The 107875-nt window shown below is 70.8% G+C and carries 126 protein-coding genes, 3 tRNA genes and 2 pseudogenes (1 of these 131 cut by a window edge); 37 read left to right on the plus strand and 94 right to left on the minus strand.

Annotated elements, in window-relative coordinates:
* Together DIZ27_RS45215 and DIZ27_RS22690 are read right to left on the minus strand one after the other, a co-directional pair.
* Positions 1–347: helix-turn-helix domain-containing protein (locus DIZ27_RS45215; protein ID WP_146228979.1), on the minus strand; the 347-nt coding region annotated here is incomplete at its 3' end.
* A 172-nt stretch (positions 348–519) separates the two neighbouring features.
* Positions 520–1950 carry a S41 family peptidase gene (locus tag DIZ27_RS22690; RefSeq protein WP_146228980.1) on the minus strand — a complete coding sequence of 477 codons (1431 nt, stop codon included), beginning with the start codon at positions 1948–1950 and terminating at the stop codon, positions 520–522.
* Between the two features lie 255 nt (positions 1951–2205).
* Between DIZ27_RS22690 and DIZ27_RS22695 the strand changes: the two genes are divergently transcribed.
* Positions 2206–3855, plus strand: a complete 1650-nt coding sequence (locus tag DIZ27_RS22695) for a penicillin-binding transpeptidase domain-containing protein (RefSeq protein WP_109380287.1) — start codon at positions 2206–2208, stop codon at positions 3853–3855.
* A 155-nt stretch (positions 3856–4010) separates the two neighbouring features.
* On the plus strand, positions 4011–5678 hold the full coding sequence (locus DIZ27_RS22700) for a penicillin-binding transpeptidase domain-containing protein (RefSeq protein ID WP_109380288.1): 1668 nt from the start codon (positions 4011–4013) through the stop codon (positions 5676–5678).
* A gap of 48 nt (positions 5679–5726) precedes the next feature.
* On the opposite strand, the gene DIZ27_RS22705 is transcribed toward DIZ27_RS22700, so the two are convergent.
* Positions 5727–6098: an SsgA family sporulation/cell division regulator gene (locus DIZ27_RS22705; protein ID WP_109380289.1), complete on the minus strand. Its 372-nt coding sequence runs from the start codon at positions 6096–6098 to the stop codon at positions 5727–5729.
* A gap of 129 nt (positions 6099–6227) precedes the next feature.
* On the opposite strand from DIZ27_RS22705, the pseudogene DIZ27_RS22710 reads away from it, so the two are divergent.
* From DIZ27_RS22710 to DIZ27_RS22725, 4 genes and pseudogenes are all read left to right on the plus strand, one after another.
* A pseudogene (locus tag DIZ27_RS22710) lies at positions 6228–6323 on the plus strand (cobalt ABC transporter ATP-binding protein); the annotation flags it as partial.
* Between the two features lie 10 nt (positions 6324–6333).
* Positions 6334–6825, plus strand: coding sequence for a MarR family winged helix-turn-helix transcriptional regulator (locus tag DIZ27_RS22715; protein WP_109380290.1), 492 nt, complete (start codon positions 6334–6336; stop codon positions 6823–6825).
* Between the two features lie 89 nt (positions 6826–6914).
* The gene (locus DIZ27_RS22720) at positions 6915–7370 is read left to right on the plus strand and encodes an organic hydroperoxide resistance protein (RefSeq protein ID WP_109380291.1); all 456 of its coding nucleotides are present in this window, start codon (positions 6915–6917) and stop codon (positions 7368–7370) included.
* 91 nt (positions 7371–7461) lie between these two features.
* Positions 7462–8640: a serine hydrolase domain-containing protein gene (locus tag DIZ27_RS22725; RefSeq protein WP_109380405.1), complete on the plus strand. Its 1179-nt coding sequence runs from the start codon at positions 7462–7464 to the stop codon at positions 8638–8640.
* A 1-nt stretch (position 8641) separates the two neighbouring features.
* On the opposite strand, the gene DIZ27_RS22730 is transcribed toward DIZ27_RS22725, so the two are convergent.
* From DIZ27_RS22730 to DIZ27_RS22745, 4 genes and pseudogenes are all read right to left on the minus strand, one after another.
* Entirely contained in the window at positions 8642–8926 is a 285-nt protein-coding gene (locus DIZ27_RS22730; protein WP_181383646.1) for a DUF1876 domain-containing protein, read from the minus strand.
* A gap of 80 nt (positions 8927–9006) precedes the next feature.
* Positions 9007–9150 (minus strand): annotated as a pseudogene (locus DIZ27_RS22735) (EamA family transporter); the annotation flags it as partial.
* Between the two features lie 224 nt (positions 9151–9374).
* The gene (locus tag DIZ27_RS22740) at positions 9375–11588 is read right to left on the minus strand and encodes an MMPL family transporter (protein WP_109380292.1); all 2214 of its coding nucleotides are present in this window, start codon (positions 11586–11588) and stop codon (positions 9375–9377) included.
* 128 nt (positions 11589–11716) lie between these two features.
* Positions 11717–12316, minus strand: a complete 600-nt coding sequence (locus tag DIZ27_RS22745) for a TetR/AcrR family transcriptional regulator (RefSeq protein WP_109380293.1) — start codon at positions 12314–12316, stop codon at positions 11717–11719.
* 182 nt (positions 12317–12498) lie between these two features.
* Here DIZ27_RS22745 and DIZ27_RS22750 point away from each other — a divergent pair, with 182 nt between their 5' ends.
* Positions 12499–15828, plus strand: a complete 3330-nt coding sequence (locus DIZ27_RS22750; protein WP_109380294.1) for a S41 family peptidase — start codon at positions 12499–12501, stop codon at positions 15826–15828.
* Positions 15829–15977: 149 nt separating this feature from the next.
* Here DIZ27_RS22750 and DIZ27_RS22755 read toward each other — a convergent pair whose 3' ends face one another.
* From DIZ27_RS22755 to DIZ27_RS22765, 3 genes are all read right to left on the minus strand, one after another.
* Positions 15978–16160, minus strand: a complete 183-nt coding sequence (locus tag DIZ27_RS22755; RefSeq protein ID WP_109380295.1) for a hypothetical protein — start codon at positions 16158–16160, stop codon at positions 15978–15980.
* A gap of 76 nt (positions 16161–16236) precedes the next feature.
* Positions 16237–17121, minus strand: coding sequence for an SDR family oxidoreductase (locus DIZ27_RS22760; protein ID WP_109380296.1), 885 nt, complete (start codon positions 17119–17121; stop codon positions 16237–16239).
* Positions 17118–18635 carry an NAD(P)/FAD-dependent oxidoreductase gene (locus tag DIZ27_RS22765; RefSeq protein WP_109380297.1) on the minus strand — a complete coding sequence of 506 codons (1518 nt, stop codon included), beginning with the start codon at positions 18633–18635 and terminating at the stop codon, positions 17118–17120. The genes DIZ27_RS22760 and DIZ27_RS22765 overlap by 4 nt, the downstream gene beginning before the upstream one ends.
* Before the next feature lie 184 nt (positions 18636–18819).
* Here DIZ27_RS22765 and DIZ27_RS22770 point away from each other — a divergent pair, with 184 nt between their 5' ends.
* The gene (locus DIZ27_RS22770; RefSeq protein WP_109380407.1) at positions 18820–19440 is read left to right on the plus strand and encodes a MerR family transcriptional regulator; all 621 of its coding nucleotides are present in this window, start codon (positions 18820–18822) and stop codon (positions 19438–19440) included.
* Positions 19441–19450: 10 nt separating this feature from the next.
* On the opposite strand, the gene DIZ27_RS22775 is transcribed toward DIZ27_RS22770, so the two are convergent.
* On the minus strand, positions 19451–20254 hold the full coding sequence (locus tag DIZ27_RS22775; protein ID WP_181383647.1) for an exodeoxyribonuclease III: 804 nt from the start codon (positions 20252–20254) through the stop codon (positions 19451–19453).
* Between the two features lie 90 nt (positions 20255–20344).
* Here DIZ27_RS22775 and DIZ27_RS22780 point away from each other — a divergent pair, with 90 nt between their 5' ends.
* Positions 20345–20821, plus strand: a complete 477-nt coding sequence (locus DIZ27_RS22780; protein WP_109380299.1) for a GNAT family N-acetyltransferase — start codon at positions 20345–20347, stop codon at positions 20819–20821.
* 46 nt (positions 20822–20867) lie between these two features.
* Here DIZ27_RS22780 and DIZ27_RS22785 read toward each other — a convergent pair whose 3' ends face one another.
* The 4 genes from DIZ27_RS22785 to DIZ27_RS22800 form a co-directional block, all read right to left on the minus strand.
* A complete protein-coding gene (locus DIZ27_RS22785) occupies positions 20868–21194 on the minus strand; it encodes a hypothetical protein (protein ID WP_309074893.1) in 327 nt (108 codons plus the stop codon).
* Positions 21191–21538: a DUF6247 family protein gene (locus DIZ27_RS22790; RefSeq protein WP_109380409.1), complete on the minus strand. Its 348-nt coding sequence runs from the start codon at positions 21536–21538 to the stop codon at positions 21191–21193. Before DIZ27_RS22790 ends, DIZ27_RS22785 begins: the two co-directional genes overlap by 4 nt.
* Positions 21539–21663: 125 nt before the next feature.
* Positions 21664–22026 carry a hypothetical protein gene (locus tag DIZ27_RS22795; protein WP_109380300.1) on the minus strand — a complete coding sequence of 121 codons (363 nt, stop codon included), beginning with the start codon at positions 22024–22026 and terminating at the stop codon, positions 21664–21666.
* On the minus strand, positions 22023–22361 hold the full coding sequence (locus DIZ27_RS22800; RefSeq protein WP_109380301.1) for a hypothetical protein: 339 nt from the start codon (positions 22359–22361) through the stop codon (positions 22023–22025). The genes DIZ27_RS22795 and DIZ27_RS22800 overlap by 4 nt, the downstream gene beginning before the upstream one ends.
* A gap of 183 nt (positions 22362–22544) precedes the next feature.
* Between DIZ27_RS22800 and DIZ27_RS22805 the strand changes: the two genes are divergently transcribed.
* On the plus strand, positions 22545–22820 hold the full coding sequence (locus DIZ27_RS22805) for a winged helix-turn-helix domain-containing protein (protein WP_109380302.1): 276 nt from the start codon (positions 22545–22547) through the stop codon (positions 22818–22820).
* Between the two features lie 234 nt (positions 22821–23054).
* On the opposite strand, the gene DIZ27_RS22810 is transcribed toward DIZ27_RS22805, so the two are convergent.
* Positions 23055–24014: a D-2-hydroxyacid dehydrogenase family protein gene (locus DIZ27_RS22810; protein ID WP_109380303.1), complete on the minus strand. Its 960-nt coding sequence runs from the start codon at positions 24012–24014 to the stop codon at positions 23055–23057.
* A 479-nt stretch (positions 24015–24493) separates the two neighbouring features.
* Here DIZ27_RS22810 and DIZ27_RS22820 point away from each other — a divergent pair, with 479 nt between their 5' ends.
* Entirely contained in the window at positions 24494–24841 is a 348-nt protein-coding gene (locus tag DIZ27_RS22820; protein WP_109380305.1) for a DUF1330 domain-containing protein, read from the plus strand.
* Positions 24842–25007: 166 nt separating this feature from the next.
* Here DIZ27_RS22820 and DIZ27_RS22825 read toward each other — a convergent pair.
* The 7 genes from DIZ27_RS22825 to galU form a co-directional block, all read right to left on the minus strand.
* Positions 25008–25081: transfer RNA gene (locus tag DIZ27_RS22825), tRNA-Ala, on the minus strand.
* Between the two features lie 84 nt (positions 25082–25165).
* A complete protein-coding gene (gene glpR / locus DIZ27_RS22830) occupies positions 25166–26491 on the minus strand; it encodes a gephyrin-like molybdotransferase receptor GlpR (protein ID WP_109380306.1) in 1326 nt (441 codons plus the stop codon).
* A gap of 173 nt (positions 26492–26664) precedes the next feature.
* Complete coding sequence (locus DIZ27_RS22835; protein WP_109380307.1) at positions 26665–27363, minus strand: GNAT family N-acetyltransferase; 699 nt, start codon at positions 27361–27363, stop codon at positions 26665–26667.
* Between the two features lie 17 nt (positions 27364–27380).
* The gene (locus tag DIZ27_RS22840) at positions 27381–27887 is read right to left on the minus strand and encodes a molybdenum cofactor biosynthesis protein B (RefSeq protein ID WP_109380308.1); all 507 of its coding nucleotides are present in this window, start codon (positions 27885–27887) and stop codon (positions 27381–27383) included.
* Positions 27884–28396 carry a cyclic pyranopterin monophosphate synthase MoaC gene (gene moaC / locus DIZ27_RS22845; protein WP_109380410.1) on the minus strand — a complete coding sequence of 171 codons (513 nt, stop codon included), beginning with the start codon at positions 28394–28396 and terminating at the stop codon, positions 27884–27886. Before moaC ends, DIZ27_RS22840 begins: the two co-directional genes overlap by 4 nt.
* Positions 28397–28482: 86 nt before the next feature.
* Positions 28483–29805 carry a gephyrin-like molybdotransferase Glp gene (glp, locus tag DIZ27_RS22850; RefSeq protein ID WP_109380309.1) on the minus strand — a complete coding sequence of 441 codons (1323 nt, stop codon included), beginning with the start codon at positions 29803–29805 and terminating at the stop codon, positions 28483–28485.
* Entirely contained in the window at positions 29802–30737 is a 936-nt protein-coding gene (gene galU / locus DIZ27_RS22855) for a UTP--glucose-1-phosphate uridylyltransferase GalU (protein WP_109380310.1), read from the minus strand. The genes glp and galU overlap by 4 nt, the downstream gene beginning before the upstream one ends.
* Before the next feature lie 92 nt (positions 30738–30829).
* Between galU and DIZ27_RS22860 the strand changes: the two genes are divergently transcribed.
* Complete coding sequence (locus DIZ27_RS22860) at positions 30830–31444, plus strand: 5-formyltetrahydrofolate cyclo-ligase (protein ID WP_109380311.1); 615 nt, start codon at positions 30830–30832, stop codon at positions 31442–31444.
* 118 nt (positions 31445–31562) lie between these two features.
* Here the strand turns inward: DIZ27_RS22860 and DIZ27_RS22865 are convergent, their stop codons facing one another.
* Positions 31563–34394 (minus strand): penicillin acylase family protein, encoded by a 2832-nt coding sequence (locus DIZ27_RS22865; RefSeq protein ID WP_109380312.1) that lies wholly within the window; start codon positions 34392–34394, stop codon positions 31563–31565.
* A gap of 244 nt (positions 34395–34638) precedes the next feature.
* On the opposite strand from DIZ27_RS22865, the gene DIZ27_RS22870 reads away from it, so the two are divergent.
* The 6 genes from DIZ27_RS22870 (at position 34639) to mscL (ending at position 40500) form a co-directional block, all read left to right on the plus strand.
* Entirely contained in the window at positions 34639–36168 is a 1530-nt protein-coding gene (locus tag DIZ27_RS22870) for a potassium/proton antiporter (protein WP_109380313.1), read from the plus strand.
* A 294-nt stretch (positions 36169–36462) separates the two neighbouring features.
* Positions 36463–37749 carry an MFS transporter gene (locus tag DIZ27_RS22875; RefSeq protein ID WP_109380314.1) on the plus strand — a complete coding sequence of 429 codons (1287 nt, stop codon included), beginning with the start codon at positions 36463–36465 and terminating at the stop codon, positions 37747–37749.
* A 68-nt stretch (positions 37750–37817) separates the two neighbouring features.
* On the plus strand, positions 37818–38129 hold the full coding sequence (locus DIZ27_RS22880) for an FmdB family zinc ribbon protein (RefSeq protein ID WP_109380315.1): 312 nt from the start codon (positions 37818–37820) through the stop codon (positions 38127–38129).
* 109 nt (positions 38130–38238) lie between these two features.
* Positions 38239–39081: an S-methyl-5'-thioadenosine phosphorylase gene (locus tag DIZ27_RS22885; RefSeq protein WP_109380411.1), complete on the plus strand. Its 843-nt coding sequence runs from the start codon at positions 38239–38241 to the stop codon at positions 39079–39081.
* 273 nt (positions 39082–39354) lie between these two features.
* Positions 39355–39891: a hypothetical protein gene (locus DIZ27_RS22890; RefSeq protein ID WP_109380316.1), complete on the plus strand. Its 537-nt coding sequence runs from the start codon at positions 39355–39357 to the stop codon at positions 39889–39891.
* Between the two features lie 138 nt (positions 39892–40029).
* Entirely contained in the window at positions 40030–40500 is a 471-nt protein-coding gene (mscL, locus tag DIZ27_RS22895) for a large conductance mechanosensitive channel protein MscL (RefSeq protein WP_109380317.1), read from the plus strand.
* Positions 40501–40548: 48 nt separating this feature from the next.
* Here the strand turns inward: mscL and DIZ27_RS22900 are convergent, their stop codons facing one another.
* Positions 40549–40725 (minus strand): hypothetical protein, encoded by a 177-nt coding sequence (locus DIZ27_RS22900; RefSeq protein ID WP_109380318.1) that lies wholly within the window; start codon positions 40723–40725, stop codon positions 40549–40551.
* Between the two features lie 79 nt (positions 40726–40804).
* Between DIZ27_RS22900 and DIZ27_RS22905 the strand changes: the two genes are divergently transcribed.
* Positions 40805–41842, plus strand: coding sequence for a P1 family peptidase (locus tag DIZ27_RS22905; RefSeq protein ID WP_109380319.1), 1038 nt, complete (start codon positions 40805–40807; stop codon positions 41840–41842).
* A 277-nt stretch (positions 41843–42119) separates the two neighbouring features.
* Complete coding sequence (locus DIZ27_RS22910; protein WP_109380320.1) at positions 42120–42875, plus strand: DUF6227 family protein; 756 nt, start codon at positions 42120–42122, stop codon at positions 42873–42875.
* Between the two features lie 40 nt (positions 42876–42915).
* Here DIZ27_RS22910 and DIZ27_RS22915 read toward each other — a convergent pair whose 3' ends face one another.
* The 4 genes from DIZ27_RS22915 to DIZ27_RS22930 all read right to left on the minus strand — a co-directional run bounded on the left by DIZ27_RS22915 (position 42916) and on the right by DIZ27_RS22930 (position 47460).
* A complete protein-coding gene (locus DIZ27_RS22915; RefSeq protein WP_109380321.1) occupies positions 42916–43263 on the minus strand; it encodes a hypothetical protein in 348 nt (115 codons plus the stop codon).
* Between the two features lie 171 nt (positions 43264–43434).
* Positions 43435–45594, minus strand: a complete 2160-nt coding sequence (locus DIZ27_RS22920; RefSeq protein WP_109380322.1) for a fructose-specific PTS transporter subunit EIIC — start codon at positions 45592–45594, stop codon at positions 43435–43437.
* Between the two features lie 160 nt (positions 45595–45754).
* Positions 45755–46702, minus strand: a complete 948-nt coding sequence (pfkB, locus tag DIZ27_RS22925; protein WP_109380323.1) for a 1-phosphofructokinase — start codon at positions 46700–46702, stop codon at positions 45755–45757.
* On the minus strand, positions 46699–47460 hold the full coding sequence (locus DIZ27_RS22930) for a DeoR/GlpR family DNA-binding transcription regulator (protein WP_109380412.1): 762 nt from the start codon (positions 47458–47460) through the stop codon (positions 46699–46701). The genes pfkB and DIZ27_RS22930 overlap by 4 nt, the downstream gene beginning before the upstream one ends.
* Before the next feature lie 226 nt (positions 47461–47686).
* On the opposite strand from DIZ27_RS22930, the gene DIZ27_RS22935 reads away from it, so the two are divergent.
* Positions 47687–48655, plus strand: a complete 969-nt coding sequence (locus DIZ27_RS22935) for a YafY family protein (protein ID WP_109380413.1) — start codon at positions 47687–47689, stop codon at positions 48653–48655.
* Between the two features lie 67 nt (positions 48656–48722).
* Here DIZ27_RS22935 and DIZ27_RS22940 read toward each other — a convergent pair whose 3' ends face one another.
* From DIZ27_RS22940 to DIZ27_RS22950, 3 genes are all read right to left on the minus strand, one after another.
* A complete protein-coding gene (locus DIZ27_RS22940; protein WP_109380324.1) occupies positions 48723–49361 on the minus strand; it encodes a TetR/AcrR family transcriptional regulator in 639 nt (212 codons plus the stop codon).
* Between the two features lie 470 nt (positions 49362–49831).
* Entirely contained in the window at positions 49832–50830 is a 999-nt protein-coding gene (locus tag DIZ27_RS22945; protein WP_109380325.1) for an RNA polymerase sigma factor RpoD/SigA, read from the minus strand.
* A gap of 545 nt (positions 50831–51375) precedes the next feature.
* Positions 51376–52161 carry a dioxygenase gene (locus DIZ27_RS22950; protein ID WP_181383648.1) on the minus strand — a complete coding sequence of 262 codons (786 nt, stop codon included), beginning with the start codon at positions 52159–52161 and terminating at the stop codon, positions 51376–51378.
* Between the two features lie 146 nt (positions 52162–52307).
* Here DIZ27_RS22950 and DIZ27_RS22955 point away from each other — a divergent pair, with 146 nt between their 5' ends.
* Positions 52308–52853 carry a MarR family winged helix-turn-helix transcriptional regulator gene (locus DIZ27_RS22955; protein ID WP_181383649.1) on the plus strand — a complete coding sequence of 182 codons (546 nt, stop codon included), beginning with the start codon at positions 52308–52310 and terminating at the stop codon, positions 52851–52853.
* An 84-nt stretch (positions 52854–52937) separates the two neighbouring features.
* On the opposite strand, the gene DIZ27_RS22960 is transcribed toward DIZ27_RS22955, so the two are convergent.
* On the minus strand, positions 52938–54548 hold the full coding sequence (locus tag DIZ27_RS22960; protein ID WP_109380326.1) for an MFS transporter: 1611 nt from the start codon (positions 54546–54548) through the stop codon (positions 52938–52940).
* 203 nt (positions 54549–54751) lie between these two features.
* Positions 54752–55396 carry a TetR/AcrR family transcriptional regulator gene (locus tag DIZ27_RS22965; RefSeq protein ID WP_109380327.1) on the minus strand — a complete coding sequence of 215 codons (645 nt, stop codon included), beginning with the start codon at positions 55394–55396 and terminating at the stop codon, positions 54752–54754.
* Between the two features lie 359 nt (positions 55397–55755).
* On the opposite strand from DIZ27_RS22965, the gene DIZ27_RS22970 reads away from it, so the two are divergent.
* The 8 genes from DIZ27_RS22970 (at position 55756) to DIZ27_RS23010 (ending at position 63840) form a co-directional block, all read left to right on the plus strand.
* On the plus strand, positions 55756–57126 hold the full coding sequence (locus tag DIZ27_RS22970) for a M6 family metalloprotease domain-containing protein (protein WP_109380328.1): 1371 nt from the start codon (positions 55756–55758) through the stop codon (positions 57124–57126).
* A 356-nt stretch (positions 57127–57482) separates the two neighbouring features.
* Positions 57483–58244, plus strand: a complete 762-nt coding sequence (locus DIZ27_RS22975) for a DeoR/GlpR family DNA-binding transcription regulator (protein ID WP_109380329.1) — start codon at positions 57483–57485, stop codon at positions 58242–58244.
* A gap of 126 nt (positions 58245–58370) precedes the next feature.
* A complete protein-coding gene (locus tag DIZ27_RS22980; protein WP_109380330.1) occupies positions 58371–59741 on the plus strand; it encodes a sugar ABC transporter substrate-binding protein in 1371 nt (456 codons plus the stop codon).
* Between the two features lie 197 nt (positions 59742–59938).
* Positions 59939–60904, plus strand: a complete 966-nt coding sequence (locus DIZ27_RS47295; RefSeq protein WP_109380331.1) for a carbohydrate ABC transporter permease — start codon at positions 59939–59941, stop codon at positions 60902–60904.
* Positions 60905–61011: 107 nt separating this feature from the next.
* A complete protein-coding gene (locus DIZ27_RS47300) occupies positions 61012–61812 on the plus strand; it encodes a carbohydrate ABC transporter permease (RefSeq protein WP_375231997.1) in 801 nt (266 codons plus the stop codon).
* On the plus strand, positions 61809–62798 hold the full coding sequence (locus tag DIZ27_RS22995) for a zinc-dependent alcohol dehydrogenase family protein (RefSeq protein ID WP_109380332.1): 990 nt from the start codon (positions 61809–61811) through the stop codon (positions 62796–62798). The genes DIZ27_RS47300 and DIZ27_RS22995 overlap by 4 nt, the downstream gene beginning before the upstream one ends.
* A gap of 198 nt (positions 62799–62996) precedes the next feature.
* Positions 62997–63069, plus strand: a tRNA-Arg gene (locus DIZ27_RS23000).
* Between the two features lie 534 nt (positions 63070–63603).
* Positions 63604–63840 carry a helix-turn-helix domain-containing protein gene (locus DIZ27_RS23010; protein WP_258308509.1) on the plus strand — a complete coding sequence of 79 codons (237 nt, stop codon included), beginning with the start codon at positions 63604–63606 and terminating at the stop codon, positions 63838–63840.
* A 68-nt stretch (positions 63841–63908) separates the two neighbouring features.
* Here the strand turns inward: DIZ27_RS23010 and DIZ27_RS23015 are convergent, their stop codons facing one another.
* The 4 genes from DIZ27_RS23015 to DIZ27_RS23030 form a co-directional block, all read right to left on the minus strand.
* Positions 63909–64364 carry a hypothetical protein gene (locus DIZ27_RS23015; protein ID WP_109380334.1) on the minus strand — a complete coding sequence of 152 codons (456 nt, stop codon included), beginning with the start codon at positions 64362–64364 and terminating at the stop codon, positions 63909–63911.
* A gap of 76 nt (positions 64365–64440) precedes the next feature.
* Positions 64441–64923, minus strand: coding sequence for a hypothetical protein (locus DIZ27_RS23020; RefSeq protein ID WP_146228981.1), 483 nt, complete (start codon positions 64921–64923; stop codon positions 64441–64443).
* A 175-nt stretch (positions 64924–65098) separates the two neighbouring features.
* Positions 65099–65284, minus strand: coding sequence for a hypothetical protein (locus tag DIZ27_RS23025; protein ID WP_109380336.1), 186 nt, complete (start codon positions 65282–65284; stop codon positions 65099–65101).
* Positions 65281–65649, minus strand: a complete 369-nt coding sequence (locus tag DIZ27_RS23030; protein ID WP_258308510.1) for a hypothetical protein — start codon at positions 65647–65649, stop codon at positions 65281–65283. The genes DIZ27_RS23025 and DIZ27_RS23030 overlap by 4 nt, the downstream gene beginning before the upstream one ends.
* Positions 65650–65810: 161 nt before the next feature.
* Here DIZ27_RS23030 and DIZ27_RS23035 point away from each other — a divergent pair, with 161 nt between their 5' ends.
* A complete protein-coding gene (locus DIZ27_RS23035; RefSeq protein WP_109380337.1) occupies positions 65811–66047 on the plus strand; it encodes a winged helix-turn-helix domain-containing protein in 237 nt (78 codons plus the stop codon).
* Positions 66048–66054: 7 nt separating this feature from the next.
* Here the strand turns inward: DIZ27_RS23035 and DIZ27_RS23040 are convergent, their stop codons facing one another.
* The 30 genes from DIZ27_RS23040 to DIZ27_RS23180 form a co-directional block, all read right to left on the minus strand.
* On the minus strand, positions 66055–66429 hold the full coding sequence (locus DIZ27_RS23040; RefSeq protein ID WP_109380338.1) for a hypothetical protein: 375 nt from the start codon (positions 66427–66429) through the stop codon (positions 66055–66057).
* Positions 66426–66860 (minus strand): hypothetical protein, encoded by a 435-nt coding sequence (locus DIZ27_RS23045; RefSeq protein WP_109380339.1) that lies wholly within the window; start codon positions 66858–66860, stop codon positions 66426–66428. Before DIZ27_RS23045 ends, DIZ27_RS23040 begins: the two co-directional genes overlap by 4 nt.
* Entirely contained in the window at positions 66860–67042 is a 183-nt protein-coding gene (locus DIZ27_RS23050; protein ID WP_109380340.1) for a hypothetical protein, read from the minus strand. Before DIZ27_RS23050 ends, DIZ27_RS23045 begins: the two co-directional genes overlap by 1 nt.
* A gap of 3 nt (positions 67043–67045) precedes the next feature.
* Positions 67046–68020 carry an N-acetylmuramoyl-L-alanine amidase gene (locus DIZ27_RS23055; protein WP_109380341.1) on the minus strand — a complete coding sequence of 325 codons (975 nt, stop codon included), beginning with the start codon at positions 68018–68020 and terminating at the stop codon, positions 67046–67048.
* A gap of 12 nt (positions 68021–68032) precedes the next feature.
* Positions 68033–68515 carry a hypothetical protein gene (locus DIZ27_RS23060; protein WP_109380342.1) on the minus strand — a complete coding sequence of 161 codons (483 nt, stop codon included), beginning with the start codon at positions 68513–68515 and terminating at the stop codon, positions 68033–68035.
* Between the two features lies 1 nt (position 68516).
* Entirely contained in the window at positions 68517–69722 is a 1206-nt protein-coding gene (locus DIZ27_RS23065) for a hypothetical protein (RefSeq protein ID WP_109380343.1), read from the minus strand.
* Positions 69719–70804, minus strand: coding sequence for a hypothetical protein (locus DIZ27_RS23070; RefSeq protein ID WP_109380344.1), 1086 nt, complete (start codon positions 70802–70804; stop codon positions 69719–69721). Before DIZ27_RS23070 ends, DIZ27_RS23065 begins: the two co-directional genes overlap by 4 nt.
* A gap of 16 nt (positions 70805–70820) precedes the next feature.
* On the minus strand, positions 70821–72233 hold the full coding sequence (locus DIZ27_RS23075) for a phage tail domain-containing protein (protein ID WP_181383650.1): 1413 nt from the start codon (positions 72231–72233) through the stop codon (positions 70821–70823).
* A gap of 2 nt (positions 72234–72235) precedes the next feature.
* On the minus strand, positions 72236–75781 hold the full coding sequence (locus DIZ27_RS23080; RefSeq protein WP_109380346.1) for a hypothetical protein: 3546 nt from the start codon (positions 75779–75781) through the stop codon (positions 72236–72238).
* Positions 75782–75785: 4 nt separating this feature from the next.
* Entirely contained in the window at positions 75786–75938 is a 153-nt protein-coding gene (locus DIZ27_RS23085) for a hypothetical protein (RefSeq protein ID WP_375231998.1), read from the minus strand.
* Positions 75911–76426, minus strand: coding sequence for a hypothetical protein (locus DIZ27_RS23090; RefSeq protein ID WP_109380348.1), 516 nt, complete (start codon positions 76424–76426; stop codon positions 75911–75913). Before DIZ27_RS23090 ends, DIZ27_RS23085 begins: the two co-directional genes overlap by 28 nt.
* Before the next feature lie 98 nt (positions 76427–76524).
* Positions 76525–77103, minus strand: a complete 579-nt coding sequence (locus tag DIZ27_RS23095; RefSeq protein ID WP_109380349.1) for a phage tail protein — start codon at positions 77101–77103, stop codon at positions 76525–76527.
* 33 nt (positions 77104–77136) lie between these two features.
* Positions 77137–77418, minus strand: a complete 282-nt coding sequence (locus tag DIZ27_RS23100) for a hypothetical protein (protein WP_109380350.1) — start codon at positions 77416–77418, stop codon at positions 77137–77139.
* Positions 77415–77867, minus strand: coding sequence for a hypothetical protein (locus DIZ27_RS23105; protein WP_109380351.1), 453 nt, complete (start codon positions 77865–77867; stop codon positions 77415–77417). Before DIZ27_RS23105 ends, DIZ27_RS23100 begins: the two co-directional genes overlap by 4 nt.
* Entirely contained in the window at positions 77867–78292 is a 426-nt protein-coding gene (locus DIZ27_RS23110) for an HK97 gp10 family phage protein (protein ID WP_258308511.1), read from the minus strand. The genes DIZ27_RS23105 and DIZ27_RS23110 overlap by 1 nt, the downstream gene beginning before the upstream one ends.
* 44 nt (positions 78293–78336) lie before the next feature.
* Complete coding sequence (locus DIZ27_RS23115; RefSeq protein ID WP_109380353.1) at positions 78337–79026, minus strand: hypothetical protein; 690 nt, start codon at positions 79024–79026, stop codon at positions 78337–78339.
* A gap of 3 nt (positions 79027–79029) precedes the next feature.
* A complete protein-coding gene (locus DIZ27_RS23120) occupies positions 79030–79341 on the minus strand; it encodes a hypothetical protein (protein WP_109380354.1) in 312 nt (103 codons plus the stop codon).
* A gap of 78 nt (positions 79342–79419) precedes the next feature.
* Positions 79420–80751 (minus strand): phage major capsid protein, encoded by a 1332-nt coding sequence (locus tag DIZ27_RS23125; protein WP_109380355.1) that lies wholly within the window; start codon positions 80749–80751, stop codon positions 79420–79422.
* A 360-nt stretch (positions 80752–81111) separates the two neighbouring features.
* A complete protein-coding gene (locus tag DIZ27_RS23130; RefSeq protein WP_109380356.1) occupies positions 81112–81783 on the minus strand; it encodes an HK97 family phage prohead protease in 672 nt (223 codons plus the stop codon).
* Positions 81780–82127, minus strand: coding sequence for a hypothetical protein (locus tag DIZ27_RS23135; RefSeq protein ID WP_109380357.1), 348 nt, complete (start codon positions 82125–82127; stop codon positions 81780–81782). The genes DIZ27_RS23130 and DIZ27_RS23135 overlap by 4 nt, the downstream gene beginning before the upstream one ends.
* Positions 82128–82129: 2 nt before the next feature.
* Positions 82130–82312 (minus strand): hypothetical protein, encoded by a 183-nt coding sequence (locus DIZ27_RS23140; RefSeq protein WP_109380358.1) that lies wholly within the window; start codon positions 82310–82312, stop codon positions 82130–82132.
* Positions 82313–82424: 112 nt separating this feature from the next.
* Positions 82425–84758 (minus strand): phage portal protein, encoded by a 2334-nt coding sequence (locus DIZ27_RS23145; RefSeq protein WP_109380359.1) that lies wholly within the window; start codon positions 84756–84758, stop codon positions 82425–82427.
* A 9-nt stretch (positions 84759–84767) separates the two neighbouring features.
* Positions 84768–86114, minus strand: a complete 1347-nt coding sequence (locus DIZ27_RS23150) for a terminase large subunit domain-containing protein (protein WP_109380360.1) — start codon at positions 86112–86114, stop codon at positions 84768–84770.
* A 7-nt stretch (positions 86115–86121) separates the two neighbouring features.
* The gene (locus DIZ27_RS23155) at positions 86122–86403 is read right to left on the minus strand and encodes a hypothetical protein (protein WP_109380361.1); all 282 of its coding nucleotides are present in this window, start codon (positions 86401–86403) and stop codon (positions 86122–86124) included.
* Positions 86400–86819, minus strand: coding sequence for a sigma-70 family RNA polymerase sigma factor (locus tag DIZ27_RS23160; protein WP_109380362.1), 420 nt, complete (start codon positions 86817–86819; stop codon positions 86400–86402). Before DIZ27_RS23160 ends, DIZ27_RS23155 begins: the two co-directional genes overlap by 4 nt.
* Before the next feature lie 120 nt (positions 86820–86939).
* Positions 86940–87410 (minus strand): hypothetical protein, encoded by a 471-nt coding sequence (locus DIZ27_RS23165; protein ID WP_181383651.1) that lies wholly within the window; start codon positions 87408–87410, stop codon positions 86940–86942.
* A 227-nt stretch (positions 87411–87637) separates the two neighbouring features.
* Entirely contained in the window at positions 87638–88033 is a 396-nt protein-coding gene (locus DIZ27_RS23170) for a hypothetical protein (protein ID WP_109380419.1), read from the minus strand.
* The gene (locus DIZ27_RS23175) at positions 88033–88539 is read right to left on the minus strand and encodes a hypothetical protein (RefSeq protein ID WP_109380364.1); all 507 of its coding nucleotides are present in this window, start codon (positions 88537–88539) and stop codon (positions 88033–88035) included. The genes DIZ27_RS23170 and DIZ27_RS23175 overlap by 1 nt, the downstream gene beginning before the upstream one ends.
* 8 nt (positions 88540–88547) lie before the next feature.
* Complete coding sequence (locus DIZ27_RS45860) at positions 88548–88691, minus strand: hypothetical protein (protein WP_181383652.1); 144 nt, start codon at positions 88689–88691, stop codon at positions 88548–88550.
* A gap of 4 nt (positions 88692–88695) precedes the next feature.
* Positions 88696–89505 carry a DUF2637 domain-containing protein gene (locus DIZ27_RS23180; RefSeq protein ID WP_375231996.1) on the minus strand — a complete coding sequence of 270 codons (810 nt, stop codon included), beginning with the start codon at positions 89503–89505 and terminating at the stop codon, positions 88696–88698.
* A gap of 189 nt (positions 89506–89694) precedes the next feature.
* Here DIZ27_RS23180 and DIZ27_RS23185 point away from each other — a divergent pair, with 189 nt between their 5' ends.
* The gene (locus DIZ27_RS23185; protein WP_109380366.1) at positions 89695–89976 is read left to right on the plus strand and encodes a hypothetical protein; all 282 of its coding nucleotides are present in this window, start codon (positions 89695–89697) and stop codon (positions 89974–89976) included.
* Positions 89977–90149: 173 nt separating this feature from the next.
* Here DIZ27_RS23185 and DIZ27_RS45865 read toward each other — a convergent pair whose 3' ends face one another.
* The 20 genes from DIZ27_RS45865 to DIZ27_RS23280 all read right to left on the minus strand — a co-directional run bounded on the left by DIZ27_RS45865 (position 90150) and on the right by DIZ27_RS23280 (position 100236).
* Positions 90150–90323, minus strand: a complete 174-nt coding sequence (locus tag DIZ27_RS45865; protein WP_181383653.1) for a hypothetical protein — start codon at positions 90321–90323, stop codon at positions 90150–90152.
* A 68-nt stretch (positions 90324–90391) separates the two neighbouring features.
* Positions 90392–91303 (minus strand): hypothetical protein, encoded by a 912-nt coding sequence (locus tag DIZ27_RS23190; RefSeq protein WP_109380367.1) that lies wholly within the window; start codon positions 91301–91303, stop codon positions 90392–90394.
* Positions 91300–91527 carry a hypothetical protein gene (locus DIZ27_RS23195; protein WP_109380368.1) on the minus strand — a complete coding sequence of 76 codons (228 nt, stop codon included), beginning with the start codon at positions 91525–91527 and terminating at the stop codon, positions 91300–91302. Before DIZ27_RS23195 ends, DIZ27_RS23190 begins: the two co-directional genes overlap by 4 nt.
* 21 nt (positions 91528–91548) lie before the next feature.
* On the minus strand, positions 91549–92172 hold the full coding sequence (locus DIZ27_RS23200) for a WhiB family transcriptional regulator (protein ID WP_109380369.1): 624 nt from the start codon (positions 92170–92172) through the stop codon (positions 91549–91551).
* A gap of 44 nt (positions 92173–92216) precedes the next feature.
* Entirely contained in the window at positions 92217–92585 is a 369-nt protein-coding gene (locus tag DIZ27_RS23205) for a hypothetical protein (protein WP_109380370.1), read from the minus strand.
* Positions 92585–93430, minus strand: a complete 846-nt coding sequence (locus DIZ27_RS23210; protein WP_109380371.1) for a hypothetical protein — start codon at positions 93428–93430, stop codon at positions 92585–92587. The genes DIZ27_RS23205 and DIZ27_RS23210 overlap by 1 nt, the downstream gene beginning before the upstream one ends.
* A gap of 82 nt (positions 93431–93512) precedes the next feature.
* Positions 93513–93950: a hypothetical protein gene (locus DIZ27_RS23215; protein WP_109380372.1), complete on the minus strand. Its 438-nt coding sequence runs from the start codon at positions 93948–93950 to the stop codon at positions 93513–93515.
* A 38-nt stretch (positions 93951–93988) separates the two neighbouring features.
* Positions 93989–94396: a hypothetical protein gene (locus DIZ27_RS23220; RefSeq protein WP_109380373.1), complete on the minus strand. Its 408-nt coding sequence runs from the start codon at positions 94394–94396 to the stop codon at positions 93989–93991.
* Positions 94393–94638, minus strand: coding sequence for a hypothetical protein (locus tag DIZ27_RS23225; protein WP_109380374.1), 246 nt, complete (start codon positions 94636–94638; stop codon positions 94393–94395). Before DIZ27_RS23225 ends, DIZ27_RS23220 begins: the two co-directional genes overlap by 4 nt.
* On the minus strand, positions 94635–95123 hold the full coding sequence (locus DIZ27_RS23230; protein ID WP_109380375.1) for a hypothetical protein: 489 nt from the start codon (positions 95121–95123) through the stop codon (positions 94635–94637). The genes DIZ27_RS23225 and DIZ27_RS23230 overlap by 4 nt, the downstream gene beginning before the upstream one ends.
* Positions 95120–95356 carry a hypothetical protein gene (locus DIZ27_RS23235; RefSeq protein ID WP_146228982.1) on the minus strand — a complete coding sequence of 79 codons (237 nt, stop codon included), beginning with the start codon at positions 95354–95356 and terminating at the stop codon, positions 95120–95122. Before DIZ27_RS23235 ends, DIZ27_RS23230 begins: the two co-directional genes overlap by 4 nt.
* A 35-nt stretch (positions 95357–95391) precedes the next feature.
* On the minus strand, positions 95392–96321 hold the full coding sequence (locus tag DIZ27_RS23240) for a hypothetical protein (RefSeq protein WP_109380377.1): 930 nt from the start codon (positions 96319–96321) through the stop codon (positions 95392–95394).
* Positions 96318–97211: a PD-(D/E)XK nuclease-like domain-containing protein gene (locus tag DIZ27_RS23245; protein ID WP_109380378.1), complete on the minus strand. Its 894-nt coding sequence runs from the start codon at positions 97209–97211 to the stop codon at positions 96318–96320. Before DIZ27_RS23245 ends, DIZ27_RS23240 begins: the two co-directional genes overlap by 4 nt.
* Positions 97208–97645 (minus strand): hypothetical protein, encoded by a 438-nt coding sequence (locus DIZ27_RS23250; RefSeq protein ID WP_109380379.1) that lies wholly within the window; start codon positions 97643–97645, stop codon positions 97208–97210. The genes DIZ27_RS23245 and DIZ27_RS23250 overlap by 4 nt, the downstream gene beginning before the upstream one ends.
* Entirely contained in the window at positions 97642–98067 is a 426-nt protein-coding gene (locus DIZ27_RS23255) for a hypothetical protein (protein WP_109380380.1), read from the minus strand. The genes DIZ27_RS23250 and DIZ27_RS23255 overlap by 4 nt, the downstream gene beginning before the upstream one ends.
* On the minus strand, positions 98064–98465 hold the full coding sequence (locus DIZ27_RS23260; RefSeq protein ID WP_109380381.1) for a hypothetical protein: 402 nt from the start codon (positions 98463–98465) through the stop codon (positions 98064–98066). Before DIZ27_RS23260 ends, DIZ27_RS23255 begins: the two co-directional genes overlap by 4 nt.
* A complete protein-coding gene (locus DIZ27_RS23265) occupies positions 98462–98704 on the minus strand; it encodes a hypothetical protein (protein WP_109380382.1) in 243 nt (80 codons plus the stop codon). The genes DIZ27_RS23260 and DIZ27_RS23265 overlap by 4 nt, the downstream gene beginning before the upstream one ends.
* Positions 98704–99477, minus strand: coding sequence for a hypothetical protein (locus tag DIZ27_RS23270; protein ID WP_109380383.1), 774 nt, complete (start codon positions 99475–99477; stop codon positions 98704–98706). Before DIZ27_RS23270 ends, DIZ27_RS23265 begins: the two co-directional genes overlap by 1 nt.
* The gene (locus DIZ27_RS23275; protein ID WP_258308512.1) at positions 99474–99908 is read right to left on the minus strand and encodes a hypothetical protein; all 435 of its coding nucleotides are present in this window, start codon (positions 99906–99908) and stop codon (positions 99474–99476) included. Before DIZ27_RS23275 ends, DIZ27_RS23270 begins: the two co-directional genes overlap by 4 nt.
* Positions 99909–100002: 94 nt before the next feature.
* Positions 100003–100236 carry a hypothetical protein gene (locus DIZ27_RS23280; RefSeq protein WP_109380384.1) on the minus strand — a complete coding sequence of 78 codons (234 nt, stop codon included), beginning with the start codon at positions 100234–100236 and terminating at the stop codon, positions 100003–100005.
* A 543-nt stretch (positions 100237–100779) separates the two neighbouring features.
* Here DIZ27_RS23280 and DIZ27_RS23290 point away from each other — a divergent pair.
* The 4 genes from DIZ27_RS23290 to DIZ27_RS45870 all read left to right on the plus strand — a co-directional run bounded on the left by DIZ27_RS23290 (position 100780) and on the right by DIZ27_RS45870 (position 103068).
* On the plus strand, positions 100780–101154 hold the full coding sequence (locus tag DIZ27_RS23290) for a hypothetical protein (RefSeq protein ID WP_109380386.1): 375 nt from the start codon (positions 100780–100782) through the stop codon (positions 101152–101154).
* A gap of 191 nt (positions 101155–101345) precedes the next feature.
* On the plus strand, positions 101346–101588 hold the full coding sequence (locus DIZ27_RS45220) for a hypothetical protein (RefSeq protein WP_146228983.1): 243 nt from the start codon (positions 101346–101348) through the stop codon (positions 101586–101588).
* Positions 101578–102870 (plus strand): site-specific integrase, encoded by a 1293-nt coding sequence (locus DIZ27_RS23300; protein ID WP_258308513.1) that lies wholly within the window; start codon positions 101578–101580, stop codon positions 102868–102870. Before DIZ27_RS45220 ends, DIZ27_RS23300 begins: the two co-directional genes overlap by 11 nt.
* An 85-nt stretch (positions 102871–102955) precedes the next feature.
* A tRNA-OTHER gene (locus DIZ27_RS45870) sits at positions 102956–103068 on the plus strand.
* 67 nt (positions 103069–103135) lie between these two features.
* Here DIZ27_RS45870 and DIZ27_RS23305 read toward each other — a convergent pair.
* The 5 genes from DIZ27_RS23305 to DIZ27_RS45875 all read right to left on the minus strand — a co-directional run bounded on the left by DIZ27_RS23305 (position 103136) and on the right by DIZ27_RS45875 (position 107527).
* A complete protein-coding gene (locus tag DIZ27_RS23305) occupies positions 103136–104284 on the minus strand; it encodes a site-specific integrase (RefSeq protein ID WP_258308514.1) in 1149 nt (382 codons plus the stop codon).
* Positions 104284–104484, minus strand: coding sequence for a helix-turn-helix domain-containing protein (locus DIZ27_RS23310; protein ID WP_109380390.1), 201 nt, complete (start codon positions 104482–104484; stop codon positions 104284–104286). The genes DIZ27_RS23305 and DIZ27_RS23310 overlap by 1 nt, the downstream gene beginning before the upstream one ends.
* A gap of 427 nt (positions 104485–104911) precedes the next feature.
* The gene (locus tag DIZ27_RS23315) at positions 104912–106384 is read right to left on the minus strand and encodes an ATP-binding protein (protein WP_109380391.1); all 1473 of its coding nucleotides are present in this window, start codon (positions 106382–106384) and stop codon (positions 104912–104914) included.
* A 2-nt stretch (positions 106385–106386) separates the two neighbouring features.
* A complete protein-coding gene (locus DIZ27_RS23320; RefSeq protein WP_109380392.1) occupies positions 106387–107274 on the minus strand; it encodes a bifunctional DNA primase/polymerase in 888 nt (295 codons plus the stop codon).
* Positions 107275–107362: 88 nt separating this feature from the next.
* The gene (locus DIZ27_RS45875; RefSeq protein WP_181383654.1) at positions 107363–107527 is read right to left on the minus strand and encodes a hypothetical protein; all 165 of its coding nucleotides are present in this window, start codon (positions 107525–107527) and stop codon (positions 107363–107365) included.
* A gap of 33 nt (positions 107528–107560) precedes the next feature.
* Between DIZ27_RS45875 and DIZ27_RS23325 the strand changes: the two genes are divergently transcribed.
* Entirely contained in the window at positions 107561–107806 is a 246-nt protein-coding gene (locus tag DIZ27_RS23325; RefSeq protein WP_146228984.1) for a hypothetical protein, read from the plus strand.
* Positions 107807–107809: 3 nt separating this feature from the next.
* Here the strand turns inward: DIZ27_RS23325 and DIZ27_RS23330 are convergent, their stop codons facing one another.
* On the minus strand, positions 107810–107875 hold the final stretch of the coding sequence (locus tag DIZ27_RS23330) for a hypothetical protein (RefSeq protein WP_109380394.1). The gene runs 399 nt beyond the window's last position; the window shows 66 of its 465 coding nt (coding positions 400–465); its start codon lies off the right edge, out of view — the gene reads right to left on this strand; its stop codon occupies positions 107810–107812.

The raw sequence follows: 107875 nt of genomic DNA on the forward strand, positions 1-107875 counted from the left end.
GTCGACCAGTGGGTGGCGCCGGCCGGGGTGGACTCCAGGGTCTGGACGATCACGTCCTCGACCCGCGCGTCGGTCACGGTGCGCGGCGCGCCGGGACGCGGCTCGTCGACCAGCCCCTCCAGGCGATCGGCTGCGAACCGCTTGCGCMACTTGGCCACCGTGACCGGGTGAACCCCAAGATCCTTGCCGATCCGAGTGTTTGATGCCCCGTCTCCGCAAGCCAGCACGATGCGGCAGCGCAGCGCGAGAGCCTGGGAAGAGGTGCGGCGCCTCGCCCAGCGCTGCAGCGTCTCGCGTTCGTCGTCGGTGAGAACCACCTCGACCGTGGGCCGTCCCATTCGCGCCATGACCCCAGCATACTTATGCAATGAATCAAAGACTCAAGACACTAGGGCGCGTGCCGAGGGGCGGCGCCCCGCCGGGCCTTCGGCTTGCTGGCCAGGCGCTCGACGGGGTTCCTCTCCTTGGCACGATCGACTACGGGATCGTGCCAGGCCGGTCGGCCGACGGACGGTGCCGTCAGGTGGATCCGCGAGGGCATGGTTTCGTCGTTCCCGGCGGCTTGTCCGCGAGATGGTCGAGGGCACGTGCGACGGCCGAGTCGCAGCGGCGCCCGATCTCCGTGGCCGTGAAGACAGGAGTACGGAATTCCCGCGGCACCGGGATGCCACGACCCTCGAAGCTCTGCCCGGCCGCATTCCGGTAGTCCTCGTTGCTGAGGTCGAGGAACCAGTCGCCGGGCAGTGTCCGCGACAGTTGGTCCGAGAAGACGCCCTGCGTCGGGCGGCCGATCAACGTGGGCTTCGGCGAGCGGTTCAGCAGCGTCATGACCGCCGTCTCGCCCGCGCTCACCGTGAGGTCGCTGACCAGCAGCGCGATCGGCCCGTGGAAGCCGGGGCGGGCGCTGGGCGACACCCGCAGCTTCTCGTACGGCGTGAACCCGGAGGCCGCCCGGGTGTCGCGCGCCCGCTTCTGGAACGCGACATGGGGCTTGTGCGTCAGCCGGGAGGCGAGTGCGATGCCGAGGTCGTCGAAACCGCCGTCGTTGAGGCGCAGATCCAGCACGAGGCCGCGCCGGCCGTCCTGCTCCGCGACGGCGAACACCGCGTCCAGGGCTTGTTCGAACTTCTTCCGGTCGGCGTCGTACGACTCGTCCGCGAAGTCGTCGAACTGTGTGATGCGCAGGTATCCCAGATCGTCCGGCAGCCCGCCGGCGTACTCCACCTTGCCGTCGATGACGGGAGTGAGCCGCTTGCCCAGCCTTGCTTCGACCGCGGGCCGGAAAACATCGGTGTCCATGTCGTCCGATGCGCGCGTGCCCGGCCGTTTGCCGTAAAGGCTGAGGTCCTCCCCCTCGATACCGGTGTGCATGTCGCCGAGTTCGCGGACCGTGTCACCCAGCAGCTTGCCGAGCATCCGGTCGGTGTTGTGCTCGGCCAGGGCCGCCCGGTCGCGCTCCCTGCCCGTCGTGTCGAGCTTCCGGTGCGCATAGGGCGGGTAGTGCTCGGTGAGGTTCTGCCAGAAGACGTCGAAGGTCTGCAGCCGGCGGTCGGCCGCGTTCCTCGAGATCGCGGACGGGCAGCCGGGCGGCTCCTCGAGCCGGTTCATGCGGATGTGTCCGGCCGACCCCGGTTCCCGCACGACCAGTTGGCCTCCCTGTCTGCGGACGACCAGCTCGGCCTCACCGTCCTCACCGAAGGACGTCGCATCGCCGTCGCGGCCCACCGGTGCCGACGAGGCCCCGCCGAGGCAGCTCGCCGCTGTCCGGTCGTAGGAGGTGAGCCGCGTCTTCCCCGCACCGTCCCGGGCGATGTCGAAGACGTAGCCGTACCCGGCGCTCTGCCATGTCCCCTCGATCGCCGCGTTCCGGTCGCCAGGGGCGCGGTCCGGACCCGAGCAAGCGGTCAGCACCGCGGCGATCCCCACCCACAGCCATCGTCTCCGCGCCATGATCGGGAACGTACCGCAAGAACCCCGAACAACCCGCACAAAAAGGCCGCCCCGGCCGCCGGAGGGCGTCGAGCCGGGCGAGCCGGAGAAGGTGGGCGACGGCCTTCGGGCCTCCCGGACCACCCGTCTCCGTTCGGACAACAATCGGAAACAGCCGTCCCGGTCGTCACTCCTTGTGCGTAAAGTGCTCACTCGCCGAACGTCCTGAACACGTTCAGAAGACGTGGGGGGTCCGGCGGGGAGGGGAAAAGCCCGATGGGCAAGGGGGTCAAGGCCACCGTCATCGGTGGTGTGTTCGCGGTCATGGTGGGTGGCGCCGGGTACGGGGTCTACAACATCGTGTCGGCGGTGAACGGCGGCGGGGGAGGCGGCGGTTCGGACGCGGCCGTGACCAAGAAGTCCGGGCCGCCGGACGAGGAGGAGGTCGCGAAGGCGAGCGGGGCGTTCTTCGCGGCCTGGGAGAAGGGGCAGGCGGAGCAGGCGGCGTCGTACACGAACGACGCCGGGGAGGCGGCCCCGCTGCTGGCGGCCTACGGCGAGGACGCCCGCCTGACCGACGTCGAGATCACGCCGGGCACGGCCACCGGCACCACCGTGCCGTTCCGGGTGAAGGCGACCGCCTCCTACGACGGGAAGTCCGAACCGCTCAGCTACAAGAGTGAGTTGACCGTCGTGCGCGGGGAGACCACCGGGCGCGCGCTGGTCGACTGGCAGCCGTCCGTCGTCCACCCGGATCTGAGGGACGGCGACACCCTGGTCACCGGGGAGGCGGCGCAGCCGCCGATCGAGGCCCTGGGCCGGGACGGCACGGTGCTCACCGAGGAGAAGTACCCCTCCCTCGGCCCGATCCTGGACACCCTGCGCGAGAAGTACGGCGACAAGGCGGGCGGCACCCCCGGCGTCGAGCTGGTGATCCGGCACGCCGACGGGACCGCGGGCGAGGGCGCCGGCGACACGACGCTGCTGACCCTCGCCAAGGGCAAACCCGGCCAACTGCGTACGACGCTCAGCGCGGGGGTGCAGGCCGCGGCCGAGAAGGCGGTGAAGGAGTTCGCCGAGTCGTCGGTGGTGGCGGTGCGGCCGAGCACCGGCGAGGTGCTGGCGGTCGCCAACCACCGCGAGGACGGGTTCAACGCGGCGTTCCAGGGCCGGGTCGCCCCCGGTTCCACCATGAAGATCGTCACCTCGGCCATGCTCATCGACAACGGCGTGGCCTCGATGAACGGCCCGGCGCCCTGCCCGCCCACCGCCACCTGGCAGAGCCAGACGTTCAAGAACCTCACCGGCATGGAGCCGAACGAGAACGCCACCCTCGCCAACAGCTTCCTGCGTTCCTGCAACACGGCCTTCATCAAGCTCATCGACGAGGAGCCGCTCACGGACGCCTCACTCACCCAGGAGGCCCAGGAGCGGTTCGGGCTGGGCCGGGACGACTGGAAGACCGGCATCGTCTCCTTCGACGGCAGTGTTCCCGCCGTCGCGGGTCCGGACCGTGCCGCCGGCGCCATAGGCCAGGGCCAGGTGCAGATGAACCCGCTGAACATGGCGTCGGTGACGGCGACCGCGATCACCGGTGCCTTCCGCCAGCCGTACCTGGTCTCCCCGGAGCTCGACGGCCGGCAGCTGGCGCAGGCGAAGGGCCTTCCGGCGGGCACCGCCGCCCAGTTGAAGCAGATGATGCGGCTCACCGCCACCCAGGGCACCGCCCAGGAGGCCATGGCCGGGCTCGGCGGCGACATCGGCGCGAAGACCGGTTCCGCCGAGGTCGACGGCAACGCCACCTCCGACAGCTGGTTCACCGGTTTCCGGGGCGACGTCGCGGCGGCGGCCATGACCCAGCAGGGCGGCCACGGCGGGGACGCGGCCGGTCCGATTGTCGCAGCCGTGCTACGAGCGGGTGGCTGAGGACGACGCGCGGGAGGGGGGACTCTAGGCTGGTGGCCGTCGTTGGCATGTGAGCGCCATGGCGGGTGAGAGCCATGGCGGATGAGCGCCACGAGGGCAGCGTGCGGGCATCGGGGGAGCCCGGCGGACTTTTTCTGCGGAGGATCGGACAAGCAGTGGGCAACAGAAAGCGCGTCGCCGAGCGACGGAAGACCCCGCCCGCCGTGCTCGGCGGGGTGATCGCCGTCGTCGTCGGCGGTGCCGGGCTCGGCGCCTACGCGCTGTTCGGGGGCGGGGGCGAGGACGACACCCGGACGTCCTCCGCCCAGCAGGCCAAGGAAGCCAGGACCGGCCCGCTGTCCGCCGCCGAGGTCACCGCCGCGGCCGACCGTTTCCTCACCGCCTGGCAGCAGGGCAAGGTGAGCGAGGCCGCCGAGGCCACCGACGACCCGGAGGCGGCCACCGCCCTGCTCACCGGCTACACCAAGGACGCCCGCGTCGAGGACGTCACCCTCACCGCCGGCGCCCGCACCGGCGACAAGGTCCCGTTCTCCGTCAAGGGCACGGTGGCGTACGGGGACTTCACCGAGCCGCTCGCCTACGACAGCGCGCTGACCGTCGTACGCCGGGACGGGGACGGCGAACCGCAGGTCGCGTGGGCGCCCTCCGTCGTGCACCCCGACCTCAAGGCCGGCGACAGGCTGGTCACCGGGGAGGCGGGCACCCCGCCGGTCAAGGCGCTGGACCGGGACGGCGGCGAACTGACCACCGCCACCTACCCGTCCATCGGGCTGATACTGGACGGGCTGCGCGAGAAGTACGGCAAGACGGCGGGCGGCGAGGCCGGCATCGAACTGCGCGTGGTCCGCGGCAAGGAGTCCAAGAAGGCGGAGGCCTCCGACAAGACCGTGCTGGAGCTGAGCAAGGGCACCCCCGGCACGGTGCGGACCACGCTGGATCCGGCTCTCCAGGCCGCGGCCGAGGAGCAGGTGGCCAAGAAGGCCAAGTCGTCGGTGGTGGTGCTGCGGGCGTCGACCGGCGAGATCCTCGCCGCTGCGAACGCCTCGCGCGGCTTCAACACCGCGTTCCAGGGGTCGCTGGCCCCCGGCTCGACGATGAAGGTGCTCACCGCCTCGATGCTGATCGAGAAGGGCCTCGCGTCCATCGACGAGAAGCACCCGTGCCCGAAGTACTTCAGCTACGGCGGCTGGAAGTTCCAGAACCTCGACAAGTTCGACATCAAGGGCGGAACGTTCCGGGACAGCTTCGGCGCCTCCTGCAACACCGCCTTCATCAGCCAGGCGCCCGAGTTGGCGGACGACGACCTGACCAAGCACGCGCAGCAGGTCTTCGGGCTCGCGAAGAACGACTGGCAGATCGGGGTGTCGTCCTTCGACGGCGCGGTGCCGGTGCAGAAGGACGCCCCCATGGCGGCTTCCCTGATCGGTCAGGGCGGGGTGCGGATGAACCCGCTGAACATGGCGTCGGTGTCGGCGACCGTCAAGGCGGGCGTGTTCCACCAGCCGTACCTGGTGTCGCCGGAGGTGGACAACCGCGAGCTGGCCACGGCCTCGCGCACCATGTCGCCGGAAACGCTGTCGCAGCTGCGGGAGTTGATGTCGTACACGGCGACCAGCGGCACGGCGGCGACGGCGATGGCCGGGGTGAGCGGTGACAAGGGAGCGAAGACCGGGTCGGCCGAGGTCGACGGTCAGAAGAAGCCCAACGGCTGGTTCACCGCGTACCGCGGGGACCTGGCGGCGGCGGGCGTCGTGCAGTCGGCCGGCCACGGCGGCAAGACGGCGGGTCCGATCGTGGCGAGCCTGCTGAAGCTCGGCGGCTGACCCGGGCGTGGGCGGCGGTTCACCCGCCGCCCACGCCCGTCAGCGCGGTCAGTGCGGGACCGGTTCGGTGGCCGCCGCGGCCGCGTACGTGCGCCGCAGGAACCGGGTCAGGGCCTTCGTCTCGAACTGCACCACCGACACCCCCTGCGCGGAGTGGAACTCCACGACGGTCTGCACCCGGCCGCACGGCCACACCTGCACGCCGCCGCTTCCCACGGGGGTGCGCAGCCCTCGTTCGAGCAGCGCACGGGGGACGGGCCACTCGCGCTTCCCGGGACCGGGCATCCGCACCGTCACGGTGCGGGGGTCGTCCTCGGCGTCGTAACACAGCGTCACGGGCACCGCTTCGCGGTCCGCGGCCTGCGGAGCGTCCGCGTCCGTGACGATCTGCGCGCGTGCGTACTGCTCGACTGCGTTCATGGGTGGCCCCTCACGGTGCTCTACCTGTACGAAAGCCGCATACCCACTCGTGCTTACAATGTCGCACACATTCCGGAATCCCACTCTCCGTACGGATCCGGTCACGGATGCGCCGAAGCCGTGCCCACCGACGACACCCTGATGCGCGCGCACCGCCTGGAACTGCCGTACGGCTTCAACCCCCGGTCGGTACCGGCCGCGCCGGGCGCGCCCGGCCGTCCGTGACAATGGGCGTGTGACGAACGAGGAGACCGAGGGCTCACTGCTGCTGGACGAGCAGTTGTGCTTCGCGCTGTACGCCGCCCAGCGCGCGGTGACGGCCGCGTACCGTCCGTTTCTCGACGAGCTCGGGCTGACCTACCCGCAGTACCTGGTGCTGCTGGTGCTGTGGGAGCGGGGGGAGACGACGGTCAAGGAGCTGGCGTCGGCCCTGCGCCTCGACTACGGCACGATGTCGCCGCTGCTGAAACGGCTGGAGATCGCGGGCCTGGTCCGCCGGGAGCGGGCGGCGCACGACGAGCGCTCGGTGCTGGTCGCGTGCACCGGGCGCGGGGAGGAGCTGCGGGAGCGGGCGGCGCGGGTGCCCGGCGCGCTGCTCACGACGACCGGGCTCACAGGTGCCGAGGTGGCAAGGCTGCGCGAGGAGTTGTGGCAGTTGGCCCGGAGGGCGGACGCGGCGGCGGAGCGGTCGGACCGACCACGCGCACCGACCACGCATTACCCGTAGTTACTCCCCCCTGGCGACGGCGACTTACTACCCACCAGTACCTTGTGCACGATGTATTTGCGCACGCCTGATTCCGGGAAGGTCCAGCCATGACCGAGGGCACTGCTGTCGCCGCCACCGACACCCGTCCGACGAAGATCATGTACGTCGCCGAGGCCACCGCGCACGGCGGCCGGGACGGCTACGTCACCACCCAGGACGGCCGTCTGGACCTGAAAGTCGCGATGCCTCCCGCGCTGGGGGGCGACGGCAACGGCACCAACCCCGAGCAACTGTTCGCGGCCGGCTTCAGCTCCTGCTTCCACAACGCCCTGATCCTGGTGGGCAACCGGGCCGGCTACGACCTCACCGGCTCCACCGTCGCCGCGAAGGTCGGCATCGGCCCCAACAAGCAGCGCGGCTACGGGCTCGCGGTCGCCCTGAGCGTCTCCCTCCCGGTCCTGGACGCCGGCCTCGCAGCCGGGCTGGTGGACGCGGCCCACGCGGTCTGCCCGTACTCCAACGCCACCCGCGGCAACATCGATGTGACGATCGTGCTGGGCTGACCCAGGCTTCCCCAAGGAATCACAGGCGGACGGCAGCGGTTGCACCCACTGTCGCAGGTATGTGAAAGGGAAGGGACCGACGGACGTGGGCGTGGATGTGCACGGCACAGTGACCGAGGGCTTCGAGCCTGTACGGGAGGCGTTCGCCCGGAACTTCGAGACGCTCGGGGACCGGGGCGCCGCCGTCGCCGTCTACCGGGACGGGCGCCGGGTAGTCGACCTGTGGGCCGGTGTCAAGAACATCGACGACACCGACGACACCGACGGCGCGGAGCCCTGGCAGCGGGGCACGGCCCAGATCGTGCGCTCGGCGACCAAGGGCGTCGCCGCCGCCGTACCCCTGCTGCTGCACCAGTACGGCGAACTGGACCTGGACGCACCGGTCGGCCACCACTGGCCGGAGTTCAAGGCCCACGGCAAGGAGCGGGTGCTGGTCCGGCACCTGCTGAACCACCGGGCCGGACTCCCGTTCCTCGACCGCCCGCTCACCCCTGCGGAGGCGCTCGACCCGCTGCGGGGCGCCGAGGCGGTCGCCGCCCAGGCACCCGCGTGGGAGCCGGGCACCGACCACGGCTACCACGCCCTCACCTACGGCTGGCTGCTCGACGAACTGGTCCGGCGCGTGACGGGCCGGGGAGCCGGCCAGTGGATCGCGGAGCGGATCGCCGCTCCGCTGGGGCTCGACCTCTGGCTGGGGCTGCCCGAGGCGGAGGCCGGCCGGGTGGGGCGGGTCGGCCCGGTCGAGGGGCCCGAGCCGTCCGGCGCGCTGCGCGCCCGCCCCAAGCGTTCGGTCACCGCGGCCTACGCCGACCCCGCCTCCGTCACCCGCCGGGCCTTCGCCGCGATCAGCCCGTCCCCGGACCCGAACGACCCGGCGTTCCGCGCGGTGGCCCAGCCCGCCGCCAACGGCATCGCGACGGCGGACGGACTCGCCCGCTTCTACGCCTCACTGATCGGGCGGGTCGACGGCGTACGCCTCTTCGAGCCGGCCACCGTCGAACGCGCCCGCGCCGAGGAGTCGGCGGGCCCGGACCGCGTCCTGATCGTGGGCACCCGCTTCGGCCTCGGTTACATGCTGCACGGCAGCGCGTCGCCGTTCCTGGCCCCGGGCTCCTTCGGCCACCCCGGCCGCGGCGGCTCCCTGGGCTTCGCCGACCCGGAGTCGGGCATCGCCTTCGGCTACGTCACCAACGGTTTCCGCACGACGGTGACCTCCGACCCCCGCGCCCAGGCCCTGGTACGGGCGGTGCGCTCGGCCCTCGCCGGCTAGCTCATACGTGGATGGGGTGCGAGGTCCGGCCGGACACTTCGTCGATCTCGTCGTGCGCCTTGGTCAGCAGTTGCATCGCGAGTTCGTTCAACGCGCGTGCGCCGGCGACCTCCTCCCCGACCCTGGGCTGGTTCGCGTCGACGTGGTGCCGGCTCGCGTGCCCGTGGGACCGTACCTCGGTCCCGTCGGGCAGCCGGAGCAGCGCCGCCGCGCGCGTGTGCTGGTCGTCCTCCATGAACTCCATCTCGACGTGCCACCCGACCGTGGTGCGCATCGTGCTCGTCATGACGGTCACCTCCGGAAGTCCTGCTTCCAGGGTGCCCCTCCTCCCGTCCGACCGCACCCCATCGCGCCCGGCCGCCGCCGCTATCCGGCGCGCAGCATCAGCCCGATCCCGACGACCAGCAACCCGGCCGCGGCGACGCGCGGAGCGCCGAAGCGCTCCCGGAAGAACAGCGCCCCGATACCGGCTCCCACGATGATCGACGATTCCCGCAGGGCCGCGACCGGGGGTGGGCGGCGGAGTCCTCGTGGTCAGTGGCGGCTGTCGTCATGCGGGGCACGCTAGCGGGCGGTGCGGGCGGCGGGCGACCGGGTTTGTCCCGGTGGTGGGCGCGGCAGGCGCGGAACGAGGAAGCCGGTGAGGGCTCCCCGTCCCCACGGGGCCCTCACCGGCTGGTACTGGGGACCGCAGGAGCTGACGTCCTGCGGTCCGGTGCGGTCATCCGCCGCTGTCAGACACGGACCAGTTCCCGGTCCTCGTCCTTCCTGTCGTCCTGCGTGCGCAGGCCCTCGCCCTCGACGTCCACGTTGGGCAGGACGCGGTCCAGCCACTTCGGGAGCCACCAGGCCTTCTTGCCCAGCAGGGCCAGCACCGCCGGGACGATCGCCATGCGGACGACGAACGCGTCGAAGAGGACGGCGACGGCGAGGCCGAAGCCGATCATCTTGACCATCGCCTCGCTGGAGCCGATGAAGCCGGAGAAGACGGCCATCATGATCACCGCTGCGGCGGTCACGACCCGGGCGCTGTACCGGAAGCCGGTCACCACGGCCTGGCTGGGGTTCTCCCCGTGGACGAAGGCCTCCCGCATCCGGGTCACGAGGAACACCTCGTAGTCCATGGCCAGTCCGAAGACCACGCCGACCATGAAGATCGGCATCATCGACATGACCGGGCCGGTCTCCTCCACGCCCATCAGTCCGGACAGCCAGCCCCACTGGAAGACCGCGACCACGGCGCCCAGGGCGGCCAGCACGGAGAGCAGGAAGCCGAGGGCCGCCTTCAGCGGGACCAGGATCGACCGGAAGACCACGATCAGCAGCAGGAACGCCAGCCCGACCACCAGGGCCAGATACGGCACCAGCGCGTCGTTGAGCTTCTGCGACACGTCGATGTCCATCGCCGTGGCACCGGTGACCAGGATGTCGGCGCCGGCGTCGGCCTTGATGTCCGCTCCGGCGTCCCGGATCTCGTGCACCAGGTCCTCGGTCGCCACGGACGACGGCTTGGAGTCCGGGATGACGGTGATCGTGGCCGTGTCGCCGGCCTCGTTGGGTGTCGCCGGGGCCACCGTGATGACGCCGTCGAGGCCCTTGATGTCGTCGCCGGTCCGCTGGAAGACGGCCTGCGGGTCGTCGCTGTCCTTGGCGTCGACCACGACGACCAGCGGACCGTTGAAGCCAGGGCCGAAGCCCTCGGACAGCAGGTCGTAGGCGCGGCGCTGGGTGGTGGACGTCGGCTGCGAACCGTCGTCGGGCAGGCCCAGTTCCAGGGAGCTCGCCGGGACGGCGGCCGCACCGAGGCCGACGACGCCGAGCAGGAGGACGGCCACGGGACGGCGTACGACGAAGCTCGCCCAGCGGGTGCCCATGTTCGGGCGCTGCGCCTTGTCCGCGCCCTTGTCGCGGCCGCCGCCGAGCAGCTTGCTCTTCTCGCCGGCCGGGCGGACCCTGCGGCCCGCGTAGCCGAGCAGCGCCGGGACCATGGTGAGCGCGATGAGGACGGCGATGGCGACGGTGCCCGCGGCGGCGATGCCCATCTTGGTCAGCATCGGGATGTTGACGACCGACAGACCGACGAGGGCGATGACGACCGTGAGTCCGGCGAAGACGACCGCGGAGCCCGCGGTGCCGACGGCGCGGCCCGCCGCCTCCTCGCGCTCCCTGCCCTCGGCCAGTTCGGCGCGGTAGCGGGAGACGATGAACAGCGCGTAGTCGATGCCGACGGCGAGGCCGATCATCGTGGCCAGGATGGAGGTGGTGGAGCCGAGGTCCAGGGTGGCGGCCAGCGCGGAGATGCTCGCGACGCCGATGCCGACGCCGATGATCGCGGTGAGCAGCGGCAGGCCGGCCGCGATCAGCGAACCGAAGGTGATGACCAGGACGACCGCGGCGACACCGATACCGATGATCTCGGCGGCGCCGGTCTCCGGGACGGCCTGCAGCGCGTCACCGCCGATCTCCACGGTCAGTCCGGTGTCACGGGCGTCCTCGGCGGCGGCCTTCAGGGCGTCGCGCGAGGAGTCCTCCAGTTCCATGCCGGAGACCTTGTAGCTCACCGACGCGTAGGCGACCGCGCCGTCCTGGCTGACGCCTCCGCCCTGGTACGGGTCGGTGACGAGGGCGACCTGGGAGTCGCCGGAGAGCTCCTGGACGGTCTTCTGGACGGTCGCCTTGTTGTCGGCGTCGGTCATCTTCTCGCCGGCGGGCGCCTTGAAGACGACGCGTGCGGTCGCCCCGTCGGCGCTGGCACCGGGGAAGCGTTCTTCCAGCACGTCGAAGGCCTTCTGGGCCTCGGTGCCGGGGATGGAGAACGAGGTGTTGCCGGCCGCGGGAGCGCCGGCCGCGCCGACGCCGGCGAGTGCCAGCAGCGCCACCCAGAACAGGGCGGTGAAGTGTCGTCGCCTGAAGGCGAAGCGTCCGAGTCGATAGAGGAATGTGGCCACGAGGGAGTACTCCCGGTCAGGTCGTGGGTTCTTCAGGGCAGGGGGGTCCAGCCCGACGACGTGAGCGGTGGCGTCCGTCAGGTGGTGATGATGAAGGTGGTGATGAGGGAGAGAGCCGACCGGGGCGGTCAGCGGGTGGACACGCCGAGGGCGGGGAGGACCACGGCGTCGATGTACGAGGTGAGGAAGTCCCGCGTGGGCGGCCGGTCGTCGATCAGCGTCCGTGTGGCGAACGCGCCGACGAGCATGTGCACCATGTAGTCCAGCGCCGGATTGTCCGGGCGGACCTCGCCGCGCTCGACCGCGCGCCGGACGATCCCCTGGAACTCGTCGACCTCGGGTTCCACGAACAGGTCCCTGAAGGCGCGCCGCAGGTCGTCGTTCGTGTGGACCGCCATGGCGAGCGCCCGCATCAGGGCGGCGTTCTGCTCCATGACGCAGTCGTTCTCGCGGCCGATGAGACCGTGCAGGTCGCCCCGCAGGGAACCGGTGTCGATGTCACCGATGCTGCCCGGCTTCTGGTATCGCATGGCTCTCACCACCAGCTCGGCCTTGCCGCCCCACTGGCGGTAGAGGGTGGCCTTGCTGGACCGGGTGCGGGCGGCCACGGCGTCCATGGTGAGGGCGTCGTACCCGACCTCGCGGAGCAGGTCGAGCACGGCCGCGTAGATCTCGGCCACGCGCTCCGGGGTGATCCGGCTGCGCCGCGCCGTCGCGGCCTCGGTCATCCCGCTCACCTCTTCTCGCTCCGGATCTCACCGCGCCGAACGACACGGTTTCGTACACGACGAATGTACCGCAGCCCTTAGAGGAACGAAACCGTTTCGTACGTGCGCTGGGTCACGTCGGGAGAGCCGCCGCCGCTCCGCACGAGTTGCTGCGGTCCGCCACCGGGAAAAGCATGGGAAGAGTGAGTTACCTGCGCCTGCCGCACCTCAACGGCGACCTGCTGTGCTTCGTGACCGAGGACGACCTCTGGCTCGCCCCGCTCGACGCCCCGCGCCGGGCCTGGCGGCTCACCGTCGACCGCACCAAGCTCGGCCACCCCCGCTTCTCCCCCGACGGCCGCCACATCGCGTACACGAGCTGGCGCAGTCTCGATCCCGAGGTCCATCTGGTACCGGTGGACGGCGGGCCGGGCCGCCGGCTGACCTACTGGGGCAGCCCCGACACCCGGGTCTGCGGCTGGACGCCCCCGAACGGCGACGAGAGCCCCGAGATCCTCGCCGTCGCCTCGCACGGCGAGCCGTTCTCGTACTTCAGCTGGTCCTACAAGCTCTCCGCCGACGGTGGGCCGGGCCGCAAACTGCCCTGGGGGCCGGTGAGCGACATCCAGGTCGCCGAGATCGACGGGGAACGCAAGACCCTGCTGCTCACCGGCACCCCGCCGCACGAGCCGGCCAGCTGGAAGCGGTACCGGGGCGGGGCGACGGGCAGGCTGTGGCTGCACGGACGACGCCTGCTCGACGGGCACGACGGGCTCGCCAAGGTCGATGGGCACTTGCAGTCCCCGATGTTCGTCGGCGACCGGATCGCCTTCCTCTCCGACCACGAGGGCGTCGGCAACCTGTACTCCTGCGCGTACGACGGCTCCGACCTGCGCCGCCACACCGACCACGACGCGTTCTACGCCCGGCACGCGTCCAGCGACGGCACCCGGGTCGTCTACCAGTGCGCCGGTGATCTGTGGATCGTCGACGACCTGTCCCCGGACTCCGTGCCGCACCGGCTGGACATCACGCTGAGCGGGCCGCGCGCCGGGCGGCGCCGTTACCAGGTGCCCGCCGCGCACCACCTGGACGGCGTCTCGGTGGACGAGACGGGCCGGGCCAGCGCCGTCGTCGTACGCGGCAGCCTGTACTGGCTCACCCACCGCGACGGCCCCGCGCGCACCCTCGCCGACACCCCCGGCGTGCGGGTGCGGCTGCCGGAGATGCTCGGCGCGAGCGGGCGGGTGGCGTATGTGACGGACGCCGAGGGCGAGGACGCGATCGAGATCGTCTCCCTGCCCCGGGCGAGCGGCCGCCGCCCCACCCGGCGGCTGGCCCCGGGGAAGCTGGGCCGGGTGCTGGAGATGGTGGCCGACCCGGACGGCGAACGCCTGGCCGTCGCCTCCCACGACGGCCGCCTGCTGCTCATCGACACCGGCGAGGTTGGCACCGGCGAGGCCGACGAGGGCCAGGGCTCCGCCACCGCCCCCGCCTCCGAAAACCCGGTCACCGAGCTGAGCCGTTCCCTCAACGGGCCCGTGCGCGACCTCGCGTTCTCACCCGACGGCGGGTGGCTCACCTGGTCGCATCCCGGTATCGGGCGGACGCTGCGGCAGATCAAACTGGCCCGGATCAAGGACCGGTTCGTCATCGACGTCACCAACGGCCGCTTTGAGGACGAGAACCCGGTCTTCACCCGGGACGGCCGCTATCTCGCCTTCCTGTCCTGGCGCGGCTTCGACCCGGTCTACGACGTGCACACCGGTGACCTGTCCTTCCCGCTGGGCTGCCGCCCGTACCTGGTGCCGCTGTCCTCGGCGACCCTCTCCCCGTTCGCCCTCACCCCCGAGGGCCGGTCGGCCGCCGGGGGCCTGGACCCGGTGGAGGCCGAGGAGGAGGACCTCGGCGACAGCGGTGGCGCGGTGACCGTCGAGACCGAGGGCCTGGAGAGCAGGGTCACCCCCTTCCCGGTCACCGCCTCCAAGTACTCGGCGCTGCACCCGGTCGCGGGCGGCGGGCTGGTCTGGCTGCGCTGGCCGATCTCGGGCGCGCTCGGCGAGACGTTCGCGAACCCGGACGACACCAGCGGCAGGCCGACCCTCGAGCACTTCAACATCAGCAAGGCGAAGAGGTCCGAACTCGTCGACCACCTGGACCTCTTCGCGGTCAGCGGCGACGGGACGCGGCTGGTCGTGGCCGACGGGGGCGAGCCGCGCGCGGTGCCCGCGACCGAGCCGGGCGACAGCGACTCCACCGTCTGGATCGACGTCCGCCGCATCCTGCACGAGGCCGACCCGGTGGCCGAGTGGCGGCAGTCGTACGAGGAGGCCGGGCGGCTGATCCGGGCCTACTTCTGGGAACCCGGCATGTGCGGCATCGACTGGGACGCGGCGCTCGACCAGTACCGCCCGCTGATCGAACGGGTCGCCTCCCCCGACGAGTTCGCGGACCTGTTGCGTGAACTGCTCGGCGAACTCGGCACCTCGCACGCCTACGTCACCGCCGCCCGCCGCAACGAGGGCCCCCCGCACTACCAGCGCCGCCAGGGCTTCCTCGGCGCCAACCTGGTGCCCCGGGAGGACGGTTGGACGGTCAAACGCATTCTGCCCGGCGACTCCTCCGACTCCCGCGCGCGTTCGCCGCTGGCCGGCACCGGCATCCGTGAGGGCGCGGTCCTCACCCATGTCCACGGCCGTCCGGTGGACCCGGTCGTCGGGCCCTATCCGCTGCTCGCGGGAGCGGGCGGCACGACGGTGGAGCTGACGTTCGCCCCGGCCGAGGGCACCGGCCCGCCCCGCAGGGTCGCCGTCGTCCCGCTGATCGACGAACGCCCCCTGCGCTACCAGGACTGGGTGGCCAAACGACGCGAGGTGGTACGGGAGTTGAGCGGCGGCCGGTGCGGCTATCTGCACATCCCCGACATGGGCGGCTCGGGCTGGGCCCAGTTCAACCGCGATCTGCGCATGGAGGTGTCCCGTCCGGCGCTGATCGTCGACGTGCGCGGCAACGCGGGCGGCCACATCAGCGAACTCGTCGTCGAGACGCTGACCCGCACCATCCTGGGCTGGGACCTCACCCGCGACGCCCAGCCGGTGTCGTACGCGGCCAACGCCCCGCGCGGGCCGGTGGTCGCCCTCGCGGACGAGGCGACGAGCTCCGACGGCGACATGATCACGGCCGCGTTCAAGCTGCTGAAGCTGGGGCCGGTGGTCGGGCAGCGCACCTGGGGCGGGGTGGTCGGCATGACCGGCCGGCACCGGCTGGGGGACGGCACGGTGATCACGGTGCCGATGAACGCGGCCTGGTTCGACGCGTACGGCTGGTCGGTGGAGAACAGGGGCGTCGCCCCCGACCTCGAGGCGCTGCGCACTCCGTTGGACTGGGCGGAGGGCCGGTACCCGGTGCTCGACGAAGCGGTCCGACTGGCCCTGGAACTCCTGGAGACGGAGCCCCCGGCCGCTCCCCCGACCTACAGCGACGTCCCCGACCGCTCCCGCCCGAAGCTGCCACCGAGGACGCGCAGGACGTGAAGGGGCCAGGGATGCAAGGGATGTGCGGGATGCAAGGGACATGAGGAACTTGGAAACGGGAGAAGGGGCGCCCCTGCGGAGGCGCCCCTTCCCGCTTCAGCAAACGGCCTTCAACGGCCGTGCCGAGCAGCGGCGTTCAGCACACGACGTCAGGCGTCGTAGTCTCGGTCGTGACGCTCCTCGGACTCCTTCCGCCCGCGCTGCGGGTTGTTCGGGTCCTCTTCGCGACGACGACCGCGATTCTGGATCTGCTCCTTGGCCTGGCCGGCCTTCTGCTTGGCCTGCTGCTGCATCTGCTCGGACTTCTCCTGAAACTGATCCTTCATGCCCATGTGGGTTCACTCCCGTTGGGGTGTGGGGGATCTTGCCCGACCAGATTCACACAGGCGGTCACTCCCCGCATGTCGATCAGTCACGCACCGTAGTCCGTTGCTGTTCGTCGGCGTTGCCGCCGGCCCCGACCAGGCCCGTGCGCATGCCGGTGAGGCGGTCCGCGAACCGCCGCATCTCCCGCTGCCCGACGGTCCCGATCACGCCGGGCAGGTATCCGCGCACGCCCTGCATCCCGCGCAGCCACCACTGCCCGTACACATGGCTCGAGCGCCGCTCGATCCCGGCCACGATCCGGTCCACCGCGGGCCCCAGCGGATACGTCCTGTTCGCCGGCCACGGCAGCCGCTGCCTGAGTTCCCGCATCACCTCGTCCTGGTCGGCCCCGCGCACCATGTCCGTGTCGGTCCAGGAGAGATAGCCGACGCCGACCCGCACCCCCCGGTGGCCGACCTCGGCCCGCAGACAGTGCGCGTACGCCTCCACACCGGACTTGGAGGCGCAGTACGCGGTCATCATCGGCGCCGGGGTGATCGCGGCGAGCGAGGCGATCTGGAGCAGGTAGCCGCGGCTCGCGATCAGCAGGGGCAGGAACGCGCGGGCGGTGACCGCCGATCCGATCAGGTTGACCTCGACGACCCGCCGCCAGACCTGCGGATCGGAGTCGGCGAACGGACCGCCATGGGCCACACCGGCGTTGGCGACCACGATGTCGACCCGCCCGAACCGCTCCCCGACCTCCCCCGCGACCCGGATCATCGCCTCGTGGTCGGTGACGTCCGCGTGCCAGTGGCCGCTCTCGCCGTGCAGCCGCGCCGAGACCTGCTCGAGCACGTCCGGCTCCAGCCCGACCAGCGCCACCTTCGCCCCGCGCGCGGAGAGCTTGCGCGCGAGCAACTCCCCCACCCCGCGGGCCGCTCCGGTGACGACGGCGACCTTTCCTTCGAGACCGCCCCTGCTCATGCGGCCACCTCGGCGTTCTCGTGGGGCGCTGCGTTCTTCTTCGCGGGTGCGCGCAGGACGGCGTACTCGGACAGGTCCACGCGCCGGGTCTCGCGCCGGAACTCACTGGTCGTGCCCGGCCAGACGGTGGTGTTGCGGCCGCCGGCGTCCAGGTACCAGCTGGTGCAGCCGCCGGTGTTCCACACCGTGCGCTTCATCCGCTGCTGCACCCGGTGGTTCCAGACGCGGACGGCGCTCCGGCGGGCGTCGAGGGCCACCCTGCCTCCCAGGACGTCGAGTTGGCGGAGGTAGTCGGCGAGGTAGTTCAGCTGGGACTCGATCATGAGGATCATCGACGAGTTCCCGAGGCCGGTGTTCGGGCCGATGAGTGTCATCCAGTTGGGGAACCCGGCGGCCGAGGCGCCGCGCAGGGCCTCCATCCCGCCCGCCCACGTCTCGGCGAGGGTCCTGCCCTCCGCGCCCACGACCCGCTCGGCGATGGGCATGTCGGTCACGTGGAACCCGGTGCCGAACACGATCGCGTCGACCTCGGCCCCGGTCCCGTCGGCGGCGACGACGGTCGACCCGCGGACCTCGCTCAACCCACTGGCGACGACATCGACGTTGGGCCGCGCGATCGCCGGATAGTACGTACTGGAGAGCAGGATCCGCTTGCATCCGATGCGGTAGTCGGGGACCAGTCTGGCGCGCAGGGCCGGGTCCTTGACGGCACGGGCCATGTTGCGCTTGGCCAACTGCTCGACGAGACCGAGCTCACCCGGGTGCTTGGTGAACGCCTGCACCTGCAACTCCCTGACCCCCCACAGCAGTCCGCGGCGCAGCCGGGCGGTGAAGGGCAGCGCCCGGTGCAGGGCCCGCTCGGCGCCGCTGATGGCCCGGTCCAGGCGGGGCAGGACCCAGGGCGGGGTGCGCTGGAAGAGGGTGAGCCGGGAGACGAGCGGCTGGATCGACGGCACGATCTGGATCGCCGAGGCCCCCGTGCCGACCATGGCGACCCGCTTGCCGCGCAGGTCGTAGTCGTGGTCCCAGCGGGCGGAGTGGAAGACCTTGCCGGGGAAGGTGTCGAGCCCGGGGATGTCGGGGACCTTGGGGTCGGACAGCGGCCCGGTGGCGGAGACCACGACATCGGCGGTGAGGGTGCCGCTGCCGGTCTCGACCTCCCACCACAGCCGTTCCGTGTCCCACACCATCCGCTTCACCTCCGAGTCGAAGCGGAGGTGCGGGCGCAGTCCGAAGGTGTCGGCGACGTGCTCCAGGTAGGCGCGTATGTGCTCCTGCCCGGAGAAGGAGCGCGGCCAGTCGGGGTGGGGCGCGAAGGAGAAGGAGTACAGGTGGGACGGCACATCGCACGCGCACCCGGGATAGCTGTTGTCCCGCCAGGTGCCGCCGACGCTGCCGGCCCGCTCCAGGACGACGAAGTCGGTGACCCCCTCGCGCCGCAGCCGCACGGCGGCCCCCAGCCCGCCGAACCCGGACCCCACCACCGCGACCCGTACATGCTCGTGCTCGGCCATCCCGAAGCCTCCAGCCCTCGCGCACCACCGAAAACCCCGCCAGTGAACACTGGCGCAATGGGGAGGGTAGGGCAGGGCCGTACTGATGGGTAGGGGGCACGCAAGGAAAGTTACCGCCGGTACGCCCTAGGCTGCTGCCGTGGCAGAGGAGAACGCAGGATCCGGTGAGCGGCGCGAGTACCGCATGGAGGAGCTGGCCCGACGGGCCGGCATCACCGTGCGCACGCTGCGGTTCTACCGCGAACGCAAGCTGATCCCGCCGCCCCGCCGCGAGGGCCGCATCGCCTGGTACGACGACCACCACCTGGCCCGGCTGCGCACGATCACGGCACTCCTGGAGCGCGGCCACACCCTGAACGGCATAGCCGAACTCGCCGAGGCCTTCGACCACGGCCGCGACGTCGGCGAACTCCTCGGCATGGACACCCCCACCGAGGAGACCCCGGTCCGCCTCACCCCCGAGGAACTCGCCGACCATTTCACCGGCGAGGTCACCCCGGAGAACCTGGCCGCCGCGATGGACCTCGGCTACCTCGGCACCGACGGCGAGGAGATCGTCCACATCAGCCGCCGCCTGCTGGACGTCTCCTCCGCCCTGGTCCGCGAGGGCATCCCGCTCGCCGAGGTGCTGCGCGCGGGCCGGGAGGTCCGCGCCCACGCCGAAGCCATGGCCGACCTCTTCGCCGAGCTGATCCTCCGCCACGCCCCCGAGGACGCCGTCCACCGCCTGCGCCCCCTGGCCCGCAGCGTGGTCGACGCCGAACTCTCCCTGGCGATGGACCGCCGCCTGCGCAAGCAGGACTGACACACGGCTCCTAGCGGTCGTAGACCACGGTCACCGGAGCATGGTCCGACCACCGCTCGGTGTGAGCGGCGGCCCGCTCGACGTACGCCTTGACCGCCCGCTCGGCGAGCCCGGGGGTCGCGATGTGGTAGTCGATCCTCCACCCTGTGTCGTTGTCGAAAGCCCGCCCCCGGTACGACCACCACGAGTACGGCCCGTCGTCATCCGGATGCAGCGCCCGTACGACATCCACGTACCCGCCGTCGGCCGGGTCGAGGACCCGCCCCAGCCACTCCCGCTCCTCCGGCAGGAACCCGGAGTTCTTGGTGTTGCCGCGCCAGTTCTTCAGGTCGGCCTGCTGGTGCGCGATGTTCCAGTCCCCGCACACCACGACCTCCCGGCCGTCGGCGGCGGCCCGCTCCCGCAGACCCTTCAGATAGGCGAAAAACTCCCCCATGAAGCGGATCTTCTCGTCCTGCCGCTCGGTACCGACCTCACCGGAGGGCAGATAGAGCGAGGCGACGGTGACCCCGGGCAGATCCACCTCCACGTACCGCCCGCTGCCGTCGAACTCGGCCGACCCGAACCCGATCTGAACCCGATCGGGCGCACGCCGCGTGTACAGCGAAACCCCCGCACGCCCCTTCGCCGCGGCAGGCGCGTGCACCACATGCCACCCCTCGGGCTCCCGGACGTGCTCGGGCAGCTGCTGCGGCTCCGCGCGCACCTCCTGCAGACACACCACATCGGCGGAGGTCCGCTCCAGCCACTCCACGAAGCCCTTCTTCGCGGCGGCGCGCAGTCCGTTGACGTTGACGGAGGTCACAGTGAACATCAGGGCACGATACCGGCACACTGGACGGGTCCCGTTCCGGGCCCGAAAACCGGACCCTCACCCCACCCGGATTGATATACCTTACTGCGCATGAATATCCGCCGCGTCTCCTACGACCACCCCGACGCCGTCAAGCTGAACGACGAGGTCCAGGCCGAGTACCACGTCCGCTACGGCGACGGCGGCGACGCCACCCACATGGACCCCGCGCACTTCCGGCCGCCCAACGGCATCTACCTGCTCGCCTACGACGAGCACGACACCCCCGTCGCCTCCGGCGGCTGGCGCGTCCAGAACACCAACGGCGAGGGCAACCGCGACGGGGACGCCGAGCTGAAGCGGATGTACGTGACCGAGGGAATGCGCGGCCGGGGCCTGGCCCGCCGCATACTGGCCGCCCTGGAGGACGACGCCCGCGCGGCCGGCCGCCTCCGCATGGTCCTGGAAACGGGCACCCAGCAGCCGGAGGCCGTCGCCCTCTACACCTCCAGCGGCTACGAGCCCTGCGAGAAGTTCGGCTACTACCGCTTCCACGACAGCAGCCTCTGCTACGCGAAGCCGCTGTAGTAGATCAACTACGGTGCTAGAACGACTGATCTCAGATCATCACCGATCATTGCCAGAAGATCTCTTCCACGATGATCTGAGGATCTTCGGTCCGCCGGACAAAGGTGTAGTGCAGCCAGCCGTGTCCGTGGTCGAAGAGGAAGACACGACTGCCCTTGGGGAGGTCGGACCGCACCGGCTGGACCTTCATACCTTCGGGAAGGTCCGCATCCGTGTCGACGCCCCGAAAATAGGGGTCCTTCGCCGTGACCAGTTCGGCGCGCACGGCATCGATCGTCTTTCGCACATGCTCCGGCAGCGCATCGCGGACGGCTTGGGCCTTGAGTGTCCAGTCCATCTGCCAGGGCGGGCCCATGAACCCGTCGCCGGTCACTGACCGGGCTCCAGCCGCTGCACCTCGTGCCGGATGTGGGAGGCCTCCTCCAGAAGCGCCTTGGCTTCGGCGATGTCGGTGGATTCTGCCGCGCGGTGGTGGAGATCCGCCATGTGAGCGTCGAGTTTCGGATCTCGGGCGACCGCGAACTCACCCCACCAGCGGGCCATGAAGGCGGGCACGGTACTGATGTCGTAGGCGTCTGCCACGGCCCACTTCCAGTGCTCGTCAAAGTTGGGAAGGAGCTGCGGGGCATGCTGGGCGATGGCAGCACGCAGCGCCTTCGGGTTCCGCTCGGGCATGGGCGGGACGACCGGCGTGGGTTCTGCGGCGTGTGCGGTCATGACCGGATGTACTCCTTCGTGCTCCTTCGGCGCACCGTGACACCGACGATAGCCCGCCTCGACGACGCGGGTGAGCCGTTCCACGCCGGGGTTCTGGTGCCGGGCCGGGTACCCGGCGCGAGGGGTCACGCGGGCGCTCCCGGGGCGCGGCCATCGGCTCCGTGGCCGTCACCTGCGCCACAGGGCTCGTCGGTGCCGTCCGGCGAAGGCAGGCGTCGGCCGCGGGACTCCGCGACGCGCAGCGCGTCGGCGAGGCACTCGGTCAGCCGGAGCGCGGTGTAGCGGACCTCGACGTTCGGGGTCAGGGGGTCGTCCAACACCCGGCGGGCGGCGCGGAGGACATCCAGCCCGTCCGCGAGTTGCCGGGCCTCCGTCGCGTCGGCGAACCGGGACATGATCCCGCCCTCCTCGCCGGGGACGAGGAAGCAGGGCTTGCCTTCCGGCGACAGCCAGGGCAGCAGCCGGAGCGCGGCGAGCGGGTTCGTCATGCGGCCGCCTTCCGGACGCCGCTGGTGTGCTGGTCGAGGTCGGCACCGAAGCCGGCGGCGAGCACGAGGACCCGGCGACGGTGCCGCCGACGCGCCTGCTCCTGTTCCTGCTCGTGAGCGGTGAGGTAGGGCCGGACGAGCCGGGAGGCGGCGCCGTCGAGGGGGAGGTGCAGGCAGTACGGGGAGCGGTGAAGGGGAAGGCGACCGGAGTCGGCGGTACGGGGAACGGAGTACGCGGGTCCGGCGGGGCACCGGTCCCCCGCGCGATGACTTCCGGTGCCAGGCCCGAAGAGAAGGCCCAACCAACGGGCAACCCGGCGGATAAGGTCGTGCATGTCGACGCTCCTTTTCAGCGTTGGCCACGCCCCGGGAGGTCTGGCCACCTCGCCGGGGTTTCGTCGTTTCCGACCATACCCACAACCGCGTCCCCCTGCACCCCACTTCGTCCCGCCGCGTCCCGACGCGGTGAGAAGCGCCCCAACTCTGCACGGTGCACAAGGGTGCATCACCGTGGAGGGATGACTGACCTCCCGCGCTACGAGTACGTGAAACTCGCGGACGCCATCGCTGCCGAAATCGCCTCGGGCAAGCTGCCGCAGGGAGCAGCACTGCCCGGCGAGCGAGCTATGACAGACCTGTACGGCGTGAGCATCGGCACCGTGCGGCGCGCGATCGTCGAACTGCGGAAACGGGGCCTCGTCGCGACGCTGCCCGCGAAGGGGACATACGTCATCGGCCAACCCGGCACACCCGGGAACGAGGAGGGGACCTCCGAGAAGGAGGCCTCCGACTGACGGCTCCGCCCCGCCCCTGCTCAGCCGACTCCGTGCTTCATTGCCGGGCACCGTGTGACGACGCCGGGCACGCAGGCGGCGACCGGAAACTCGCGAACCCGAAACCGAGAGACCGGGGGCGGGTACCTTGCTGAAAACCGTGAGCACTCGGCGAGCAAGTGTCCCTTTCACGCTCAAACGAGCGGCATATGGACAGTGCTGGCCGAAGTGCTCACGGATTTACGACCGCATGGCTCAGCCGAGGCGTCGTACGGGCTCGCCGGCCAGGAATGCCTCGATGTCCTCGACGGCCTGGCCGTAATAGGTGCGGTAGTTGTTCTGCGAGACGTAGCCGAGGTGGGGGGTGGCCAGGAGCCAGGGCGCGGTGCGCAGGGGGTGGTCGGCGGGCAGGGGCTCGACGTCGAAGACGTCCACGCCGGCTCCGGCGATCCGTCCCTCCCGCAGCGCGGCGAGCAGGGCGTCCTGGTCGACGAGGGCCGCCCGTGAGGTGTTCACCAGGTAGGCGGTCGGCTTGAGCAGAGCCAGTTCGGGCGCGCCGATCAGCCCGCGGGTCCGGTCGCTCAGGACGAGGTGGAGCGAGACGAAGTCGCTGGTGGCGAGGAGTTCCTCCTTGGAGCCGGCCAGTTGGACGCCGACCTCGTCCGCGCGTTCCTCGGTGAGGTTCCGGCTCCACGCGACCACCTCCATGCCGAAGGCGAGGCCCACCCGGGCCACCCGGCTGCCGATCTTCCCCAGGCCGAGCAGGCCGAGACGGCGGCCGTGCAGGTCGGCGCCGACCGTGGACTGCCAGGGGCCGTTCGCGCGCAGCGCGTCGTTCTCGGTGACGATGCCGCGGGCGAGGCCGAGCAGCAGCGCCCACGTCAGCTCGACCGGCGGGGTCGACGTGCTTTCCGTACCGCACACGGTCACCCCGTTGCGTTCGGCGGCCGCGTAGTCGATCACCGAGTTGCGCATGCCGGAGGCGATGAGCAGCTTGAGCCGGGGAAGCCGGTCGAGCAGGGAGGCGGGGAAGGGCACCCGCTCCCGAAGGGTCACCACGATGTCGAAGTCCTCGAGCGCGAGGGCCAGTTCGTCCTCGGTGGCGATGTGCTCGGTGAAGCTGACGACCTCCACACGTCCCTGGACGGGGCCCCAGTCGGCCACGGTGGTGGCGACGCCCTGGAAGTCGTCGAGCACGGCACAGCGAAGCCGCATGTCGGTCCTTTCCGTGGATCTCACGGTGCGAGCGTCCGTCGGCGGCGGCCCGACGAAGGCCGAGCCGGTCGGGAATGTACGTCCTGAGGACGCGCCCAGCCGCGCCCCGGGGCAACAGCAGCGGCAGGATATCCATTGCGGCGGACCGGGTGTCCGTGAAGGCTCGTCCCCGGCGTGCACCGACGTACAGGCCGCGCGGCAGGTCGTCACGGTCCTCCCCGACCCCGCCGGTGCGGTGGTCGACGACGGGCTCGCCGTGGCCAGAGGAGTCGCAGCCGCCGGGCAGCAGGTGCCCGACTGCTGAACTTGTTTGATGCGCCCTCGACTTGGGCGGGACGTAACCGCACCTGAGCAGCCGGGGCCTGTGCGCCACCGGTCCGCACCGCGCGCGGAGTTCGCTTACCTGTCAGGTCATCGTCCCCGGCGCCTCGGCGTGTCAAGCTCCCGGTGTACGGAGTTCGACCGACCGGAAGGACACCATGCCCGCCTACGTCATAGCCCACCTGCAAGAGGCCGCTCCGCACCCGGAGGTCGTCGAGTACATCGAGCGCATCCCCGCCACCTTCGAGCCGTACGGCGGACGCTTCCTCGTGCACGCCACGCAGCACGAGGTGAAGGAGGGCAGCTGGCCCGGGCACGTCGTGATGATCGGCTTCCCGGGGATCGCCGAGGCGCGGGCCTGGTGGGACTCACCCGCGTACCAGGAGATCGCCCCGCTGCGCTCACGGCACATCGAGGGCGACATCATCCTGGTCGAAGGCGTACCCGAGGGCTACGAACCGACCGGCGCCGCAAAGGCGATGCGGGAGGCGCTCCCCGCCGAGTAGCCCTGCAAGCTTCAGCCAGGGCGGGATCGTCCACTCAAACAGGCTAGGCGCCCCTCTTTCGGGTGATGGTGAGGGCAGCGTGACGCCCGCCACAGGACCAGGAGGGTTGCTCGCGTCGACACGAAGAAGCCCCCGCCGGTTTCCCGGTGGGGGCTTTCAGCTGCGGTGGACCTGTGGGGATTTGAACCCCAGACCCCCTCGATGCGAACGAGGTGCGCTACCAGACTGCGCCACAGGCCCTTGCAACGAGTGAAACCTTAGCACCCCGATCGGGGTGCTCGGAAATCCGTTGCCGGTGGGGGGCCGGCCGCGGGTTTTCCAAGGTCATTCGTTGACGGCCCGGGGGCGGTCGCCGTCCTCGTACTGGTCGAACAGCGGGGTGCGGCCGCGCTCGCGGGCGCGGCGGGCCGAGGCCGCGCGGAGGGCGTCGTTGCGCCCGTCGGCGTCGGCCTGCTCCTCCGTGCCGGCCCGGTCCCCTTCCGGGGCCGTGTCGTCGGCGGAGCCGGCCGTCTCCTCCGGAGCCGGGGTCACGGCGCTCGAACGCGCCGAGCTCCAGGTGTCCGCGGCGCCGAGGTCCACGTCGCTGGTGGCGCGCGGGGCTACCGGGGCGGTCACGTAGGTGGGCAGTGGCACCGGGACCGGGTCCCAGCTGTCGCCGCCCTGGCCGGGCCGTTGCCGGCGCTCCCGCTGCTGGTCGACCCACTCGGCGTGGTCGGTCTGCTCGACGAGCGCGCGCCGGTCGGCGGCGAGCGCCAGGAGGCCGGGGTCGGTCTCCGGGCCCGGCTCGAGGTCGGGGTTGACGCCCGGCTCGTGTCCCTCCGGTTCGTCGGGGTCCACCTCGTCCACGGACAGGCAGCGGCGCGGCTGGCGTTCCCGCAACCGCTGTGCGGCGACCTCGGCCTGACGGCGGTCCATCTGGTACGCGAAACGGCGGCGTTCCTGGGAGCGCAGGTAGGCGATGTAGACGCTCAGCAGCACCGCGGGCACTCCGGGCGCCCACAGGAAGGCGAGCCCGCCGACCGCGGCGACGATCGCGCCGAGCGTGAAGGCGAGAAAGAGCATCGTGGTGGTGCGCCGGCGCCGGGCGAGCACCCTCGAGCGCCGGGCCCTCGCCGCGGCGGCCTGCTCCGACGGAGACGGCTGGGGCGGCTGGGGCGGCTGGGGCGGCTGGGAAGACTCGACGGACTGCGACGGCGGGGCCTGCTGGGCCGGGAGCGCCGGCTGCGCCCTTCGAGGGGGTGCTCCGCGCCGGGCGGACGGGACGCGCTCGCGCGGGGGGCGTCCGGTCGGCTCATCGGGGGCCGGTTCGGGTACCGCCCGTTCCGGCTGCCGCGCGGGGTGCGGCCGTACGAGCGCCTGCACCTGCTGCGGACGGGTCTGGGACACGGCGAAGGCCCGGACGTCCACCGAATCGGTGACCGCGTCCGGGTCGTGGACGCCCTGCTCCACCTCCTCGGCGGAGCGCGCCCGCAGGTCCTTGGCGTACCGGCGCTCCATTCCCGCCCGTCCGGACAACAATCGGATGGCGGTGCTGAAGCGTTCCGTCGGACGGGCCTCGTTCAGCTCGTCCTGCCTACGGAGCCACATCGGCACCAAGTAGGCGGCCCAGGCCCCGACGATGACTGCGTAGATGAGGCCGCTGCTGCTCACGCCTCACACGGTAGAGGGGTTTAGGTGAGGCCATCCGCCAATTGAGCCGGTGTGTCGCACGATCCGGCTGATATTTCGAACTTTTTTTGCGAACGATGCGATCAGATGACCATGTAAGCCGGGAATTTTCCCACTTCCAGATGGTCACCACGCGATCAAATTCGAACATTTATTCAATTACCCGGGTGGTGCGGGATTCCGGGATGACGCTGTTCGTCACCGGCACGCCCGTCACCTGCCCTTTCCTCACCGGGCCGCCCGTCCCCGCCCGGCTGCTCGTTCCGGGAACGTGCCCGCTGCCAGCGCCTGAGCAAACCCTCGGGCAGTTCCTCCGCCGTGAGCGCGAAGACGAGATGGTCGCGCCAGGCGCCGTCGATGTGCAGATACCGCGGGCGCAGTCCCTCCTCGCGGAATCCGAGTTTCTCCACCACCCGGCGGCTGGGCCCGTTCTCGGGGCGAATGCACACCTCGATCCGGTGCAGTCCGACGGTACGGAAACAGTGGTCCACGGCCATCGCCACGGCCGTCGGCATCACCCCGCGGCCGGCCACCGCCTCGTCGACCCAGTAGCCGACGTGCCCCGAGCACATCGAGCCCCAGGTGATCCCGGCTACCGTCAACTGGCCGACCAGACGCCCCTGGTACTCGATGACGAAGGGCAGCATCCGCCCCGCGTGCGCCTCCGCCCTCAGGTGACGGACCATCTGACGGTAGGTCGGCCGGTGCACGATCGGACCGGACGGGGTGGGCGGCGGGATCGTCGCCTCCCAGGGGCGCAGCCAGTCGCGGTTGCGCCGGTTGACCTCGCGCCAGGCCCGCTGGTCGCGCAGCTTTATCGGCCGGAGGACGACATCGCCGGCCACCAGCTCCACGGGCCAGGATGAACCGTTCAGCTCGCACCCCCGCCACTGGTACCGGTTCTGGAGTGGTCACCGCCGCGCAGTTGGTCGACCGCGTGCTTCAGCAGCGGCTCCAGGACGGCCAGCCCGTCCTTCACCCCGCCGCTGGACCCGGGCAGGTTGACGATCAGCGTCCGGCCCGCGACGCCCGCGAGGCCCCGGGAGAGGGCCGCCGTGGGCACCTTGTCCCGGCCGTACGCCCGGATGGCCTCCGCGATGCCGGGCACCTCGTGGCCGATCACCGCGCGGGTCGCCTCGGGGGTGCGGTCGGTGGGCGAGACGCCGGTGCCGCCGGTGGTCACGATGACGTCGTACCCGGCCTCGGCGCCCGCGCGCAGCGCGGCCTCCACGGGGTCGCCGTCCGGGACCACCTGCGGGCCGTCGACGGCGAAGCCGAAGCGCCGCAGGCCCTCGGCTATCAGGGGTCCGCCCGTGTCCTGGTAGACGCCGGCGGCGGCCCGGTTGGACGCGGTGACCACCAGTGCGCGGTAGCTCATGCCCTGCTCCAGTCGCCCGACTTGCCGCCCGTCTTCTCCTCCACCCGCACGTCCGTGATGACCGCCTTCTTGTCGACCGCCTTGACCATGTCGATCACGGTGAGCGCGGCGACGGAGACCGCGGTGAGCGCCTCCATCTCCACGCCCGTGCGGTCCGTCGTCTTCACCGTGGCCGTGATCTCCACGGCGTCGTCCACGACCGACAGGTCCAGTTTCACACCGGACACCGCCAAGGGGTGACACAGCGGAATCAGGTCGGGGGTGCGTTTGGCGCCCATGATGCCCGCGATCCGCGCGGTGGCCAGGGCGTCGCCCTTGGGGACGCCCTCGCCGCGCAGCAGTTCGATCACGCGGGGCGAGACCAGGACGCGGCCGGTGGCGCGGGCGGTGCGCGCGGTGACGTCCTTGCCGGACACGTCGACCATCCGGGCGGCGCCCGCCTCGTCGATGTGCGTCAGACGGCGCTGGTCAGGGTGTCCGGGGGTCTCCCCCCGGGAAGGCACGGTCATGATCGTGTGGTGCTCCCGGTCCGGGCCCGCCGCGGTGCGGCGCACGGGCCTGCTGTGCGCGACACGGTACCGCCAACCGGTCGGGCTCAGCCGAGCAGGACCACCTCGAGCTCGGTACCGGGTGCGACGGACTCGACGTCCTCGGGGACGACGATCAGCGCGTTCGCCTGTGCGAGGGCGGCCACCAGGTGGGATCCGGCGCCGCCGACCGGGGTCACCTCGCCGTCGGCGTACCGGCCGCGCAGGAACTGGCGGCGGCCCTTCGGCGAGGTCAGCGGCCCGTCCGCGGTCAGGGTCGCTCGGGTTCTCGGCCGGTGGACGTCCGTGAGGCCCATCAGGGTGCGGATGGCGGGACGCACGAACAGCTCGAAGGAGACGTACGAGGAGACCGGGTTGCCGGGGAGGGCCAGCAGCGGGGTGTGCTCGGGGCCGATGGAGCCGAAGCCCTGGGGCTTGCCGGGCTGCATGGCGAGCTTGCGGAAGTCGATGCCGCTGCCCGGCTCGTCCTCGTCGCCCACGGAGGACAAAGCCTCCCTGACCACGTCGTACGCCCCGACGCTCACCCCGCCGGTGGTGACCATCAGGTCGGCGCGCACCAGCTGGTCCTCGATGGTGTCGCGGAGGGTGTCGGCGTCGTCCGCGACGGCGCCCACGCGGTAGGCGATGGCGCCGGCGTCCCGGGCGCAGGCGGTGAGGGAGAAGCTGTTGGAGTCGTAGATCTGACCGGCGCTCAGTTCCTCGTCGGGCTGGACGAGTTCGCTGCCGGTGGACATCACCACCACGCGCGGGCGCGGGTGCACGCGGACCGTGCCGCGGCCGATCGCGGCCAGCAGGGAGATCTGCGGCGGGCCGAGGACGGTCCCGGCCGTCAGGGCGCGGTCGCCGGCCCGTACGTCGCTGCCCTCGGCGCGCACATGCGCGCGTGCCCGGACCGGGCGGTGGACGAGCACCTGCCCGGTGGCGCCCTCGGGGGCCTGGCTGCGGGCCCGCATCTCGGTGACCGGGCCCTCGCCGAGCCCGCCGTCGGTCCACTCGACGGGGACGACGGCCTCGGCGCCGGGCGGGAGCGGTGCTCCGGTCATGATGCGCGCCGCCTGGCCGGGTCCGACCCGGAGCGGGTCGGACTGGCCGGCCGCGACGTCACCGACGACCTCCAGGGCGGCCGGGTACTGCTCGCTCGCGCCCGCGACGTCCGTGACCCGTACCGCGTACCCGTCCATGGAGCTGTTGTCGAACGGCGGCAGCGACACCGGCACCGTGACGTCCTCGACCAGGACGCAGCCCTGGGCGTCGAGGAGGTTCAGCTCGATGGGTTCCAGGGGGCGGACGGTGGCGAGGATGTCGTCCAGGTGCTCGTCCACCGACCAGAGGTGGTCCGGGCCTGCGGTGCGGGGCGCGGCGGTGCTCAACGTTCCTGCATCTCCTCGGTGACGTAACGGCGGAGCCAGGCCCGGAAGTCCGGGCCCAGGTCTTCACGTTCGCACGCGAGTCGGACAATGGCACGCAGGTAGTCGCCTCGGTCGCCGGTGTCATAGCGGCGGCCCTTGAAGACCACGCCGTGCACCGGGCCGCCGAGCTTCCCCGCGGCGCCAGCCGCTGATGTATGCGTCGCGGCCAGCTGCTGGAGGGCGTCGGTGAGCTGGATCTCGCCGCCGCGGCCCGGCTCGGTCTTGCGCAGTACGTCGAAGACGGCCGGGTCGAGGACGTAGCGGCCGATGATGGCGTAGTTGGAGGGCGCTTCGGCCGGTTCGGGCTTCTCGACCAGGCCGCTGACCCGGACCACGTCGGAGTCGGCGGTGCTCTCGACGGCGGCGGAGCCGTAGAGGTGGATCTGCTCCGGGGCGACCTCCATGAGCGCGATGACGCTGCCGCCGTGCTGCTCCTGGACCTCGATCATGCGCTGGAGCAGGCAGTCGCGCGGGTCGATCAGGTCGTCGCCGAGAAGGACGGCGAAGGCTTCGTCGCCGACGTGCGGGGCGGCGCACAGGACGGCGTGGCCGAGCCCTTTGGGGTCGCCCTGGCGGACGTAGTGCATGGTCGCGAGGTCGCTGGATTCCTGGACCTTGGCGAGGCGCGCGGCATCACCCTTTCGGTCGAGGGCCGACTCCAGTTCGTAATTGCGGTCGAAATGATCCTCCAGGGGGCGTTTGTTGCGGCCCGTCACCATGAGGACGTCGTCGAGACCGGCGGCTGCGGCCTCTTCGACCACGTACTGGATCGCCGGCTTGTCCACGACCGGCAGCATCTCCTTGGGAGTGGCCTTGGTGGCCGGAAGGAACCGGGTGCCGAGGCCTGCTGCGGGGATGACAGCCTTGCTGATCCGAGGGTGCGACTGAATCATGCCCGCAACCATATCCGGTGCCTTTGCGAGGAATCTGCGACTCCGGATATCTGATACTCATATGAGCACAATGAGACGGCGCAGGGACAGAATTGAGACACGACGACCGCGCGAACGATCCTGACAAGCGGGTATTGCGACGGGAAATCCTCCTGGCGAGGAACAGGTTGACGGCGGATGACGTGCGGGAGTCCGCGACCGCGTTGGCCGACCGCGCGCTCGGGCTGCCCGAACTGACACACGCGCGCACGGTGGCGGCGTACGTCTCCGTCGGAAGTGAACCCGGCACGATCGTGCTGCTCGACGCGCTGCGCGCGCGGGGCGTACGCGTGCTGCTGCCGGCCCTGCTCCCCGACAACGATCTGGACTGGGGCGCGTACACCGGCGAGGGCTCGCTCGCGCGTGTGCGCCACGGCGGGCGGATGGCCCTGCTCGAGCCGGCCGGGGAGCGCCTCGGGCCGGACGCCGTGACCGGAGCGGACGCCGTGCTGCTGCCGGGCCTGGCCGTGGACGCCCGCGGGATGCGGCTGGGGCGCGGCGGCGGCTCGTACGACCGGGTGCTGGCCCGGCTGGAGCGCGCGGGCGCGCACCCGGCCCTGGTGGTGCTGCTGTACGACACCGAGGTGGTCGAGCGGGTCCCCGAGGAGCCCCACGACCGGCCGGTGCACGCGGTGGTGACCCCGTCGGGGGTGCGGCGGTTCGGTTGAGCGACGACACCGTTCCGGTGGCCTCGGCGGTCCCGGCGGTCCCGGCATGAGGAAGGCGGCCGTCACGCGCGCGTGGCGGCCGCCTTCCTCATGCCTCATGCGTCGGGGACCGGGCCTGTCAGGGCTTGAGCAGCAGCGTGTTGCTGGTGCTGCCCTCGACCGCCTTGTCCGAGTACGCCCACTCGAGCAGTTCGCCCTCGGCCCACTTGCCCGTCTGGTCGACGTAGTGGGAGTCGTAGGCGTGGCCGGAGGCGCCGGTGAGGTTGATCCACCGCGACTTGTCGAGGTCACCGAGGTTGACCACCATCCGCATCGACGGCACCCACACCACCCCGTAGCCGCCCGCGGCGTTCCAGCCGGTCGCGTTGACCGTGGCCTCACCGCCGCCGAGCTTCCAGGGGCCGCGGTTGAGGACGTACTGCAGGAAGTCGGGGCCGGAGGTGCCCAGGGTCTGGTTCTTCAGGAACAGGCGGTGCAGCCGGCCCCAGCTCCAGGTGTCGATGTCCTTGCCGAGCTTGGCGGTGAGCTCCCAGCGGGCGTCGACCATGGCGCGCTTGAACAACTCGTCGCGGTTCTCCGCGCCGTCGCGGGAGCCCGCCTCCGGAGTCGTCCACCAGTCGCTGTCCTCCTTCTCCATCAGCGTGCGGACCACCTCGAACCAGCGGTCACCGCCGTCAGGCTGGGCCTGGTCGGCCTCGCGCATGCCGCACTCGCGCACCTTGGCGCTCTCGTCGGCGGGCCCGGTGGGATTGACCGGGTCGACCCACAGGCACTGGCCCTTGACCCGCAGCTCCTTGGGCAGCTTGTGACTGAAGGCGAGCTTGAGGACGTTGCGCCAGACGGAGTTGAAGTAGGCGGCGGCCGCGGAGTCGGCGTCCTGGGTGTAGTCCCAGCCCTCCAGCAGCTTCTGCGCCTTGCGGACCTCCGGGTCCTCAATGTCGATCTTGAGCAGTTCGGGCACCAGCAGCTTGGCTATACCGCTGCTGTTGTCGAGCTGCATCTGCCGCATGTCGTCGGTGGAGAGCTTGCCGCCGTCCTTGATCTTCGACTGGATCAGGTCGTTGATCCGCTGGCTGCGGGCGCCGTAGCCCCAGTCGGTGGTCAGGTTGTACGGGTACGCCTCGGGGTCGACCACGGCCTGGTTGGCGGTGACGATGTAGCCGCGGTCGGGGTCGAACTCGTAGGGCAGCGCGTCCTGGTCGACCCAGCCGGTCCAGCGGTACTTCGAGTCCCAGCCGGGCGCCGGGACGGAACCGTTGTGGTTCTTCGCACGGGTGGGGATCCTCCCCGGCAGGGTGTAGCCGATGTGGCCCTCGGTGTCCGCGTAGACGAGGTTCTGCGAGGGCACCTCGAAGAGGGTGGCCGCCTTGCGGAAGTCGTCCCAGTCCTTCGCGCGGTTCATCGCGAAGACGGCGTCCATGGTGCGGCCCGCCTCCAGCGCGGTCCAGCGCAGCGAGACGCCGTAGCCGTCGCCCCGGTCGGGCGCGGCGGAGTCGACGGCGGCCTTCTTCCCGGTCCGCACCAGGTCGGGGGAGCGGTCGGAGAGCAGCGGGCCGTTCTTGGTCTCCCTGACGACGATCTTCCGCGGCGCGCCGCCGGCGACCTTGATGGTCTCCTCGCGCGCCTCGAAGGGCACCACCTTGCCGTCGTACTGGTAGCCCTCGCCGGTGATCTTCTCCAGGTAGAGGTCGGTGACGTCGACACCGGAGTTGGTCAGGCCCCAGGCGACGTCCGCGTTGTGTCCGATGACCACGCCGGGCATGCCCGCGAAGGTGAAGCCGGTGACGTCGTACTGGCACGTGGCGGAGACGCTGCGGCAGTGCAGGCCCATCTGGTACCAGACGGACGGCAGCGCGGCCGACAGGTGCGGGTCGTTGGCCAGCAGCGGCTCACCGGTGATGGTGTGCTCGCCGGAGACCACCCAGGAGTTGGAGCCGATGCCGTCGCCGTTGACGCCGACGGCCGTGGGCAGGTTCTGCAGGACCTCCTGGAGGCCCGAGAGCTGGCCCTCCAGACCGTCCGCGGTACCGGCGGTCCCGGACGCGCCCTCCACACCGCCGGTGCCCGTGCCGACGTCCGTACCCGTCCCCGTGCCCGGGTCGGTGCCCGTGCCGTCGCCGATTCCGGTTCCGGTCCCGTCACCCGTGCCGCTCTCGCCGCCGCCCGACTCGTAGGCCCGGGTCAGCTCGTTGTACTGGCCCTCCTGGACCACCGGCTTGTTCCGGCCGTACGGATACGCCGGGTACAGGTCGGCGATCTGCTCGGGGCCCAGGCGGCTGGTCATCAGGGCGCGGTCGATCTCGTCCTGCATGTTGCCGCGCAGGTCCCAGGCCATCGCCTTCAGCCAGGCCACGGAGTCCACCGGGGTCCACGGCCCGGGCGTGTAGTCGTTGGTGAAGCCCAGCGCCGCGTACTCCAGGGAGATGTCCGCGCCCTCCTTGCCCTCCAGGTAGGCGTTGACCCCCTTGGCGTAGGCGTCGAGGTACTTCTTCGTGGCGGGGGAGAGCTTCTTCTCGTACTCCTGCTTCGCGACCCGGTCCCAGCCCAGGGTGCGCAGGAACTCGTCGTTCTTGATCTGGCTCTTGCCGAACATCTCCGACAGGCGCCCGGAGGTCATGTGCCGGCGCACGTCCATCTCGTAGAACCGGTCCTGCGCCTGGACGTAGCCCTGCGCCATGAACAGGTCCTCGTCGGAGGAGGCGTAGATCTGCGGGATGCCGTGGCCGTCACGTTTGACGTCGACGGGGCCCGACAGGCCCTTGAGCGTGATCGATCCCTTGGTCTGCGGGAAGGAGGCGCGCACGGTGCCGATCGACCAGTACGCCCCGTAGGCGACACCGCCGATCAGGGCCAGCACCAGGACGAATACGAGCAGACGGGCCTTTCGCCCCTTTTTCCTGCCGGACTTGCCGGGTTGCTGACCCGTGGAGGCGGTGGTGTCGGTGGGCATCGCTGTCCTTGCTGTCCTTACGCGAGCGGCAGGGCGGGCTGTGCTTTTAACTGAGCGCTGGGGCAACGATAGGCGCAGGGCCCCGCGCCGCTTGACGCGGAGTCGGGAACCAGCCCGGACGGACGTTCGATGATGCCAGGCGAACGCGTCAAGAACGCGTCAAGAGTTAGGTAAGGTAACGAAGCGGTTCGCCGCGAACGCGTCGGCTCCCCGCGCCCCGCAGCCGAGGTCGGGCGCGCCGCGCGTGAGCCAGGGAAGGGAACGGCCGCTGACTGTCCACCACCTCAACCAGCTCCTGCTCCTCTGCTCGCTGGTCCTGCTCGTCGCCGTCGCAGCGGTCCGGATCTCCTCGCGCAGCGGGCTCCCCAGCCTGCTCGTCTATCTCGGCATCGGCATCGCCATGGGCCAGGACGGCATCGGCGGCGTCCAGTTCAACAGTGCCGAGCTGACGCAGGTCTTCGGGTACGCGGCCCTGGTGGTGATCCTGGCCGAGGGCGGTCTGGGCACCAAGTGGACCGAGATCAGACCCGTCCTGCCCGTCTCCGCCGCACTCGCGACCGTCGGCGTCGCGGTGAGCGTCGGGGTCACCGCGACGGCCGCGCACTTCCTGGTCGGGCTGGAGTGGCGGCAGGCGCTCATCATCGGCGCGGTGGTGTCCTCGACCGACGCGGCGGCCGTCTTCTCCGTGCTGCGGCGCATTCCGCTCCCCCCGCGCGTGGCGGGCACGCTGGAGGCCGAGTCCGGTTTCAACGACGCCCCGGTGGTCATCCTGGTGCTCGCCTTCTCCACGGCCGGCCCGATCGAGCACTGGTACGTCCTGCTCGGCGAGATCACCCTGGAGCTGGCCATCGGCGCCGTCATCGGACTCGCGGTGGGCTGGCTGGGCGCCTGGGGGCTCAGACATGTGGCGCTGCCCGCCTCCGGCCTCTACCCGATCGCCGTCATGGCCATCGCCGTCACCGCCTACGCGGCGGGCGCCATGGCCCACGGCAGCGGCTTCCTCGCCGTCTACCTCGCCTCGATGGTGCTGGGCAACGCCAGACTGCCGCACTGGCCCGCCACCCGCGGATTCGCCGAGGGGCTCGGCTGGATCGCCCAGATCGGCATGTTCGTCCTGCTCGGGCTGCTGGTCTCCCCGCACGAACTGGGCGACGACGTGGTGCCCGCGCTGCTCATCGGGCTGGCCCTGACCGTGGTGGCCCGTCCGCTGAGCGTCGTGCTGTGCCTGCTGCCGTTCCGGGTGCCCTGGCAGGAGCAGACGCTGATGTCGTGGGCGGGGCTGCGCGGCGCCGTACCCATCATCCTGGCGACGATTCCGATGGTGGAGGGCGTCGAGGGCAGCCGGAGGCTCTTCAACATCGTCTTCGTCCTGGTCGTCGTCTACACCCTCGTCCAGGGCCCGACCCTGCCGTGGCTGGCCGGCAAGCTGCGTCTCGGCACGGGTGCGGAGGCCGCCGACCTGGGCATCGAGTCGGCGCCCCTGGAGCGGCTGCGCGGGCATCTGCTGTCGGTCGACATCCCGGAGGAGTCGAAGATGCACGGCGTGGAGGTCGCCGAACTCCGGCTGCCGAAGGGGGCGGCCGTCACACTCGTCGTGCGCGGGGGCACCTCGTTCGTCCCGCTGCCGACGACGATGCTGCGGCACGGGGACGAGCTCCTCGTCGTCACCACCGACCCGGTCCGGGACGCCGCCGAACGCCGCCTGCGCGCGGTGGGCCAGGGCGGCAAACTGGCCGGCTGGCTGGGGGCCGACGGCGAGGGTCCGGAGCGCTGACACGCCCGTCATCCACAGGGGCACGGTCCCGCAATGCTCGGTTTCACAGGATCACAAGCCCTTGCCGCCTGTGGACACCCGCCCGCGCCAAGACGACGCCTGTACCATGCACGGAGTACCCAGATCGAACCAACTCTGCCTGACGCAGAGCTGGCGCGACCGTATGGCGGCCGGCACGCCCCGAGCTGTGGCACCCGGCATCTACCGCAGTCAGCGCAAGAGGACAGCTCTCGGCGTGCCCGAAGCCCGACCGTGAAGGGCCGCGCGCCACCAGGCGGCAGAAAGGCACGGGCCGTGGCATCCACGGTCACCACGTCGAAGGACCCTGCGGCCGCCTCCCGTCCGGGATACGGCCGACTGCTGCGCACCCGCGGCGCCTGGACGTTCCTGCTCCCCGGTTTCGCGGCACGCCAGCCGTTCGCGATGCTCACCATCTCCATCGTGCTGCTGGTGCAGCACACCACCGGTTCGTACGGCGCGGCCGGCGGCGTCGCGGCGGTCACCGGTGTGTCCATGGCCCTGTTCGCGCCCTTCAGCGGTCGGCTCGCCGACCGCTACGGGCAGCGCGCCGTACTCGTCCCCGGCGTTCTGCTGCACACCCTGTCCGCGCTGGCCCTGACCACGCTGGCGCTGACCGACGCCCCGCTGTGGGCGCTGTTCGCCGCGGCCGTGCCCACCGGTGCCTCGGTGCCCCAGGTCGGGCCCATGGTGCGCGCCCGCTGGGGCGTGAAGCTCAAGGGCTCCCCGCTGATGACCACCGCGGCGGCCTTCGAGTCCGTCACCGACGAGCTGACCTTCGTCGTCGGACCGCTGCTGGCCACCGCCCTGTGCACGGGCGTGAACCCGGCCGCGGGCCTGGTGACCGAGGCCGCGCTGACCCTGGTCGGCGGCCTGCTGTTCGCCGCGCAGAAGGCCACGCAGCCCGAGGTCGCCACCGGCGGGCATGCGCGCGTGAAGCACGCCTCCGCCCTGCGCGTCCCCGGGGTGCGCGTCCTGATCGTCACCTTCCTGGGCATCGGGTCCGTCTTCGGCGGCATGCAGGTGTCGCTGGCCGCGTACACCGAGTCGATCGGCGAACCCGGCCTGAACGGCGTCCTGTACGGCGTCTTCGCCGCGGGCAACATGCTCTCCGGCATCGCCTGCGGCGCCATCGCCTGGAAGGTCGCCCCGCAGCGGCGCCTCCTCGTCGGGTACGCGGCTCTCGCGGTGACCGCGTCCGCCCTGTGGACCGCCCAGTCGTCGCTGCTCCTCGCGGGGCTCGGGCTCCTGGTCGGCATGTGCATCGCGCCCGCCCTGATCACCGGCTTCACCATGGTCGACGACCTGGTCCCGGCGGGGGCCCGCACCGAGGCCTTCACCTGGCTGACCGGCGCGGTGGCACTCGGTCAGGCGGCCGCGGTCACGGTCTCCGGACAGTTCGAGGACCGCCTGTGGGCCGGCGCCGGTTTCCTGGTGCCGATGGGCGGCACGGTGCTCGCCCTGGTGACCCTGCTGGCGCTGCGGTCACGGCTGGTGCCGGCCCCGCACGGACGCACCGTCGCACGTGGCGTGGGTCACCGCTCGCCCGTCGCAGTGGACTGAACACGGGGAATACGGCACTATGAATCGTCGTTTAGCACTCATCGAGTGAGAGTGCCAGGAGGAAGACAGTGCCCACCTACCAGTACCAGTGCACCGAGTGCGGCGAGGGCCTCGAGGCGGTGCAGAAGTTCACCGACGACGCTCTGACCGAGTGCCCGAACTGCCAGGGCCGCCTGAAGAAGGTGTTCTCGGCGGTCGGCATTGTCTTCAAGGGCTCCGGCTTCTACCGCAACGACAGCCGCGGCTCCTCGTCGAGCAGCACCCCGGCGGCGTCGAAGTCGTCCGACTCCTCGACGAGCTCGTCGTCCTCCTCGACGTCGTCGGCTTCCTCGACGTCCTCGGGCTCGTCGACCGGCTCCACCAGCACCACCGCCGCGTAAGGCCGCCTTCCCGCGGACCCCTGTCGTCGTCCGACGACGGGGTCCTCGGCGTTTTCCCGGGCGGTCCCGGGGCGTTTCCGGGGCGGTTAGGGTGCGGAGCATGGCGAACATGGCGCACAAGGCGAACGCCGAGATCGGCGTGATCGGCGGCTCCGGTTTCTACTCCTTCCTCGACGATGTGACCGAGGTCCGGGTGGACACCCCGTACGGGGCGCCCAGCGACTCCCTCTTCCTCGGCGAGCTGGCCGGTCGGCGGGTCGCCTTCCTCCCCCGGCACGGGCGCGGCCACCACCTGCCGCCGCACCGGATCAACTACCGGGCCAACCTGTGGGCACTCAGGTCCGTCGGCGCCCGCCAGGTGCTCGGGCCGTGCGCGGTGGGCGGGCTGCGGCCCGAGTACGGGCCGGGGACACTGCTGGTCCCGGACCAGCTCGTGGACCGTACGAAGTCCCGGGTCGGCACGTACTTCGACGGGCTGCCGCTGCCCGACGGCACGGTGCCGAACGTCGTGCACGTGTCGCTGGCCGACCCCTACTGCCCCGTCGGCCGGGCGGCCGCCCTGAAGTCGGCGCGCGGGCGGGACTGGGAGCCGGTGGACGGCGGCACGCTGGTCGTGGTCGAGGGGCCGCGCTTCTCCACCCGCGCCGAATCGTTGTGGCACCGGGCACAGGGCTGGTCGGTGGTGGGCATGACCGGCCATCCCGAGGCGGTGCTCGCCCGTGAGCTGGAGCTCTGCTACACGTCCCTGACCCTGGTCACCGACCTCGACGCGGGCGCCGAGACCGGCGAGGGCGTCTCGCACGACGAGGTGTTGCGGGTGTTCGCGGCGAACGTGGACCGCCTGCGGGACGTGCTCTTCGACGCGGTGGCGGCGCTGCCCGCCACGGAGGAGCGGGACTGCCTGTGCACCTCGGCACTGGGCGGGATGGATCCGGGGTTCGCGCTGCCGTAGGGCCGCACGTTCGGGTGAGGGAGTTTTCCACAGGGCGCGGTGTGTCCACAGGGCCCGGCGGAGAACGGCGGGAAGCCTCATCGTGGGGTGCGCAAGCCGTTCCCTCGCCGCAGGTGGTGTCCCGTGTCGTTCCCTCCGTCCCGTGAGTCCTCACGCCACTCCCCTACCTCCTCTTCCTCCCCCTCCTCCCCTCCCTCCCCCTCCTCCCCTTCCTCCTCCCTCTCGGCCGGCGTCCCGCACCCGCCCCGCGCCCATGTCCCGCCCCGGTGCGCGGTGCCGCACTTCGCACCGGTGCGGGTGCGTGGCGGTCTGCTGCGGTCCGGTCGGCTCGTCCGGCACCGGCGGCGGGCCGCGGCGGTCGGCCTCGCCGTCACGGCGGTGGCGCTGGTGGCGGCGGGCCCACGGGAGACGGACCGGTCCCGCGGGCATCCGGACGGCGCTTCGGGCACGCGCGCCGCGTCGGCGTCGGCCGCCTCGGCGGACGGGTCCGCGGGAGACCGCGTCGTAGGGGCTCGGCGTGCGGGAGCCCGCGTCACGACGCCGGTGCGGATCGCCGACGCCGCCACGGTGCGGTTGTTGCGGCCGGGCGACCGGGTCGACGTCATCGCCGCCGAGGAGCGGGGCACGGGCGGTGCGGCGGGCGGTGGAGCCCGCGTGGTCGCGCGGGGAGCACGGGTCACGGAGGTGCCGGAGCCGCTGGAGGCCCCGGACGCGGGCGGGGCCCTGGTGGTGCTGTCGGTTCCACGTGCCACCGCTGCCGAGCTCGCGGGCGCGAGCGCCACGGCACGGCTGGCGGTGACGCTGTGGTGAGGGGTTCGTCGACCGTTGGCACCGCCTTCATGTCGAGCATCTCGCTCAAGGGGCCCCACCGGGCAGATGGACGGTGCCCTGTCGTAGGTTGCGGAGCGTTCGATTCCCGGCGTCACGCATACGAGATGGAGCTCCGAGGTGAGCGAGAAGAACGAACCGAGCATCTGGCAGGGCTTCAAGGCCTTCCTGATGCGCGGGAACGTCGTCGACCTGGCGGTGGCCGTGGTCATCGGCGCGGCCTTCACCAACATCGTCAACTCGGTGGTGAAGGGCGTGATCAATCCGCTGGTCGGCGCCTTCGGCACCCAGAACCTGGACAGCTACAGCTCGTGCCTGCAGGACCCCTGCACGGGCACCGGCGACGCCGCGACGGGTATCAGGATCCTGTGGGGCTCGGTCCTCGGCTCGACGCTCCAGTTCGTGATCACGGCCGCTGTCGTCTACTTCCTGATGGTGCTGCCGATGGCTCGCTACCTGGCCCGGGTGGAGGCCCGCAGGAAGGCGAGGGAGAGCACACAGCAGGTCGTCGAGACCTCCGAGCTGGAGGTGCTCAAGGAGATCCGCGACGAGCTGGTCGCACAGCGCGGCTCGAACAACGGCGGGCGATAACCGGCACCGGCACGCCATCCGGTCGTCGGACCGCCGGGCGGCGCCCGGTCAGATGTGGTGCGGCGGCTTCTCGTCGAGGAAGCGCTTCAGGTCCGAGGCGCTGTCCCCGGACGGGCGCTCGCCCCATCCCCGGTCCGTGTCGTCCGAGGACTGCTGGTCCAGCGGATCGTCGAAGACCAGCGCGGGCTTCGGCTCGCGCGGCCGGGGTTCGGGGGCGGTGCTCATACCCCCAGAGTACGGCCTCGCCGTTCCCCTCCTCCGTCGGTGACCGCGCGGGAGGAGCGCCCTGCACGAGACTGGCGCCATGACAGTTGACGCGCTCACAGATGTGGCCGGTGTCCGCGTGGGACACGCGACCCGCTCCGGCGGCGGCCTGCTCACCGGCACCACGGTCGTGCTCGCGCCCGAGGGCGGGGCCGTGGCCGCCGTGGACGTACGCGGCGGCGGCCCCGGCACGAAGGAGACCGACGCGCTCGATCCCCGCAACCTCGTGCAGAAGGTCGAGGCGGTCGTCCTGACCGGCGGCAGTGCCTACGGACTCGACGCGGCCTCCGGGGTGATGGCCTGGCTGGAGGAGCGGGGACGCGGGGTCCGCGTCGGACCGGACCCCACGCACGTGGTGCCGGTGGTGCCGGCCGCCTGTGTCTTCGACCTGGGCCGGGGCGGCGACTTCCGGGCCCGTCCGGACGCGGCCACCGGGCGTGCCGCGGTGGAGGCGGCAGCGGCGACCGCACCCGGGGCGCGGGTGCAGGAAGGATGTGTGGGCGCCGGCACGGGGGCCGTGGTCGGAGCGGTGAAGGGCGGGATCGGCACGGCGAGCAGGGTGCTGGATTCGGGGATCACGGTGGCCGCGCTGGTGGTGGCCAACGCGGCGGGGGCGGCGATGGATCCGGAAACAGGGGTGCTGTACGGGGAGTTGTTCCAGGGTGGCCGGGTCCGTCATCCGGACCCGGAGGTGCACGAGGCGGCGCTCCGGCGGCTCGCCGACCTCGCCGAGCGGAACGGCCCTCCCCCGCTCAACACCACACTCGCGGTGGTCGCCACCGACGCGGACCTGTCCAAGGCCCAGGCGCAGAAGCTGGCCGGTACCGCGCACGACGGCATCGCACGGGCGGTGCGGCCGGTGCATCTGCTCAACGACGGGGACACGGTGTTCGCCCTCGCCACGGGCGCCCGCCCGCTCGACGCCGCGAACCCCCTCGCCCTGAACGGGATCCTCGCGGCCGGCGCCGACCTGGTGACGCGCGCGATCGTACGGGCCGTGCGCGCGGCCGAGTCGGTGGACGGACCGGGCGGAGCCTGGCCGTCGTACCGGGAGTTGTACGGCGAGGCGGACGCGTAGATGCGCGGGGGTCGACGGGCGAACCGGCGCCGACCGGTGGGCGGAGCGCGGTGACCGCTGAGCGGAGTCCGGGCTCGACGGCCGACGGCCCGGCGACTCGCACCAGGGGTGGCGACTGAGCAGGGGGTATGCGAGGTCCGCCAGAGCAGGTGGGAATTTCTCGCGCCCCTCGTTCGTTTCCCCGCCGTACCTTTTTCTCAGTTCCCGGACATGATGTCCGCCCGAGGGGCTACGGTATGCACCCACTGGGTGACATGCAGCGACGCCGGGAGAAACCTTGAGCGTTCCGTACGAGACGGCAGCGTACGAACCAGCCGACTCGCCCGAGTCTCCTGAGGAGCACCTCGCGCGACTGCTCGGCCGTGCCCTGAACTCCTTCGAACTGCCCGACGAGGCGGTGCACCGGCTCGACTGCGCGCTGGCACACGACAGTTCGCTGCACTCCGCGCATCACAGCGCCGGCCTGCACCGGGAGACGTACCGGCACACCTGGCTGCTCGCCGACGGCTCGGCGCTCACGCTCTGGGAACTCGTCCACAACGCCACCCCGGGCAGCGAGTCCGAGCACGAGGTGTACGCGGACGAGGAGGAACTGCGGGTCGCGACCGCCCGCTTGCCGCTGCCGCCGGAGACCCCGGAGTTCGAGCTGCCGGTGGTGGTGCAGCTGTCCCGGATCCCCACGCCCCGGCCGGTCTACGTCCCCGACGGTTCGGCGGACCACGCGCGCCGCTTACTGCGCCGGGCGGAGAACACGGACCGTCCGGGCCCCGGGACGGCCGCGCTGCTGACCACGGCGTTCGCCCACCAGATCACCCAAGCCTTCGGCCGCCCGTCCCGCTTTAGGCGCCCGAGGCGTTCAGGACTGAGCTTCTCCCTGTACGAGCACGCGTTCCTGCTGCGTGACGGCGTGGAGATGTCCCTCTGGGAAGTGGAACACACGGCCACGCCCGACGGACGGCACATGTGCGAGGTGTACGTCACCGAGGACGCCGCCCGGGACGCGATGGAGCGCCGCGCCGCACAGGTTTCCTGACCCCGGGCCCCGACGGCCCCGGGTTTCGCCCCGACCCGGTTCAACGGTCGCCCGCGGGGCCCTCCGCCAAGCGCCGCACCAGCACGGCGAACGCCTCGCGCTCCGCCGGCGTGAGCCGCACCTCCTCCGCCCGCGGACCCGTCCGCCGCTGACGCGGAATCGCGCGCAGCGCCCGAAGCGCCTGCCCCGCCGGGGCCGCGTACTCCGGCGCCGACCCGGAGCTCAGCCTCGGCTCCGGCTCCGGTCCCTGCCAGGGGTGAACGTCCCCGCCCCGCCCGCGTTCGCGTCCGCGCCGCAGGACACCGGCCAGGCCCACAGTGCAGGCCACGGCCATCACGGTGAGGACGGCGGTGCCCGCCATCCTCAAGATCGAGTCGTGCTCAGGCATGCGCCCCAGTACACACCACGGTCCGGGACTTTGGTCCCGGACCGTGGTGAACGTGATCTATATCGCAGTTGCCGTGAACGGCTGCGAATTACCTGGAGTGACCTATATGCACACAGGGGTCACCTATACGAACCTAAAGGGGCAATCCGCCGCCCGTTCCCGTCCGCCGCGTCACGCGGCCACCGGCTGCTTCGCCTCGGCCGCCGAGGCCGCCGAGCCCTTGGCCGCGCTCGCGCCACCCGTTCCCGGAGCCGACTTGCGCAGGCCCTTCAGGACGATCACCAGAGCCGTCGTGACGCAGACACCCGCCGCGATGGCGACCAGGTAGAGGAGCGGGTTGCCGATCAGCGGGACCACGAAGATACCGCCGTGGGGCGCGCGCAGGGTGGCGCCGAAGGCCATCGACAGGGCACCGGTGACCGCGCCGCCCACCATCGAGGCGGGGATCACGCGCAGCGGATCGGCCGCCGCGAACGGGATCGCGCCCTCGGAGATGAAGGAGGCGCCCAGGACCCAGGCGGCCTTGCCGTTCTCCCGCTCGGTCTGGTTGAAGAACTTGCCGCGCACCGTGGTGGCCAGGGCCATCGCCAGCGGCGGAACCATACCGGCCGCCATCACCGCAGCCATGATCTTCATCGCGGAGTCGCTGGGGCTCGCGACCGCGATACCGGCCGTGGCGAAGGTGTACGCGACCTTGTTGACGGGGCCGCCGAGGTCGAAGCACATCATCAGGCCGAGCAGGGTGCCGAGCAGGATGGCGTTGGTTCCGGTGAGGCCGTTCAGCCAGTCGGTCATGCCCTTCTGCGCCGAGGCGATCGGCTTGCCGATCACCACGAACATCAGGAAGCCGACCACCGCCGAGGAGATCAGCGGGATCACCACCACCGGCATGATGCCGCGCAGTGCCACCGGGATGCGCACCCGCTGGATCGCCAGCACGACCGCACCGGCGATCAGACCGGACGCGAGGCCGCCGAGGAAGCCGGCGTTGATGGTGAGGGAGATCGCACCGCCGACGAAGCCGGGCACGAGTCCGGGCCGGTCGGCCATGCCGTAGGCGATGTAACCGGCCAGGACCGGGACGAGGAAGCCGAAGGCGACGCCGCCGATCTGGAAGAGCAGGGCGCCCCAACTGGCGGCCTGGGTCCACACGAAGTGTTCCATCACCGACGGCGCCTCGTTGATCTCATAGCCGCCGATCGCGAAGCCGAGGGCGATGAGGAGACCACCCGCCGCGACGAACGGGACCATGTAACTGACGCCGGACATGAGCCACTTGCGCAGCTTGGTGCCGTAGCCCTCGCCGGGTTCACCGGCGCGGTCCACGGGCGTACCGGTGGATGCGGCGGCCGCGGTGACCTCACCGCGCTCGGCCTTGCCACGGACCTCGTCGATCAGCTCGGCGGGACGGTTGATGCCCGCCTTGACGCCGGTGTCGACGGTCGGCTTGCCCGCGAAGCGCTCCTTCTCCCGGACGGGCACGTCGTGGGCGAAGATCACACCGTCCGCCGCCGCGATCACGGCCGGGTCGAGCCGCTCGAAGCCCGCCGAGCCCTGGGGCTCGACGGCGATCTCGATGCCCGCCTCCCGGCCGGCGTTCTCCAGCGCCTCGGCCGCCATGTACGTGTGGGCGATACCGGTGGGGCAGGAGGTGACGGCGACGATCCGGAAGGGACGCGCGTCCTCGCCCGCACCGGACGTGCCCGCCGCGTCGGTGGTGCCCGTGGCGGCACCGGTGGAGGCCGCCACCGGCGCCGCCACGGAGTCTGCGGCGTCCGTGACGTCCGTGGCGTCTACGGCACCGGCGGAGCTGTCAGAGCTGTCAGAGCTGTCAGCCCCAGCCGTATCCGCCGTGGGTGCCGTGGATACCGACTCGTCCGCCGCCGGCCGCTCGTCCCCGCGGACGAGCGCCGCCGCGCCCTCCGCGTCGCCGACCGACCGGAGCGCGTCGGTGAACTCGGCGTTCATCAGCTTCCGGGCCAACGACGAAAGGATCGTCAGGTGAGCGTCGTCCGCACCCGCCGGCGCGGCGATCAGGAAGATCAGGTCGGCGGGCCCGTCCGCGGCACCGAAGTCGATCCCGGCGGCGCTGCGCCCGAAGGCCAGCGTCGGCTCGGTGACGTGCTCGCTGCGGCAGTGCGGGATGCCGATGCCGCCGTCGAGGCCCGTCGGCATCTGGGCCTCACGGGCGGCCACGTCGGCGAGGAAACCCTCCAGGTCGGTCACCCGGCCGAGGGTCACCATCCGCTCGGCGAGGGCTCGCGCCGCCGCTTCCTTGGTGTCGGCGGACAGGTCGAGGTCGACCAGGTCCGCGGTGATCATCTCGCTCATCGCGGGCTCCTTCGCACGCGTATCGCCCGGGGCGTGGGGTGGGCGAAAGGGACAACGGGGACGGTGATGCGGTGGGGGACGGTGGGGCTGCGGAGTCCGGCGCCGGGGCCGGCGCTCGAGGCAGCGGAGGCGGAGTGCGCGGCACGGGAGGTACGGGCGTTCACGACACCGGCTCCTTCAGTGCACGGTCGACCGGAACCGTTGCCGTGACCGTCACCGCGGCTGGGTCCAGGTCGCCCGGCGTGGGCATCACGCTGCCGGGTGTCTGGACGGCCGCCGCTCCGTGGGCGAGCGCCGAGGCGAGTGCCTCCGGCCCGTGCCCGCCGGCGATGAGGAAGCCGGAGAGCGAGGAGTCGCCCGCGCCCACGTTGCTGCGGACGACGTCCACCCGGGCGGTGCCGAACCAGGTGCCGTTCTCGTCGACGAGCACCTGCCCGTCGGCGCCCAGGCTGGCGAGCACGGCGCGGGCGCCCATCTCGCGCAGCTCCCCGGCCGCCTTCACCGCGTCGCCGACGGTGGCCAGGGGGCGTCCGACGGCCTCGGCGAGTTCCTCGGCGTTCGGCTTCACCACGTCGGGCCGCTCGCGCAGCGCCGCGGCCAGCGCGGGCCCGGAGGTATCCAGGGCGATGCGCACTCCGGAGGCGTGCGCCCGTGCGACCAGCTCGGCGTACCAGGAGGGGTCCAGGCCGCGCGGGAGGCTGCCGCAGCAGGCGATCCAGTCGGCACTCCGCGACTGCAGGTGGACCGTCTCCAGGAGCAACTCCTGTTCGTCCGCCGTCAGCTCCGGACCGGGCGCGTTGATCTTCGTCAGGACGCCGTCCGCCTCGGCGAGCGCGATGTTGGAGCGGGTGGCACCGGCCACCGGAACCGGAGCGACCTCGATGCCCTGCGCGTCCAGCAGTTCGGCGACCAGGGCGCCCGGGGCGCCGCCCAGGGGCAGGACGGCCACGGTGCGCCGGCCGGCCGCGGCGACGGCGCGGGAGACGTTGACTCCCTTGCCGCCCGGGTCCACGCGTTCGCCGGTGGCCCGGATGACCTCGCCGCGGTCCAGCGCGGGGACCTCGTACGTACGGTCCAGGGACGGGTTGGGGGTGACGGTGAGGATCATGCACGCACTACTTCCGTGCCGCCGCGCTCGATCGCGAGGGCGTCTTCGGGGCTCAGCCCGCTGTCGGTGATCAGCAGGTCCACGTCGTCCATGCCGCCGAAGCGGGCGAAGTGCTCCTGGCCGTGCTTGGAGGAGTCGGCGAGCAGCACCACGCGACGGGCGGCCGCCATGGCCGCGCGCTTCACCGCGGCCTCGGCGAGGTCGGGGGTGGTCAGACCGTGTTCGACGGAGTAACCGTTGGCCGCGACGAACAGCACGTCCGCGCGGATCTCGCCGTACGCGCGCAGCGCCCAGGCGTCCACGGCGGCACGCGTACGGTGCCGCACACGGCCGCCGATCAGGTGCAGTTGGATGCCGGGGTGGTCGGCGAGGCGGGCCGCGACGGGCAGGCTGTGGGTGACGACGGTGAGCGAGAGCTCCACCGGCAGGGAGCCGGCGAACAACGCCACCGTCGAACCGGCGTCGACGATCATCGTGCCCTCGTTCGGAAGTTCCGCGAGGGCGGCCTTGGCGATGCGCTCCTTCTCGGCGGCGGCGGTCGTCTCACGCTCGGCGAGGTCCGGCTCGAGGTCGAGGCGCCCGACGGGGATGGCCCCGCCGTGCACCCTGCGGACCAGGCCCGCGCGATCGAGGGACTTCAGGTCCCGGCGGATCGTCTCCGCCGTCACCTGGAAATGCTCAGCCAGCGAGACCACATCCACCCGGCCGCCGTCACGGGCGAGCCGCAGGATCTCCTGCTGACGCTCCGGTGCGTACATGCCCACTCACCTCCGACCAATGCCCGAACGCGTGGTTTCCCTTCGAAGGCTACGGCGAGATACCCGAAAAGTAAACAGAAACGGATCCAAGCGGGCGCGAACGGACTTCTGTTTGTGTCTGTTCTCTGCTGACGTCCTCCGATGGCGGCACGGAAACGGATAGACGGGCAGACGGATGACCGAAACAGGTCAGATCGTGTCCTGGTTCCGCGGCACCCTCGAACCCATGACGACGGACACTCCCGCCCGGCTCCTCCAGCTCCTCTCCCTCCTCCAGACGCCCCGCGAATGGCCCGGCGGCGAACTCGCCGACCGTCTCGGGGTGTCCCGCCGCACGATCCGGCGGGACATCGACCGGCTGCGCGACATCGGCTACCCGGTGCGGGCGACGCTGGGCTCGGGCGGCGGCTACCGGCTGGTCGCGGGCAAGGCGATGCCACCGCTGGTGCTCGACGACGAGGAGGCGGTGGCCATCGCGGTCGGACTGCGCGCCGGCGCCGGGCACGCCCTGGAAGGCGTGGAGGAGGCCTCCGTGCGGGCGCTGGCCAAGCTGGAGCAGGTGCTGCCCGGCAGGCTGCGCCACCGGGTGACCACGCTCCAGGCCGCCACCACCCCGCTGATCAGTGGGGACGGCCCGACCATCGCACCCGAGACGCTGACCGTCATGGCCGCCACGGTCGCCGGGCGGGAACGGCTGCGGTTCGCCTACCGGGCGGCCGACGGCACCGAGTCCCGGCGCGTGACGGAGCCGTACCGGCTGGTGTCGACCGAGCGGCGCTGGTACCTCGTGGCGTACGACCTCGACCGCGCCGGCTGGCGCACGTTCCGCGTCGACCGGGTGAGCGAGCCGTTCGCGACCGGGGCGAGGTTCACGCCGCGTGAGCTGCCGACCGGGAGCGCGGCGGAGTACCTGCGGCAGTCCGTGCACCGCGCGCAGGAGTCGTACGACCTCGACGTCACCTTCGCCGCACCGGCCGAGGCCGTCGCGGCGCGGATGACGGGCTGGCTGGGCACGCCCGAGCCGCTGGACGAGCAAAGCTGCCGGCTGCGCACGACGACGGGCGGCCCCAAGGACTGGACGGCGGTACGCCTGGCCATGCTCGGCTACGACTTCACGGTGCGGGAACCCGTGGAACTGGTGGAGAGCGTACGGAAGTTGGGGGTGCGGATGACGAGGGCGGCGGCAGGGCGGTGAAGGAAGGACACGCAGACTTCCACCGCCAGGGCATCACCGTCAAGACGTCACTGCCAGGACATCGCCGTCAGGACATCGCCGTCAGATCGCCCCAAGGGAAGTTTCTTAGCACCGCGAGGTTGGCCAGGGCCAGCTCCGCCGGCCCCTGCGGGCCCTCGGCGGGGGCGTCGCTTGCCGCCCAGCCCTCCGTCGCCGTGCGCACGGCGGCACTGGCTACGGCGGCGGCGAAGCGCAGCCGCGTATCCACGGCAACGTTGTCGAAGGGGAGTTGACCACCCGTCACCCGGTTCTCTCTCGACCCGCCGACCGGCAGCCGCGACGCCAGCGCCTCCGCCAGCGCACGCTCCGACGCCTGGCACACCTCCGCCCACACCCGGCACAAGGACGGGTCGGTGTGTGCCAGCCGGATCAGGGTGCGCATCCACGTCCAGGAGGCCTCCGACACCCCGACACCCGGCGTCAGGGTGTACCGCACGGCGTCCTCCAGGGCCTGCGGCACGGATGTTCCGGGCGGCGCCGTCCGCACCGCCTCCACCCAGCGCCGGGCCCCGGCCTCGTAGAGGGGGGTGATGGCCTCTTCCTTGGCGGCGAAGTACCGGTAGAAGGTGCGCGGGGCGATGCCCGCCGCCCGGGCGATGTCCTCGGCGCGGGTGGCCCGCAGTCCCTCACGGACGAAGAGGCCGGCCGCCGCGCGGGCGATCTCCATACGGGTCTCGGCCTTGCGCCGCTCGGTCAGTGAGGCCCGCGGAGCCGACGACGGCGTCGAGGGCGTGGGGGTGCTGCTCACGCCCAGCAGGCTATGCCCATGTGGCACAATCTGCCATCTGGCGGGCCACCCCGGGGTTCAGGTTCGGGGTGGCCCGTTTTCCTGTCCGTCCGGTCGCCCGTCCGGCAGGGGCTCCGGCGGGGATGGGGAGAGCCGGGCCCGGCACCCGGGGGGAGGGCGCCGAACCCGGCTTGGGAAGTCCCGGCGCCGGGGGGTGGTGCGACGGGACGTGGCTCAGAAGGCCCAGGAGGACGAGACCCCGAGACCCGAACACCCGGGCCTTGCCTTCTTGTTCCCTGGGCTCAGGGGGTTGAAGCAGTGTCACGGCGTCAGGTTTGCGCCGTCTTTCACCACCCCACACTCACGGCGACGCCACAGCAGTCCTGTTCTGTTCCGGCGCCGCGCCGGCACTACGCCACCGCGTCGAAACCGGTGTCGCGGGCCAGCTTCTTCAGCTCCAGCAGCGCGTGCTTCTCGATCTGGCGGATGCGCTCACGGGTCAGGCCGTGCTGCTTGCCGACCTCGGTCAGCGTGCGTTCCCGGCCGTCCTCGATGCCGTACCGCATCTTGATGATGGAGGCCGTGCGCTGGTCGAGGCGGCCTATGAGGTCGTCCAGTTCCTCGCTGCGCAGCAGCGTCATCACCGACTGCTCCGGCGACACCGCCGACGTGTCCTCCAGGAGGTCGCCGAACTGGGTCTCACCCTCGTCGTCCACCGACATGTTCAGCGAGACCGGGTCGCGGGCCCAGTCGAGCACGTCCGTCACCCGCTCCGGGGTGGAGCCGAGCTCGGCGGAGATCTCCGTGGGCTCGGGGTCCCGGCCGTGCTCGCGGTTGAACTCGCGCTGCACGCGCCGGATCCGGCCCAGCTCCTCCACCAGGTGGACGGGCAGGCGGATGGTGCGGGACTGGTCGGCGATCGACCGCGTGATGGCCTGACGGATCCACCAGGTGGCGTAGGTGGAGAACTTGAAGCCCTTGCGGTAGTCGAACTTCTCGACTGCGCGCACCAGGCCGGCGTTGCCCTCCTGGATCAGGTCCAGCAGCGGCAGACCGCTGCGGGGGTAACGACGGGCGACCGCGACGACCAGACGCAGGTTGGAACGGATGAAGACGTCCTTGGCCCGCTCACTCGCGTCGTACAGCGCCTGGAGCTCCTCGGTGGTGGCCCCCACCGTGTTCTCCTCGGTGCCGTCGAGGATCTGCCGTGCGAACACACCCGCTTCGATGATCTGGGACAGCTCGACTTCCTTGGCTGCGTCGAGCAGCGGCGTGCGCGCGATCTCGTCGAGGTACATCCCGACCAGGTCACGGTCGGCTATCTCGCCGCGATGGGCGCGAACACTGCTTGCCGAGTCGGCCGTCTCGCCGGAGGCGGACTTACGACGGGCGACGGCACGGGTTGCCATGCTTGCTCCCTTACGATAATGAGTCAGCGGGTGGTTCCTGCGGATACTCGGCACGTACGGTCAGGTCTGCGTCTCGGTCTCATGCGGACTCTGCTCGAGTGCCCGGCATCTGCTGGAAACAACGACTGGAATCCGGACAGAATTCCCAACCCGCCCCCCGAATTTTCTGATCATGCAGTACCCTGTCGGGCCGCAGGGGACGCGAACGCCGTCGCCCTGCGCGAACGCCCAGGTCAGGCCGGGAGCCGAGGGCGATCTGACACCGCTCACCGCTCTGTGGGACCGGGACGCTCGTGAGACGGCAATCACGCTCGACACCGCGGTCCTCACTCCGGAGGAGCACCACCCCGCCCCCGACTGCTCTCTCCCTTGTAGACGGCCCGTACCGCCCGATGGTTGTCACGGAGCCGCCCCGGGCGGTACCGGGTGGCGGGCACCGGGCGCTCCGGCTGCCTACCACCGCCACCCGTCACCCGTGCACCCGCGCACCCGTCACCGCAACTGCAGCCCTCAGGCCTCAGGCCTCAGGCCTCAGGCCTCAGGCCTCAGCCGAACTGGACCGACCGCTTCGCCAGCCCCAGCCAGAACCCGTCGATCACCGACTTCTGCGTGTCCAGGTCGCCGGCGGCGTCCGCGGCGCCCATGGTCACGAAGAGCGGTGCGAAGTGCTCGGTGCGCGGGTGGGCGAGCGCGCCCGCCGGGGACTTGCGGGTGAAGTCGAGCAGCCCGTCCACGTCACCGGCGCCCAGGGCCCGGTTCCCCCAGTCGTCGAACTCCGTCGACCACCTGGGGATGCCGCCCTGCCGCAGCGCGGCCAGGTTGTGGGTGAAGAACCCGGAACCGATGATCAGCACGCCCTCGTCACGCAGCGGCGCGAGCTTCCGCCCGATGTCCATGAGCTTCACCGGGTCCAGCGTCGGCATGGAGACCTGGAGCACCGGGATGTCGGCCCCGGGGAACATCTCGACCAGCGGGACGTAGGCACCGTGGTCCAGCCCGCGGTCGGGAACGTCCTGCACGGGAGTGCCGGGGGCGCGCAGCAGCTTGCGCACGGATTCGGCGAGCGCCGGAGCGCCGGGGGCGCCGTACTTCACCTGGTAGTAGTGCTCGGGGAAGCCCCAGAAGTCGTAGACGAGGGGGACCGTCTCGGTGGCGCCGAGGGCGAGCGGGGCCTCCTCCCAGTGGGCGGAGACGACGAGGATCGCCTTCGGGCGGGGCAGTTCGGCGGACCAGGTAGCCAGCTGACCGGGCCAGATGGGGTCGTCGGCCAGCGGCGGGGCGCCGTGGCTGAGGTACAGCGCGGGCATGCGTTCCTGAGTGGCGGCGGTCATGGCTGCGACTCCTTCCGGTGATCGGTGCAGATCTGTCCCGAGTTCGCGTGGACAGTGGTGTTTTTTACTTGAACTCTCAACCTCTGCCCCAAACCCTATCGTAATTTTGTTTAACCTTCAAGCAGAAGCGTCGTACAGTGGAGTACATGACGACGGCACCCACATCCGCATCGGCCCCGGGTTCGGCCCCCGAGCCGGCACGCACCGGCGAACCACGCTGGCTCAGCGACGAGGAACAGCGCGTCTGGCGCTCGTACATCGAGGCCAGCACCCTCCTGGAGGACCACCTCGACCGCCAGCTCCAGCGGGACGCGGGCATGCCGCACCTCTACTACAGCCTGCTGGTCAAACTCGCCGAGGCACCACGGCGGCGGCTGCGGATGACCGAGCTGGCGATGCTGGCGAAGATCACCCGCTCCCGGCTCTCGCACGCCGTGGCCCGCCTGGAGAAGAACGGCTGGGTGCGCCGCGAGGACTGCCCCTCCGACAAGCGCGGCCAGTTCGCCGTCCTGACGGACGAGGGCTTCGAGGTGCTGCGCCGGCACGCGCCCGGTCACGTGAACGCCGTACGGCAGGCGCTCCTCGACCGGCTCACCCCCGAACAGCAGAAGTCCCTCGGCGAGATCATGGAGATCATCGCCGAGGGGCTCCAGCCCAGCGAAGCGGGTGCGGACCTGCCCTGGCTCCGCTGAGCGCGGGAGCCGGGGCAGGTCCTGGGAGCCGTACGGACGAGGCGTCCCCTCCTCATCCGTACGGGTGGCCCGAGGGGACGGCGGTCAGTGGGCGACGACCGGCACCGCCGCTTCCTCCTGAGCGCCCTCGGCGCCCCCCGCGCCCCGGCCGGCCCCGTCGGAGGACCCGGTGACCGTGGTGCCCGGGCGGCCCGCGTCGACGAGGGTCAGGGCGATGACCGCGGCCAGGACGAGGATGCCGACGGCGAACCAGATCGCGCTGGTGTAGCCCTGCACCATGCCCTCGAGCCGCACCAGCTGCTGCTGGGACCGGCTCGCGGCGCCGCCGATGTGGTCGGCGACGTAGGACGTGGTGGCCGAGGCCGCGATCGTGTTCAGCAGGGCCGTGCCGATCGCGCCGCCCACCTGCTGCGAGGTGTTGACCATCGCGGAGGCGACGCCCGCGTCCCGGGGCTCGACGCCCTGGGTGGCCAGCGACATGGCCGGCATGAACGCCGTACCCATGCCGAGACCGAGCAGCAGCATGCCGGGCAGCAGTACGGCGGCATAGGAGGAGCCGATCTCCATCCGGGTGAGCAGCAGCATGCCGACGGCGGCGACCAGGAAGCCGGGGCCCATCAGCAGCCGGGGCGCGACCCGGGTCATCAGGCGGGCGCCGATCTGGGTGGAGCCCGTGATCATGCCCGCGACCATCGGCAGGAAGGCGAAACCGGTCCTGACCGGCGAGTAGCCCTTCACGACCTGCAGGTAGTAGGTCAGGAAGAGGAACAGGCCGAACATCGCGATGACCGCCAGGCCGAGTGAGAGGTAGACCCCGCCGCGGTTGCACTCGGTGATCACGCGCAGCGGCAGCAGCGGCGCCCTGACCCGGGACTCGACCAGGACGAACGCCAGGAGCAGGACGGCCGACGCGACGAACATGCCGACGGTCAGCGGATCGCTCCAGCCCTCGGACTCGGCGCGGGTGAAGCCGTAGACGAGCGCGACCAGGCCCAGGGTGGACAGCACCACGCCGGGGATGTCCAGCGGCGAGCGGTTGCGGCCGCCCTTCGGCTCACGGATGACGAAGTACGCGCCGGCCGCGGCGACGACGGCGAACGGGATGTTCACGAAGAACGTCCAGCGCCAGTTCAGGTACTCGGTGAGGAAACCGCCGAGGATCAGGCCGACGGCGCCACCGCCACCCGCGATCGCACCGTAGATGCCGAACGCCTTGGCGCGCTCCCTGCCGTCGGTGAACATCACCGCGAGCAGGGACAGCGCGGCCGGCGCGAGCAGCGCGCCGAACACGCCCTGCAGCGCGCGGGCGCCGAACATCATGACCTCGTTGGTGGCCGCGCCGCCCAGCGCGGAGGCCGCGGCGAAGCCGCCCAGGCCGAGCACGAAGGCCCGCTTGCGGCCCCACAGGTCGGCTGTCCGCCCGCCGAAGAGGAGCAGTCCGCCGAAGGCGAGGGCGTAGGCCGTGACGACCCACTGCCGGTTGCCGTCGGAGATGCCCAGGTCCTGCTGGGCGGAGGGCAGGGCGATGTTCACGATGGTGGCGTCCAGGACGACCATCAACTGGGCGAGCGCGATGAAGACGAGCGCTTTCCAGCGGTTGGCATCCGGTGCGTTCCGTGCGTCCGGTGCGTTCCGTGCTCCTGGTGTGTTCCGTGCTCCCGGTACGCCGGGTGACTTTGACGCTGTTTCAGACATGGGGGTACCCACTTCGGAACTTCGTGACGGAAAATTCAGAGCTTGAGATGAAAAAACGATGTCGTCAGGGAACGACTCGCCCACGGGGGACGGCCGTTGAGGCAGCTCTACGGGTCTTGGTCTGAAGGTCGGACTGGAACTCGGTCTGGAATTCGGTCTGAAGGTCGGGCTGGGACTCGGACGGGATCTCGGTCAGGGAGCGCTCAGTGCGCGCGCAGGTCCTCCACTGTCACCGCCGCGCCCGGCAGGACACCGCGGGCCGGGGCCCGCATCCCGTCCAGGAACAGCTGAAGATGGCGGTGGACGAACCGGTCGGCGTCGAGGCACCCCGTACCGGCCGGCGGCCGGCTGAGCTGGGCGATGCCGACCAGCAGATCACCGAAGTCCACATCGGCACGGAGCTGACCCGCCGCCTTGGCGCGGTCCATGATCTGTGCGACGAGCCCCTCGGCACGTACACGCGCGGCCCCCAGATCGGGGTGGTTCTGGTCGAAGGTGCCGGCGATCATCGGGCACAACGCGCTGATCCGCTCATCGGCGGCGGTGTGCGCGAAGCGCTCCAGCGCCTCGAAGGCGTCCCCGGTCTCGGCGAGTGCACGCTCGGCCGCCTGCGCCGTACGGTCCATCACGGCGCACACGACCTCGCGCACCAGCGCGTCGCGGTCGGGGAAGTTGCGGTACACCGTGGCATTGCCCACGCCGGCCCGGCGGGCGATGTCGTCGAACGGCACGTCGGGCCCGAACTCGACGAACATCTCCCGGGCGGCGGTGACGATCCGCTCCCGGTTGCGCAGGGCGTCGGCACGGGGCCGGGACACCTTGCGCGATACGGAAGGGGCGGTCTGCACGATGCACTCCTGTCGCTCTGCCTGCCGGTGCTCTGCTCACCGGCGTTTCGCTCACTGATGTCCTGCTCGCTCTCGCGATCCGGGGAAGAACTCCCCGCTTCACGCGAACACAGGTCCAAACGGGGAAGCGGTCCCCGCTTATTTCCCACCCGGGAAACCCTTGATGTGATCTGAGCCACATCCGCGCGGGCGTCCGTCACCACCCCTCCCACCCCGTTTCTCCCGCCCCTCCCACCCCGTTTCCCCGGAAACCGCACGATCGGCCCCTTCAACGCGCGCCCACGCACCCCGCGACAGAGGGTGATCGAAAGGGTGCAGTCGGAGACCGGCGGCTGCCGTGTGGAGCGGAGGGCCCCCGCATGCAGGCGCAGCCGACCAGCAGCCGGATATCCCCGCGCCGACTGGCCGCCCTGGCGTCCGTGACCGCATTGACCCTCGCCGCCATACCCTCGGCCGGCAACGGCCACCTCTCCCCGTACAACTCGGCCCCCGGCCCCAGCGCCCTGGCCCCCTCCTCCTCACACGGCCCGTGCATGATCAGCAGCGCCCGCGAGGTGCAGATGTCGGAGGGCATACCCACGGGCGCCGGCTACACCCGCTCCACCGGCACCGTCCGCGCCCTCACCCTCATGATCGACTTCTCGGACGCCCCCGGCGAGGGCGACGCCCTCGACCGCTACAGGGAGTTCTTCCCGCAGACGCAGAAGTGGTTCCGGACCAGTTCGTACGGCCGCCTCGACTACCGCCCCGAGCTGCCGATCCCCGGCTGGCTGCGGATGCCCAAGTCGTTCCGGGACTACGGCATAGAGCGCGGCGCCCCCTTCGACCCCGACTACCGCGAGCTGGTCCGGGACCTCGTGGCAAAGGCGGACCCGAAGGTCGACTTCGGTGCGTACGACCTGGTGAACGTACTGGTGACCCCGAACGCGGGGCCCTCCGCCCTGGACACGGTCCTGTCGGTGACCTTCGCGGGCAACGCGGAGGCCCCGACGGCGGACGGCGTGCCCATCGCCAACGCGTCGTTCGTCTACTCCCGTCAGGACGACGGCTCCGGCTCCCTGGACCGCACCGGTTACCGCGTCCTCCCCCACGAGAACAGCCACGTCTTCGGCCTGCCCGACCTCTACACGGCCGAGGGCGGCGGCGCCGCGGGCCACTGGGACATCATGAGCGAGGACTGGGGCGCCAACAACGACCTGCTCGGCTGGCACAAGTGGAAACTGGGCTGGCTGGACGCGCCCCAGGTGCACTGCGCGGCGGGCACGGGCACCCGTGAGTACACCCTGACGCCGCTGGCCGAGTCGGGCGGCCCGAAACTCGTCTTCCTCCCGCTGGACACCAGCTCCGGCTACGCCGTCGAGTTCCGCACCCGGGCCGGCAACGACGAGGCGGTGTGCCGCCCCGGCATCCTCATCTACAAGGTCGACGCGGACGTCGACACCGGAATGGGCCCCATCACGGTCTACGACTCCCGCCGGAACAGCGGCGGCTGCACCCGTAGCCCCAACGTCCACGCGGAACTCTCCGACGCCACCTTCACCCCCGGCGAGACCTTCATCGACCGCAAGGCGGGAATCCGCGTCAAGGTCCTGGAGCCGACCACCCCGAACACGGACTCGGCCTCCGACACGGACTCCGGCACGGCCTCCGGCACGGGCTCCGACACGGGCTCCGACACGGGCTCCGGCTCAAGAACGCCGGAGTACCGAGTGCAGATCACCCGAGCCTGACCCCTCGTCCGAGGCCCGCGCGGATGCCCGGCCGGGCGGGTGGGGGCTCGCTTCCGACGTCGAAAACAGGCGGCGCGAAAAGGAAGCGGGCAGCAAACGGGCACCGTTCCGAGCGGACCGGGTGGGGATCATGCTCCGTTTTTGGCCGAAGAAGGCCCCTGTCTGCGGGAACAGGCACAGCGAAGCGGGCACATCCGGTCACGGAACGCATGACGTTTTGCCTGGTCATAACCCTGGGCGTAGCCATAAATAGTCCGCAAGAGTCCGAACGGACCGGACTCTGTGGGGCGCGATCGCGCCACACCGGAAACGGCCCGACCGGGTGTCGGCCCGAGTCGCGCAGGGGAGGTGCCACCGTGGACGCCGAAGAACGCCGACGTTCCATCCTGGAAGCGACGCGCCGAGCCGGCTCGGTGGACGTCGCCAGGACGGCCGCCGACCTGGGCATCTCCAAGGAAACCGTACGGCGCGACCTGAACCTGCTGGCGGCTCACGGGCTGGTGCGGCGAACCCACGGCGGCGCCTACCCCGTCGAGAGCGCCGGCTTCGAGACGACGCTCTCCTACCGCACCACCAGCCAGGTCAGGGAGAAGTCGCGGATCGCCGCCGCAGCCGTGGGCCTGCTCGGTGACGCGAAGACGGTGTACATCGACGAGGGCTACACCCCGCAGCTCATCGCCGCCGGCCTGCCTCGCGACCGGCCGCTGACCGTGATCACCTCCTCCCTCGCCGCGGCCGGCACCCTGGCCTCCGTCGAGAACATCACCGTGCTGCTGCTCGGTGGCCGCGTCCGCGGCGCCACGCTGGCGACCGTCGACCACTGGGTGACCCACACGCTGTCCGACCTCGTCATCGACCTGGCCTACGTCGGCGCGAACGGCATCTCCCGCCAATGGGGGCTCACCACTCCGAACCCCGCGGTGAGCGATGTGAAGACACAGGTCATGGCTGTTTCCCGACGCCGGGTGTTCTCGGGCGTCCACAGCAAGTTCGGAGCGGCCAGCTTCTGTCGTTTCGCCGGAATCGGGGACTTGGAGGCGATCGTCACCGACACCGGACTCCCCGCCTCCGAAGCCCGTCGCTACGTCCTCCTGGGACCGCAGGTCATCCGGGTCTGACCCACGGCTCTCCCCCACACACGCCACGCGCCAGACACCACACACCACGCATCACGCATCACACACTCGCCACTCGCCCGACCGGGCGCGGGCCTTCCACGCCCTCGAACACCTCTGGAGCCAACCATGCCCACCCACAAGACCACCCGAGTCCGGAGAACCACCCGCGCCGTACTCGTCGCCGTCTCCGCCGGTTCACTGCTGGCCGCGTGCAGCGGGGCCGGCGGGTCGGGTTCGGAAGCCGGGGGCGAGAGCATCAACGTCCTCATGGTCGGCAACCCGCAGATGGAGGACATAGCGAAGCTGACGAAGGACACCTTCACCAAGGACACCGGCATCAAGGTGAACTTCACGATCCTTCCCGAGAACGAACTGCGCGACAAGGTCACCCAGGACATCGCCACCCAGGCCGGCCAGTACGACGTCGCCACCATCGGCGCCTACGAGGTGCCCATCTGGAACGAGAACGGCTGGCTGCAGGAGCTGAGCTCCTACGCCGAGAAGGACTCCGCCTTCGACAAGGACGACCTGCTCAAGCCCATGGTCCAGTCCCTGTCCGGCGACGACGACAAGCTGTACGCGCTTCCGTTCTACGGCGAGTCGTCCTTCCTCATGTACAACAAGGAGGTCATGGCGGAGAAGGGCATCACCGTGCCCGAGAGGCCGACCTGGCAGCAGATCGCCGACATCGCCGCCAAGGCCGACGGCGCACGCCCCGGCATGAAGGGCATCTGTCTGCGCGGCCTGGCCGGCTGGGGCGAACTCGGCGCGTCACTGTCGACCGTGGTCAACACCTTCGGCGGCACCTGGTTCACCGAGGACTGGAAGGCCCAGGTCAACAGCGCCGAGTTCAAGAAGGCGACCGACTTCTACGTCGACCTGGTCAGGAAGCACGGTCAGTCGGGCGCCGCGCAGTCCGGGTTCACCGAGTGCCTCAACGCGATGAGCCAGGGCAAGGTCGCGATGTGGTACGACGCGACCAGTGCGGCGGGACCGCTGGAGGACCCCAGCTCCAGCAAGATCGCGGGCAAGGTCGGCTACGCCTACGCGCCGGTGGACAGGACGGACAGCTCCGGCTGGCTGTGGACCTGGGCGTGGGCGATGCCGAAGACCACCAAGAAGGCCGACGCCGCCTCGAAGTTCATGCTCTGGGCGTCCGGCAAGGAGTACGAGAAGCTCGTCGGCGAGAAGCTGGGCTGGTCGCGTGTTCCCGCCGGGAAGCGGGCCAGCACCTATGAGATCCCCCAGTACAAGAAGGCGGCGGCGGCCTTCGGTGACATCACCCTCAAGTCCATCGAGCAGGCGAACCCGACGAACCCCGGTGTGCAGCCGCGGCCCACGGTGGGCGTCCAGTTCGTGGCCGTCCCCGAGTTCCAGGACCTCGGCACCAAGGTGACGCAGGACATCTCCGCGGCCATCGCGGGCAAGACCAGCGTGGACAAGGCCCTGGACAACGGCCAGAAGCTCGCGGAGGAAGTCGCCAAGAACTACCGGTGACCCGCCCGGTCACCCTCCGGTGAATCCCGCTGCCCGTCGGACGCCGACGCCCTGACGGGCAGCACCCCCGCCGCGGTGCCCGGTACGCCCTCCTCCGCCCCGGCGGACGCCACCCCGTCGGCGTCCGCCGACCGGGCACCGCCTCTTCCCCACCCCCGGCCGCGATCGGCTGCGACCGGCCGGCTCAAGGACCCCTCATGACCACGCTCACCCCCGCACCCCGAGCGGTGCGCACAGACCCCCCGCACCGGCCGGGCAAACGGGAGACGCCGCACAAATGGCGGCGGCGCATCCCACTGCTTCCGGCGCTGATCTTCACGATCGTCGTGACCCAGCTGCCGTTCGTGGCCACGCTCGTCATCTCGACCTTCCAGTGGAACATCCTCAAGCCGGGCGAACGGCACTTCACCGGCCTGTCCAACTACGGCTTCGTCTTCACCGACGAGAGGCTGCGCACGGCGGTGCTGAACACCATCGTGCTCACCGCTTCGGTGGTGATCCTCAGTGTGGTCCTCGGACTGGGGCTGGCGCTCCTCCTCGACCGCCGCTTCCCCGGCCGGGGCCTGGCCCGCACCCTGCTCATCACACCGTTCCTGGTCATGCCGGTCGCCGCCGCGCTGCTGTGGAAGCACGCCATCTACAACCCCGACTACGGCCTCCTCAACGGCACCCTCAACGCGGTGTACCGCCTCTTCGGAGCCGAGAACGGCCCCACCGTCGACTGGGTGTCGAACTCCGCGATGCCGGCCGTCGTCGTCGCGCTGGTGTGGCAGTGGACCCCGTTCATGATGCTCATCCTGCTGGCCGGACTCCAGGCCCAGCCCGGCGACGTGCTGGAGGCCGCCCGGGTCGACGGCGCCTCGGCCCGGCAGACCTTCCGCCACATCACCCTGCCCCACCTGCGGCAGTACATCGAACTGGGCGTCCTGCTCGGCACCATCTACGTCGTGCAGACCTTCGACGCGGTCTTCACCATCACCCAGGGCGGCCCCGGCTCGCAGACCACCAACCTCCCCTACGAGATCTACCTGACCATGTTCCGCAAGTACGAGTACGGCGAGGCGGCCGCCGCCGGTGTGGTCGTGGTGATCGGTTCCATCGTCGTCGCCACGTTCGCCCTGCGCACCATCGCGTCGCTGTTCCGCGAGGAGGTCTCCCGGTGACCACCACCCAAGCGGCGCCGGCCGCCACTCCCGCGGCCGGGTTCAAGAAGTTCCTCCGCCGCAAGAACGACCGCAGCGGTCAGGGTGGTCAGGGCGACTCACCGCGGCTGACCCCGGTGTGGGCCTTCGTCGCCTGGCTCGCCACCCTGGTCTTCTTCGCCCCGGTGGCCTGGATGGTGCTGACCAGCTTCCACCAGGAGGCCGACGCCGCCACCAACCCGCCCAGCCTGCTCGCGCCCTTCACTCTGGACCAGTACGAACTGCTGCTGGGCCGGGACATCACCCCGTACCTTCTCAACTCGGCCATGGCGAGCGTCATTTCGACACTCCTCGTCCTCGCCCTGGCGATTCCGGCGGCCTACGCGCTGTCCATCAAGCCGGTCGAGAAGTGGACCGACGTGATGTTCTTCTTCCTGTCGACGAAGTTCCTGCCCGTCATCGCGGCGCTGCTGCCGGTGTACCTGATCGCCAAGGACGCCGGGATGCTGGACAACGTCTGGACGCTGATCGTCCTCTACACCGCCATGAACCTGCCGATCGCGGTGTGGATGATGCGCTCCTTCCTCGCCGAGGTCCCCAAGGAGATCCTGGAGGCCGCCGAGGTCGACGGCGCCGGACTCCCCACCGTGCTGCTGCGCATCGTCGCCCCCGTCGCCATGCCCGGGGTCGCCGCCACCGCGCTGATCTGCTTCATCTTCAGCTGGAACGAGTTCCTGTTCGCCGTCAACCTCACCGCCACCAACGCCTCCACCGCCCCGGTGTTCCTCGTCGGGTTCATCACCAACGAGGGGCTCTTCCTCGCCCGTCTGTGCGCCGCCGCCACCCTGGTGTCCCTGCCCGTCCTCATCGCCGGCTGGGCCGCCCAGGACAAGCTGGTCCGCGGTCTGTCCCTAGGAGCAGTCAAGTGAAAGCCGCCCTCATCGAAGCCCCCGGCAAGGTCACCGTCACCACGGTCCCCGACCCCACCCCGGGACCGCGCGACGTCGTGGTGGACGTGGCCGCCTGCGGGCTGTGCGGCACGGACCTGCACATCCTCCAGGGCGAGTTCGCGCCCACACTGCCCATCGTGCCGGGCCACGAGTTCGCCGGCGAGGTCGTCGGCATCGGCAGCGCGGTCACCGAACTCGCCCTCGGCGACCGGGTCGCCGTGGACCCCTCCCTGTACTGCTACGAGTGCCGCCACTGCCGCACCGGCCACAACAACATGTGCGAACGCTGGGCCGCGATCGGCGTCACCACCGCGGGCGGCGCCGCCCAGTACGCGGTGGCCCCGGTGGCGAACTGCGTCAAGCTGCCCGAGCACGTCCGTACCCAGGACGCCGCCCTGATCGAACCGCTGTCCTGCGCGGTACGCGGCTACGACGTCCTGCAGTCCCGCCTCGGCGCCCACGTCCTGATCTACGGCTCCGGCACCATGGGCCTGATGATGCTGGAACTGGCCAAGCGGACCGGCGCAACCCGCGTGGACGTCGTCGACATCAACCCCGACCGCCTCGCCACCGCCCGCCGGCTCGGCGTCTCCGCCACCGCCACCGACGCGGACGAACTGGACCGGCCGCAGGGCTGGGACCTCGTGATCGACGCCACCGGCAACGCGGCCGCCATCCAGGACGGCCTGGACCGCGTCGCCAAGGCCGGCACCTTCCTGCAGTTCGGCGTCGCCGACTACGCCACCCGCGTGACCATCGACCCGTACCGCATCTACAACCAGGAGATCACCATCACCGGCTCGATGGCCGTGTTGCACAGCTACGAACGCGCCGCGGACCTCTTCGCGACGGGCGTCCTGGACCCGGACGTCTTCATCAGCGACCGCATCCCGCTCGACCGCTACCCGGAGGCACTGGAGCAGTTCGCAGCGGGCCAGGGTCGAAAAATCCTCATCACCCCCTGACGCGGGATGAGGGGGCCGGGCACCCGCCCGGCCCCCTCATCACCCCCTGCCCTTATACCGACGACCCTCACCGGTACGTATCCGCTACGCTGTCCCTGGTCGGTCACCGGTACGCCGCGCCCCGCAACCGAGCAAGACCGCGGAGCACCGCGCACCATGCCCGACCAGTGGGCTTGCCCCCTCACAGGGGACGCCTTCGCCTTCGTAGCTCAGGGGATAGAGCACCGCTCTCCTAAAGCGGGTGTCGCAGGTTCGAATCCTGCCGGGGGCACAGACCTGGACCGCAGGTCAGAGAGTGTTTCGGCCCCCCGTTCCGTTCGAACGGGGGGCCTTTCTCATGCCGGGAGTCCACAAAGAGTCCACATCCCCACGGGGAAACGTTCCTTCTCTCACTCGTTCGGGGGACTGGACTGTGTTCTACAGGCACGTAGAGTGGCGATCACGAGAGGGGCAGGTACGTCTCCCCACGCGCGCCTGAGACGCGCCTCTCGTAGACCTGCACGGTGCCCGTCGGGGAGGACGGCCCGAGCAGGCGGAGGCCCCCACCGGGATTATCGGCGGGGGCCTTCTCATGTCCAACGTAGACCGCCCCGGAGATGTTCATCTCCGGGGCGGGACGCCTTGACCATGTCTTGGCGTCTGACGGCCGGAAGGCGGAGACGCGTACGCCCGCCGGCCGCTCCTGCCCGCGCACCACTCGCGCTGTCGCAGACGGGGCGGTGTCTCATTCTCCCCCACGAGTGATCATTAAAAGCCTGGTGAGGCCAGGCTGACACAAGATCGCTGGGGACACAGCGTGTGACGCGTGCCCGCAGACCCGACCGATGACGAGTGGACCGAACGCGAGATGCTTCGCGTCGGCCAGCGCATCCGGGACGTCCGCGAGCACCAGGGCCTCACCCAGGAGAAGGTGTTCCTGGCCGTGCCGATGAACCGGGCGCACTACCAGGACATTGAGTCGGGCAGGGCGAACCCCACGCTCAGGACGCTGGTGCGTATCGCCCGTGCCATCGGCGTCGACCTCGTCGACCTCGTCCGCTGACCCCGGGCATGAGACGGCCCCGCCCATCCGCCACGGGGGATGCGGACGAGTGGGGCCAGTCCAGGGTGCTACGCGGTCACCAACGGCCGACGCAGCAGGGCACGAGCCCGGTCCGCTAGCTCCGGGTCGTCCAGCGTCATCCGTCCCGCCGTCACCCGCAGGTGCCCGTAGTAGGGGCCGTCCAGGTCGACGGTCTGCGTCATGTCGAGCGACCACTCGGCGTCCGGGACGTCGATGCTGCCGGGTTTCATCACGGTCCGGGAGCTGTAGCCCGTGCAGGCGAGCCAGCAGCCGCACCGCTGCTCGTGCGACCCTCCCCACTCGCGGACGAACCCGTGCCGTCCTCCCAGTGCGAACAGGTCGCCGGGTTCGTGGACGTTACCTTCGACGGGGATCACTCCGAGGACTGCGGTGAGGCCGCCATCGGCGGTCGTGTACGCGAGCACGCAGCGGGAGCTGGTCTGCCAGTCGTTCAGGAAAGCGAAGATCGTGACCCGGCCCCGCCCGGATGTGGGTCTCGCCATCGGTGTGTCCTTTCTCCAGGTGGCCGGCCCCCGCCACTGTATGGGCGAGGGCCGACCGCCCCTACACGGTCACGGCTCAGACGTGGTGCTCGCAGGTGGGCAGCGGGTTGCCGCCACCGCCGTCGTCACCGCACGTGTCGCCGCAGTCGACCTCCGCCTGCCACAGCTCGGGGTCGACCCGGTAGCCCGCGGCCTCGATGGCCGCGACCGTGAGGGGGAGCACGTCGGCGGCGGGCGGGTAGGACACCCCGCCGAAGCCGTCGCACGGGTTGTGGTGGACCTTCCGCCAGCCGTGCGAGGTGAAGAAACTGTCGTACTGGTGGGTGTACTCGAAGAACGTGTGCCAGGCCGGGTCCACGGCGCGGCTCATGAACAGGGACGGTGCGCCCTCGGGCTTCTGTGCGCAGGTGGCGAGGTAGGCGAGGGCCTGGTCCGTGATGGCCTCCGCGCGCTCCTGGTCCAGGCCGGTGTTCTTGGCGACCCGGAGGCTCAGCCGCTCGAAGAACTCCGGGGCGACCAGCGTCCTCGCCGCGGTGGCTTCCATGACTGGTGCAGACATTGCGTACTCCACTTCTGGTGAGAGGTGTCGGTGCCGTGCAACCCGTCCCGCCAGACGCTTCCTGTCATCCGGCGGGACGGGGGTCTTGGGGTGCGGCCCTGCCCTCGGGGGTGGGGTCAGGGCCGCACAGTCCCGCTACCGGCCCGGCCGGCGGGCTGCGGGCCGGGAGCGGGGGTCAGTGGGTGCAGCGGCGGATGCGGACGTTGCAGTCGGAGACGCGCGTCCAGTCACCCGCGCTGCGGGCGGTCTCCCGCTGGCGAGCCCAGCGCCGGCAGCTCGTGCAGCCGGGGGCGGGCGCCGGGTCGGGGAGCGGCATGCCCAGGAGCGGCGGGTCCCCCATGGTGTTCAGCGGCTCGGTCACAGCCCGCCCTCCCTGATGAGGCGCTGCGCTGCAACGGCGACCGGACAGGTCGGGTCCGTCTTGCAGCGCTCGCACGCGGGGGCGTGGGTGAGCAGGAGCTTGTACGCCCGCTGCCCCGCGCAGCGCTTGCATCCGCGGGGGAACCAGTCAAACGAGCCGCCCGGCCGCTTCTTCTTCCGCGGGCCGAGGTTGACGGCCGTGGCCAGGGTGAGTGCGATTCCGTCCCACACGCAGACAGCGCCGCGCACCTGCGCCTCGGTGAGCCCGTCCAGGGCGGGTAGCTCGAGGGCCGCTATCACTTGATCCCGGGCGGTCTTCGTCGTGGGGCTGTCGTCCGTACAGGCGGGCTGCGTAGGCTCTGCCATGTCGTCGCTCCCTCGTAGCGATGGCCACGCCCCCGGACCGGTCGCACGGTCGCGGGGGTATTCCCTTCACTGCGGAGCGTAGCCCTAGTGGGCCTAGCTAGCTAGGCGAAACAGGCGAACTCGTCTCGCTCGGCATGGTTCGCCCGCCTAGCGTCTTGATCATGGAGTGGGAGCCGAACGTACCAAGGTGGCGGCAGGTGTACGCGATCCTCGAGGAGCGCATCGCCGACGGTACCTACCCGCCCGGCTCCCAACTGCCCGGTGTGCTGGGCATTCAGGCCGAGTTCGGTATCGCGCAGATGACCGCCCGCCGCGTCCTCACCGAACTCCGTGAGGCCGGCCTCGCGCAGATGCAGCCCGGGGTGGGCACGTTCGTCACCGACCTGCCGAAGAAGTAGCACCGGCTCACACTCCAGTTCGGTTGTACTCGTCCACCCTCGCGGGCGGCGGCGGTGGGTCTATCCGGTGCCGCCGCATCACCCCCGTCAGCTCGTCCACGTACAGGGCGAGGGACCGGACCAGAGACCGCAGCGACCGCACTTCGTCCCGGGCCGTCGTCAGTTCCTGCCGCAGCTCTGTCTTGATCGCCTCGAACGCGGCCCGGTCCTCGGCCCGCTGCGCGGGCTCAGCCTGCACTGCGGCAGTCGTGCGCTGCGCCTCCGACGTCAGCCGGGCCGCCGCTTTCGTGGCCCGGGACGTGAAGACAGCAGCGCCGACCATCGCCGCGGCGGCGAACAGCGAGCCGATGATGCCTGCTGCAACCCCCCACGCTCCGTTCATCTGCGTGCCTTTCGTGGTGCAGGGTGGGGGACGGAGTGCTCAGGCACTGTCGCCAGCCACATGATCAAGAGGACGTGCCCGATACCGAACCACGCGGCCAGGGCCAGCCCTCGCAGGTGCTCCCCCGTTACGGCTCCCCACAGGTACGCGAACCCCCAGACGAACGGCGGCACCTGCGCGGAGTAGAAGCCGAGCCCGTCCCGGCCGACACGCAGCCACGCGAACGCGAAGGTGATCGCCCCGCAGATGATCCACACCGAAGACCAGCAGCGGATGTCCGCGAAGCGGGTGAGCAGGCCGAGGCCGACCGGGCCGGGCTCGGGCTGGAGCGCGAACCCCAACCCGAAGCACACTTTCGCCGAGCCGAGGATGACGAGCGCTGTACCGCGGCGGCCCAGACGTCGGGTGAGCCGCCGGACCGCCGCGCACATCAGATGTCCCTGGTGGGCTTGTTGGGCACGGCCCAGGTGATGCCCCACGCGGCGAGGACGGCGAGCACGATGGTCACGCCCTCCCCGGCCGTCACCACGTTGTCCTGTACGGCGGTGACACCGGCAGCGGACCCGGCCGCTATCCCGGACACGACGGCCTTGGCGATGCTGCTGATCTTCATGGGTCAGGATTCCTTCCAGGTGAGCACGGTCAGGACCGCGCTGGAGATGGTGACGGGCTGCTTGGCCTGGTTGAGGAGCCGCACCCGCATGCCGCGGCCCTTGCCGAGACGCTTCGTCAGCGGGATGACGGCAAAGGTGCCGCCCTTCGTGCCGACAATTTCGCCGATCGGGTGGTCCTGGACGAACTTGTCGCCGTCGTACTCGCTCATGCGGGCCTGGACGACCTCGCCGACGGGCAGGCCGGTGATGTAGAGGCTGACCGATCCGGTGAAGCGGGCCGGGCCGCGCGCCCACACCGACCCGTTGGTGGCGTGGTGACTGGGCTCGTCGGCCCACTCCTTCGTGAACTCGATCGAGTCCCAGGCGCCGGGCCGGAGGCTGTACGGCTTGGCCAGCCCCAGGTTCACGTAGTCGGGCATGTCGTCCTCCTGAACAGGGTCGGTGGTCTTGCCGGTCGCGCGGGCGACGATCCCCGGGAACACGACCTCGCGCCACTGCTTGATACGGGCGGTCCCGGGGCAGGCCGTGCCCGACGTGGACCACTGCGGGAACAGGCTGTGATAGCCGAACCCGGGGTCGTCGTGGGTGCGGCAGATCCGCAGCGGAATCTTGTGGTGCTGGTGCAGCCACACGCCGAGCCGGATCAGCTGCTCGATCTGCTTATCCGTCCACGGGTCGGACGCCTTGGTGTCGGACGCGGTCTCGATGGACACCGCGCCCGTACCGTCCGCCCTGCGGTTGGCACCGGCGTTGGCATCGGCTCGGGTCTCGGTCCCGATGTACTGGGCGAGGTCGCCCTCGTAGCCGAGCCCGAAGTGGCTCTCGAGGTTCGTGCTGTCCCGCCAGTACTCGTAGGTGCGGCGGGCCGTCCACGGGGCGACGATCGAGTGGACGATGCACTGCGTCGGCCGGATGGCGGGCTGCGAGTCGCTCTCGGGTTGCAGCTCCATCTTCGTGGCTCCGGGATACCAAGCCATGTCTTCCTTCTTTCAGAGGAGTCGGGCGTACCGAGGTGCGCCGCCGATGGATCCGCCGCCGCCGTACTTCCCGCCCGTGTTCGTGCCGGAGGTACGGCGGGCACGGACCTGAACCTTCAGCTGAGTGCTGGCCCGGTACGGGGTGAGGTCGAGGGTGAGGGCAGGGAAGACATACGCGCCGGTCGCAGGCACCGTGCCGTTCGCGACGACCACCGAGTCGTTGAACTGGACGTTCCACTCGCCGCCCGTGTTGATGCTGTTGATCGTGTCCCCGATGAACACCAGGCCGAGCGCCAGTGTGGCGGTGCGCGGGGACAGGATCGTCTCCCACAAGGTCACGAACGACGTGCCGTCTTCGTAGACCATGCCGCGCAGGGACGTCGGGTAGAACGGCAACTCGTCCCGCTCCCAACCGGACCGCTGCAGCGCGGCCACCGTGTCCTCGAGCTCGGCGAGCCGCTGGAGGAAGTCGACGCTCTTGGCAACCTTCGGCATCTCACACCCCCACGCACGTCAGCCGGACGCGCTCGGGCCCGTTCACCGCCGTGTTCTCGATGGACACGATGCGCAGCACACCCTCACGACCGCGCGGTGAATCCGGCTCGGGGTCGATGACGAACAGGGCCTCGTCCCCCACGCTGTAGCTGCCGAACGCGGGGTCGACGTCGGCAGCTACCTCGAACGTCGGCTGCACATCCGCCCGCGACCGAGCTGCCAGATCAGCGTTCGTCATGCCCTGCACCTGCGCCTCGTCCACCACCCCGTCGTAAGTGGCCACGCCCTCCAGCAGCGGCCACCCCGAGGCGATCAAGTCGCCAGCCCTCGCGGTCTTCACGATCCGCGCCTCACCGGACCCGGCGCCGAGGCCGGACATCTCCGTCACCAGAGACGTGCCGTCCTCCGGCCAGTCGTAGTCGATGATCGAGCCGTGCCCGCCGCCCTTGGAGAAGACGAGACCGGACTCAGCGGCTGTCCGGCCCCGACGTGGATACCAGGCACGCGCTTGCTTGAAGCGGCGCGGGGACTCGTTGTTCGCGCCACCAGCCCAGCCCAGCTCTATCCCGAAGTCGAACCCGTTGTCAGCCGCAGCCAACTCGGTGATGGCTTTGTAGATCTCGGTCCGCTGGTAGCCGTAATAGGACACGTTGCGGTCGACGCCGTGCGCCGTTCCCCCGAGGAAGCCGAGCCTGAGACCGATGTCGCCGCCGGGCTGGTCTTGCGCGTACCGCAGCAGCGACCACACGATGTGCTGCTGGTCAGCAAAGAGCCTCTGCCCGCCCTCGCTCACGTAGGCCGGATCGAGCAGCAAAGACGTGTCCGTGGACAACGTTCTCTTCACGTGCCGCCGCTGGAAGTACGACAGGAACTCGGACGCCTGGATCTTCTTCCCGCCCTTGACCCGGTCCCGCGTCCAGACGATGCCGCCCCACACGAGGACACCGTCCCGATCGACGTACACGGCGGTACGGGCCGGCTGAGATGCGGTCTCCGGGTCGAGCGGGAGCGTCTCGTCGTTGTACGGGATCGTCCCGGAGAGGCGGCCGATGCCGTTCAGCTCGAAGGAGTACTGGACGCCCGCAAGGGGGAGTTCGGCGAGCAGCTCGTCCGTGCGCAAGTCCGTGAACAGGTACGTGTACGTGTGCTCCGGCTGGGCGTCGGCGGCCGCGAACAGCTGCGCCGACAGCATCGTCAGCTCCGTCATGGGATCGGAGTCACCTCCAGCGTGCCGCCGGAGACCGTCGCCGTAGTGCTGCTGCCCGAGCTGATGTTCCACTGCGGGGTGATCGTGAGGGACTGGCCGGGGGTGGCGCCGGTGATGAGGCGGGTCCGCCCCGCGGCTACACGTCCGCCCACGGCCGTCACCGAGTTGTACGAGGACGCGCCGACGCTGATGGCGCCGGACGCGCGCCACGTGGCATGACACGTTGAGGTGGACGTGTTCGTGTTCTCCAGGTTCGCGGCGACGGAGACGCGGACCATCCCGGACGGGGGCACGGTCACCGTGATCGGGGCCCACGCAGCCGACGTGAAGTCGACGTAGGTCCCGGTCTGGTTGAAGGGGGGCGCGGACTGCTGGAGCGACACCGACGGCCGTAGGTACTCGCGCAGCTGGCGCTTCGGGCCCGCCTGCGTCCCCACTTCCAGCACGTCGGTGTCCGTCAGGTACAGCACCTGCCCCGGGTGCAGCCGGTTCGGCGCGATGGACGACGACACCGGCACGATGCCGCCCGCAGCAACCGAGTAGTTCCGCAGGTCGCTGATGTTGCCCGCGCTGATGCTCGTCTGGTTCGGGCCGATGTTGATGTCCGCGAGGACCTGCGCGTTGTTCGGCAGCGTGCCCCGCTGCGTCGTGCCGGCCGACGTCGCATACGGGCCTTGGATGATCTCCAGCCGCCACTCTGACGACGATCCGACGTACTCACCGTCGTAGACACTCGCCACCACCGTGTCCTTGCGGAACTGGCCGGCCCCGCCCGCAGGTTGCACGGTCAGGACCACGTCAGAGTCGTTGACGCAGATGTAGGTTCCCTGCCCGCCAGCGTCGTGCTGGTCGACGTAAGCGAACCCGGCGCTGACGATGACGGTCATGTTCGGGGTCGGGGACGGCCGAACCTTCAGCTGATAGTTCTGGTATGACGGCTTGACGCCTTGCCGGATTCGCATCGGCGTTGCCTCGTCCACACCGAAGCCCGGGTACGAGATCAACGCGGTCAGGGCCAGCCGGTCAGTGCGGGCCGGGTAGCTGCCCGCCTGCATCCAGGCCGGGGGGTTGATCAGGGCCACCTCAGGCCCTCCTCTCTTACAGGCTGGTGTCGCGCCAGGACACGGTCAGCAGGGACGATTGGCCGGTGACGCCCGGCACGGGGCCGCCTCGGTACGCGAGTTCGTTCGCGCCGGGCTGGAGCAGGGGCCATGTGGACCCGGCACGCACCCAGGTGCGGCGCGGGGTAGCGCCCATGAACAGGACCGCCCGGGTGCGGGTGTCGATGATCAGGTATTCGCCTGGCTGGAGGGTGGCGTCGAGAGCGAGGACGCCGCCGGTGGTGACCTGCTCGATCGCAGGGTTGGTCACGGGCCCGTCAATCCGCAGTACTGGGTACGCGGGCGAGGCGCCGTCGTTGACGGCCGTCAGCCGGCCGGACGTGCCGCTGCTGCCGTACGTCCGGTTCGAGCCTGCCGGCCGCGCCGAGACGCTGGCGTTGGGTGTGCCTTCCCAGGTGCCGCCGTTGGTGCCGTCGATGTACGGGGGCAGGCTGGGGCCGACGACGGCCATGGCGGCGTCCGCCCACCATGTGGCCGCGCCCGCGGCCGAGGTGGTGGCGACGGCGGCCACGCGGTCGACGGTCTGTCCGGCCGCCACCGTGTACGAGCCGGACACTCGCGCCCACGCACCCGGCTTGGCCTGCGCGAGGACGGACGTGGTGCTCAGGGTGGTGGTGCCGCTGCGCCACCACAGTTCCAGTGCGGTGATCCCGGTCGGTGGGATCTTCACGTACACGCCCCACTGGACCGTGTTCCCGGCGGTCACCGGCTCGATGGTCCACGACGTGCCGCCCTGCGCCGACGCCACGCTGATGGCGTGCTGGATACTCCACTGCCCCGCCCACGACTCTGCGTTGACGCGGGTGCGGGTGTTGTTGCTGCCGAAGTTCGTCGTTTCGGTGGTGAACGTCTCCTCGGCGGACGGGTTCAGCACCAGGTTCCGGGCGGTGTCGCCCGCGCCCGCGTACACCAGCGGGTACGTGCGGCCAGCTGACGGGGAGTACGCCGACGTGAACGTGCTCTTCTCCTCGAGCCCGTACAGGTACGGGTCCGCGCAGTAGAACTCCAGCGCGGCATCCCCGATCCGCCATAGGTACTCGGCGTCGTACGGGATGCTGCGCTTGCGCACCTTGGCCCACACGAGGGTGTCTTGATCGAGGAACTGCAACGGTTGCGGCTGACGCTGAGGCTGGGTCGCTGCGCGCAGAGCCAGGCTCAGCGCCCGCAGTCCGTCCGGGGTCTCACCCCGCAGCCCGAGCTTCAGCTGCACCGTCCGGGCGCTGGTGTAGTCGGAGCCGGTGTAGTCGCCGTGCTGGCCCGGCCGGTCCATGTCCTCGCCGCGGATGTCCGGCAGGTCGTCCATGCCCTCGATGACCTTGACCGTGTACGGGCTGCCGGGCCCAAACGTCAGGTCACCCCACTGGATACGGCCGAGTGCCTGCTGCGCCATCGTCATCGCCTCCCTACGAGGCCACGCCACGACAGGGCGCGCAGCATCTCGTCCGGCGTCGCCTGCGTCCCATGCAGATGGATCGTGTTGTACTGGTCACCCCGCCCACCGACCGCACCGGCCGTGACCGTGGCCAGTTGTCCGGCGGTCGGCGTGACCGCGAGCGCACCGCCCACTCCCGTGGCGACGTCCAGCGCCGCACCGGCCACCGTCCGGGCCGCCGCCCGCACCCGGCCCACCGTGGCCAGCAGACCCACCTCGAGGCCACGGCCGTCCATCTCACCGATCCAGCGGAACGCCTGCGACGGCGACTTCGTCTTGTGCTTCTTCTTGACCGTCTTCAGCATGCTCGTCGCGATCTTCGCCATCTGCTTTTCGATGGTCTTCTCTTGCGACTTCAGTCCGGCCACCAGGCCCTGAGCCGCGCGGATGCCCGCCGAGTACAGGGCGTCGCCGACCGTGTCACCCGTGCTCTTCGCCGACCGGGCGAGCTGCGCCTGGAGGGTGTTGATCCGCTTCAGCTCAGCCGGGGTCGCCCGCGCCAACGCGGCCGCCGTCGCCCCGCCGGCCTCGACTCCCGCGTCCGCGATCTGCTGCAGCAAGTCGCTACGCAGCCCGGCCTTCTTCAGCTTGGCGATGTTCTTCTGGAACTCGGTGGTCTTCTTCAGTGCCTGTTGCAACCCGACCGTGATCGCGCTGACGCTGTTGACGTCGGCGTACCCGGTGGTGATGTCGGCCTCATCGAGGATGCCCTTGGTGATGTCCCCGGCCGCCTTGCTGCGGGCCTTCAGCAGGTCATCGAGTTTCTTCTGACCGGCCGCCAGTTTCTTGATGACCGCGTCCCGCTTGGTGGTGAGCTTCTCCAGTTCGCTGATCGCTTTCTTCAGCGTCTTGCCGTAGCCCGAGCGCACGTTCGCGGGCAGCGCCTTCGTGATCGACGCCAGCTTCGAGCGCAGCTTGGCCGTGGTGCCGTCGATGCCCTTGATGAACCCCTCGATCAGCAGCCGACCGGCCGGGGTCAGGATCTTGGCGTCCTTCTTCGGCGGGCCCTTCCAGTCCGTCAGCTTCGAGGTGAGGCTGGACAGGGTGGACTGCACGTCGCTGATCTTCGACGTGATCCCGGAGATGAACCCGGCGATCAGGTCCCGCCCGGCGGAAGCCAGCGTGCCCGCGAGGTTGCCGAGCGCCGTCTTCGCCTTCCCCGGCAGCCCGCGCACCTTGTCCACCGCGTCGGTGACCTTGCCGCTGATCGCGGTCACCATGGTGCGGCCCGCGCCCGTCACCACCGTGGACAGTGTGGAGCCCAGCGTCGACAGGGCAGTCATCGCCCGGCCGGGCAGCCCGCGCAGCCACTCAACCGCCTTGCCCACGGCCTCGCCCACCCACCGGCCGATCTCCCCCGCCTTCTGCGAGATGAACTCGGCGGCCTGCCCGACACCCTCCTTCGCGGTCCGCCAGGCGCCGGAGAAGTCGCCCGACAGCAGCTGGGTGATGACCGTGAGCACCGGCACGACGACGTTGGAGATCACCGCGGCGAGCTTGCCGGACAGGATGGACGCGAGCCCGCCGATGAGTCCGATGATCGGCTGGATCACCGGCATGAGGGCCTCTGCCAGCTGCGCCACCAGCCCGGCGACCGCGGTGATCAGCGGCCCCAGGGCGACCATCAGTTCGGCGGCTGACGTGCCGAGTTGCACGAAGGAGGGGGCGAGTTCGACGAGCAGGTCGCCGATGATCGTCAGCCAGGTCGACAGGTTGTTCGCCAGCAGATCCGCCAACGGCGTGATGATCGCCGGTAGTTCGGCAAGGATCGGCGCCAGGGTCTCCTGAAGGATGCCGGCGAGGGTGCCGACGACGGGGGCGAGCGCCTGGAACACGGTCACCACGGCGTCCAGCAGCGGTGTCAGTGCGGGCAGCAGGGCCGCCGCGAGTTCGCCGATCACGGGCAGCAGTGGGGACAGGGCTTCCACCAGGGCGCCGACCGCTTGCGCCGCCACCACCAGCACCGGGCCGAGCGCCTCGATGATCGGCGAAAGCGCGTCCCCGAGCGCCTCGATCAGCGTCTGTGCGGGTGGGCCGAGCGCCTCGAACACAGGCCCGATCGCCTTCAGTGCCTGTGCGAGCAGCGGGGCCACCGTCGATGCCAGGGTGCTCATCGTCTCGAAGATGGCGCGCAGCCCGCCCTGCACCTCGGGCGTGTTGACGACGTCGGCGATCGCCTGCGTCACCTGCTGGAGCGTGCCGACGAGCCCGCCGCCGCCTTCCGGTACGGCTTTGAAGATCCCGCCGATGATCTGGCCGACGTTCCCGGCGATGTCCGCGAGATCCTTGATGAGGTCGATGGCGGTCTCGATGGCGTCCTGCATCGCCCCCGACTCGAACGCCTTGCCGAGCCGCTCCCCGATGCCGGCAGCCGAGTCCGCCGCCGCCGACGTCAGCCGCTCGAAGGACGGTCCGGCGGCGGCGCCGATCTGCCCCAGCGCCGTGACCACCACGCCCGGAATCCCGGACATGTTCTGCAGGCCCTTGCTCGCCGAGCCGAGCGCCTTGCCCAAGGTGCCGTTGTCTGCCAGCTCCCGGGCCGCGCCCATCGCCCCGGCCGCCATGTCCCCGATCGCGGTCGCCGAGGAGAGCAGGTTCGTGCGCAGGACCGGCAGCACGCTCTTCGCGGTCCGCTCGAGGTTGGCGCCGAGCCCGCGGAACACCTCCTCTTGCACGGCCTGCTGCATGCTGCGCAGCTGCGGGGAGATGTCCCGGACGGCGGTCGCGAACTTCTGCGCCGACGGGCTGAGCTTCTCCAGTGCCTCGCTGAACTCTTCCGTCTTGGACGGGTCCAAGGCTGCGGACAGCGCGTCGTCCATCCCGACGGCCGCGAGTTTGACGGTGCCCTGCGCCAGCGCAACCGACATCATGCCGGTGACCGCAACCCCGGCCGCCGGCGCCACGTTCGCCAGCGTCGAAGCCAGCCCAGCCACCACGGGAACCGCGGCGCCGAGCCCGGCCGCGGCCTTCCCGATCCCGCCGATCGCGCCGGCCGCGGACCCGGCCACCGCGGGGATGCGGCTCAGGATGCCGGTGAGCCGGTTGGGCCGGTCCTCGTCCACGTCGACGTCGATATGGACGTCCGTGTCATCGACCTGCCGTGCAGCCTGCCGCAGCTCCTCCAACTGGCGTGCAGCCGCAGCCGTCGCGGCGCGGACGTTGACGTTGGGGTGTTGATCCCCGATCCGCTGAAGGTTCGTCTCGAGGTCTTCGAGCTGGCGCAGCGCGTCGCCCACAGAGACGTCGACGCCGATGCGCTGCGAGTCGAGCTGCGCCAGCTGCCGGTGGACGCGGGCGAGGTCGCGGTCCAGCGGGTCACTGTCGCCGTCGATGGTGACCTGCGGCAGGTTGCGCAGCAGGTCATCCAACTGCCGGTTGATTCCCTGGCCGAGCGCGGAGCCCATGGCCGAGCCCTGCCGGGACGCGTCGCCGATCGCGCCGGACACGCCGTCGAGGTTGACCGCGAGATGGCTGACCAGGTTCGGCAGGTTGATGTCGTCAGCCATCGGGTCACCTCCGGTTCATCGTGGCGAACCCCAGCAGGGATGCGCCGTCGGCGGGTTCGGGTTCACGGCGGCCGCCGCTCTGGTGGGCGGCCTGGTGCTGCTCAGCCAGCGTCAGCAGCTGGCAGACAGTCATGTCCCAGAAGGCGCCGGGCTGAATGTGGAGGGCACCGACGGCGAGGTAGTAGAGCTCAGCCCAGGGGAAACCGTCTCGATCGCGGCGGTCAGGTCCGGGGTCTCGTCGTCGTTTCCCAGGCTCTCGAGGGCCTTGGAGAACGCAGCGTTGAACGCGTCCACGTACTGGCTGAGGCGGCCGGGGTGGAGCAGGTCGGCGATGTCCGCGCCGTCGGTGCGGCGGCGGAACACGATGTCGCCGGAGATCTTCCGTTCGCCCTTGGCGTCCTGGTGCTCGCGGTAGTGCGGCTCGAACCCGCCCGGGCCGACGGCTCCGGCGCCGACGAGCTGGATGATCGGGCCGAACGCGGCACCCTTGCCGGTGGAGTCGATGGCGGACTGGACGGCGGCCACGGAGCCGTAGCGGGCTTCGAGGAGTGCGAGGGCGCGCATGCTGTAGCGGAGCTGCACGCTGGTGCCGTCGGCGAGGTCGACGGTTCCGCCGTCGGCGAGGAGGTCAAGGCCGTGCGTCATGGTGGTGTCCCTACGTGAGTGCCGGGTTTCGGCCTGCGGATGGGGAGAGAGCCGGGCGGGGCGGGCGCTGAGCGAGAGACGCGGGCCCCGCCCGGAGATCACGGGGTCGCGGCCGTCTCGATCGGGACCGCGGTCTCGTTGATGTCGATGTCGATCCACTCGCCGGTGCTGATCAGCGGCACGGCGCGGGCCTCGTTCTCGATCGTGCGGTAGTCCTCCTCGGCGAGCCCCAGGCCCGGGAACGAGGACATGACGCACTTGAGGAGGCTGAAGTGGACGTCGCCGCCGACGAGGTCACCGCCGCCCGTCGGGGTCTTCCCGACGAGCTTGTACGGCAGGGGCTTCGCGCCCCGCTTCAGCGACCACTTCGTCTTCTGCGCCGGGGTGGTGCCCGAGTCGGTGACCTCGGAGTCGATCAGCGCCACCAGCACGTCCAGGCTCAGCTTCGCGTGCGGGTACGACACGGTGATGTTGGAGATCGTGGCGTCTGAGTCCAACAGGCCGTTGTCGCCGCGCAGCTCCTTGACCTCGACGTCGCCGGAGACCTCCATGCTCTTGATGCCGGGCACGTCGATACCGGGGCCGTACGACGGCTCGCCGCCCTCCGGGTCGCTCAGCAGGGGGAAGATCTTCGCGTCCTCGACGGCGTACAGCTTCGTCACTCGGGAGATGGGCATCTCGGGTTCCTTCCTGGTGCCGGGGTCCGGCCCTTACGTCAGGGGTGGGGTAGCAGGGGCGGGGTCGGGGACGGTGGCCACCGGGCACCCCGGCAGGTCGGGCAGCGGGCCGGCGTCCTGCGGGACGATCAGTCCGTCCACGGCCCACCACGTCCGGCCGGGCTGGCCGTCGGTGGTGTGGATGGCGACGGCGCCGTGCGTGACCGCGACCGCTTCACCGATCAGGGCGACCGTGGCGCCGGGCCGGGCCGGCCAGTGCGGGCCCAGCTGCGCGAGCACCTCGTCCCGTGGCAGTTCGACGAACGTGATCCTCATCCGGGGATCACCTCCTCGCGCAGCAGCTCGCGGTGCACGTGCACGGTGATCGAGTGCCGGACCTGGTTGTCCTCGATCGGGATGCGGTCGATGTCGTCCACGCGGACGGCGGTGACCTTCGCCGGGTGGGCGGGGAGTCGGCAGCCATGGAGGGCGTGCGCGATTGCCTCGGCGAGCCCGTACCGCTCGGTGACGCGGGTCGCCTTCGGGCCGATCTTCACGCGGGCCTGCTGCACCAGGTCGACGGTGACGGTCTCCACGATGTTGATCTCTGCGTCCGGGTCGCCGAAGTCCCCGTTCCCCGCGCGGTCCAGGCCGGCGGGCATGCCCTCCTGCACGACGATGAACGGCGGCGCCTGGCCCTCGCGGGCGCCGTCGCGGAAGACGGGCACGCCGAAGGCGAGAGACTCGAGGCGGGCCTTGATGGCGCCCGCAGTGCTGGCGGCCATCAGCGCCGTCCGATCTGCGAGGCGTGCGCCCGCCAGAAGATCTCGGTCATTTCGATGGCCGGCCGTAGGAACGGCTTCGCTGCGGTGCCGGGGTGGTTGACCTGTGCGACCGGGTGCCGTGCGCCCGGCCAGTACAGGGCCTTCTTCTTCGTCGGCTTGATGACGTGCGGGGCGGTGCCGTACTCGACGGCCGCCGCGTAGTTCACGTTCGTACCGATGACGTAGCCGACGCTGCGCCCGGAGCCCTCGGCCCGGGACACGATGCTGGAGCGCAGTCGGCCGGTGTCGACCGGTGCGCGGCGGCGGGCTTCGTTCTGGACGTCGATGCGGGTGCGGTTGACGGCTTGCTTCACGTCGTCGGACATGCGACCGAAGTACCGGCGCAGGCCCCGCTCGTACTGACGGGTGTTGATCTGCGTCGACACCGAAGTGCCGAGCCGTAGACGGCCCGTCGACCGGACGCGCGCCATCACACACCACCGATCAGCGTCGCGCCGCGGTTGAGGTAGCCCACCAACAGGGCGTCAACCTGCGTCGACCCGGTGGACGACGACGGGGAGACGACGCCCTCCGACGGCCCGTCGTCGGTGCCGTCTTCGATGGCGACGTTGTTGCCCTCGTCGTCCACCTGGAGCGAGGCATCCTCGGCGGCGTCCGCGTCGGGCGGGGTGGCCTTCGCCTGGAGATCGGCGGCGAGCATCGCGCACGCCTGCTGCACCAGCAGCGGCACCTCGTCGTACCCGAACTCACCGACGACCTTCACCTGTTCGGCGCCCCACCGCTCCCACAGGCCGAGCCACCCCCCGTTGTACGACTCGGCCCCGGCCACCAGGTCGTCGTATCCGCCCCACGCGAGGTGCACGGCGTCGATCTGCCCGAGCACCCGCGACGAGGTGAACCGGTACGCGGCGTCCGGGATTGACGTGCCGTCGTCCGGCTCCAGTACCGGCATGACCGCGGTGACCGAGCGGACGCGGCGCGGAAGGATGACCAGTCCATCCGCGCCGACGTCCGCCACCACCACCAGGTCAGTTGGCTCGAAACACTGCTGGGTGTACCGCTCGATGCCCTCTTGGGCAGCCGTGATCCACGCGGCCACCACGGCGTCGTCGCCGGTGACACCCGCGTCGCGCGCGGCTTCGATCGAGCAGTACGCCATGGGTCAGCCCTGCTCGCCCTCGGCGGCCGACTCGTCGGCGGCGTCCAGCTCCCGGCGCACGCCCTCGGTGATCGTCTGCCCCTTGGCGACGATCTGTCGGGCGTAGCCGCCTGGGTGGGTGTGGACGACCGGGCCGGTGGGCCCGCCGGTGCCGGCGGCGTCCAGCTTGCGGTACGCGTCCTGCGGGGCGGTCTGGCCGACGGCCCAGCCCTCGCCTGCGTCGTACTCCTGCGTGCGGATGACGGCCGCGTTCGGCTGCTCCGGGGTGGCCTGCTGGGGTGTCTCGTCGGGGGTGCTCTTGCTGCGTGCGGCCATGAGATGGCTCCTCACGTGGTGTGGAAGGGGTGGCGGGGTGGGCGCGGCCGGGGACGGTCGGCCGCGCCCGGTCAGGGATCAGGCAGCAGCCGGATCGAACGTCACCTTCACGAAGGCGCGGGGCGTGTGCACGGCCACGTTCGCCCGCCGCTCGGCGAGGATCACCAGCGTGTTCGCGAGGAAGAAGTCCGCGTGCGAGTCGGTCATCAGGATCGTGATCCCCTGCCGCTCCCACAGGGTGGCGCCCATCCGGTAGCCGCCGAGGAGCGCGGTGCCTGCGGCCATGGCCACGGAGGTGACGACGGTCAGGCCCCAGATCCGCATCGGCGCGCCCGAGTCGGTGACCGAGGTGATGACGCGGAACTGCCCGTTGGCGTCGGTGTCGAGTTCGATGTCTTGCCAGTCGAGGGGGTTCATCACCACCGCGTCCGGCGGGTACAGCGCCAGTTCACCCTGCGTCTTGGCCTTGCGGAGGGTGATCAGCTTCGGGTCGGTGTTCCCCGCCTCCGGCTGGTAGGCGCCGATGCCCGGGGTGGTAAGAATCCCCTGCATCTCCATGGCGCCGTTACCGGTGAGGATCTGCCGATCGAGCTGGTACTCCAGGCCGTACGTCAGGCGGCCGTTGATGTAGCCCATCATCTGGCCGTCGTCGTCCGCGGCCTGCCTCGTGATCGGCACCCAGTGAGCGACGGTCTTCAGCGTGGTGGTGATGGTGTCCCACGTGAACGGGCCGGACTGCGGCTTCATCGTGCCTTCGGGCACGACGGTGGCCTTGTTCCACGTGCCCGGTCCGGAGACGGGGCCAGTGGTGTCGCGGACGTACTCCAGCGTGTTGCCGCTGGAGGTCTGCCTGTCCAGCAGGTTCGCGATCAGGAGCGGGAAGTCAGGGTTCTGCGGGATCTGCCCCGGCTGCCGCTCGGGCCGGGTCGGCACACCGTTGGTGGTGGTGACCGTGCCGGTGGGCGCGTCGCGCTGCTCGAAGGAGACGGCGCCGGACTCGCCGCGCAGGCCGCGGGCGCGGTACTCCTCCAGCGCCTTGGAGCGGATGAACCGCTCGGCGACGGTGAGGGGGTGCTCGTTGCCCTTGTCGTCGGGCTGCATGCCCGGCTGCTCGCGGCGGGTGTCCGGGGCCGGGTCTCCGGCGGGGAGCTGCGCGGCCTTCAGCGCGCGCAGGCGTGCGTCCCGCTGGTTGGCCTGCTCGATCTTCGCGGCGATGTCGTCGGCGCGCTTCAGCAGCTCGTCGATGTCGCCGTCGTAGTTCTCGTCCTGGAGGAGCTTGGCGACTTCGTCGCGCTGCTCCAGCAGGGTCGGGGCACCGCCCTTGATGGGGTAGATCGGGTACCGCTTGCGGGGGTCCTCGCCGTTGGCGGCGCGGCCCTTGCGGTAGCCGAGTGCTCGGCGTGCGCTCATTGGCCGGTCCTCTCGGTCCGTGGACGGCACGACAGCCGCCCATCCGTCATGGGTTGCTGCGTCCGTCTGTCACGGCCGGTGGATCGCGCCCGGCAAGGCTCGCGGCTTTTACGTCCGGTGCGAGCGGCCCGGATGTGGGGAGGGTAGATCGATCACGGGGTGTCGTGTGGGTGGGGGCTGCAATTCGCGTTCCCCGACGAGGCGTCTACCGGCGTCGTCGGCCGCCCCGGCCCGCGCCCTGCCGCGCCGGGAGCGAGCGGTACGGGGCGCTGCGCTGGTTGCGGTGAGCCCAACGCCGGGCGAACGACTTCCTGTTGGCGAAGGCCCAACGCCACTGTGCCTTGCTCCTGAACCGGCCCATCACGTGCCTCCCACGGTGGTCAGCTTCAGCCACGCCGCACGGCGTGCCCGCTCCTGCATGCGCCTCTCCTGCTCCACCTCGTGCGCGATCGCCGAGTCCCGTCCGTGCTCCCGGTCGTACGCCGCCAGCCGCTCGGCGAGAGTCGGTTCACCCGTCTCGGTGTACAGCGCGCCCAAGGCAGAGCGCACCGTCTTCAGCTTGCTGCCGGGTACCGCGGCCATGCGGGCCGTAATCTGCGAGACCTCCACCAGCCGCGCCGAGCGGATGTTGTTCAGCGTGTCGTCGCGGTCCTCGTCGCTCATCTCGGCGAGCTTCTTCCAGTCGGGCAGGTCGGTCCTGACGAACCCGACGGACAACTCTCGTGCGCTTCCTGACCGGGCCTTGATGCGCGCGTCCCGCCCGGCTGCGGTGTTGTCGTACAGGCCGTCGATGTGCAGGAAGTTGTCCTGTTCATCCGCGCGGAAGGTGCCGATCGGGTCGAACGGGCTGTGCATCCACAGGTAGGCGTACGCGCCCTTGTCGATGCCGCGCCGGAAAACCTTGGGCTGGAAGGTGGTGCCGTAGCTGTCCTTCTTCCCGTACTGGCAGGCGACGCCGTTGAAGGTGCCGTCCTCGTCGTCGCCGACGCGGAACTCTGCCGTGTCGAAGATGCGGAACTCGATCTCGTTCACTGGCCCTCCTTGGCCTTGTTCAGGGCGTTCTCGGCGTACACCTCGGCGACGCCGTTCATCACGTCCCGGTGGGAGCTGGACAGCTTGGGGGCGTACCGGTAGACGGCTCGGCCCTGCTTGTCGCGGCCGTCGTACTCGTAGACGACCTGCCCGTTGCCGAACGTCATCAGCTTGGGCACCTCCCCGTCCGGGTCCGGCCGGACGGCGATGTCCTGCTTCCCGTCGAACGGCCCGCGGCGCACCTCGGCGAACGGCACGCCGGGCGGGCAGTACGCGCCCTCGTACTGGCCGTGCCCGGCGGGCTGGAGGATCGCGCGGACCTCACCGCGCAGCAACGTCGCCATGCTCAGACCGCCTTGCCCGCGTCGATCAGATCGGCCATGCCCCGCAGCCACGCCACGGTCCGTCCCCCACGGGACGGGTGGTGCGTCTCGGACACGTTGGCGTGCTCGCGCAGCATCTTCGCGCTCGGCGGCGCAGGCGCCAGGACGTAGCCGAAGCGCAGCAGCAGACGGTTAAGGACCTTCATGGTCAGGACTCCTGTCGGGACGGTACGGGCGGCGGCGGGGGCGGCAGCGGTACAGGGCTACGGCCCGGCTGCCGCGTGGTCTTCTGGCCCTTCTTCGGGTCTTGCGCCACGGTCAGGACTCCTCGAACTCGAAGGTCAGCGCACACCGGCACTGAATGGACTGCGCGGCCGGGGCGGTCGGATCCGCCGGCCACCGCGACTTGGTGAGCGTGAACCGCTTGTTCATCGCGACGCTGCGGCCGTTCTCCTGCCGGTGCGTCTCCCGGGTCCGCTTGTCGGCCGTGGCCAGCCACGTCTTCCGTACCGCGCCCGCGTCCAGTGCCGCCAGGAACGACGCCTGGTTGTAGCCGCCGACGGTCTCCGTCCGCGCGATCATCGTCGCCCGGAAGTCGGACAGGTTCGTGAACACCTTCTGCAACCGGGCGCGCAGCTCCGGGATCGACTCCCCCTCAGCCACGCCCGCCGCCAGCAGCTGCGCCCGCAACACCTGCTCCGTCGTCGCCGTCACCTGCCCCGACAGTTCGTCGATCCGGTCCTTGAGGGCCTGCGCAACGTCCGGCTCGTCCAGGTCGAAGCTGCCGATGATCTCCGTGCCGCCTCGTTTCCACACTCGCTCGACGAACGGGCGCACCACCTCTGCCGTGCGGCGCTTCCAGTACCGGCCGTCGAAGATCTCGCGGACCTTGATGCGCTCCTCCCACCCGTCCGGGCCGGTGGCGACGTCCATGTCGGTGAGGCGGGCGGCCAGCACCTGCTCCGGGTCCGGCGGCGCGAGGGTGAGGGACTGTTCGCGAGCGAGGGCACACGCCTGCGTCCGGGTCTCCTCGAGCCACTGCGCGCTGCGCTGCGGCTTGGCCATCAGCCGGTCGAAGTCCCTCAGCACCCGCTCCCGCTGCTCCTTCGCGAGGGCCTGCACCGCGCGGCGGCCGGCCCGCTCCAGTTCGTCGTACGCCTCGTTGATGTCCGTCAGCGACGGCGACGACGGGGCGTCGTCCGCACGCGTCAGCTCCAGTCGACGGGGCGTCGGACGGGCGTCGACCTGCGGCGGCGCACCACCGAGGAGGCGCGTCAGCACGGTCTCGACGGTCCGCTCGACGACGGCCGTCACGTCGGGCGTCGGCTGGAGCAGACGGGAGAAGTCCGCGTCCCACGACCGGGCATCGTCGCTGCCGGCCTGCCCCTGCACAGGGGCGAACTGGCTGCGGTACGGCGTGAGCGTGTGGACGCCGAGGCCGCCCGGCAGCGGGTCGTAGCCCAGCTCGGCACGCGCCTCGTCGATCGTCAGCGTGTCGGCGTACACCGACGCCCGGGTGCGGTTGGCCACCGAGTCCTGCGAGTCCTGGAGCGCGGCCACCCCAGCCAGATCCCACCCAGCCTCTTCCATGTCGGAGGGCAGCAGCACGCGATCGATCTCGCTGCCGATGATCTCCAGCTTCGGACTGATCGTGTCCGACCACAGGGTGGCCTTCGCCGCGCTGCGGTTCTCGTACGTCGTGCCGGCCGCAAGGTAGTCGTGAGGGATGCCAAACGCCATCATGACCTCGGCCGAGTTGGCCATGCGCGACTCGAGGTAGGCCATCTCCTCCGGGGTGAACGTCAGCCGCTCGTACCCGATGCCCTTCCCGCCGGCCTGCCCGCCACCGCCCGGTGTGGAGCGCACCAGCAGGTTCTTGCCCGCGTTCTCCGGGCCCTGCATGCTGGAGCGCCATGCGGCCTTCACCTGGTTGAACTCGTTCTCGTTCATGTCGCCGAGGTAGACGACGCCAGTCGGGCGGGCCCCGTTGGCGTAGCTGGAGCGCTGCCACTCCCGGGCGTACGCGTCCATGTCGACCGCATGCCTCGCTGCGCGCCACGGCGGCAGGCAGCCCAGCGGATCGAACGGATGGGGGTACCGGAGCCACAGCATCTCTTCCGGCAGCACCGGCACCTGTGTGCCGTCGAGGCGGCGGACCATGAACCCGACGATGTTCGTCGTGGTCGGCCGCTGCGCGAGCGGCTTGTCCACGATGATGTCCACCTGGTCATAGACGAGGTGCATCTCGGTGACGGGGCCGAGGCCGGTCTCGCCGCGGTCAAGCCACACGAACGCCTGCCCGGCGAGTTCGCCCTGCTGGAGCATCAGCGACTTGAAGACGCGGGCGGACATGAGGGGGTTGGGCCGCTTGTTGAAGAGGTGCGCGACGGGGTGCCCGTCGATCACGGAGCCGTCCGGCTGCCGTACCGCCAGAGGCACCGAGGAGCCGTTGTCGGCGATCGCCGCAACGCACCGGTACGCCACGGCGCTGTTGGCGTAGCCGCGGGCCTCGGCGTCCAGGGCCATGGTGAGGGACTGCTGCCCGCCGATCGACGCGACGGTGACCGGCTGCCGGCCCCGCAGCGTGTCCAGGCCGGCCGCGGCCCGCGTCTCGGCTGCCCTGCGCAGGGCCCGGTTCCTGTAGTAGCTCACGTCGTCCTCCTAGGCGACCGCGGCGAGGTTGCCCGCGGGCGCGAGCATGAGGTCAGTGAGTGCCCACACGTAGGCGTCGAGACGGTCGGGGCTGTCGTCGCCCGGTACCCAGGTCGTCAGCTGCTCCTCGAGGTCCGGCAGTGAGCCGACGATGTGCGCGCTGTTCTGGTCGGTGAGCGCGGCCACCGGCTCAGCCCGGGTGGCCTTGCCCTTGCTGGCGTACACGATCCGGTAGTTCACGGTCGGGTCGACCTGCCTCACGACGGTCCCGATCCACTCCCCGCCGTTGTTGACCTCGGCCACGATCGCGTCCGCCTTGTGCTCGTGGTACGCGCGGATCGCGGTGCGGGCAGCCTCGATCGGCGGCATCCGCGCGGACAGGTCATCGATCACGTAGCCGTGTCGACGCTGGAAACCGTTCTTGTCCGGCAGGTACGTCGACCCGAGCCCGGCGACGATGATGCCCATCTCGTCGGCCTCGTCGCTGCTGGTGGCCGCGGGGTCCATGGCGACGACGATGCGGTCCATCGGCGGGGCTGCGCCGACGCGGGCTTTGTCGAGTCCGGCCCACGACCACAGGGCGCCCTCGATGTCCTCGAGGAGTACGCCGTCCAGTTCCTGCGCCTCGATGCGCGTCCCGGCGTACTTGGCGATGAGGTGGGCGCGCTGCTCCTCGGGGAGGTGGATCGCGTCACGGGTGCGGCCCTGCGTGGTGATGACCTTTGGGTTCGCCTTCAGGTCCCGCAGTTCCTTGCGCGGCTTGGGCGTGGTGGACGCGATGTAGTGCGGGTTCTTGCCGATGCGGAGGCCCATCTCCGAGTGCGTAATGGCGTCGGAGAGGCGGCGCATCGCGGCGGCCTCTTCCATCCAGACGAGGCACCGGTTACCACCGGCCCTCAACCTCTCCACATCGTCCGGCGTATGGGCACCGAACAGCTTGGCTTCGGCGCCGTTGGGCCAGCGTGCGAAGGTGCCGCCGGCCGTCGTCCTCAACACCACGCGCGGGTCGTGCGCCTTCAGCCCGGACGGCCCGTTGACGCAGGCCTCGACGGCGTCACCTTGCGTGGGCGCCACGATGGCCATCCTGTGCCCGCCGTTCAATCGCGGGTCGCAGGGCGGGCCGTTGACGTGGGCGACCATGTAGCGGGCGCAGCCGTCCGTCTTGCCGGTGCCGCGCCCGCCGAGCTGGAGCCACCAGCCGAGCGTGGGGATCTCGTCCGGTGGGACCTGCCACGGGTACGGCGTCCACCGGTCCCAACGCTTCTGCCACAGCCGGTCTGCCAGCTCAGCCTCGAGCAGCTCGAGGGCCTCCGGGGGGAGCCCGGCGAGCTTGGCGTCGAGGCTGGCGGCGTGCACGGTGCGGCTACTCCCATTCGTAGTAGGGCATGTCGATGCCGGTGTTGCGGCGGTGGATCATGCGGCTGTTGTGGCCAGCGGGCAGTTCGCAGGTGATCGAGGGGTCGCGCGGGTAGGGCGGGCACGGTGCGGGCTCGGGGGCCTCTTCGTCGGTGGGCTGGTCATCGGCCGGCGGTGTCTCGGCGCCTGGGTCTTCGTCGGGCGGGTCCGGCGGGAGCTGCGATTCGCCCTCGGCGGGCGGCTCCTCGGGTGCGGGCTCCGGGGGCGGCTCGGGGGTGGGTTCGGTCATGTCTCCTCCAGCTGTGCGATCTCGTCGGCCAGTTGCTTGATGCGGGCGGTCATCTCGTCGGTGACGGTGGCGTTGACCTTCACGGGCGCGTAGAGGCCGAGGAGCTTGGCCTGATGGTCGAACAGCTTCACCAGGCCTTCGACGGCGCGGACGTTGCCCTTGATGACCTGCGGCATGAGGCTGTTGATGGCGATGTCGAGGTTGGCCAGCTGCTCGCCGAGGTACTGGCCGTGCGCCTCGGCGGCCTGCGCGGCGAGTTCCGCGACGCCGCGCTTCCACGCTTGGTAGACGTTCTTCACGTCGCACTCGAGGCGTTCGCCGATCTGCCGGAAGGTGAGGCGTTCTTGGGTGCGCAGGCGTACGACCTCGTGTTGCCGCGTGAGGCCGAGATCGTGGTGTGGTTGCCGCCAGGCCATGTCACCTCCCTGATGGGAAGGTACGGATTTCTGCGGCGCTCCGATCTTGGGGGCTGCAATTCGCGGGTGCGCGAAGGCCCCGCCGACGCTGGTCGACGGGGCCCGGGGTGGTGCGGTGGGTCAGCAGGCGTCGTACTTCCAGACGCCGTCCTCCCGCGCCCACGGCTGCGCCTGCTGATCGAACTTCGGCAGCCCCTCGATCTTGTACGAGACACGGGCCAGATCCCCCGACACCTCGGCCGTCACATCCGTGGCCGGGTGATCCGAGCCGTAGTCCTTCTTCGCCTGCCTCAGCGTCTCCCCGTAGACGAGCGGGTTGATCTCCTTCCGGCAGCGCTCGGACAGCATGCGGTGCGCGGTGCTGGCCTCGGCGGCGAAGTACGCCTCGGTGTACTCCTTCACCGCAGTCTCGAGCGGGTCGTCCCCGCTGGACGGGGCGCTGCTGGGCTCGCTGCTCGGGGTGCTGCTGGTGGTCGGCGCGGACGGCTTGGGGTCGGCGCTGGTGTCGTCGTCGCTGGAGGAGCAGGCGGTGAGCGCGAGCAGCAGGACGGCGGTGATGGTGGTGGCGCGGGTGCGCATGTGTCCCCCCATGGGCGGTGTGTCTGGTGGGGGCATCGTCGCATGCGGGCATGGGCGAGGCCCTCGCCCGGGGGAATTCGGCGAGGGCCTCTCATGACGGTGCCCACTGTAGGGCGGGGGTGTGACAGCGGCAGGTGGTCAGATGCAGGGGAAGTGCGACGGCGGGTAGTGGCCGGCGCAGTTCGGGCAGTAGTTCAGCGGCAGTTGCTCGTACCGGAGGGCGGCGAGGAGTCGGCGGATCATCGGGAGGTCACCTCCCCCGCAGCGACGTGGATGTGGGTGTGGTTGGGCCGGTCCGGGGGCGACGTCTTGTAGATCAACATCCCCTCTTCGGATTCGAGAGGGGTCACGCCGATAAGCTCGTGACCTGCGCACTCTCGACAGGAGGGGCGCCCCTCCTGCGGTGGGGGAGGGGCGGACGAAACGGACACCCGGCGGCGGGCGGACCACCACACGGCGGCCACCCCGGCCACCCACACGGCGAGCACACCGGCCTCCGGCGAGACGGCCCACACCCCGGCGAGGGCGGCCCCGGCGAGGACGACGAGGACGCATCCACCGGCGAGCGGCGACCGCTCCTCGAGCTCCTCGGCCGGCTCCTCGGCCGGGGTGTCCTCCCGCTTCCGGCGCGCCATCACAGCGCCCCGTATACGGTGTCGCCGAGCCAGTTCACGGCGACCGCGATCGGGGCGGCGGCGAACCCGGCCACGCCCGCGCTGGTGCCGAGGCAGATGCCGCACCAGGCGCCGCGCTTCAGGTCGCTGCCGTAGCGGGACTTCTTCACCGCGGCCACCAGGCCCACGGTCAGGATCAGCACGATCGCGCCGCCCGTCTGCGTCAGCGGCAGGTACACGGCACCGCCCGCGCTCTGTCCGGCCGCGCCTCCGACGCCCCACACGAGGGCCACGTCACCGAGCCAGTTGGAGATCCACAGGGCGGCGCCCGCAGCCCAGCCGATCAGCCCGCCCACGCCGAGGATGGTGAGCACGCCGTACGACCACGCGAGGAGGAACGGGAGCAGGGCCCCAGCGTGGCCGGCGGGGTTGGAGCGGAGGGCCTTCGAGCCGGGCCACCAGGTGACGAGGTAGTGGACGAGGAGGCAGATGCCGACGGTGACACCGCCGAGAGTCACGATGGTCATGGGGTCCTTCAGCGGTACATGGCGACGCCGAGCGCCGCGAGGGTGAGGATGAACGCGCAGGTCCCGGTGACGGGCGGGACGGTGCGGATGTCGACGAGGGCCAGGCCGAGGAGTCCGGCGACGGCGGCGAGCACGAACAGGACGGCGAGCACGGCGTCACCCGGCGCGGTGCAGGGGCGACGGGCGCTGAGGCAGGGCCTCAAGGTGCGGCTCGTGCGCCTCGATCTCCTTGCGGATGGTGCCGCGCAGGGTCGACGCACCGGGCGCGGCGAGGTTCGCGGCCTCCAGCGCAGTCTTCATCTCGCCCGTGGTGGGCCGGTAGCCGGACTCGTACAGGGGGCGGATCACGGCGCAGCGCGGGTCGCTGTACCGGATGGCCGGGGGCTGCTCCTCGAGGGCGGGCGGCTGCTGCTGCTCCTCGGCGGCCGGGAGGGCCGGGGCCTGCTCGGGCATCGGCGGCACGGCCGGTGCGTGCTGCGGCTCGGCGCGCTCCACGGTCACGACGGGCGTGGCCTGCGTCGTCTCCGGGCGTCGGGCGAACCACACGTGCAGCTGCCGCATCAGCGCGCCGAACGCGAGGAGTGCGGCCACCGGCGGGACCGCGGCGACGACGTACTGAAGCGCGGGCGCGTCGGAGCCGACGCCGGCCACGTTCAGGCCGATCGAGCCGAGCGCGCCGACCGCAGTCAGGCAGATGGCCCACCAGTCGACGGTGCGCAGGTAGGAGGCGCGCAGGATCAGCAGTTCACCGGCGAGGTAGAAGAGGTCGAGGACGGCGGGCCATGCCCAGGCGCGGGCGGGGTCCATGCCGAGGCCGTTGCCGGCGGCGACGTCGTGCAGGTGGTGGTAGGAGAGCCAGAAGGCGATGCCGGTGATGGCGGTGATGATGGCGGCGGCGCCGACGGCGAGGCCGAGCCCGCTCATGGCGGCGGGGGGCGGGTTATGCGTAGGCTTCGGTTCAGCCATGGGAGCGCTCATCTCCTGTGGTCAGGCCCCTGGTCGGTGTTCGCTGCACCGTCGGGGGCCGTTCTGTTGTGGGGCGTCGTCGGGCGTTGTCGGCCCGTCATGACGCGGTGTCGGGTAGCCGACACGGTGAAGGGTAGCCGACACGGGGCGGTGTGTGCAGACCTACGCTCCGGCGGGGAGGTACGGGGTATGGGCGAGGAGACGGACGACGCACGTCAGGCGGCAGACGACGTGCTGGCTGCGGTGCGCGCTGCGTTGCGCGGGCTGGAGGCGATCCCGGACGCGACGGTGCGGGCGCGGGCGGCGGGTCTGGTGCTGCGGGAGTGGCCGGCGGAGCGGACGTTGGCGAAGGAGATCCGGCAGCAGGCGGTGGACACGCTGCACCGGGGCGGGATGGACTTCCCGGAGATCGGTCAGGCGATCGGGACGGACCGGTCGCGGGCGTGGCGGATCTGGAAGGGCATGTCCTGAGCGCGGGGCCGCTGGAGTCGTAGCGCCTCGGGGTGGGACTTACGCCGCGTAGGGCTCCCCACCAGCCGCTGCGCCAGAGCAGCACCGGCCCCGCGTGGGCAGTGTGCCAGAGACGACGACGCCCCGTCACCGGCCGTCGTGCGGCGGGGTGACGGGGCGTCTGGCCTGCGTCGTCAGCCGTGCGGCTGCGCCGTGGACGTGGTGTAGGCGAACGCCTCGGCGAGGTTGTTCAGCGCCTCGGCCGCAGTCGGGCCGGTGGTCTCCTCGTTGATCTTCTCGGCCGTCTCGGCGATGGCCTTGTAGAGCGCGAGGCGCGCTTCTTCCTTCGCGCTGTCTATCGCTGCCATGGTGCTCCGTTCGTGGTCGTGCTGGTGGTGTTGGGGTGGACGTGTGGGGCGTGGCGGGTGGTTCCCGGTCAGCCCGTGGTGGGCTGCTCGGTGCCGTCGAGGGCGCGGCGCACGGCGGCGGTGGCGAGCGGGCCGAGGTGGGTGTCGAGCAGGGCGCGCACGCGCTCGAGGGCGGCCTGCGCCTCCCGCGCCTCCCCCTCGGCCTTCGACACCGCGGCGATCATCTCGTCGACCAAGCTGACGTCCCCGCCCTCCTCCTCGAGCATGCTGCGTGTGAGGCGCAGTTCCCGCTTCGTGTCCCGCCACTGTCGGTTGCGGAGGCTGATCTGCGCCCACAGGTTCTGTATCTGGGTGGGGTCGGCGCCGTTGGCTCGGAGGCCGGAGCGGAGGGTGCGCAGCTCGGTCTCGGCGATGTCGGCGCGGCGGCGCTGCTCCTCGGCTGCCTGCTCGGCGGTGTGCTCGCGGTCGATCGCGTCGTTGGCGCGCTTGTGCTCGTACTCCAGGACGGCGCGCAGCTTCTCCAGCTCGACGGCGATCCGGTCGCGTTCGCGTTCGATCTCCTCGGCCTTCGCCTTCCACGTCTCCCGGCCGTTGATGATCTGTTCGACGCGGCGGCGGAGGGCCTCGCCTTCGCCGGGCAGGGAGAGGACGCCGCGGGCTGCGCGGTCGGCGAGGACGCGGAGCAGGTACGGCGTGTCCTCGTCGGCGGCCGGGGCCGGGCGGGGCTTGTGGACGTCGAGGATGACCCCGTCCGAGGCGGGGTCATGGACCCATCCGGCCGCGCCGCCGGGAGCGGTGTACCACGTGAGCGGGTCGCCGCAGACGCAGCGCGGCCCGTCGTCGGCCGTCGTCGTCGGGGCGTCGCTGACGATGGCGACGGGCGTCTGCTGCGCGTCGGCGATGCGTCGGACCTGCGTCGTCAGGTTGTCGAGGGCGCGGACGACGGCCCGCGCGTCCGGGCTGGTTCCTGCGGGGCTCATGCGTGGTCCTTCGGGTCGGGGTGGTCGGGAAGGTCGGGGTCGAAGTCGAGGGCGGCGAGGACGGCGTTGAAGCGGGCGAACTCGCCGCGGACGACGGCCTCGTCGTCGGCGGGGTGGGCGCCGATGGGGACGTGGCGGATGCGGGCGGTGGCGTGGCCCCAGCACCAGCCGGCGGACAGGCCGAGGACGAGGGCGAGGACGGCGAGGGCGTAGGCGTCGGTCATGGTGCTCCGTTCGGTGGTGGGTCAGGAAGCGATGGGGAACGCCTGTGCGGCCGCTGGAGCGCCCCGCACAGCCCCGGCCGCCCCGGAGGAGCCGGAAGCCGCACGGGGCCGCTGGAGCCGCCGTGACGAGGCGGCAGGGGCAGCCTTCTGCTGCGCCCACCACCCCGCCTTGCACGAGTCGCACGCGGTCTCCCCCAGCCGCCGGTGCAGGAAGTAGCCCGTGCCGGTGCCGCCCTTCGCGTGCTCCTCGGCCAGCCGCTCCCGCCGCCGCGCCTCAACCACGGCCTCGTGCGCCGCCACACAGTCGCCGCCCACGCAGTCCACGCCCGGCTTCTCGCGGTACGTGTGGTGCGCCCGGTACGCCGACTCGGACCCGCACGCCTGCCGCAACCGGCCCTGCTCGTCGAACCGCCACGGCCGGCCATCCGCGAAGCTGCGCCGATCCGCGGCCGTCGTGCCGCCCCACACGCCGTACGGCTCCCGCTCAGCAATCGCGAACTCGGCGCAGGCGTCCCGCAACGGGCAGGGCTGGCAGGCGCGGACAGCGGCGTCCCGCTCGCGGGTGTTGTCGCTGAAGAACGGCTCGGGGTCGAGGCGGCAGGGCAGGCCGGGGGTGCGGATCATCAGGTCGTGCAAGGCGGTCACTGGGGCTCCCCGAGGGTTGGTGGTGGGGCAGTTGGCAGGGCTGGTCAGGCGGTAGTGGGGGGCTCGAGGGTGAGCTGTCCGGCGTTCTCGATGGCGGCGCGGCGGGTGGCCGCAGCGGTCTGGCGGTGGTGGTCGCGGTCGTAGTGGAGGTGGCAGCCCTGGCACATGGCGCGCAAGTTCTCGTCGCGGCAGTCCTCGGGGGTGTGGTTGAGGTGGGCGACGGTGAGCACGACCGTGCTGCCGGTGCCGTAGGCGGGCTGCCCGTTGCGGTTGGGGCAGCGGCCGGTGTGGGTGCCGCGTCCGCACTCGCCGAGGCATTCGCAGCGGCCTGCGGCGCGTTCGGTGCGGATGCGGAGGCTGATCTCCGGCCAGTTGGTCGGGTAGCGGTGGCGGTTCTCGGGTCGGATGGGCATCAGGCGGTGTGCCTCTCCGGGTTGGTGGTGGCGAGGTGGGGTTCGCAGCGGGCGTGCACGGTGCGGCCGGGCCGCTGCGGGTCGGGGAGGATCGGGCGGCGGCAGACGTGGCAGCGGGTCCAGGTCTCGTAGTCGTCGGGGTCCGGCGCCGGAGCGGTGTCGTCGTGGTGGTGTTCCTGGTGATCGATCTGGTCTTCCGGAGCGCCCACTACCTGAGGTTGGAAACCGACCTCGGCCCCGTCATGGGTAGAGACATGGGTAACCCCTGGGTTGTTGGGGTCGCGGTGACCCCAACCGGTGGGGTCGCGGTGACCCTTAGTCGGTGGGGTCGCGGTGACCCCTTCTCCTGAATCCGTACCGTCGGTAACAAGGGGTCGCGGTGACCCCTTCTGGTTGGGGTCGCGGTGACCCTTACTTCCGTCGTCGTCCGACCACTCCGGAGCCCGCTTCCCCGGCTTCCGCGCAGTCGACTTCAGGTAGTCCTCGGCGGCCTGCCAGTCCGGGAACGGATGCACGACGATCACGTACCGGACCGGTGCGCCCTTCTTCCGCTCGCCGAGCACCCGCACGACGCCGGCACGGATCGCGGCCTCGAGGTAGCGGCGGCAGTCCTTGACCGAGCAGCACGAGGCGGCGGCGATGTCGCTGATCCGGATGGGTTTGCGGTCCGAGGAGAACGCGACCTCCCCGGAGGCGCTCGCGTAGTTGCGGAGTTGGCACAGGAGCAGGGGCAGGCCGGACCGCCGCAGGTACGTGGACATGGCTCGTGTCCACTTCCACGACAGGGCGTTGCCGTAGGCGTTCGGGACGCTGCCGGGCGCGGGGGCCTGCTCGTCGCTGCTCAACTCGGTCTCTTCTCGGTGCGGGTGGCGGGTGCCGGTGGGGCCCGGGACGGCGCACGGTGGGGCCATCCCGGGCGGCGGGTGGCTAGCGCACGTACTCGGCGCGGCGCTTGTCCTCGAGGCGGCGCTTGTGCGCCTTCAGCTCGTCCTCGGTGGGCTTGCTGCGGGTGACGTCGAGGAGGGCGGCGTCCGGGCGCTGCGGGCCCTCACCGACCTCGTCCAACGTTCCGTCGATCTGCCGGCCCCTCCACATGGCGCGCTTGGCGTCGGCGAGGGCTGCGGCGTCCTCGTCGGAGCGGGCGACCTCGCACGAGGTGACGCGCACCTTCACCTGCGGGTCCTTGTCCTCGCCCTCGGCGTGCCCGGTGTACGACTTCGAGGTCAGTTCGACGATGGCGAAGACGACCATGCCGGGCTTCTCGAAGAGGCCGCGGCGCTGGGCGCGGGACAGGCTGGTCTCGATGGCGGCGGCGGCCGAGTCGAGCTTGACCTCGGGGACGTCGGCGGGGGTGAGCTTGGGCATTGCGTTCCTTCCGGGTTCGGTGGTGCTCGGGTTGGGGGTCAGGAGTCGCCCGCGATGGCCCGCAGCTGCTCGATGCCCTGCTGGCCGCTGCGGACAAGGGCGATGGCGGCGGCGTAGCCGGGGAAGGCGACGGCGAGCCGCTCGGCGTTCTCCGTGTCGGCCGACGTCCAAAGGCTCAGCAGCTTGGTGGCGAAGGTGCTCGGCGGCCATCCGCCCAACTGGTCCTGCCACAGCACGTGCGCTGCGGTCTCCATGGGGATCTCGGTCTCCTCGTTCCACTGCGTGGCGACGTGGTGGAGGACGTGAGCGGCGGCGGGCTTGCTGAGGCCCTTTGCGGCGGCCTCGATGGAGACGCTGCCCTTGGTGGCTCCGGGGCGGATGATGACGAAGGCGAGGGCGTCACTGCCGTCGATGGCGACCATGGTCGTCTCGGGCTGGTTGGTCATGTGGTCGGTCCGTTCTGGTGGTAGGCGTCGGCCGCCTCAGCGGCCTGGATGGCGAGCGCCTCTTCGGCGCAGACCTTGTGCGCGGGCTTCATGCGGCGGTCCCGCAGATGGGTGGGGAAGCCGCAGTACCGGCAGGGGAGTTCGCGGTCAGACCAGTGCGACGAGTCGCGCCAGTCGAGGAGCTGGCCCGGCCGGTACTCGGGGTCGACGGGCGGGGCGCGGCGGCGTCGGCGGGCGGTCACTGAAGCGCCTGGTAGCCGAGCGGGTCCTCACCGGGGGCCAGGCCGCGGACGACGAGGACGAGTTGCCCGCCCTTCACCACCCGGCCGAGCCGCATGTCCGGGCCGACGACCCGCGTGTGGTCGTCGTCGTCGAACAGGCCCGCGTCCACCAGCCCATCGACGGCGGCTTTGAAGGACGGATAGAGGTTGGCCGGGTCCGCCCGCCGGTTGGAGCCCGGGTGCACGATGCCGAGGATGTGCGCGCGCTGAAACAGCGGGCCCGGCTTCGCAGCGGCGAGCGCATCCATGAGCGTCGGGCACTCGCTCACGGCCTCCATGGCTGCGTCCCGGATCGCCTTCGTGTACTCGGCCTTCCGCCGGTGGTGCAGTCGCTGGTTGGCGTTCAGCAGGAACAGCCCGGTGGGCAGGGGGATGACGAACGGTGCGGGCCGGGGCCCGGCCGCCGTGGTGGCGGCCGGACGCTCCGGGTCAAACAGGGTGGTCACTCGGTGCCCCCCGAGTGCGGCGCGCTGGTGAACGGGCCGTGCAGGGTGACCGTGCGACACGTCCAGCAGACACGGCCCCCGGTCCGCAGGAAGGCGTGCAGCCGGTCACGCTTCTCGGCCGGGCAGTACGCGGTGTCGTTGACGGTGGTCTCGGTGGCCTCGACGGGTCGCGGCTGCGCGGTGGGCGGCACGGAGTCCAGGCGGCGCGGGCGGTGCTTCCCGTTGGGGGCCACGATCTGCCGCACTATGCGGCCAGCACGACGCAGCTTCACGCGGTCGCCCCCGATCCCGGCTGACGCGCGGCCGGCCACTCCGTGGTGCCCTCGGCGGCGGGCGCGTGCTGCTCGGGCTGGGACGTCGGCTGTGTGGTGCCCTCGGCGTGCTGCTGGGTGATCTCGGCGACGGTCACGCGCTGCTGCGGGAACTCCTCGTCGATCGTCACCTCGCCGCGGTTGATCGACTGGTAGACGATCTGGAGCTGTGCGACGTCGAGGTTCAGCCACTTCTCGGTCGGCCGCCCGCGGTTCTCTTCGAGCTGCTGGACGGTGACGCCGATGTTCTCGAAGGCGGTGACGGCGTCGGCGATGCGCTGCGCGAGCGGCTTGTCACCGGGCCCGTTTTGGAGGGTGTGGTTCGCAACCTCCTTGGCTTCCTCGCGGTACCAGTCGGGCAGTACCGTGAAGATCATTTCGCGGAGGCGGCGGGCGCCGTTGTTCGTGTTGTTCTCGTAGACGTCCCGCGGGTCCTCCAGCGGCTTCCGCCCCGACGTCTTCGTGAAGCGGGCGTGCGGCACGACGAACGTTGTGGACGCCCGCTCGTTGGACTCCAGGTCCCACGCCCACGCCTGCATCTCGGACTCGCCGGCCGCGTCGTCGCGGCGCAGCTCGTTCAGGCCGTGGTGGATGTTGCCCCAGCAGCGGGCCAGTTCCTTGGCGAACTGAATCGTCTCGCCGGTGACGTTGCCGTCGCCGCGGTTGAAGCGGAAGAACGAGCGGGCGGCGAGGGACTGCTGCCGGAACGCAGACCGCATCTTGCGGGTGGCGGCCTCCTCGTTGCGGGGGAACTGGCGGGCCACGATCACTGCGGCCTGCACCTCGGCGACCGCGCGGGACTGCTCAACCGCGGTGCCCTGCCCGATGAACGACGGGGCGGGCGCGGCCGGGGCCGCGAACTGCTGCTCTGCTACGGGGTAGTTCACAGGTACTCCAGGGAGTCTCGGGTCTCGGCCCAGCCGGGCAGGGAAAGGGGCACGACGTCGTCGCTGTAGCCGGGCCAGTAGCCGGTGGCGGTGCAGTGCGCGAAGGTCTCGAGGGCGCGCCGGTTGCGGGCTGCGCCGATACGGCGCGCGGTGGCGTTGACCTCGATGACGGTGATGACGTACGGAGCGGCCTTCTCCTGGCAGACGAAGACGAACGCGGCCTGGTCGTCAGCGATGTCGAGGGCGTGACAGGCGGACCGGTACCAGTCGTCTTGCTGGTGGTAGCCGTACTCCTCGATGTCCTTCTCGAGCTTCTCGGGGTTGGCCGACCGGCAGGTCTTGTAGTCGGGAATGATCAACCGCCCGGACCGAGGGTTGGGCAGCCAGTCCAGGCGCGCCCTGCGCATGACCCCGGTCTTCTCGTCCCGCCAGAACAGCGACTGCTCGGGCTTGCCGTGCTCGGGGTCGAACAGCAGGGAGGCGACGGGGTGACGGCGCAGGGCGTCCGCCATGTCGTGCACCTGGTCGTACTCGGCGCGCTTCAGCGGGATCGCCCCGGCGGCGCGGGCCTCGGCAACCTCGGCCTTCGCGACCTTCGTGTCCCACCGCTCGTAGTCGACGAGGCGCAGCTCGGGCCCGTTGCCGAGGACGAGCTTGTGGGCGGCGTTGCCGATGTCCCACACCTTCTTCACCGGCTGCGGGTTGTCCTGCTCGTACCGGAAGATCGCCGGGCACGAGGGCGGGAGCAGCTTCCGCGCGCCGCTCGAGGAGAGGGCGTACCGGTGGGAGTGGTACGTCTCGTTGGTCATCTCGTAGATGCCGGGCTCGGTGATGGGGGCCGGGCCGGCGGCCGGGGCCTCGAGGGCCCCGGCCTGCGCGACGGTCGTCATACGGCGCCGTCCTTCCTGGTGGTGAGGGTGTAGAAGCGGCCGTCACCCGCGCCGTGCTTGGTGAGGTGGCCGCGGCGGGCCAGTTCGGCGAGGTCGCGGCGGGCGGTGCCGCGATGGACCGGTCCGCCGGTCGTGCGGCGCATGGCCTGCACGCTGCCGGTGGACCACTTGCCGCCGTGGGTGCGGATGGTGTCGAGGAGCTGCGCGAGGCGGGCCTCGTCGCTGAACTCCTCGGTGGGGGCGCCTGCGTGCATGCGCCCCGTGGCGTACCCGGAGCGGTACACCGGGTCCGTCTCCTTGTCGGCCACGGCCATCACGGCGCGGGCGAACCGCTCGAGGTCTCGGCGGTCTGTGAGCTGGGCGTGGGTGTCGGCGTCTCGGAGGGCGGCGACGTACCGTTCGATCCGCTCGGCGGGGTAGTTGCGGGCGGTCATCGGCTCTCACCCCGTTCGGCGGTGTCGGCCCAGTCGCAGCAGGTCCAGTCGTCGGCGCCGAGGGCTGCGAGCTTGTGGCGGCGGACGCCGTTGTGGGGCGGCCCGTAGCGCCAGCCGATGGCCTGCTGCTCGCCGGTGTCCGGGTCCGCGCTGAGGGCCAGGCACTCGAAGCGGAGGTCGGCGCAGCGGCGGCTGCGGTAGGTCCGGCCGGGCTGGAAGAAGGCGGGAGTGGCATCGGCCCCGACGGGGCTGCTCTTCTCCTCGGCGCGGGCGGCGGCGTCATCTCCGGCGTACTGGTGCAGCAACCGCCGCACCTCGGCGCGCTGCTGCTCGGCGGGGCCTCCGTCGTGGACGACGACGTGCAGGGTGCGGGCCAGACCGCGCAGCATCTCCAGCTCGCCCGGGTACGACTGAGCGGTCATCGCGCACCACCCGTCTCCACCAGCACGCGACGCTCCCGACGCTGCGCCCGGTACACCCGCCAGTACTCGGTGTTCGCCCGCCGGCACGGCGCGCACCGGCAGCCGTGGTTCTTGTACGTCGATGTCTTGCCGTGCCCTGCCCAGTCAGCTGCGGTCGGGTCCTGCTTCTTCGATTCCCGCCACTCGGAGCACCGCTGCCGGTGTGCCTCGCGGCAGTCGTCGCAACGGCAGCCCTTCCTGTACGTGCTGTAGTGGCCGTGTCCGTGGTCGACGGGCGGGCGGCCGGGCTTGCGCTTGGGCGCCGACGGGGTGAGCCCGAGCATGCTGAGCAGCTGGCGGCAGTCGTCGGCGTCCTGGGCGTGCTCGGCGACGACGAGGAGCACCGTGCGGGCGCTCATCGGGTGACCTCCTTCGTCTCGAGGTGCCAGGCGAGGAGGAGCAGCAGCGCGGCCAGCTGGAGCCGGGCCTTCTGCGCCGCCCGCTCGGCCGCCGCGTCGATCCCGTCCACGACCGCGCGGGCCGTGTCCAGCGACGGCAGGTCCCGGGCGGCGAGGTGGACGACGAGGAGCGCGCCCGGCAGGTACAGGGCCGAGCCGATGGCGGCGGCGGTGAGCCACTGGGTGGGGTCGGCGGCCATCACTCGTCACCTTCCGGGTCGTACTCGGAGGCGACCTCCAGCGGCGTGACCACGTAGCCCGTGCCACGGATCAGCCCGCCGGTCTCGGCCGGGGTGATGTGCAGCTCGTACTCGGCGTCGGGGCCGATGTCGTCGGCCACCCAGCTCATGTGCTGGATCGACCCGGCGGGCTCCTCCTGCTGCACCTTGGCCTCGCAGTGCGCCTGTGCGGCCTCGCGGCTGGTGTACAGGCCCATCACGATCGAGTCGTGCTGCGCCCGGTAGGCCGTGCCCTGCGCGGCCTCCAGTTCGGCGACCCGAGCCCGCAGCTTCTCGATCTCGGCGTCCCGCGCGATGACGTGCTCGTGCAGCGTCCGGGCCCGCTCCTGCTCGGCACCGGCGGGCAGTGCCGCACGGAACGAGCGGATCATCTCCTCGACTTGCGACAGTGCGCCCTCGGCTTCGGCGGTGTCGGCGGCCATGCCGATCGCGCACAGGAAGTTGTCGAGCGACTTCGCGTCGAGGAGCCGGGCCCACGCCAGCGGCGACACCTCGTGCTCGCCGAGCCGGGCCTGCGCCTCACGCAGCAGCCTGTCCAGCGTCTCCGCCCGCGACTTCTGCGCCTCGAACGCCGCACGGTAGTGCGCGGACTCGGCGGCGGTCTCCGGCGACTGGAGCATCTGCGCCGACTCCAACGCGAACGCAGCCTGCGCCGCCAAGTCGTACGCCGGACCGACACCCCATGCCGCGTCGATCACCTTCTTCGCCCCGAGGGCGAGGGACGAGATGCTCATGCCGACACCTCGTTCGCGTCCGCAGCCGCCTCCAGCACCGCAACCGCGCTCTCGGTGGTCCGCGACTCGACGTCGCCCCACGCGTCGACGTGCGCCTCCAGGTCGAAGATCCCGCCGAACAGCGGGCCCTCCCCGTCGACCTCCAGCCGCAGCGCCAGCACGGTGATCGCCTCGTCCGCCAGCAGCGACGTGCGGTGCGGGTCGTCGGTCGTCACGCACTTCAGCGCGGCCACGATGCTCATGGGGCGCAGGAAGTGCGGGACGCACATCTCCCGGTCGAACGAGTCCGGGACGAAGTCGCCCTTGTGCAGGCCGTTGGTGGCGATCAGCCGAGCCGCCGCGCGGAACACCGCACTCACGGTCGACGGCCGCGCCAGCGGCGACTCATGCAGCGGGAGAACCCTCCTGCTGCTCTGCAACAATGTGCCCATCGGGGCCTCTCTTTCTCTGGTTGGTTGGGGCGCCGAACGAGGGGTCACCAGGCCGGGAAGTCGGGTGGCCCTTCGGCGCGTTGTGGGGTGGGGGTCAGACGCTGACCGGCTCGGCGGCCTGCGTGGCGTGCCAGGCGCGGACCGCCTCCGGGTTGAAGCGCCGGCCTCGGAACGCCGTCGGCTCGACGGGGCACCCCTTGATCACCCACTGGTTGACGGTCCAGTTCGAGACGCCGTAGAGCGCCATCAGCTGGGCCGTGGTCAGCAGGGGGGAGAGCCCGGTGGGCGCCAGGGTCTGCGTGCGCTCAGCGAGGGTCTGAGTCGCCATCGTCTTTACACCTTTCAACCGTGTCAGTAGTAATGGTGGGCATGGCGAAATGGTGCTCGAGGGGTTCACCGAGCGCGGCGACTATCAGCTCGGCGGTGCGCTGCCGACAGACGTCGACCGCCCACCTGCCGCGACCGGTGACCTTGACCACCGTTCCGAGACTCACGCCCCGTCCGCGCTTGTCCACCTCCCGGGTTCGGGCAGCGAGACTGGCTTGGGTCAGCCCGCGACGCCTCATCGCGTCTCTGAGTGGCTCGCCTTCGCCCTTGCGGATCAGGGTGGTCATGTGTGCCTCGCGCAAGTTGGGGACTGCTGCGGCGGGTCGCCCCGCCGTTGCTACGTTTCTACCGTAGCAGTATCAGTGAGGGCAAGTGAGTAGCAGTGAGTTTCAGTGAGGGTGGCGCTAGTCGAAAGGGTGTTCTAGCGTGGGTGCATATGACACAGGCGACGTCGCGTGACGGGGAGGTCACGCGCGGCGTACATAACGCGCCACGCTTCTACTTTCGCTTGCGAAAGTAGAAGATCAACAGGCACTCTAGGAGAGTGACAGACCAGGAGCGCACCGAGGATCTGGCGCAGCTTCTCGCACGGTTGAAGTCGACATACGACGTCAACGAGTCCGAGATCGCGCGCCGCATCGGCGTCGCCCCCGCCACCGTCAACGCCTGGGTACACCGCCGCCGAGGCGCGGGCGGCCGAGGCGTCAAGCGCGAGAGCCTCCAGGCACTTGCCGAGGCCTTCCCGAAGTTCACCACCGAGGAGATCTTCCGCGCCGCCGGCCGCGAGTCGCCCGGCCCTCTCTCCCCCGACGCCGAGGCCCGCATCCTCGACCTGTGGCGCGGGCTGACCGAGGAGCAGCAGCGCGCGAAGGAGATCGAGATGCGCGCGCTCGGTGAGGCGAACCGCACGGGACGCTGACCCCCCGGGGACACCACTCCAGTCACACCAGTCACACAAGACTTGTTTACCCACGGTGAAGTTTTATCGACAACTTGTTCAACAGTAGTCGAAAATCGCCTCACGCGGGGGTACGGTCACACCCGTAGCCGGTGTCCTCCCCCGCCGGTTGCAGGTCCCTGATCACCTGCATTTGCGGGGTGTGCATGTGCGTGTCCGTTGTATACGTTCTGCCCAGTGCGCGTCCGGCCTTTGACGCCGACGCCCGCACCATCCAACTCCCTACCGGTCTACCGCTCGCCCACGCGGTGACGCTCGTCCGCGCGATTCTCACCGAACTCGTGGTGCCGCAGCCTGAGGCCGGTGCAGTCTGCTGGTGCGGGGATCCCGTCGACGTGATCCCCCTGATACCCCAGCAGAAAGTGGGCGAACAGGTGGTGAAGCATGGGGCGTAGAGCCTCGAACAACCCGCGGCAGATCCGCAGCAAGGTGTGCGGCTGCATGGAGTGCATGGAGAAGTACCCGCCCGGCGAGCAGTACAGCGACCGCCGACGGCGCCGCGACTGCATCGGCCCGTGGCAGGCCCGTTACCGGGACCCGTCCGGCAAACAGTGCGCGAAGAACTTCCCGATCAGCGAGGGCGGGAAGAAGGCAGCCGAGGCGTTCCTCGATGACGTCCGCTCCCGAGTCCGACGGCGGGAGTACGGCGACCCCAAGCGCGGTGAGATCACCCTCGCGCAGTGGTGGGAGCTTTGGTGGGCAAGCCAGCCCGAGCGGGCCGTGACCACCCGGAACCGCAAGGAGTCCAACTGGAAGGTCCACGTCGAACCCCGCTGGGGGAAGTGGCGGCTGTGCGACCTCGAGCACATCGAGCTCCAGGCGTGGCTGACGCGCGAGGTGCGGGGCTACCACACCCGTAAGAAGGTGCAGGAGCTGCTGAACCAGATGCTGCGCGCCGCGGTGAAGGACGGGAAGCGCATCCCCTTCAACCCGGCCGCCGACCTCGAGGTCGGCGAGGCGCCGAAGAAGCACCCGGACGACCTGCGCCCGCCGAGCTGGGATCAGTGCGCGCTCATCATCGAGCAGCTGCCCATGTACTACCGGCCGTTCGTCGTGTTCCTCCAGCACACCGGCATGCGGTGGGGTGAGGCGACCGCGCTGCGCTGGGAGAGCGTCGACCTCGAGGCGCACCACCTCAAGGTAAAAGAGGTGCTCAGCGAGGACGACGGCCGGCTGTTCCGCAAGGCTGCGCCGAAGTCGGCTGCTGGTTTCCGGACGGTGCCGGTCCTGCCGGCCTCGGCCGACGCCATCCGCACGATGGTCGACCGGTGGCGTCCGCCGCGGTCGGTCACGCCCATCGGTGAGGACCCTTACGAGCTGCACGCCGAGGAGCTGGTGTTCCGCGGCCCCCAGGGCGGCACGCTGACGCGGCACAACTTCAGGAGGGTGTGGGTGCCGGCGATTCAGGCCGCGGGCCTCGCGCGACAGGTCACAAACCCGGAGACGGGTCGGGATGAGTGGTGGCCGCGGGTGCACGATCTGCGGCACGTCTTCGCCACGCGGCTGAAGGATCTCGGCATTCCGGAGAAGGACGCGCAGGCGATCCTCGGTCATGAGCGAGGGTCGAAGGTGACGTGGCTGTACCAGCATGCGCCCGAGGACGTGGCCGCTCGAGTCCGCGCGGTCATGGCTCCGGAGACCGAGGGTGTTCGAACACTCCGGGCGGTGGCGGGGTGAGAGTCCACGGGAGTCCACTAAGAGTCCACAACGCCCCCTCATTGATCCTCACTGAGACTCACTGAAACCTGTTTGCGCAGGTCACGCCCCTGTTATCGTGGACTCACTGCCCCTCACGGGAACTCACTGAGGCTCATGATCGCTTTACGTTTTCTCCTAAAGCGGGTGTCGCAGGTTCGAATCCTGCCGGGGGCACCAGCCAAAAGGCCCCGGACCGATCATGGTCCGGGGCCTTTTGACGGCAGCATTTGACGGCAGTCGCCGCTCAGGCGGCCGGTCGGCGTCGCCTAAGCAGGCGGTCCATGTGGCTGATCGCCTCCCGCTGGGTGTCGTGCACGACGTGTGTGTACACGTCCATCGTGATGCTGATCTGACTGTGTCCGAGGATCTCCATGATGACGCGCGGAGCGACGCCGGCCGCCGTCAGAAGCGTGGCGCAACCGTGTCGGGCATCGTGCAGCCGGACCACCCGCAGCCCAGCATCGGCAGCCACCCTCGTGAACGACCGGTAAACGTTCCGAGGCTCCACCGGCCGACCGTTCCTCGTGGCGAACACGTAACTCTGCTCTGACCAGACAACTCCGGTCCGCGCGAACGCTTCCCGCTGCCGTAGCCGGTGCCAGCGAAGCGGCGCGATGCACAACGCGGGCATCGGGACCACCCGCTTACGGCGGCTCTTGGGGTCGTCGTCGTACAGCGTGCCGCGCCGGCGCTGCGTCTGCTGACGCACGTGCAGCACCCGGTTGTCCAGGTCGACGTCCGACCAGCGCAGCCCTACCAACTCACCACGCCGCAAGCCCATGGCGATGGCCAGGACGAACGCGGCGTACAGCGGGTCTCGCCGTGCCGCCTCGAGGAAGGCCAGCGTCTCCTCCAGGGACCAGGGACTGATCTCGCGCTGCTTCACCCGGGGTGGCTCCACAAGCGATGCGACGTTGCGCGTGATGAGTTCCTCGCGCACAGCTGCCGTGAGCGCGGTGCGGAGCACACGGTGCGCTTCTTTGGCGGTGGCGGCCGTGTGGGTGTTCTGCATGCGCGTGATGAACCGGCGCACGTCGGCGACGCTCAACGACTCCAGCCGCTTGGTTCCGAGCAGGGGCACGAGGTAGAGACGCACATGCGTCTCGTACTTGTCGTACGTGCTGAGCTTCCGGCGCGGCTCGACGTAGTGCGCGAGCCAGTACGGCAGCCACTCGGAGAGCTTGGCGGACCGGGTGGGGGTCGGGATGCCCTGGCGGTCTCGTCGCACCAGTTCTTGGCGCTTGGTGTCGCACTCCTCCCACGTGGCGCCGTAGACCGTCTTGCGCTTGCGAGTGCCATCGGGCTGGGGGACGTAGACACGCGCCTCGTAGCGGCCATCCTTGCGCTGCCAGATGCTGCCCGCGCCGTTGGGGTTCCTCTTTCGGGGTGCCATCAGGCCGCGTTCTCCTCAAGTCGGTGGTGCATGTAGCTGCGGACCGCGTCCACCGGGATGCGGCGGGCGCGGCCGGACGTGTAGCTCGGGAGCTGCTTGGAACGGATGAGGTCGTAGACCTTGCTGCGGCTGAGCCGAAGCGCGGTCATGACCTCCGGGACAGTGAGCGCTTGAGGCTCGGTAGGAACGGGGGTGAGCACGTCGGAACCTCCGGGCACGGGGCTGTCTGTCCGAGGTGGGGATTTCTGCGTCACCCGCGTCATCTGCGTCATTCAGGCGTTTGACCTGCGTCTTTCGGGTGACGCAGAGGATCGGGGGTGCGTCATCGGTGACGCAGGCCGTCCGTCATCGGTGACGCAGATGACGCGGGGTGACGCAGACTTCGCCGTCCTGCGTCACCCCTGTATGCGCAGGTCACGGGGCGTTTTCCGGCCCTTGGTGACGCAGGTGACGCAGCGTTTCCCACTTAGGAAAAAAGGAGGGGGTGTCTGTAGTGGTGCGGCGCGGCTCAAGGCGTGAAGAAGGAGCCGCTGCGCGGCGCGACCAGCGCGGGGCGGCGCCGCCGCCGAACAGCAAGAGGAGCACGCCTGGCCGGTGGTGCTCCTCTTGCTTGTACGGCGGTGCCGGTCAGAGCGTCTGCTGTTCGGGCGGGGGCGCGGAGGGCGCGCGGGTCATCTCGAGGTAGCGGCCCGCTTTGGTGCGGCCCGAGTCGATGAGGACACCCCTCGCGGCCAGGGTCGGCTGAAGACGCTTGAGACGGTCGGAGAGGACCTTGCCGGTGGTCGGCCACCCCTTGGGCAGCGGACGGAAGTCCTCGCCGCTGTAGAGGCGGGTGAGGCAGTGCAGCCACTCCGTGGACGTCATCCGCTGCCCTGCGCCCGGCTCGAGGTCGGCGGCATGCCGCAGGACGGTCTGCGCCAGCAGGTCGCCCTCGATCACGTCGTCGTTCAGGTCGTCCAGGCTGGCCCGGTACGCGGCGAGCGCCCCGAAACCGGTCGCCGCGTCGAGCTGCGCGCACAGGTGCGCGAAGTCCGCCATCCGCAGATCGGTCGGGGTCTCCGCCTCCACCGCGCGGACCTTCACCGTGAGATCGAGCAGCGACCCAAGAACGACCGGCAGCACCTCCGCGTACTCCGCCCACAGCTCCGCCTCGGTGCGCCGCACCCGGGGCCGCTCCAGCCGCAACGGCAGCAGCCGTTCGGCGAGGTCGGGCCGGATGACGCCCACATCGATGCCGGTCAACAGCAGCGGGCGGCGGTAACGGGCCCGGAACACGTCCCCGTCGGTGAACAGCGCGCGCTTGACGTTCTCGGCGCCGGTGACGATGCAGCACATCGCATCGGACAGGTCCGGGGTCATGTGGGAGAGGTTGTCCAGGGCGGTGACCCAGCCCGCGGCCACGGCCGCGATCAGGTTCTCCTCGTCCTTCGGGGCGCGGCGCAGGTCGCCGCTCATGCCCTCGATGATCCGCACCAGCATCCGCCCGCCGGTGGACTTGCCGGCGCCCTGCGGGCCGGTGAGGAACGGCGCGGGCACGGGCACCGACGGCCCGAGGCAGCCGATCAGCCAGGCGATGGCCAGGCACTCGGTCTCCGCGCCTGCGAAGTTGCACAGCCGCAGCAGCAGGTCGATGCCCTTGCCGTCGGTGTCCTTGGCCGGCAGGGGCAGTTCCCCGGTGAGCTGGGTGCGCCGCCAGCACACCTCGCGCGGGTCGGGGACGGCGATGTCCCAGCCGGTGGGGTGGATACGGACCGACCGCCCGTCGTCGCGGCCCAAGTCCAGCCACGTCGCGCCGTCGAATCCCGGCGCGACGCGGATGTACACGGGCTGCACGTCCTCGGTCAGCGCGAGGGCTTCGATCAGGTCCAGCGCCTCCTTGAGGGCGGTGCCGTTGAACACGCCCACCCCGTCGCGGAAGAGGCCGACCATGAGTTCCTGGCGGTGGCTGCCGGTGGTGCCCTGGGAGCGGATCGGGCGGGCCACGGGGTGGCCGTTCTTCTGCGCGTACACGGTCCCGTCGGCGGTGCGGAAGTACCGGAAGTGCGCCTGTGCGTAGTCGGTGATGACCTCGCGGGCCGGCGTCTTCTCGTCGTCGGCCATGGTCACAGTCCCAACCTGGTGCGGGCGTTGGTCCACGCGTCGGTGCAGTGCCGCGGGGTTTCGCCCCTGGTCTGCGCGGCGGTGAACAGCCGCGCGACGTGGGCATCGGTGAGACAGCCGCACCGGCCGTGCGTGGACAGCACCGCCAGGAACGTCCGGTACACGGTGGCGTGCACCGCACTGCGGGCCTCGGTGATGCGCTGCTCCGCCATGGCAATGCCCCGGTCCAGGTAGGCGGGCGTGCGGTGGCGGCACGCCCCGCCCCCGACTCCAGCGGGCACGGCGACGGCCTGCGGCGCCGGACGGGCCGGGGAGGGTTCCTGCACGGCCAGGGCGCGGACGGCGTCCGGCAGGGCGGTCATGGTGCCGGTGCCGGGCCCGAGATAGCGGGCGTAGGACATGGCCGACTTGATGTCGATGCCGGGGCGGACCGCGTTGTGCGACGTCATGGCGCCCCGGTAGATCCAGTGCTCACCGCGCGTCGTCTTCACGGCCCGGGTGGCGGGCAGGGCGGTGCGGGCCCATGCGATGGCCGCCGCGTCGTCCAAGTCGACGACCGTCAGTCCGGCGCCGCCGGGGTGATAGGCGACACAGACGGCCCGCCGCCATGCGGCCGTCCACGACGGAGAGGCGAGGACGGCCGGGGCGGTGGTGGCGGCGGCCCATGCGTGGCAGACACCGGGGCACCGGCACGGGCCCGCGCTCTTCATGTTCGGCCGGCCGCCACAGGCGCCGCCCGCGCATGCGGTGCAGTTCCCGAACGGTACCTTCCCTTGTCGCAGGGGCAGCACCGGCACGCCGGTGGCGGCCAGCGTCAATGCGGTCCGTAGGGGTTCGGGCAGCCGCGGCCGTGGGCCGGGCACTCGCCGGATGGTGGTGGGTTGGGTCATGCTGGGAGACCTCCACAGGTCAGTTGGACGGCAGGTGGACAAGGGCGGCCCCGGTTCTTGGCGGAATGGGGGGCCGCCCTTGGCGTGGCTACTGGTCGGTGTCGGGGTGGTGGTCGGCGGTCACGTACAGGCGCAGGTGCTTGCCGTCGCGGGTGGGGTAGGTGCGTACGGCGCCGGTGGTGAACGTGTCGTTGAGCGCGGTGGTGATGCGTTCGGTGTCGGCGGGGTCGCAGATGACGCGGATTTCGAACACGAAAAGTCCCTTCGAGAGGGGTAGGTGCTGGGGATGGCGGAGCGTCAGCGGGTGGGCGACGAGGCCGACCCACGGCGCCGGCGCCGATTACGGTGCTGGCTGGTGGCATTGGCCGTCATGGGTGCCCTGTACGGGCTGGGCACCGTGTACTGGCATGTGGTGACAGGTGAGTCTTGGGGTGACTCGCTGGCGTTCGCGCTGACGCTGACGATCAGTGCGGTGGTCGGCCAGTGGATCGCTGCCGTCATCCGACGCAGGGCCGGTCGAGACGACGGCTGACCGTCAGCCGTGGAAGTGGTTGCGCTTGAACACGGCCCGACGGATGTTCACCGTGGTGCCGCCCTGGTG

It is taken from the genome of Streptomyces sp. NWU339, from assembly GCF_003143855.1.
Lineage (GTDB): Bacteria > Actinomycetota > Actinomycetes > Streptomycetales > Streptomycetaceae > Streptomyces.

Coding starts and splice junctions, on each gene's coding strand:
- DIZ27_RS22690 (WP_146228980.1), bottom strand. CDS start 1,950: ATGGCGCGGAGACGATGGCTGTGGGTGGGGATCGCCGCGGTGCTGACC.
- DIZ27_RS22695 (WP_109380287.1), top strand. CDS start 2,206: ATGGGCAAGGGGGTCAAGGCCACCGTCATCGGTGGTGTGTTCGCGGTC.
- DIZ27_RS22705 (WP_109380289.1), bottom strand. CDS start 6,098: ATGAACGCAGTCGAGCAGTACGCACGCGCGCAGATCGTCACGGACGCG.
- DIZ27_RS22720 (WP_109380291.1), top strand. CDS start 6,915: ATGACCGAGGGCACTGCTGTCGCCGCCACCGACACCCGTCCGACGAAG.
- DIZ27_RS22730 (WP_181383646.1), bottom strand. CDS start 8,926: ATGACGAGCACGATGCGCACCACGGTCGGGTGGCACGTCGAGATGGAG.
- DIZ27_RS22745 (WP_109380293.1), bottom strand. CDS start 12,316: ATGACCGAGGCCGCGACGGCGCGGCGCAGCCGGATCACCCCGGAGCGC.
- DIZ27_RS22755 (WP_109380295.1), bottom strand. CDS start 16,160: ATGGGCATGAAGGATCAGTTTCAGGAGAAGTCCGAGCAGATGCAGCAG.
- DIZ27_RS22760 (WP_109380296.1), bottom strand. CDS start 17,121: ATGAGCAGGGGCGGTCTCGAAGGAAAGGTCGCCGTCGTCACCGGAGCG.
- DIZ27_RS22765 (WP_109380297.1), bottom strand. CDS start 18,635: ATGGCCGAGCACGAGCATGTACGGGTCGCGGTGGTGGGGTCCGGGTTC.
- DIZ27_RS22770 (WP_109380407.1), top strand. CDS start 18,820: ATGGAGGAGCTGGCCCGACGGGCCGGCATCACCGTGCGCACGCTGCGG.
- DIZ27_RS22775 (WP_181383647.1), bottom strand. CDS start 20,254: ATGTTCACTGTGACCTCCGTCAACGTCAACGGACTGCGCGCCGCCGCG.
- DIZ27_RS22780 (WP_109380299.1), top strand. CDS start 20,345: ATGAATATCCGCCGCGTCTCCTACGACCACCCCGACGCCGTCAAGCTG.
- DIZ27_RS22790 (WP_109380409.1), bottom strand. CDS start 21,538: ATGACCGCACACGCCGCAGAACCCACGCCGGTCGTCCCGCCCATGCCC.
- DIZ27_RS22795 (WP_109380300.1), bottom strand. CDS start 22,026: ATGACGAACCCGCTCGCCGCGCTCCGGCTGCTGCCCTGGCTGTCGCCG.
- DIZ27_RS22800 (WP_109380301.1), bottom strand. CDS start 22,361: ATGCACGACCTTATCCGCCGGGTTGCCCGTTGGTTGGGCCTTCTCTTC.
- DIZ27_RS22805 (WP_109380302.1), top strand. CDS start 22,545: ATGACTGACCTCCCGCGCTACGAGTACGTGAAACTCGCGGACGCCATC.
- DIZ27_RS22810 (WP_109380303.1), bottom strand. CDS start 24,014: ATGCGGCTTCGCTGTGCCGTGCTCGACGACTTCCAGGGCGTCGCCACC.
- DIZ27_RS22820 (WP_109380305.1), top strand. CDS start 24,494: ATGCCCGCCTACGTCATAGCCCACCTGCAAGAGGCCGCTCCGCACCCG.
- DIZ27_RS22840 (WP_109380308.1), bottom strand. CDS start 27,887: ATGAGCTACCGCGCACTGGTGGTCACCGCGTCCAACCGGGCCGCCGCC.
- moaC (WP_109380410.1), bottom strand. CDS start 28,396: ATGACCGTGCCTTCCCGGGGGGAGACCCCCGGACACCCTGACCAGCGC.
- galU (WP_109380310.1), bottom strand. CDS start 30,737: ATGATTCAGTCGCACCCTCGGATCAGCAAGGCTGTCATCCCCGCAGCA.
- DIZ27_RS22865 (WP_109380312.1), bottom strand. CDS start 34,394: ATGCCCACCGACACCACCGCCTCCACGGGTCAGCAACCCGGCAAGTCC.
- DIZ27_RS22885 (WP_109380411.1), top strand. CDS start 38,239: ATGGCGCACAAGGCGAACGCCGAGATCGGCGTGATCGGCGGCTCCGGT.
- DIZ27_RS22900 (WP_109380318.1), bottom strand. CDS start 40,725: ATGAGCACCGCCCCCGAACCCCGGCCGCGCGAGCCGAAGCCCGCGCTG.
- DIZ27_RS22905 (WP_109380319.1), top strand. CDS start 40,805: ATGACAGTTGACGCGCTCACAGATGTGGCCGGTGTCCGCGTGGGACAC.
- DIZ27_RS22915 (WP_109380321.1), bottom strand. CDS start 43,263: ATGCCTGAGCACGACTCGATCTTGAGGATGGCGGGCACCGCCGTCCTC.
- DIZ27_RS22920 (WP_109380322.1), bottom strand. CDS start 45,594: ATGAGCGAGATGATCACCGCGGACCTGGTCGACCTCGACCTGTCCGCC.
- pfkB (WP_109380323.1), bottom strand. CDS start 46,702: ATGATCCTCACCGTCACCCCCAACCCGTCCCTGGACCGTACGTACGAG.
- DIZ27_RS22930 (WP_109380412.1), bottom strand. CDS start 47,460: ATGTACGCACCGGAGCGTCAGCAGGAGATCCTGCGGCTCGCCCGTGAC.
- DIZ27_RS22935 (WP_109380413.1), top strand. CDS start 47,687: ATGACGACGGACACTCCCGCCCGGCTCCTCCAGCTCCTCTCCCTCCTC.
- DIZ27_RS22940 (WP_109380324.1), bottom strand. CDS start 49,361: ATGGAGATCGCCCGCGCGGCGGCCGGCCTCTTCGTCCGTGAGGGACTG.
- DIZ27_RS22945 (WP_109380325.1), bottom strand. CDS start 50,830: ATGGCAACCCGTGCCGTCGCCCGTCGTAAGTCCGCCTCCGGCGAGACG.
- DIZ27_RS22950 (WP_181383648.1), bottom strand. CDS start 52,161: ATGACCGCCGCCACTCAGGAACGCATGCCCGCGCTGTACCTCAGCCAC.
- DIZ27_RS22955 (WP_181383649.1), top strand. CDS start 52,308: ATGACGACGGCACCCACATCCGCATCGGCCCCGGGTTCGGCCCCCGAG.
- DIZ27_RS22960 (WP_109380326.1), bottom strand. CDS start 54,548: ATGTCTGAAACAGCGTCAAAGTCACCCGGCGTACCGGGAGCACGGAAC.
- DIZ27_RS22970 (WP_109380328.1), top strand. CDS start 55,756: ATGCAGGCGCAGCCGACCAGCAGCCGGATATCCCCGCGCCGACTGGCC.
- DIZ27_RS22980 (WP_109380330.1), top strand. CDS start 58,371: ATGCCCACCCACAAGACCACCCGAGTCCGGAGAACCACCCGCGCCGTA.
- DIZ27_RS47295 (WP_109380331.1), top strand. CDS start 59,939: ATGACCACGCTCACCCCCGCACCCCGAGCGGTGCGCACAGACCCCCCG.
- DIZ27_RS23015 (WP_109380334.1), bottom strand. CDS start 64,364: ATGGCGAGACCCACATCCGGGCGGGGCCGGGTCACGATCTTCGCTTTC.
- DIZ27_RS23020 (WP_146228981.1), bottom strand. CDS start 64,923: ATGTCTGCACCAGTCATGGAAGCCACCGCGGCGAGGACGCTGGTCGCC.
- DIZ27_RS23030 (WP_258308510.1), bottom strand. CDS start 65,649: ATGGCAGAGCCTACGCAGCCCGCCTGTACGGACGACAGCCCCACGACG.
- DIZ27_RS23035 (WP_109380337.1), top strand. CDS start 65,811: ATGGAGTGGGAGCCGAACGTACCAAGGTGGCGGCAGGTGTACGCGATC.
- DIZ27_RS23040 (WP_109380338.1), bottom strand. CDS start 66,429: ATGAACGGAGCGTGGGGGGTTGCAGCAGGCATCATCGGCTCGCTGTTC.
- DIZ27_RS23045 (WP_109380339.1), bottom strand. CDS start 66,860: ATGTGCGCGGCGGTCCGGCGGCTCACCCGACGTCTGGGCCGCCGCGGT.
- DIZ27_RS23050 (WP_109380340.1), bottom strand. CDS start 67,042: ATGAAGATCAGCAGCATCGCCAAGGCCGTCGTGTCCGGGATAGCGGCC.
- DIZ27_RS23055 (WP_109380341.1), bottom strand. CDS start 68,020: ATGGCTTGGTATCCCGGAGCCACGAAGATGGAGCTGCAACCCGAGAGC.
- DIZ27_RS23060 (WP_109380342.1), bottom strand. CDS start 68,515: ATGCCGAAGGTTGCCAAGAGCGTCGACTTCCTCCAGCGGCTCGCCGAG.
- DIZ27_RS23065 (WP_109380343.1), bottom strand. CDS start 69,722: ATGACGGAGCTGACGATGCTGTCGGCGCAGCTGTTCGCGGCCGCCGAC.
- DIZ27_RS23075 (WP_181383650.1), bottom strand. CDS start 72,233: ATGGCGCAGCAGGCACTCGGCCGTATCCAGTGGGGTGACCTGACGTTT.
- DIZ27_RS23080 (WP_109380346.1), bottom strand. CDS start 75,781: ATGGCTGACGACATCAACCTGCCGAACCTGGTCAGCCATCTCGCGGTC.
- DIZ27_RS23090 (WP_109380348.1), bottom strand. CDS start 76,426: ATGACGCACGGCCTTGACCTCCTCGCCGACGGCGGAACCGTCGACCTC.
- DIZ27_RS23095 (WP_109380349.1), bottom strand. CDS start 77,103: ATGCCCATCTCCCGAGTGACGAAGCTGTACGCCGTCGAGGACGCGAAG.
- DIZ27_RS23100 (WP_109380350.1), bottom strand. CDS start 77,418: ATGAGGATCACGTTCGTCGAACTGCCACGGGACGAGGTGCTCGCGCAG.
- DIZ27_RS23105 (WP_109380351.1), bottom strand. CDS start 77,867: ATGGCCGCCAGCACTGCGGGCGCCATCAAGGCCCGCCTCGAGTCTCTC.
- DIZ27_RS23115 (WP_109380353.1), bottom strand. CDS start 79,026: ATGGCGTACTGCTCGATCGAAGCCGCGCGCGACGCGGGTGTCACCGGC.
- DIZ27_RS23120 (WP_109380354.1), bottom strand. CDS start 79,341: ATGGCCGCACGCAGCAAGAGCACCCCCGACGAGACACCCCAGCAGGCC.
- DIZ27_RS23125 (WP_109380355.1), bottom strand. CDS start 80,751: ATGAGCGCACGCCGAGCACTCGGCTACCGCAAGGGCCGCGCCGCCAAC.
- DIZ27_RS23135 (WP_109380357.1), bottom strand. CDS start 82,127: ATGGCGACGTTGCTGCGCGGTGAGGTCCGCGCGATCCTCCAGCCCGCC.
- DIZ27_RS23140 (WP_109380358.1), bottom strand. CDS start 82,312: ATGAAGGTCCTTAACCGTCTGCTGCTGCGCTTCGGCTACGTCCTGGCG.
- DIZ27_RS23155 (WP_109380361.1), bottom strand. CDS start 86,403: ATGACCGAACCCACCCCCGAGCCGCCCCCGGAGCCCGCACCCGAGGAG.
- DIZ27_RS23160 (WP_109380362.1), bottom strand. CDS start 86,819: ATGGCCTGGCGGCAACCACACCACGATCTCGGCCTCACGCGGCAACAC.
- DIZ27_RS23165 (WP_181383651.1), bottom strand. CDS start 87,410: ATGGGGGGACACATGCGCACCCGCGCCACCACCATCACCGCCGTCCTG.
- DIZ27_RS23170 (WP_109380419.1), bottom strand. CDS start 88,033: ATGGCGCGCCGGAAGCGGGAGGACACCCCGGCCGAGGAGCCGGCCGAG.
- DIZ27_RS23175 (WP_109380364.1), bottom strand. CDS start 88,539: ATGACCATCGTGACTCTCGGCGGTGTCACCGTCGGCATCTGCCTCCTC.
- DIZ27_RS23180 (WP_375231996.1), bottom strand. CDS start 89,505: ATGGCTGAACCGAAGCCTACGCATAACCCGCCCCCCGCCGCCATGAGC.
- DIZ27_RS23185 (WP_109380366.1), top strand. CDS start 89,695: ATGGGCGAGGAGACGGACGACGCACGTCAGGCGGCAGACGACGTGCTG.
- DIZ27_RS45865 (WP_181383653.1), bottom strand. CDS start 90,323: ATGGCAGCGATAGACAGCGCGAAGGAAGAAGCGCGCCTCGCGCTCTAC.
- DIZ27_RS23190 (WP_109380367.1), bottom strand. CDS start 91,303: ATGAGCCCCGCAGGAACCAGCCCGGACGCGCGGGCCGTCGTCCGCGCC.
- DIZ27_RS23195 (WP_109380368.1), bottom strand. CDS start 91,527: ATGACCGACGCCTACGCCCTCGCCGTCCTCGCCCTCGTCCTCGGCCTG.
- DIZ27_RS23205 (WP_109380370.1), bottom strand. CDS start 92,585: ATGCCCATCCGACCCGAGAACCGCCACCGCTACCCGACCAACTGGCCG.
- DIZ27_RS23215 (WP_109380372.1), bottom strand. CDS start 93,950: ATGCCCAAGCTCACCCCCGCCGACGTCCCCGAGGTCAAGCTCGACTCG.
- DIZ27_RS23220 (WP_109380373.1), bottom strand. CDS start 94,396: ATGACCAACCAGCCCGAGACGACCATGGTCGCCATCGACGGCAGTGAC.
- DIZ27_RS23245 (WP_109380378.1), bottom strand. CDS start 97,211: ATGACGACCGTCGCGCAGGCCGGGGCCCTCGAGGCCCCGGCCGCCGGC.
- DIZ27_RS23250 (WP_109380379.1), bottom strand. CDS start 97,645: ATGACCGCCCGCAACTACCCCGCCGAGCGGATCGAACGGTACGTCGCC.
- DIZ27_RS23255 (WP_109380380.1), bottom strand. CDS start 98,067: ATGACCGCTCAGTCGTACCCGGGCGAGCTGGAGATGCTGCGCGGTCTG.
- DIZ27_RS23260 (WP_109380381.1), bottom strand. CDS start 98,465: ATGAGCGCCCGCACGGTGCTCCTCGTCGTCGCCGAGCACGCCCAGGAC.
- DIZ27_RS23265 (WP_109380382.1), bottom strand. CDS start 98,704: ATGGCCGCCGACCCCACCCAGTGGCTCACCGCCGCCGCCATCGGCTCG.
- DIZ27_RS23270 (WP_109380383.1), bottom strand. CDS start 99,477: ATGAGCATCTCGTCCCTCGCCCTCGGGGCGAAGAAGGTGATCGACGCG.
- DIZ27_RS23275 (WP_258308512.1), bottom strand. CDS start 99,908: ATGGGCACATTGTTGCAGAGCAGCAGGAGGGTTCTCCCGCTGCATGAG.
- DIZ27_RS23280 (WP_109380384.1), bottom strand. CDS start 100,236: ATGGCGACTCAGACCCTCGCTGAGCGCACGCAGACCCTGGCGCCCACC.
- DIZ27_RS23300 (WP_258308513.1), top strand. CDS start 101,578: ATGGGGCGTAGAGCCTCGAACAACCCGCGGCAGATCCGCAGCAAGGTG.
- DIZ27_RS23305 (WP_258308514.1), bottom strand. CDS start 104,284: ATGGCACCCCGAAAGAGGAACCCCAACGGCGCGGGCAGCATCTGGCAG.
- DIZ27_RS23315 (WP_109380391.1), bottom strand. CDS start 106,384: ATGGCCGACGACGAGAAGACGCCGGCCCGCGAGGTCATCACCGACTAC.
- DIZ27_RS23320 (WP_109380392.1), bottom strand. CDS start 107,274: ATGACCCAACCCACCACCATCCGGCGAGTGCCCGGCCCACGGCCGCGG.
- DIZ27_RS23325 (WP_146228984.1), top strand. CDS start 107,561: ATGGCGGAGCGTCAGCGGGTGGGCGACGAGGCCGACCCACGGCGCCGG.